The sequence below is a fragment of the Amycolatopsis sp. NPDC058278 genome, from assembly GCF_042881395.1.
Taxonomy (GTDB): Bacteria; Actinomycetota; Actinomycetes; order Mycobacteriales; family Pseudonocardiaceae; genus Amycolatopsis.
The window spans coordinates 1-110,906 of the sequence record NZ_JBHVXZ010000019.1 but is presented as its reverse complement, the minus strand read 5'-3'; the positions used below and the strand labels follow the sequence as shown (position 1 = coordinate 110,906).

107 protein-coding genes and 1 tRNA gene are annotated in these 110,906 nt (G+C 71.3%); 35 read left to right on the top strand and 73 right to left on the bottom strand.

The annotated features are described in order from the left end of the window. The first annotated feature begins 208 nt into the window (after positions 1-208). Positions 209-454 carry a hypothetical protein gene (locus ACFVYA_RS12850; RefSeq protein WP_285987700.1) on the top strand — a complete coding sequence of 82 codons (246 nt, stop codon included), beginning with the start codon at positions 209-211 and terminating at the stop codon, positions 452-454. A 49-nt stretch (positions 455-503) separates the two neighbouring features. Here ACFVYA_RS12850 and ACFVYA_RS12845 read toward each other — a convergent pair whose 3' ends face one another. Together ACFVYA_RS12845 and ACFVYA_RS12840 are read right to left on the bottom strand one after the other, a co-directional pair. Further along, on the bottom strand, positions 504-2,423 hold the full coding sequence (locus tag ACFVYA_RS12845) for a glycosyltransferase (protein WP_285987699.1): 1,920 nt from the start codon (positions 2,421-2,423) through the stop codon (positions 504-506). Between the two features lie 8 nt (positions 2,424-2,431). Then, complete coding sequence (locus ACFVYA_RS12840; RefSeq protein WP_285987698.1) at positions 2,432-2,899, bottom strand: GtrA family protein; 468 nt, start codon at positions 2,897-2,899, stop codon at positions 2,432-2,434. Between the two features lie 161 nt (positions 2,900-3,060). Here ACFVYA_RS12840 and ACFVYA_RS12835 point away from each other — a divergent pair, with 161 nt between their 5' ends. Further along, positions 3,061-4,395 (top strand): FAD-binding protein, encoded by a 1,335-nt coding sequence (locus tag ACFVYA_RS12835; RefSeq protein WP_387044789.1) that lies wholly within the window; start codon positions 3,061-3,063, stop codon positions 4,393-4,395. Further along, positions 4,392-5,147, top strand: coding sequence for a decaprenylphospho-beta-D-erythro-pentofuranosid-2-ulose 2-reductase (locus ACFVYA_RS12830; RefSeq protein WP_387044782.1), 756 nt, complete (start codon positions 4,392-4,394; stop codon positions 5,145-5,147). The genes ACFVYA_RS12835 and ACFVYA_RS12830 overlap by 4 nt, the downstream gene beginning before the upstream one ends. A gap of 2 nt (positions 5,148-5,149) precedes the next feature. Here the strand turns inward: ACFVYA_RS12830 and ACFVYA_RS12825 are convergent, their stop codons facing one another. The 6 genes from ACFVYA_RS12825 to glf form a co-directional block, all read right to left on the bottom strand. Continuing rightward, positions 5,150-5,299 carry a hypothetical protein gene (locus ACFVYA_RS12825; protein ID WP_387044781.1) on the bottom strand — a complete coding sequence of 50 codons (150 nt, stop codon included), beginning with the start codon at positions 5,297-5,299 and terminating at the stop codon, positions 5,150-5,152. 144 nt (positions 5,300-5,443) lie between these two features. Further along, a complete protein-coding gene (locus tag ACFVYA_RS12820) occupies positions 5,444-6,961 on the bottom strand; it encodes a hypothetical protein (RefSeq protein ID WP_387044780.1) in 1,518 nt (505 codons plus the stop codon). Positions 6,962-7,066: 105 nt separating this feature from the next. Further along, on the bottom strand, positions 7,067-7,681 hold the full coding sequence (locus ACFVYA_RS12815; RefSeq protein WP_387044779.1) for a hypothetical protein: 615 nt from the start codon (positions 7,679-7,681) through the stop codon (positions 7,067-7,069). A gap of 107 nt (positions 7,682-7,788) precedes the next feature. Then, a complete protein-coding gene (locus ACFVYA_RS12810) occupies positions 7,789-8,754 on the bottom strand; it encodes a decaprenyl-phosphate phosphoribosyltransferase (RefSeq protein ID WP_285987693.1) in 966 nt (321 codons plus the stop codon). Further along, entirely contained in the window at positions 8,751-9,269 is a 519-nt protein-coding gene (locus tag ACFVYA_RS12805; protein ID WP_285987692.1) for a phosphatase PAP2 family protein, read from the bottom strand. The genes ACFVYA_RS12810 and ACFVYA_RS12805 overlap by 4 nt, the downstream gene beginning before the upstream one ends. Then, a complete protein-coding gene (gene glf, locus ACFVYA_RS12800) occupies positions 9,262-10,485 on the bottom strand; it encodes a UDP-galactopyranose mutase (RefSeq protein WP_387044778.1) in 1,224 nt (407 codons plus the stop codon). Before glf ends, ACFVYA_RS12805 begins: the two co-directional genes overlap by 8 nt. 79 nt (positions 10,486-10,564) lie before the next feature. On the opposite strand from glf, the gene ACFVYA_RS12795 reads away from it, so the two are divergent. Continuing rightward, positions 10,565-12,574, top strand: a complete 2,010-nt coding sequence (locus ACFVYA_RS12795) for a DUF6541 family protein (RefSeq protein WP_387044777.1) — start codon at positions 10,565-10,567, stop codon at positions 12,572-12,574. 139 nt (positions 12,575-12,713) lie between these two features. On the opposite strand, the gene ACFVYA_RS12790 is transcribed toward ACFVYA_RS12795, so the two are convergent. Next, positions 12,714-13,595: an LLM class flavin-dependent oxidoreductase gene (locus ACFVYA_RS12790; protein ID WP_387044776.1), complete on the bottom strand. Its 882-nt coding sequence runs from the start codon at positions 13,593-13,595 to the stop codon at positions 12,714-12,716. Between the two features lie 96 nt (positions 13,596-13,691). Here ACFVYA_RS12790 and ACFVYA_RS12785 point away from each other — a divergent pair, with 96 nt between their 5' ends. Next, entirely contained in the window at positions 13,692-14,489 is a 798-nt protein-coding gene (locus ACFVYA_RS12785; RefSeq protein ID WP_387044788.1) for an HAD family hydrolase, read from the top strand. 39 nt (positions 14,490-14,528) lie between these two features. Here the strand turns inward: ACFVYA_RS12785 and ACFVYA_RS12780 are convergent, their stop codons facing one another. The 10 genes from ACFVYA_RS12780 to ACFVYA_RS12735 form a co-directional block, all read right to left on the bottom strand. Further along, positions 14,529-15,257, bottom strand: coding sequence for a 1-acyl-sn-glycerol-3-phosphate acyltransferase (locus tag ACFVYA_RS12780; protein WP_285987688.1), 729 nt, complete (start codon positions 15,255-15,257; stop codon positions 14,529-14,531). Positions 15,258-15,266: 9 nt separating this feature from the next. After that, complete coding sequence (locus tag ACFVYA_RS12775) at positions 15,267-16,706, bottom strand: hypothetical protein (RefSeq protein ID WP_387044775.1); 1,440 nt, start codon at positions 16,704-16,706, stop codon at positions 15,267-15,269. Continuing rightward, on the bottom strand, positions 16,703-18,547 hold the full coding sequence (locus ACFVYA_RS12770) for a hypothetical protein (protein WP_387044774.1): 1,845 nt from the start codon (positions 18,545-18,547) through the stop codon (positions 16,703-16,705). Before ACFVYA_RS12770 ends, ACFVYA_RS12775 begins: the two co-directional genes overlap by 4 nt. A gap of 516 nt (positions 18,548-19,063) precedes the next feature. After that, positions 19,064-20,032: a YbhN family protein gene (locus tag ACFVYA_RS12765; protein WP_387044773.1), complete on the bottom strand. Its 969-nt coding sequence runs from the start codon at positions 20,030-20,032 to the stop codon at positions 19,064-19,066. Between the two features lie 11 nt (positions 20,033-20,043). Beyond that, entirely contained in the window at positions 20,044-21,285 is a 1,242-nt protein-coding gene (locus tag ACFVYA_RS12760) for an acyl-CoA reductase (protein WP_387044772.1), read from the bottom strand. Then, on the bottom strand, positions 21,282-22,334 hold the full coding sequence (locus ACFVYA_RS12755; protein ID WP_285987683.1) for an acyl-protein synthetase: 1,053 nt from the start codon (positions 22,332-22,334) through the stop codon (positions 21,282-21,284). Before ACFVYA_RS12755 ends, ACFVYA_RS12760 begins: the two co-directional genes overlap by 4 nt. After that, positions 22,331-23,725 (bottom strand): AMP-binding protein, encoded by a 1,395-nt coding sequence (locus ACFVYA_RS12750; RefSeq protein ID WP_387044771.1) that lies wholly within the window; start codon positions 23,723-23,725, stop codon positions 22,331-22,333. Before ACFVYA_RS12750 ends, ACFVYA_RS12755 begins: the two co-directional genes overlap by 4 nt. Beyond that, entirely contained in the window at positions 23,722-24,453 is a 732-nt protein-coding gene (locus ACFVYA_RS12745; RefSeq protein WP_387044770.1) for an SDR family NAD(P)-dependent oxidoreductase, read from the bottom strand. Before ACFVYA_RS12745 ends, ACFVYA_RS12750 begins: the two co-directional genes overlap by 4 nt. Continuing rightward, complete coding sequence (locus ACFVYA_RS12740; protein WP_285987680.1) at positions 24,446-24,691, bottom strand: acyl carrier protein; 246 nt, start codon at positions 24,689-24,691, stop codon at positions 24,446-24,448. Before ACFVYA_RS12740 ends, ACFVYA_RS12745 begins: the two co-directional genes overlap by 8 nt. Positions 24,692-24,702: 11 nt before the next feature. Next, a complete protein-coding gene (locus ACFVYA_RS12735) occupies positions 24,703-25,422 on the bottom strand; it encodes a UDP-N-acetylglucosamine acyltransferase (protein WP_387044769.1) in 720 nt (239 codons plus the stop codon). A gap of 149 nt (positions 25,423-25,571) precedes the next feature. Between ACFVYA_RS12735 and ACFVYA_RS12730 the strand changes: the two genes are divergently transcribed. Together ACFVYA_RS12730 and ACFVYA_RS12725 are read left to right on the top strand one after the other, a co-directional pair. Further along, a complete protein-coding gene (locus ACFVYA_RS12730; RefSeq protein WP_285987678.1) occupies positions 25,572-26,678 on the top strand; it encodes a DegT/DnrJ/EryC1/StrS aminotransferase family protein in 1,107 nt (368 codons plus the stop codon). Then, on the top strand, positions 26,675-27,631 hold the full coding sequence (locus ACFVYA_RS12725) for a Gfo/Idh/MocA family protein (protein ID WP_387044768.1): 957 nt from the start codon (positions 26,675-26,677) through the stop codon (positions 27,629-27,631). Before ACFVYA_RS12730 ends, ACFVYA_RS12725 begins: the two co-directional genes overlap by 4 nt. On the opposite strand, the gene ACFVYA_RS12720 is transcribed toward ACFVYA_RS12725, so the two are convergent. The 7 genes from ACFVYA_RS12720 to ACFVYA_RS12690 form a co-directional block, all read right to left on the bottom strand. Then, positions 27,628-28,968, bottom strand: a complete 1,341-nt coding sequence (locus tag ACFVYA_RS12720) for a M20/M25/M40 family metallo-hydrolase (protein WP_387044787.1) — start codon at positions 28,966-28,968, stop codon at positions 27,628-27,630. The two genes, ACFVYA_RS12725 and ACFVYA_RS12720, sit on opposite strands and share 4 nt — an antisense overlap. A gap of 85 nt (positions 28,969-29,053) precedes the next feature. Beyond that, positions 29,054-29,764, bottom strand: a complete 711-nt coding sequence (locus ACFVYA_RS12715; protein ID WP_387044767.1) for a hypothetical protein — start codon at positions 29,762-29,764, stop codon at positions 29,054-29,056. Continuing rightward, entirely contained in the window at positions 29,761-30,270 is a 510-nt protein-coding gene (locus ACFVYA_RS12710) for a SigE family RNA polymerase sigma factor (protein ID WP_285987675.1), read from the bottom strand. The genes ACFVYA_RS12715 and ACFVYA_RS12710 overlap by 4 nt, the downstream gene beginning before the upstream one ends. A 251-nt stretch (positions 30,271-30,521) precedes the next feature. Continuing rightward, positions 30,522-31,151, bottom strand: a complete 630-nt coding sequence (locus tag ACFVYA_RS12705; protein ID WP_387044766.1) for an acyltransferase — start codon at positions 31,149-31,151, stop codon at positions 30,522-30,524. Beyond that, positions 31,138-32,334, bottom strand: coding sequence for a glycosyltransferase family 4 protein (locus tag ACFVYA_RS12700; protein WP_387044765.1), 1,197 nt, complete (start codon positions 32,332-32,334; stop codon positions 31,138-31,140). The genes ACFVYA_RS12705 and ACFVYA_RS12700 overlap by 14 nt, the downstream gene beginning before the upstream one ends. A 32-nt stretch (positions 32,335-32,366) precedes the next feature. Beyond that, positions 32,367-33,296 (bottom strand): NAD-dependent epimerase/dehydratase family protein, encoded by a 930-nt coding sequence (locus ACFVYA_RS12695; protein WP_387044764.1) that lies wholly within the window; start codon positions 33,294-33,296, stop codon positions 32,367-32,369. Positions 33,297-33,319: 23 nt separating this feature from the next. Then, positions 33,320-34,453, bottom strand: a complete 1,134-nt coding sequence (locus ACFVYA_RS12690; RefSeq protein ID WP_285987670.1) for a DegT/DnrJ/EryC1/StrS aminotransferase family protein — start codon at positions 34,451-34,453, stop codon at positions 33,320-33,322. Positions 34,454-34,579: 126 nt separating this feature from the next. On the opposite strand from ACFVYA_RS12690, the gene ACFVYA_RS12685 reads away from it, so the two are divergent. Continuing rightward, complete coding sequence (locus ACFVYA_RS12685; protein ID WP_387044763.1) at positions 34,580-37,690, top strand: BTAD domain-containing putative transcriptional regulator; 3,111 nt, start codon at positions 34,580-34,582, stop codon at positions 37,688-37,690. 219 nt (positions 37,691-37,909) lie between these two features. Here ACFVYA_RS12685 and ACFVYA_RS12680 read toward each other — a convergent pair whose 3' ends face one another. Both ACFVYA_RS12680 and ACFVYA_RS12675 read right to left on the bottom strand, forming a co-directional pair. Then, positions 37,910-38,395 (bottom strand): nuclear transport factor 2 family protein, encoded by a 486-nt coding sequence (locus tag ACFVYA_RS12680; protein WP_387044762.1) that lies wholly within the window; start codon positions 38,393-38,395, stop codon positions 37,910-37,912. Beyond that, the gene (locus ACFVYA_RS12675; protein WP_353068106.1) at positions 38,392-39,000 is read right to left on the bottom strand and encodes a TetR/AcrR family transcriptional regulator; all 609 of its coding nucleotides are present in this window, start codon (positions 38,998-39,000) and stop codon (positions 38,392-38,394) included. Before ACFVYA_RS12675 ends, ACFVYA_RS12680 begins: the two co-directional genes overlap by 4 nt. 78 nt (positions 39,001-39,078) lie before the next feature. Between ACFVYA_RS12675 and lhgO the strand changes: the two genes are divergently transcribed. Further along, positions 39,079-40,266 carry an L-2-hydroxyglutarate oxidase gene (lhgO, locus tag ACFVYA_RS12670; RefSeq protein WP_387044761.1) on the top strand — a complete coding sequence of 396 codons (1,188 nt, stop codon included), beginning with the start codon at positions 39,079-39,081 and terminating at the stop codon, positions 40,264-40,266. Here the strand turns inward: lhgO and ACFVYA_RS12665 are convergent. Together ACFVYA_RS12665 and serS are read right to left on the bottom strand one after the other, a co-directional pair. Next, positions 40,263-41,264, bottom strand: coding sequence for a DUF3558 family protein (locus ACFVYA_RS12665; protein WP_387044760.1), 1,002 nt, complete (start codon positions 41,262-41,264; stop codon positions 40,263-40,265). The two genes, lhgO and ACFVYA_RS12665, sit on opposite strands and share 4 nt — an antisense overlap. Before the next feature lie 65 nt (positions 41,265-41,329). Continuing rightward, positions 41,330-42,589 carry a serine--tRNA ligase gene (gene serS / locus ACFVYA_RS12660; RefSeq protein WP_387044759.1) on the bottom strand — a complete coding sequence of 420 codons (1,260 nt, stop codon included), beginning with the start codon at positions 42,587-42,589 and terminating at the stop codon, positions 41,330-41,332. 118 nt (positions 42,590-42,707) lie between these two features. Here serS and ACFVYA_RS12655 point away from each other — a divergent pair, with 118 nt between their 5' ends. Further along, positions 42,708-44,000, top strand: a complete 1,293-nt coding sequence (locus ACFVYA_RS12655) for an aspartate aminotransferase family protein (protein WP_387044758.1) — start codon at positions 42,708-42,710, stop codon at positions 43,998-44,000. 319 nt (positions 44,001-44,319) lie between these two features. On the opposite strand, the gene ACFVYA_RS12650 is transcribed toward ACFVYA_RS12655, so the two are convergent. From ACFVYA_RS12650 to ACFVYA_RS12635, 4 genes are read right to left on the bottom strand one after another with little or no spacing between them, the layout of a single operon-like run. Beyond that, positions 44,320-45,225 (bottom strand): haloalkane dehalogenase, encoded by a 906-nt coding sequence (locus ACFVYA_RS12650; RefSeq protein ID WP_387044757.1) that lies wholly within the window; start codon positions 45,223-45,225, stop codon positions 44,320-44,322. Between the two features lie 38 nt (positions 45,226-45,263). Next, positions 45,264-45,716 (bottom strand): DUF350 domain-containing protein, encoded by a 453-nt coding sequence (locus tag ACFVYA_RS12645; RefSeq protein ID WP_285987660.1) that lies wholly within the window; start codon positions 45,714-45,716, stop codon positions 45,264-45,266. A 45-nt stretch (positions 45,717-45,761) separates the two neighbouring features. Next, positions 45,762-46,928 carry a glutathionylspermidine synthase family protein gene (locus ACFVYA_RS12640; RefSeq protein WP_285987659.1) on the bottom strand — a complete coding sequence of 389 codons (1,167 nt, stop codon included), beginning with the start codon at positions 46,926-46,928 and terminating at the stop codon, positions 45,762-45,764. Beyond that, on the bottom strand, positions 46,929-47,531 hold the full coding sequence (locus ACFVYA_RS12635; RefSeq protein ID WP_387044756.1) for a hypothetical protein: 603 nt from the start codon (positions 47,529-47,531) through the stop codon (positions 46,929-46,931). It lies immediately after the preceding gene. 94 nt (positions 47,532-47,625) lie between these two features. On the opposite strand from ACFVYA_RS12635, the gene ACFVYA_RS12630 reads away from it, so the two are divergent. From ACFVYA_RS12630 to ACFVYA_RS12615, 4 genes are all read left to right on the top strand, one after another. Beyond that, positions 47,626-48,654 carry a septum formation family protein gene (locus ACFVYA_RS12630; RefSeq protein WP_387044755.1) on the top strand — a complete coding sequence of 343 codons (1,029 nt, stop codon included), beginning with the start codon at positions 47,626-47,628 and terminating at the stop codon, positions 48,652-48,654. Beyond that, positions 48,654-49,004, top strand: a complete 351-nt coding sequence (locus ACFVYA_RS12625) for a metallopeptidase family protein (RefSeq protein ID WP_020642760.1) — start codon at positions 48,654-48,656, stop codon at positions 49,002-49,004. The genes ACFVYA_RS12630 and ACFVYA_RS12625 overlap by 1 nt, the downstream gene beginning before the upstream one ends. A 98-nt stretch (positions 49,005-49,102) precedes the next feature. After that, positions 49,103-50,341, top strand: a complete 1,239-nt coding sequence (locus ACFVYA_RS12620) for an MFS transporter (RefSeq protein WP_387044754.1) — start codon at positions 49,103-49,105, stop codon at positions 50,339-50,341. 39 nt (positions 50,342-50,380) lie between these two features. Continuing rightward, positions 50,381-50,857 carry a hypothetical protein gene (locus ACFVYA_RS12615; RefSeq protein WP_285987656.1) on the top strand — a complete coding sequence of 159 codons (477 nt, stop codon included), beginning with the start codon at positions 50,381-50,383 and terminating at the stop codon, positions 50,855-50,857. 37 nt (positions 50,858-50,894) lie between these two features. Here the strand turns inward: ACFVYA_RS12615 and ACFVYA_RS12610 are convergent, their stop codons facing one another. The 3 genes from ACFVYA_RS12610 to pheA form a co-directional block, all read right to left on the bottom strand. Next, the gene (locus tag ACFVYA_RS12610; protein WP_387044786.1) at positions 50,895-51,533 is read right to left on the bottom strand and encodes a DUF4232 domain-containing protein; all 639 of its coding nucleotides are present in this window, start codon (positions 51,531-51,533) and stop codon (positions 50,895-50,897) included. Between the two features lie 116 nt (positions 51,534-51,649). Continuing rightward, positions 51,650-52,267 (bottom strand): histidine phosphatase family protein, encoded by a 618-nt coding sequence (locus ACFVYA_RS12605; RefSeq protein ID WP_387044753.1) that lies wholly within the window; start codon positions 52,265-52,267, stop codon positions 51,650-51,652. Further along, on the bottom strand, positions 52,264-53,172 hold the full coding sequence (pheA, locus tag ACFVYA_RS12600; RefSeq protein WP_387044752.1) for a prephenate dehydratase: 909 nt from the start codon (positions 53,170-53,172) through the stop codon (positions 52,264-52,266). Before pheA ends, ACFVYA_RS12605 begins: the two co-directional genes overlap by 4 nt. A 98-nt stretch (positions 53,173-53,270) precedes the next feature. Here pheA and ACFVYA_RS12595 point away from each other — a divergent pair, with 98 nt between their 5' ends. The 3 genes from ACFVYA_RS12595 to ACFVYA_RS12585 all read left to right on the top strand — a co-directional run bounded on the left by ACFVYA_RS12595 (position 53,271) and on the right by ACFVYA_RS12585 (position 55,361). Continuing rightward, positions 53,271-53,891 carry a macro domain-containing protein gene (locus tag ACFVYA_RS12595; RefSeq protein WP_387044751.1) on the top strand — a complete coding sequence of 207 codons (621 nt, stop codon included), beginning with the start codon at positions 53,271-53,273 and terminating at the stop codon, positions 53,889-53,891. A 115-nt stretch (positions 53,892-54,006) separates the two neighbouring features. Next, positions 54,007-54,939: a type I pantothenate kinase gene (coaA, locus tag ACFVYA_RS12590; RefSeq protein ID WP_013222129.1), complete on the top strand. Its 933-nt coding sequence runs from the start codon at positions 54,007-54,009 to the stop codon at positions 54,937-54,939. Between the two features lie 266 nt (positions 54,940-55,205). Beyond that, positions 55,206-55,361 carry a hypothetical protein gene (locus ACFVYA_RS12585; protein ID WP_285987652.1) on the top strand — a complete coding sequence of 52 codons (156 nt, stop codon included), beginning with the start codon at positions 55,206-55,208 and terminating at the stop codon, positions 55,359-55,361. Between the two features lie 3 nt (positions 55,362-55,364). Here ACFVYA_RS12585 and ACFVYA_RS12580 read toward each other — a convergent pair whose 3' ends face one another. The 3 genes from ACFVYA_RS12580 to ACFVYA_RS12570 form a co-directional block, all read right to left on the bottom strand. Then, positions 55,365-56,873, bottom strand: coding sequence for a hypothetical protein (locus ACFVYA_RS12580; protein ID WP_387044750.1), 1,509 nt, complete (start codon positions 56,871-56,873; stop codon positions 55,365-55,367). A gap of 228 nt (positions 56,874-57,101) precedes the next feature. Further along, a complete protein-coding gene (locus ACFVYA_RS12575; RefSeq protein ID WP_387044749.1) occupies positions 57,102-58,427 on the bottom strand; it encodes a DUF6880 family protein in 1,326 nt (441 codons plus the stop codon). 88 nt (positions 58,428-58,515) lie between these two features. Continuing rightward, the gene (locus ACFVYA_RS12570) at positions 58,516-59,436 is read right to left on the bottom strand and encodes a nitrate- and nitrite sensing domain-containing protein (RefSeq protein WP_285987650.1); all 921 of its coding nucleotides are present in this window, start codon (positions 59,434-59,436) and stop codon (positions 58,516-58,518) included. Between the two features lie 254 nt (positions 59,437-59,690). Here ACFVYA_RS12570 and ACFVYA_RS12565 point away from each other — a divergent pair, with 254 nt between their 5' ends. Then, on the top strand, positions 59,691-60,008 hold the full coding sequence (locus ACFVYA_RS12565) for a nucleotide pyrophosphohydrolase (RefSeq protein WP_285987649.1): 318 nt from the start codon (positions 59,691-59,693) through the stop codon (positions 60,006-60,008). Here ACFVYA_RS12565 and ACFVYA_RS12560 read toward each other — a convergent pair. Next, a complete protein-coding gene (locus ACFVYA_RS12560) occupies positions 60,005-60,343 on the bottom strand; it encodes a DUF3024 domain-containing protein (RefSeq protein WP_285987648.1) in 339 nt (112 codons plus the stop codon). The genes ACFVYA_RS12565 and ACFVYA_RS12560 overlap by 4 nt on opposite strands. A gap of 87 nt (positions 60,344-60,430) precedes the next feature. Beyond that, positions 60,431-61,816, bottom strand: a complete 1,386-nt coding sequence (locus tag ACFVYA_RS12555) for an exonuclease domain-containing protein (RefSeq protein WP_387044748.1) — start codon at positions 61,814-61,816, stop codon at positions 60,431-60,433. A 191-nt stretch (positions 61,817-62,007) separates the two neighbouring features. Here ACFVYA_RS12555 and ACFVYA_RS12550 point away from each other — a divergent pair, with 191 nt between their 5' ends. Both ACFVYA_RS12550 and ACFVYA_RS12545 read left to right on the top strand, forming a co-directional pair. Further along, complete coding sequence (locus ACFVYA_RS12550) at positions 62,008-62,796, top strand: thermonuclease family protein (RefSeq protein WP_387044747.1); 789 nt, start codon at positions 62,008-62,010, stop codon at positions 62,794-62,796. 14 nt (positions 62,797-62,810) lie between these two features. Continuing rightward, entirely contained in the window at positions 62,811-65,087 is a 2,277-nt protein-coding gene (locus tag ACFVYA_RS12545) for a helicase-associated domain-containing protein (protein WP_387044746.1), read from the top strand. On the opposite strand, the gene ACFVYA_RS12540 is transcribed toward ACFVYA_RS12545, so the two are convergent. Continuing rightward, positions 65,057-65,707 (bottom strand): class F sortase, encoded by a 651-nt coding sequence (locus tag ACFVYA_RS12540; protein ID WP_285987644.1) that lies wholly within the window; start codon positions 65,705-65,707, stop codon positions 65,057-65,059. The genes ACFVYA_RS12545 and ACFVYA_RS12540 overlap by 31 nt on opposite strands. Beyond that, entirely contained in the window at positions 65,704-66,201 is a 498-nt protein-coding gene (locus tag ACFVYA_RS12535) for an excalibur calcium-binding domain-containing protein (RefSeq protein WP_387044745.1), read from the bottom strand. Before ACFVYA_RS12535 ends, ACFVYA_RS12540 begins: the two co-directional genes overlap by 4 nt. Positions 66,202-66,486: 285 nt before the next feature. Between ACFVYA_RS12535 and ACFVYA_RS12530 the strand changes: the two genes are divergently transcribed. After that, positions 66,487-67,113, top strand: a complete 627-nt coding sequence (locus ACFVYA_RS12530; protein ID WP_043788689.1) for a response regulator transcription factor — start codon at positions 66,487-66,489, stop codon at positions 67,111-67,113. 197 nt (positions 67,114-67,310) lie between these two features. Here the strand turns inward: ACFVYA_RS12530 and ACFVYA_RS12525 are convergent, their stop codons facing one another. From ACFVYA_RS12525 to ACFVYA_RS12505, 5 genes are all read right to left on the bottom strand, one after another. After that, the gene (locus tag ACFVYA_RS12525; RefSeq protein WP_387044785.1) at positions 67,311-68,240 is read right to left on the bottom strand and encodes a histidine kinase; all 930 of its coding nucleotides are present in this window, start codon (positions 68,238-68,240) and stop codon (positions 67,311-67,313) included. 671 nt (positions 68,241-68,911) lie between these two features. Next, the gene (cydD, locus tag ACFVYA_RS12520) at positions 68,912-72,085 is read right to left on the bottom strand and encodes a thiol reductant ABC exporter subunit CydD (RefSeq protein ID WP_387044784.1); all 3,174 of its coding nucleotides are present in this window, start codon (positions 72,083-72,085) and stop codon (positions 68,912-68,914) included. Positions 72,086-72,192: 107 nt separating this feature from the next. Then, on the bottom strand, positions 72,193-73,200 hold the full coding sequence (cydB, locus tag ACFVYA_RS12515; RefSeq protein ID WP_387044744.1) for a cytochrome d ubiquinol oxidase subunit II: 1,008 nt from the start codon (positions 73,198-73,200) through the stop codon (positions 72,193-72,195). Positions 73,201-73,314: 114 nt separating this feature from the next. Further along, positions 73,315-74,790, bottom strand: a complete 1,476-nt coding sequence (locus tag ACFVYA_RS12510) for a cytochrome ubiquinol oxidase subunit I (RefSeq protein ID WP_387044743.1) — start codon at positions 74,788-74,790, stop codon at positions 73,315-73,317. 71 nt (positions 74,791-74,861) lie between these two features. Beyond that, positions 74,862-75,821 (bottom strand): S41 family peptidase, encoded by a 960-nt coding sequence (locus ACFVYA_RS12505; RefSeq protein WP_387044742.1) that lies wholly within the window; start codon positions 75,819-75,821, stop codon positions 74,862-74,864. A gap of 185 nt (positions 75,822-76,006) precedes the next feature. Here ACFVYA_RS12505 and ACFVYA_RS12500 point away from each other — a divergent pair, with 185 nt between their 5' ends. After that, positions 76,007-76,594: a TMEM165/GDT1 family protein gene (locus ACFVYA_RS12500; protein WP_387044783.1), complete on the top strand. Its 588-nt coding sequence runs from the start codon at positions 76,007-76,009 to the stop codon at positions 76,592-76,594. Positions 76,595-76,650: 56 nt separating this feature from the next. Then, complete coding sequence (locus ACFVYA_RS12495) at positions 76,651-77,301, top strand: DUF998 domain-containing protein (RefSeq protein WP_387044741.1); 651 nt, start codon at positions 76,651-76,653, stop codon at positions 77,299-77,301. On the opposite strand, the gene ACFVYA_RS12490 is transcribed toward ACFVYA_RS12495, so the two are convergent. Beyond that, positions 77,298-77,939: an IclR family transcriptional regulator gene (locus tag ACFVYA_RS12490; RefSeq protein WP_387044740.1), complete on the bottom strand. Its 642-nt coding sequence runs from the start codon at positions 77,937-77,939 to the stop codon at positions 77,298-77,300. The two genes, ACFVYA_RS12495 and ACFVYA_RS12490, sit on opposite strands and share 4 nt — an antisense overlap. Beyond that, the gene (locus ACFVYA_RS12485; RefSeq protein WP_285994038.1) at positions 77,936-78,790 is read right to left on the bottom strand and encodes a hypothetical protein; all 855 of its coding nucleotides are present in this window, start codon (positions 78,788-78,790) and stop codon (positions 77,936-77,938) included. Before ACFVYA_RS12485 ends, ACFVYA_RS12490 begins: the two co-directional genes overlap by 4 nt. 85 nt (positions 78,791-78,875) lie before the next feature. On the opposite strand from ACFVYA_RS12485, the gene ACFVYA_RS12480 reads away from it, so the two are divergent. The 3 genes from ACFVYA_RS12480 (at position 78,876) to ACFVYA_RS12470 (ending at position 82,673) form a co-directional block, all read left to right on the top strand. Further along, a complete protein-coding gene (locus ACFVYA_RS12480) occupies positions 78,876-80,048 on the top strand; it encodes a homogentisate 1,2-dioxygenase (RefSeq protein ID WP_387044739.1) in 1,173 nt (390 codons plus the stop codon). 76 nt (positions 80,049-80,124) lie between these two features. Next, entirely contained in the window at positions 80,125-81,933 is a 1,809-nt protein-coding gene (locus ACFVYA_RS12475; protein ID WP_285987635.1) for a substrate-binding and VWA domain-containing protein, read from the top strand. Next, positions 81,933-82,673 carry a hypothetical protein gene (locus tag ACFVYA_RS12470; RefSeq protein WP_387044738.1) on the top strand — a complete coding sequence of 247 codons (741 nt, stop codon included), beginning with the start codon at positions 81,933-81,935 and terminating at the stop codon, positions 82,671-82,673. Before ACFVYA_RS12475 ends, ACFVYA_RS12470 begins: the two co-directional genes overlap by 1 nt. Here ACFVYA_RS12470 and ACFVYA_RS12465 read toward each other — a convergent pair. Beyond that, on the bottom strand, positions 82,670-83,884 hold the full coding sequence (locus ACFVYA_RS12465) for an MFS transporter (protein WP_387044737.1): 1,215 nt from the start codon (positions 83,882-83,884) through the stop codon (positions 82,670-82,672). The genes ACFVYA_RS12470 and ACFVYA_RS12465 overlap by 4 nt on opposite strands. 92 nt (positions 83,885-83,976) lie before the next feature. Here ACFVYA_RS12465 and ACFVYA_RS12460 point away from each other — a divergent pair, with 92 nt between their 5' ends. Beyond that, complete coding sequence (locus ACFVYA_RS12460) at positions 83,977-84,903, top strand: LysR family transcriptional regulator (protein WP_387044736.1); 927 nt, start codon at positions 83,977-83,979, stop codon at positions 84,901-84,903. Here ACFVYA_RS12460 and ACFVYA_RS12455 read toward each other — a convergent pair. Beyond that, on the bottom strand, positions 84,870-85,895 hold the full coding sequence (locus tag ACFVYA_RS12455; RefSeq protein ID WP_387044735.1) for a hypothetical protein: 1,026 nt from the start codon (positions 85,893-85,895) through the stop codon (positions 84,870-84,872). The genes ACFVYA_RS12460 and ACFVYA_RS12455 overlap by 34 nt on opposite strands. 151 nt (positions 85,896-86,046) lie before the next feature. On the opposite strand from ACFVYA_RS12455, the gene ACFVYA_RS12450 reads away from it, so the two are divergent. Further along, the gene (locus tag ACFVYA_RS12450; protein ID WP_387044734.1) at positions 86,047-86,841 is read left to right on the top strand and encodes a DUF2470 domain-containing protein; all 795 of its coding nucleotides are present in this window, start codon (positions 86,047-86,049) and stop codon (positions 86,839-86,841) included. On the opposite strand, the gene ACFVYA_RS12445 is transcribed toward ACFVYA_RS12450, so the two are convergent. Next, the gene (locus ACFVYA_RS12445) at positions 86,833-87,294 is read right to left on the bottom strand and encodes a PPOX class F420-dependent oxidoreductase (RefSeq protein ID WP_387044733.1); all 462 of its coding nucleotides are present in this window, start codon (positions 87,292-87,294) and stop codon (positions 86,833-86,835) included. The genes ACFVYA_RS12450 and ACFVYA_RS12445 overlap by 9 nt on opposite strands. Before the next feature lie 22 nt (positions 87,295-87,316). On the opposite strand from ACFVYA_RS12445, the gene ACFVYA_RS12440 reads away from it, so the two are divergent. The 3 genes from ACFVYA_RS12440 (at position 87,317) to ACFVYA_RS12430 (ending at position 90,056) form a co-directional block, all read left to right on the top strand. Further along, positions 87,317-88,129, top strand: coding sequence for a CPBP family intramembrane glutamic endopeptidase (locus tag ACFVYA_RS12440; RefSeq protein ID WP_387044732.1), 813 nt, complete (start codon positions 87,317-87,319; stop codon positions 88,127-88,129). Between the two features lie 40 nt (positions 88,130-88,169). Next, positions 88,170-89,354, top strand: a complete 1,185-nt coding sequence (locus tag ACFVYA_RS12435; RefSeq protein ID WP_285994037.1) for an arginine deiminase — start codon at positions 88,170-88,172, stop codon at positions 89,352-89,354. Between the two features lie 144 nt (positions 89,355-89,498). Further along, positions 89,499-90,056, top strand: a complete 558-nt coding sequence (locus ACFVYA_RS12430) for a ferritin (RefSeq protein WP_285987627.1) — start codon at positions 89,499-89,501, stop codon at positions 90,054-90,056. Between the two features lie 68 nt (positions 90,057-90,124). Here ACFVYA_RS12430 and ACFVYA_RS12425 read toward each other — a convergent pair whose 3' ends face one another. From ACFVYA_RS12425 to ACFVYA_RS12410, 4 genes are all read right to left on the bottom strand, one after another. Continuing rightward, positions 90,125-90,955: a hypothetical protein gene (locus tag ACFVYA_RS12425; protein ID WP_387044731.1), complete on the bottom strand. Its 831-nt coding sequence runs from the start codon at positions 90,953-90,955 to the stop codon at positions 90,125-90,127. Beyond that, the gene (locus ACFVYA_RS12420) at positions 90,952-91,464 is read right to left on the bottom strand and encodes a SigE family RNA polymerase sigma factor (RefSeq protein WP_013222096.1); all 513 of its coding nucleotides are present in this window, start codon (positions 91,462-91,464) and stop codon (positions 90,952-90,954) included. Before ACFVYA_RS12420 ends, ACFVYA_RS12425 begins: the two co-directional genes overlap by 4 nt. A gap of 210 nt (positions 91,465-91,674) precedes the next feature. Further along, positions 91,675-92,028 (bottom strand): DUF952 domain-containing protein, encoded by a 354-nt coding sequence (locus ACFVYA_RS12415; RefSeq protein WP_387044730.1) that lies wholly within the window; start codon positions 92,026-92,028, stop codon positions 91,675-91,677. 174 nt (positions 92,029-92,202) lie between these two features. Then, positions 92,203-93,084, bottom strand: coding sequence for a DUF5926 family protein (locus ACFVYA_RS12410; protein ID WP_387044729.1), 882 nt, complete (start codon positions 93,082-93,084; stop codon positions 92,203-92,205). Positions 93,085-93,137: 53 nt separating this feature from the next. Between ACFVYA_RS12410 and ACFVYA_RS12405 the strand changes: the two genes are divergently transcribed. Next, a complete protein-coding gene (locus ACFVYA_RS12405) occupies positions 93,138-94,304 on the top strand; it encodes a cytochrome P450 (protein ID WP_387044728.1) in 1,167 nt (388 codons plus the stop codon). A gap of 130 nt (positions 94,305-94,434) precedes the next feature. Here the strand turns inward: ACFVYA_RS12405 and mca are convergent, their stop codons facing one another. Further along, a complete protein-coding gene (mca, locus tag ACFVYA_RS12400) occupies positions 94,435-95,277 on the bottom strand; it encodes a mycothiol conjugate amidase Mca (protein ID WP_387044727.1) in 843 nt (280 codons plus the stop codon). Continuing rightward, the gene (locus ACFVYA_RS12395; RefSeq protein ID WP_387044726.1) at positions 95,274-96,620 is read right to left on the bottom strand and encodes a DHA2 family efflux MFS transporter permease subunit; all 1,347 of its coding nucleotides are present in this window, start codon (positions 96,618-96,620) and stop codon (positions 95,274-95,276) included. Before ACFVYA_RS12395 ends, mca begins: the two co-directional genes overlap by 4 nt. Positions 96,621-96,715: 95 nt before the next feature. Here ACFVYA_RS12395 and ACFVYA_RS12390 point away from each other — a divergent pair, with 95 nt between their 5' ends. After that, entirely contained in the window at positions 96,716-97,306 is a 591-nt protein-coding gene (locus tag ACFVYA_RS12390) for a TetR/AcrR family transcriptional regulator (RefSeq protein ID WP_387044725.1), read from the top strand. On the opposite strand, the gene ACFVYA_RS12385 is transcribed toward ACFVYA_RS12390, so the two are convergent. From ACFVYA_RS12385 to ACFVYA_RS12335, 11 genes are all read right to left on the bottom strand, one after another. Next, positions 97,303-98,340, bottom strand: a complete 1,038-nt coding sequence (locus tag ACFVYA_RS12385; protein WP_387044724.1) for a DUF4328 domain-containing protein — start codon at positions 98,338-98,340, stop codon at positions 97,303-97,305. The genes ACFVYA_RS12390 and ACFVYA_RS12385 overlap by 4 nt on opposite strands. Before the next feature lie 2 nt (positions 98,341-98,342). After that, positions 98,343-98,702, bottom strand: a complete 360-nt coding sequence (locus tag ACFVYA_RS12380; RefSeq protein ID WP_387044723.1) for a rhodanese-like domain-containing protein — start codon at positions 98,700-98,702, stop codon at positions 98,343-98,345. Positions 98,703-98,743: 41 nt separating this feature from the next. Next, positions 98,744-100,534, bottom strand: coding sequence for a cation acetate symporter (locus ACFVYA_RS12375; RefSeq protein WP_387044722.1), 1,791 nt, complete (start codon positions 100,532-100,534; stop codon positions 98,744-98,746). Between the two features lie 31 nt (positions 100,535-100,565). Continuing rightward, a complete protein-coding gene (locus ACFVYA_RS12370; protein ID WP_387044721.1) occupies positions 100,566-101,096 on the bottom strand; it encodes a hypothetical protein in 531 nt (176 codons plus the stop codon). Positions 101,097-101,109: 13 nt separating this feature from the next. After that, on the bottom strand, positions 101,110-101,943 hold the full coding sequence (locus ACFVYA_RS12365) for a LytTR family DNA-binding domain-containing protein (protein ID WP_043792552.1): 834 nt from the start codon (positions 101,941-101,943) through the stop codon (positions 101,110-101,112). An 82-nt stretch (positions 101,944-102,025) separates the two neighbouring features. Then, complete coding sequence (locus tag ACFVYA_RS12360) at positions 102,026-103,411, bottom strand: carbohydrate-binding protein (RefSeq protein ID WP_387044720.1); 1,386 nt, start codon at positions 103,409-103,411, stop codon at positions 102,026-102,028. A 157-nt stretch (positions 103,412-103,568) separates the two neighbouring features. After that, positions 103,569-104,414, bottom strand: a complete 846-nt coding sequence (locus ACFVYA_RS12355) for a S49 family peptidase (protein WP_387044719.1) — start codon at positions 104,412-104,414, stop codon at positions 103,569-103,571. Positions 104,415-104,433: 19 nt separating this feature from the next. Beyond that, positions 104,434-105,759 carry a histidine kinase gene (locus ACFVYA_RS12350; RefSeq protein WP_387044718.1) on the bottom strand — a complete coding sequence of 442 codons (1,326 nt, stop codon included), beginning with the start codon at positions 105,757-105,759 and terminating at the stop codon, positions 104,434-104,436. Between the two features lie 99 nt (positions 105,760-105,858). Next, positions 105,859-106,719, bottom strand: a complete 861-nt coding sequence (locus ACFVYA_RS12345; protein ID WP_285987612.1) for an Fpg/Nei family DNA glycosylase — start codon at positions 106,717-106,719, stop codon at positions 105,859-105,861. Between the two features lie 12 nt (positions 106,720-106,731). Then, on the bottom strand, positions 106,732-107,172 hold the full coding sequence (locus ACFVYA_RS12340; protein WP_387044717.1) for a DUF983 domain-containing protein: 441 nt from the start codon (positions 107,170-107,172) through the stop codon (positions 106,732-106,734). Between the two features lie 113 nt (positions 107,173-107,285). Continuing rightward, on the bottom strand, positions 107,286-108,917 hold the full coding sequence (locus tag ACFVYA_RS12335) for a sigma-70 family RNA polymerase sigma factor (protein ID WP_387044716.1): 1,632 nt from the start codon (positions 108,915-108,917) through the stop codon (positions 107,286-107,288). Between the two features lie 190 nt (positions 108,918-109,107). Here ACFVYA_RS12335 and ACFVYA_RS12330 point away from each other — a divergent pair. Next, positions 109,108-109,180, top strand: a tRNA-Gly gene (locus tag ACFVYA_RS12330). A gap of 207 nt (positions 109,181-109,387) precedes the next feature. Here ACFVYA_RS12330 and ACFVYA_RS12325 read toward each other — a convergent pair. Both ACFVYA_RS12325 and ACFVYA_RS12320 read right to left on the bottom strand, forming a co-directional pair. Next, positions 109,388-109,789, bottom strand: a complete 402-nt coding sequence (locus ACFVYA_RS12325) for an immunity 7 family protein (protein ID WP_285987610.1) — start codon at positions 109,787-109,789, stop codon at positions 109,388-109,390. A gap of 33 nt (positions 109,790-109,822) precedes the next feature. Then, entirely contained in the window at positions 109,823-110,362 is a 540-nt protein-coding gene (locus ACFVYA_RS12320) for a DUF2716 domain-containing protein (RefSeq protein WP_071831626.1), read from the bottom strand. A gap of 134 nt (positions 110,363-110,496) precedes the next feature. Between ACFVYA_RS12320 and ACFVYA_RS12315 the strand changes: the two genes are divergently transcribed. Then, a partial coding sequence (locus ACFVYA_RS12315) for an alpha/beta fold hydrolase (protein ID WP_387044715.1) occupies positions 110,497-110,906 on the top strand: 410 nt, incomplete at its 3' end.

Below are 110,906 nucleotides of genomic sequence, written 5' to 3'. Positions count from 1 at the left end.
GCCACCCGGAGCCCCCGAACGACAGCTGTGACATCCGGGGCTTCGCCCCGAGCCGGGGGCTCCGCCACCCGGAACCCCCGAACGACAGCTGTGACATCCGGGGCTTCGCCCCGAGCCGGGGGCTCCGCCACCCGGAACCCCCGAACGACAGCTCCGCCCTCAGCGAACCCGCTTGCCCGGCGAAGATCGGCGCTGGTCCGATGGACGCATGGCTGACCCGAAACCCGCCCTCGTCCTGCACCTCGCCACCGGCGGCGAACCGCTGCTGTTCGCGCTGACCACCGAAGAATCCGGGAAGCTGGCGGGCAAGCTCGCCCAGCTCGTCCAGACCGGCGCCGTCGAATCGGTGACCACCAAGGACGACTCGGTGGTCGCGATCAACTTCGCCCACGTCGCCGCCGCCTACATCGACGATCTCGCCCGCAAGAGCACCGTGTTCGGCATGCACAGCTGACGGCGAAGGCCGCCTCACGACGTACGTGAGACGGCCTTCGCGAAGAACCTCAGAGCTTGTACAGGCGCTTCCAGTTCTCGCGCGAGGTGAGCTCGGGCATGGCCCGCTTGTACTGCTCCTGCACCGCCGCGCCTTCCTTGCGCAGCCGCTGGACGACCTTCACGCCCTGCTTGGCCAGCGCGAACATCTTCACCCGGTCGTAGGACCGGACGCGGACGCCTTCCTGGCTCGCGTCGGTGACCACGGCGGTGTCGAACAGCGCGATGTGCCACCAGTTGGCCTCGTCGATCGGCACCGCGCCGAGCCCGAAGCGGCTGCGGCCGAGGATCCGGTCGAGCACCCGCCGGATCAGCACCACGCGCTGCAGGGGCGGCCGCGGCGCGCTGTTGATGATGCCGATGTCGCTGGAGGCGATGCCCGGGACGTCGGTCGCCTTGTGGCGCTTGGTCTCCGGGTAGTCCTCGCGGATCCGCCGGATCTCCTTCATCGCCTCGACCCCGCCGTCACGCAGGATCTCCGGGCCCTTCAGGAAGTCTTCGACGGCCTTGATCAGTGTCGCGGACAGGCCGTACTGCATGCCGAGCAGGTAGCGCACCAGCTGCGCGATCAGCACCCGCGCGAGCAGGTTCAGGTTGAACGGCGAGTGCAGGGCCGCGGTGATGATCGAGTTGCGCAGGTTGAAGTACCGGTGCCACTCGTCCCAGTCCTTCATGTGGAAGTCCGCGTGCCACACGCCCGCACCCGGCAGGGTGACGGTCGGGAAGCCGTGCGCGCGGGCCCGGTAGGAGTACTCGGCGTCGTCCCACTGGAAGAAGAACGGCAGCGGGTAGCCGGTGGCCTGGACGACCTCGTAGGGGATCAGGCACGACCACCAGCCGTTGTAGCCGGCGTCGAGACGGCGTTCCTGGCGGTTCGGCTTCAGCGTCTCCTCGTCCACGCCGAGCAGGTCGGCGGTGGTCAGCGAGTGCTCGACCGGCTGGCCGGGCTCGAGCGTGTTGAGCCGCGCGTACTCGGCGCCGACGTGCAACTGGTTCGGGTGGAACAGGTTGAGCATCTGGCCGCCGACGATGATCGGGTCGGCGGCGCGGTTCGAGAACGCCGTCATCCGGATCACCAGGTCCGGCTCGAGCAGGACGTCGTCGTCCATGAACAGGACGTTCGCGTGCTCGGTCGCGGTGTGCCCGGCCACCTCGAAGAGGCCGCGGGTGAAGCCGCCGGCGCCACCGAGGTTCGGCTGCTTGATGTAGTGCAGCTTGTCGGCGAGGTCCTTGGCGACCTGCTCGAAGCCGTCGCGCGACTCGACGAGGTCGGTGCCCTGGTCGGCGACGTAGATCGCGTCCAGGGTCTCCAGCGAGGAGACGTCCGCGGCGAGGGCCTGCAGGTTCTTCAGGCAGTCGTCGGCGCGGTTCATCGTGCAGATGGTCACCGCGGTCGGGCGGATCTTCTCCGGGGCTTCGACGGTCCAGCGGACCTGCTCGACGCGCAGCGTCTGGCCGCCCTCGGTCTCGAGGTCGAGCCAGAGCGCGCCGCCGTCGTAGAACTTGTCCAGCTTGCCGGTCAGCGACACCTTCGCCTGCTTGGCGTCCTTGACCTGCTCGGCGGCCACCACGCGGGGCTCGCCCTCGACGTCCGAGGCGCCCATCGACAGCAGGCCGGTGCCGGTGACGACGGCCTCGACCGAGACCTCGCTCACCGTCGTCCAGCGCTGCCAGTAGCTGGCCGGGAACCGGCCGAAGTAGGTGTTGCCCGAGACCTTGGTGGCGGGCTCGAGGGCGATCGACGCACGTTCCCGCACGGCCGCGCCCCACTCGAGCTCGGCGTACAGGTCCTTGCTGACGATCGGCGCCGGGCCGGCGTAAAGCCCGCGCTGCGCCGTCAGGCGGCCCTGCGGAGTGTGCTCGGTGAACCGCGTCTCGGTGGCCGTGCCGGCTTCGGTGGTCGGCGCCGGGGTGGCTGTTTTACCGGGCATGTGGTTCCTCAGTTCTCCTCAGTCGACGGCTCGCGGAAGACGACCCACTTGAGCATCACGAAATTGATCACGGTGGCGGTGGCCTGCGACACGGCCCAGCACAGGGTGTGCTGCCAGGCGGACTCCGGCAGCACGTTCAGCATCAGCTGGTTCACCCCGACCGCGACGAAGAACGTCACGGTGTAGAGCAGGACGAACGAGCCGACCTGCGCCTTCCCGTCGCGGCGCCCGCCGGCGAAGGTGAACTTCCGGTTCAGGAAGAAGGCCGTGGTCGTGCCCACGATGAAACTGATGGCGCGAGCGACGTCGACCCACGGTGAGGTGGCCATCCCGGCCAGCTGGGTCAGCAGCGTGTAGGTGCCCAGGTCGACCAGGGCGCAGAAGCCGCCGATCAGGGCGAAGCGGACGAGCTGGCCCAGCAGTCCGACGGAGGACTGCCCAGCTGTTACCTCGGCTTGCGGATCGGTCGCCACCACTGCATTACCTCGTCGCCTGTGTCATGGTCACCCGCGCGGGCGCTTGTGCCTTGATGCGCAAAGTGTAGAGATGAGCACTTCAGGGTCACGTTCCGGGCGTGGTTGGGCGTGGCTACCCTGGTCGGGTGACCCAAGCACCCGAAACACAGCGTCGCACGCTCATGGGCTGGGCGCGGACGTCACCGACCATTGCCGACGTGCTGACCACCGCCGATGTCGAGGTGATCGCCCGCGCCGTGGCCCAGGCCGGTGAGCGCGGCGTCATCGCCCGCGGCCTCGGCCGGTCCTACGGCGACCCGGCGCAGAACGCCGGCGGCCTCGTCGTGGACATGACGGCGCTGAACCGGATCCACTCGATCGACCCGGACACCGCCCTCGTCGACGTCGACGCCGGGGTGAGCCTCGACCAGCTGATGCGCGAGGCCCTGCCGTACGGCCTGTGGGTCCCGGTGCTGCCGGGCACGCGCCAGGTGACCATCGGCGGCGCGATCGCCAACGACATCCACGGCAAGAACCACCACAGCGCGGGCAGCTTCGGCAACCACGTCGTGTCGATGGACCTCATCACCGCCGACGGGCAGATCCGCACGCTGACGCCGGAGGGCCCGGACGCCGAGCTGTTCTGGGCGACCGTGGCCGGCATCGGCCTGACCGGCATCATCGTCCGGGCGAAGATCCGGATGACCAAGACCGAGACCGCGTACTTCCTCGCGGACAACGAGCGCACGAACAACCTCGACGAGACCCTGGAGCTGGTCAGCAACGGCTCCGACGACAACTACACGTACTCGTCGGCGTGGTTCGACACGATCTCCACCGGCTCGAAGCTCGGCCGCGCCGCTTTCGGCCGTGGCTCGCTCGCGAAGCTGGACGAACTGCCGCCGAAGCTGCGCGCGAACCCGCTGAAGTTCGACGCTCCGCAGCTGGCGACGCTGCCGGACGTCTTCCCGAACGGCCTGGCCAACAAGCTGACCTTCGGCGCCATCGGCGAGCTGTACTACCGCAAGACGCCGAAGGCCGCCCGCGGCGTGATCCAGAACCTGACGGCCTTCTACCACCCGCTCGACATGTTCGGCGAGTGGAACCGCGCCTACGGCTCCAAGGGCTTCCTGCAGTACCAGTTCTCGACACCGCTGAACGCGCACGAGCCGCTGCGGAACATCGTCCGGAAGATCGCCGAGTCGGGGCACGTGTCCTTCCTCAACGTCTTCAAGCGCATGGGCGAGGGCAACGCGGCGCCGCTGTCGTTCCCGCACCCGGGCTGGATGGTCTGCGTCGACTTCCCGATCAAGGACGGCCTCAGCCGGTTCTGCCAGGAGCTCGACGAAGACGTCCTGGCGCTGGGCGGGCGGCTGTACACCGCGAAGGACTCGCGCACCTCGCCCGAGACGTTCGCGAAGATGTACCCGCGGCTCGAAGAATGGCGCAAGGTGCGCGCTTCCATCGACCCCGAAGGCGTTTTCGCCTCTGACATGAGCCGGAGGCTCGAACTGTGATCGACGCGGTGGGCAACCCCCAATCCCTGCTCCTGCTCGGCGGCACGTCCGACATCGCGCTGGCGATCGCCGAGAAGTACCTGGCCGAGAAGCCGCTGCGCGTCGTGCTGGCCGCCCGGCCGTCGCCGCGCCTCGACGCGGCCGCGCAGCGCCTGAAGGATCGCGGCGCCGAAGTGTCGACTGTGGACTTCGACGCCAAGGACACGGCGTCGCACCCTGGCGTGCTGGCCAAGGCCTTCGAGGGCGGCGACATCGACGTGGCGGTCGTGGCGTTCGGCCTGCTCGGCGACCCGGAAGAGGTCTGGCAGGACCACGCGAAGGCCGTCGAGCTGGCCACCGTGAACTACACCGCGGCGGTGTCGGTCGGGGTCGCGCTGTCGGAGAAGCTGAAGGTCCAGGGCCACGGCACGGTGATCGCGCTGTCGTCGGTGGCGGGCGAGCGGGTCCGCCGGTCCAATTTCGTCTACGGCTCGACGAAGGCCGGCTTCGACGGCTTCTACCTGGGCCTCGGCGAGGCCCTCGCGCCGTTCGGGGTCAAGGTGACGGTCGTCCGCCCCGGCCACGTCAAGACGAAGATGACCGAGGGCCTGAAGGACGCTCCCCTGGCCCAGACGGCCGAGCAGGTCGCCGAGATCGCCGTCGGCGCGGCCCGCGCGGGCAAGGACCTCGTGTGGGCGCCCGCCCCGTTCCGCCTGGTGATGTCGGCCCTGCGGCACGTCCCGCGGCCGATCTTCCGCAAGCTCCCGATCTGACGTCAGGCTTCGTCGAAGGCCCGGACCGCGAGGTCCGGGTCTTCGACGTAGAACTTCACCACCCGCACGGTCTCGCTCCGGCCCAGCGGCCGCGTCGCGACGACCGGGCGACGCAGGACGGCGACGACGTTCGTCTCCATGTTCTGCGCCATCACCAGCTCCTCGTCGCCCCAGACGAGCGTCCGCGCGCTCGGGTGGGTCTATCGGCGACGGGCGACGGAATCTGCCGGAAAGGCGCCCAGTGCGGTAGCTGTCCACATTGGCGAGTGCCTGTGGACAGGCCGGACGACAGCGGCTCAGCCGCCGATGGCGTGGGCGGGGACCAGGTAGAGGTTCTGGCTGCCCACCCACGGTGAGTCGATGTGCCAGCTCGCCAGCGCGGCCGGCGGTGGGGCGCGGCGGGTCGTCGCCAGGACCAGGTCCGGGCTGGCCGGGGCGACGCTGTGGTCGAAGTTGTGGAAGTTGGCCTCCAGCAACGCCCGGCCGAGGTCGTCGCTGCGGCGTTTGGTCTCGGTGATCGCCGGGTCGACCGCGCCCCGGTCGGAGAACTCGTCGACCAGTTCGCAGTCGCACGCGTACGCCAGTGCGCCGACCTCGCCCGCCGTCTCGACCTTGCGGCCGTGGGCGATCGCCGCCAGCTCGTGGCCGATTTCGCGGTACTCCGTGGTGGACGCGTGGTTGCTCGTGATCGGGGCGAACTGGCGGGGCAGGCCCGGCAGCGCGTACACCGCGACGCTCGCCGCGAGGACCGCGCCGGCCACCGTCCACGTCCCGCGCCTGACCCGCTCCGGGACCGCCGACGCGCAAGCGGCGAGGAAGATCGTCGCGCCGATGATGCTCGGCGCGTAGTACCAGTGGTAGGGCGGCACGCCCAGCCGGCTGTAGGCCAGGTAGTGCAGCGCGCCGGCGACGGCGAGCGCCGCGAACGGCGTCAGGCGGCGGGCCGTCGCGGAACCGCGGCGGTACCGCACGATCCAGGCCACCCCGGCCACGGCCGCCAGCACCAGCGGGAGGAACGACAGCGCGGCCGCGGCGGGGAAGTTGCGCCAGTACAGCAGCGGGCCGTTGGTGAAGCTGAACGGTCCCCACGACTGCTGGCTGATCTTGATGACGAGCGTGTCCGGCACGGCCGAGCCGAGCACCACCCAGCTGAACCCGAACCAGGGCAGCGTGACGGCAAGGGCCGCGAAGGCCGTCTGCCAGATGCCGGCCCAGAATTCGCGGCGGGCGGCGAACAGCACCGCGGCGATCAGCAGCAGGTCGATCCGGACGAGTGCGAGCAGCCCGATCACCACGCCCAGGCGGCCGGCCCGGCGCTCCCCCGCGTAGACCAGCGTCCACACGACGCCGGTGGCGCCGAGCGCCACCTCCAGGCCGATCGAGGACAGCAGCAGCGGGTTGACCAGCAGCAACGCGAACGTCAGCGGCGCGAACGCGGGCGGCAGGCCGGTGCGCTCACCCAGGCGGCGCAGCCCCAGCACGAGCAGCACCTGCGCGGCGACGAACACGATGCCGGCGGCCAGCACGGCGTCGCGCACCACGAACGTGACCGCGCCGAGGGCCAGGACGTTCAGCGGCGACGTCGCGGTGTTCGCCGTCCCCTGCTCGATCAGGCCCCAGTGGCCGTGGAAGGCGAGGTTCTTCGCGTAGGACAGCGTGATGTAGGTGTCATCGATGAGATGGCTGCTGACCAGGGCGAACACGAGGGCGGAGGCGGCCGCAGCGCCGGCCGGCAAGGCCCACGAGCGGGCGACGGGGATGGCCGCCGGCAGCGCGCGGACGGCTTGGGGGAGTTCTGCGGAGGCGCTTCGCATCCCGGACACCGTACCTCGCTCGTGATGCTTCTGTGATCTGAGCGAGGTACGGGTGGCCCAGGCCACAGCCTCCGCCCGGCACTTCGACGGGCAAATGCCGGTCGGTCAGATGCCGTCCCCGGAGCCGGAGTTGCCCGGGTTGCCGGGGTTGCCGTTGTTGTTGCCGCGGCCGCCGAAACCGGGGCCGTGGCCGTTGAAGCCCTGGTTGGGGCCGTCGTACTGGCGGTGGATGCCGGGGCGGCCGTCCCGCGGGCCGTGGTGGCTCGCGGCGGCGATCCCGCCGACGATGGTCGCGCCGAGCAGCATGCCGAGCACCCCGACGCCGACGAGCTGGGTGGCCCGGTGGCCGACGAACCGCCGGAACCCGCCGGGCTGCCGTGGGGCCGCTGGGGGCGGGCCCCAGGGGCCATAGGGCTGACCGGGACCGGGCTGGGGCGGTGGCTGCCGGCCGTGGACGGCGGTGGGGTCGGCGGGCTGGTCGGCCGGAGCGGCTCCGGCCGCCTGGCCGGGAGCCGAGGGTCCGGCCGCGGCCGGACCTACGGCTGTGTCGGCAGTGGGTGCTGCCGGCACAGCGGGCTCGGAAGCAGGCGTCGCCGGGCCTCCGGACGTCTCGGTGGGCGTGGTGCTTGCCGCCGTCGGCTGGTCGGCCTCTGCCGGGTGCTCGACAGTCGGCTGCTCGGCCCGCTCCGGGGCCTTCTCCTCGCGCGGCTGGTCGTTCATGGTCGCTCCTGGGGTCACGGGGACGGGCGCAGTGCCCGCCCCCACCACCTCAGGGTGCGCCGCTCAGCTGTGCACCAGCTGAAACCAACCTGTCGATCCGCAATGAGTCACAGGTAGAACGCCAGGAACAGGGTGATCACCCAGGTCGCGCCGAGCACCTGCAGGATGCGGTCCTTGAGCGCGATCTCCTCGGGCTCGCCCGCGATGCCGCCGTCGACGTCTACCGCGTAGCGCAGCACCGCCACCAGGAACGGCACCATCGAGATGAGCGCCCACACCGAGTTGTGCTCGGTCTGGCGGATCTCGAACGCCCACAGGCAGTACGACATGATCAGGATCGCCGCCGACGTCGCCCAGACGAACCGCAGGTAGCTGGCCGAGTACTTCTTCAGCGACGAGCGGATCTTCGCGCCCGTTCGCTCGAACAGCATGATCTCCGCGTAGCGCTTGCCCGCCACCATGAACAGCGAGCCGAACGCCGTGACCAGCAGGAACCACTGCGAAAGCGCGATGCCGCCCGCGACGCCGCCGGCGATCGAACGCATCAGGAAGCCCGAGCCGACGATGGCCAGGTCGACCACCGGCTGGTGCTTGAGGCCGAAGCAGTAGCCGAGCTGGACGGCCTCGTAGACGCCCAGCACGACCGCCAGCTGCCAGCTGGCCAGGAATGACACGCCGAGGCCGGCCAGGAAGAACACGACCGCGGCCCCGTACGCGACGGGGACCGGCACGATCCCGGCCGCGATCGGCCGGTTGCGCTTGGTCGGGTGGGCGCGGTCGGCCTCGACGTCGATGGCGTCGTTGATGAGGTAGACCGAGCTCGCCGTCAGTGAAAAGGCCACGAAGGCGATGATCGCGTCGATCAGGAGACCGGTGCGATCGGTCGACTTCGAGAACGCGAAGAACGGGGCCGCGAAGACCAGGACGTTCTTCACCCACTGCCGCGGCCGCGCCGTCTTGATGACGCCGCCGACCAGGCCGAACGGACCACGTGACGCGGTCTCCGGGGTCTCCGGAGCCTGGGGGGTCACGGCCGTTTCGTCGCTGTTGCGCTGCTCGGTCGTCTCGCTCATGGGTTCTTCTTCAGCTTCCGTCGTATCAGACCACCGACGAGCCCCCCGAGGGCCGCACCGGCCAGGACGTCTGTCGGATAGTGAACGCCGAGCACGAGCCGCGAGGCGAGCATCGGCGGTACCAGGGCGGGCACCAGATTACGCCCGGTCAATCCGGAGTAGAGCACCGCCGCCGCCGTGGTGGACGTCGCGTGCGACGACGGGAAGCTCAGCCTGCTCGGCGTGCCGACCAGGACCTCGACGCTCGGGTGGTCCGGCCGCGGCCGCCTGACCACGCGTTTCACCGCGATGGAGGCGGCGTGCGCGCCGACGACCCCCGCCGACGCGACCAGCCAGTCCTTGCGCCGCTTCTTGTCGGCGACGGCGCCGAGCAGGCCCAGGCCGAACCAGCCGAGGGCGTGCTCGCCGAAGTGCGACATGCCGCGCGCGGCCTTCACCGAAGCTTCACTCTTCAGAAAGCCTTGGGCCTTCGCGAGGACCGCGACCTCGCCGGTCGGCTGCCCCTTCTCAAGCATCGAGGGACCCGTCGAGCGGCGCGCCGTCGGTCAGGTGCGGGGCGATCTTGTTGTCGAACGCCGACAGCGCCGAGCCGATGGCCATGTGCATGTCGAGGTACTTGTACGTGCCCAGCCGGCCGCCGAACAGGACGTTCTTCTCGCGGGCCTCGGCCTTGGCCAGCTCGCGGTAGGCCTCGAGCTTCTCGCGGTTCTCCGGGGTGTTGATCGGGTAGTACGGCTCGTCTTCCTCGCCCGCGAAGCGGGAGTACTCGCGGAAGATGACCGTCTTGTCCTTGGGGTAGTCCCGCTCCGGGTGGAAGTGGCGGAACTCGATGATCCGGGTGTACGGGACTTCCTGGTCGTTGTAGTTGACGACCGAGGTGCCCTGGAAGTCACCCGTCTGGGCGACCTCGGACTCGAAGTCGACGGTGCGCCAGGTGAACCGGCCCGCCGAGTAGCCGAAGTAGCGGTCCAGCGGCCCGGTGTAGACCGTCGGGGTGCCCGCCGGGATGTGCTCGCGGACGTCGAAGTAGTCGACGTTCAGCCGGATCTCGATGTTCTCGTGCTCGGCCATCTTCTCGAGCCACGCGGTGTACCCGTTGACGGGCAGGCCCTCGTAGGTGTCGTTGAAGTACCGGTTGTCGAAGTTGTAGCGGACCGGCAGGCGGGTGATGATGTTCTCGCCCAGGTTCTTGGGGTCGTTCTCCCACTGCTTCGCCGTGTAACCGCGGATGAACGCCTCGTAGAGGGGACGGCCGACCAGCGAGATCGCCTTCTCCTCGAGGTTCTGCGCGGCGCTGGTCTCGAACTCCGACGACTGCTTCGCGATGAGCTCGCGGGCCTCGTCGGGGGTGTGCGACTTGCCGAAGAACTGGTTGATCAGGGCCAGGTTCATCGGGAACGAGTAGACCTGGTCCTTGACCCGCGCGAAGACGCGGTGCTGGTAGTTCGTGAACTCGGTGAACCGGTTCACGTACTCCCACACCCGCTTGTTCGAGGTGTGGAACAGGTGCGCCCCGTACTTGTGCACCTCGATCCCGGTCTCCGGGTCGGGCTCCGAGTACGCGTTGCCGCCGAGGTGGCTGCGCCGCTCGAGGATGAGGACCTTCTTGCCCAGCTCGGCCGCGGCCCGTTCGGCGACGGTCAGGCCGAAGAAACCGGACCCGACGACGACGAGGTCGTAACCTGCGAAATCGTCTTCAGTAATCTTGGCGGGGTTCGTGTGCGCGCTCACGGGCGTCGAGGGTACGGGGGTCGCTGACCCGGCCCGCACCCGACTATCACATTTCGGCCCACGACACACCTGGAAAGCAGTGCCTGCACCCGAGGACTTCTGGAGCTACTTCGGCGCGGTGGTGACCTACCTGGCCGTGCTGGCGGTCCCCGGCGGGGTCGTCGGCTGGGCCGCCGGCCTGCGCGGCTGGGCCCTGGCCGGGCTCGCGCCGCTGCTCAGCTACGCCATCACCGGCCTGGCCGGCCCGTGGCTGGCCATCGCCCGCATCCCCTACGGCTCGCTCAGCGTCGCCGCGTGCACGCTGCTGCTCGCCGCCGTGCTCTACGGCCTGCGCCGGCTCTTCACCGCGCGCGGCTGGTCCACCCCGGGCGCCGAGGAACCGGCGGAGCCCTGGACACGCCGAGCGCACCTGGCCGTCGGGGCCTGCGTCACGATCGCCGTCGCCGTGTCGGTCGCCGTGGTGGTCACCGGCCGCGGCGGGACGACCGCGGTGTTCCAGCGCTGGGACACCGTCTTCCACGCGAACGGCATCCGCTACATCGCCGAGACCGGCGACGGTTCCCTGACCGGCATGGGCACGATCAACTGGTACCCCGCCGGCTCCTTCTACCCGAACGCCTACCACCTGGTCGGCGCCCTGGTCTACGAGCTGTCCGGGACGTCGATCCCGGTCACGCTGAACGCGATCACGATGCCCATCGCCGGGCTGTTCGCGCTGGCCATGGCCGCTTTGGTGCGCCAGCTCGGCGGTCGCGCGGTGTTCGCGGGCAGCGCCGCGCTGGTCGCGGGCGGCGCGACGACCGGGGCGTACGAGTCGGTGTCGAGCGGCCTGCTGCCGTTCGCGCTCGGCATCGTGCTGACGCCGCTGGCGGTGATCGCGCTGCAGCGGTTCGTCGTGCGGCCGGGGGTGGACACCGGTGCGGTGCTCGCGCTGAGCGCGACCGGCCTGCTCGCCGCGCACTCCAGCGCGCTGTTCGGGGCGATCCTGTTCGCGTTCCCGCTGGTGGTGCAGCGCTGGTACCGGGCACTGCGCGGCCGCCGGATCGACGGCGTCCCCGAGGGCAGGCGCGCCTGGCGGGTCGTCGGTGGCGACGTCCTGCGGGTGCTGCCGGTGATGGTGGCGGCCGGGCTGCTGGCCGCGCCGATGATCCTCGGCGCGATCGGCTTCACGTCCGGCTCGTACCCGTACCACGCCTGGGGCTCGCACATGCCGGTGTGGAAGGCGCTGGCGATGCTGGCGACGTTCAAGCAGGTGCTCCCGGTGCCGCAGATCTGGCTGACGGTGTTCCTCGCGATCGGCGTCCTGACGCTGGGGGCCCTGCGGCGGATGCGCTGGCTGGTGCTTTCGGCGCTCGGGCTGTCGGCGCTGTTCGTGGTCGTCGCGTGCTTCGGCGGCGAAGACTGGGTGATCAGCCTGTCGCGGCCCTGGTGGAACGACCGGTTCCGGCTGATGGCGCTGGCGTCGATCCCGATGTGCCTGCTCGCCGCGCACGGCATGAGCGAAGCCCAGCGCCGGCTGGCGAAGCTGGCGAGCCGACGCGCGTGGGTGCGTGCGCGGCCGTGGCTGACCGGCCGGGTCGGCCTGGCGACGGCGGTGCTGCTCGTCGTGGCGATGGGGGTGCTGACCGGCGGCTTCTACCGCGCGGCCAACGCCAAGACGGTGTCGCTGCTGTACTACAACGGCCTGCCCGGCGAGGTGGTCCCGCCGGTCAGCCAGGACGAGATCGACGCGATGGACCACCTCGGCACGCTCGGCATCCCCGCCGACCAGAAGGTGCTCAACGACCGGCTCGACGGCACGGCCTGGCTGTACGCCCTGACCGGCGTGCACCCGGTCGCCGGCCACTACGACGCGGGCGTGGCCCCGCCGGACGCCCTCTACCTGGCCCAGCACTTCGCCGACTACGACAGCGACCCGCAGGTGCGCGCGGCCGTTCGACGGCTGAACGTCCACTACGTGCTGGTCGGCAGCGGCACCATCCGCCGGGACACGCCCATCGCGTGGGGTCTGCAGCACCTCGACGGGCACGACTTCCTCGAAGTCGTGTACCGGAACCCGGGTGCGGTGATCTACCGGATCGTGAAGTAGAACGCCCTCGTGGCCGCGGCGCCCCTCCGCGGCCACGAGGGCCCCCGCACCCCCGGGGTGACTTCGCCTCGTCTTGCAAGTACCGACGCCGCAGAGGCGGCAATCGGTTGACCGATCACCTCGAAGTCACTCGTTCGGACTAGTGAAGCTCCGGCAGGACGTCGCTCGCGACCTGCTCCAGGACGGCTTCCCGGCCCTCGTAGGGCGACGACGACCGCGGCCAGTGCGAGATGACGTCGGTGAAGCCCAGCTCCCGCGCCCGGCCCACCGCGTCGCGGAACGCCTCCACGCTGCTCAGCGAAAAGACCGGCGACGCGTCCAGGCTGAGGTGCCGCTGGATGCTCGCCCGCTCGCGGCCCACCGCGTCCAGCCGCTGGTCGAAGACCTCGGTGAGCTCCCTGATCCCCGCCCACCACTGGTCGGCGGTCTCGCCGCCCTTGCCGGTGGTCACCCAGCCCGCGCCGAAGCGCGCGGCGAGGGTCATCGTGCGCGGTCCGTTCGCCGCGACGACGAACGGCAGCCGCGGCCGCTGGACCGGGCCCGGCAGGTTGCGGGCCTCGCGCGCCCGGTAGTACTCGCCGTCGAAGTCGAACTTGTCGGTCATCAGCAGCCCGTCGAGCGCTTCGACGAACTCGGTGAAGCGGTCCACGCGCTGTTTGGGAGTCAGCTCGGGCCCGTCGAGCACGGCGCCGTCGTAGTGGCGGTGGTCGACGCCCGCGCCGACACCGAGGACCAGCCGGCCGTCCGAGACGTCGTCGAGGGTGTTCAGCTCGCGCATGAACGGGACGGGGTGCCGGGCGACCGGGGACGCGACGAACGTGCCGAGCCGGATGCGGGACGTCACCATCGCCGCCGCGGTCAGGGTCGGGACGGCGGAGAACCACGGGCCGTCGACCAGGTTGCGCCAGCCCAGGTGGTCGTAGGTCCAGGCGTGGTCGAAGCCGTACTCCTCGGCGGCGCGCCACTTCGGCTCGGCGGCCCACCAACGATCTTCCGGAAGAATGACGATGCCTACTCGCACAATGCCGGACGCTATCGGTTACCACCGGCCGTCGCACGGACGGGGAAGGCTTCGCCCGAACGAGTCAGGGACAATGGCCGGGTGGAGAGACCCCAGTTGATCGCGTCCGACGTCGACGGCACCCTGCTCGGCCCCTCCGAATCCCTGACCGGCCGCACGATCGCGACCGTCCGCCGGGCGATCGAGGCGGGGGTGCCGTTCGTGCTGGCCACCGGACGGCCGCCGCGCTGGATCGCGCCCGTGGCCGGGCCCCTCGAGCTGACCGGGTACGCGGTGTGCGCGAACGGCGCCGTCCTGTACGACTGCGGCCGCGAGGAGGTCGTCGCGGTGCACGGCCTGCTGCGGCCCGAGCTGCTCCACGACATCGCGCACGCACTGGACAAGGCCCTGCCCGGCTGCCGGCTGGCCACCGAGCGCGTCAGCACCGGTGCCGACCACGAGATGCGCAACTTCGTGATCGAGCCGGACTACCACAACCCGTGGGGTGACGGCGAAGGCCGCACCGCGCCGCGGGCCGAGGTGCTCGGGCACCCGGCGATCAAGCTGCTGGTCAGCCACCGCGGGATGTCGTCGGAAGAGATGGCGGACGGGGTGAACGCGCTGTTCGACCGGGACGTCGACGTGACGTATTCGTCGTCGGGTGGCCTGGTCGAGCTGTCCGCGCACGGCATCACCAAGGCGACCGGCCTCGCCGACGTCGCCGAGCGGCTGGCGGTCGAGCCCGGGCAGGTGATCGCGTTCGGCGACATGCCCAACGACGTCGAGATGCTCCGCTGGGCGGGCCACGGAGTCGCGATGCAGGACGGGCACCCGCAACTGCTCGCGGTGGCCGACGAGGTCACCGGCCCGGCCGGCGAGGACGGCGTCGCGCAGGTCCTCGAGCGCTGGTTCTAGCCGTTTTTTGGGGGGTCCGGGTGGCGGAAGCCCCGGGTGTCACAGCCGGTCGAGCTCGGCCGCTTCGGCCGGGGTCGGCGCCGTGCCGCCCAGGTGGGCGGGCAGCCACCAGCGTTCTTCGTCGGACGCCGGCTGGTCGGGGTATTCGGCCTGGGCGCGGTCGAGCAGCGCGCTCATCCGGGTGCGCAGCTCCTTCGTGACGACGTCCCAGTCGTCGCCCTTCGCCGGGTGCATCGGCTCACCGATGAGGATCGAGATCGGCACGTGCCGGCGGGTCAGGTCCTTCGGCCGGCCCTTCGTCCAGAGCCGCTGGCTGCCCCACAACGCCATCGGGACGACCGGGACACCGGCCGCCGCGCCCATCCGGACGGCACCCGACTTGATCTCCTTGACGGTGAACGACTGGCTGATGGTGGCTTCGGGGAAGACGCCGACGACCTCGCCGGCCTGCAGCTTCCCGAGCGCCTCGCGGTAGGAGCCGAGCCCGGCGGACCGGTCGACGGAGATGTGGTGCATCCCGCGCATCAGCGGCCCGGCGATGCGGTTGTCGAAGATCTCCTTCTTCGCCATGAACCGCGTCAGCCGCTTGGCCGGGCGCGCCCCGAGCCCGCAGAAGATGAAGTCGAGGTAGCTGATGTGGTTGCACGCGATGACCGCGCCGCCGCGGCGCGGGATGTGCTCCGCGCCGTCGATCCGGATGCGGTTGTCGAGTACCCGGAACATCGTCCGGGCCGCCGCGATCACGGGCGGGTACACCAGGTCAGCCATCCGGCAAGGTTACGGGACCGTAGGTTCGGAACGGCGGTTCAGCGGGGAAGAACACAATACGAGCGCGAGCAGGATCGTGAACAGCGCGACGGACTGGTGCTTGATGCCCTCGATGCCGTCGCCCAGCGCCGCCGTGCCGAACTGCGTCACCGAGACGGCGAACAGGAAAGCCAGCACGACCCCGAGCGCGCTCCGGCGCTGCAACCACGCCCTGACCAGGACGAACAGCCAGATCGGCACCAGTGCGAACAGCCCGAGCGGAGCGATCAGGCCGGTCAGCCACGACACCACCGGCACCCGGTACTCCTGCGCGTGCGGCGGGAACCCGGCGCTCTGGTCGAAGCTGCCGAGGTAGTCCGGGCGCGCGGTGAGCTGGTCGGTCGCGGCGCGGTCCAGCACTTCGAGGGTGCGGCCGGGGTGGGTCGCGAAGTACGTCACGACGTTGCGGCGGCTGATCCGGTCGCGGTACTGCGGGTACAGCGGGTCCATCGTCGCCGGGTGGGGGTGCCACCAGCCGTTGCCCGCGTACTGCGCGAACGACGGCGGCAGCCCGAGCTCGGCCAGGTCGGCCCGGCTGTCGTGCTTCCCGTCGACGATGTTGAGGAAGATCGAGTTGAAGACGTTGATCTCGCGCGAGTCGTCGCCCGGGAACTCGGTGTACGTGCCGTCGGGTGCGCGCGCGGGCTCGACGCTCTGCTGCGCGTAGAGCGTGACAGCGCCGATCGCGCCGATGACCAGCGCCGCCGACGCCCACCGCTTGGCTCCGCGCAGTGCACCCGGCCGGACCAGCAGGATCGCCAGCGCGAGGATCGGCAGGATGATCAGCGTCTGGACCTTGGCGTTCACCGCCAGGACGCCGCCCACGAACGTCACCGCCATGCCCGCGTAGCTCCACCGGCCCTCGCGCGCGGTCAGGAGCAGACCGCCAACGGCGAGCAGCAGGCCGAGGAAGGCCGCGCCTTCGCCGAGGATCGCCGCGAAGTACCCGAAGAACGCCGAATCCGCGACGACCAGCAGCAGCCCGGCCGCCACGAAAAGCCGGGTCCGGCGCGGGTGCGGCAGGCCGAGCACGATCGCCGTGATCGCCGCCGCGGCGACGACGCTGCTCAGCAGGCCCAGGATGACGAGGCTCAGCGTGCCGTGGAGGCCGACCAGCCTACCGATCCGGACGGCCAGGTCCGCGAGCCAGCTCTGCGTGAGCAGGTACGTCGGGCGGCACGGCGTCGTCCCCCGCGCGGGCGTGTAGGCGAGGTGGACGAACGGCTCGGGCAGGCCCTTCCAGGTGATCCCGGCACCGCACAGCACGCGGCCGCCGTCGCCGTTGTTGGACATCGCGACCGGCCGCGGCACCAGGAACCGCACCACGAACAGGGCGAGCGACGCGCCGAACACCCCGATCCCGAGCCGCGCCTCGGCGCTCAGCTGCCGGTCCGGGGCCTCGAGCTTCACGAAGGACAGGGTACGTAGCGGAAGTCCGGACCCTTGTCGAGGTCGGCGACCAGCGACTTCGCCTGTTCCGCCCGCGGGTACACCGAGACCCAGTAGGGCGTGCCGACGCGGCGGAAGGTCGCGACCTCGTACTTGCCCGCGTACACCGGGTCGATCGCGCAGTGCTGGCGGTCGTCGTAGCCGCCGTCGGCGGGCACGGCGACGGTCGGGCGGCGGCCGTTGACGACGTAGTCGTAGTCGGTCGCGATGCCGCCGTCGTGCCGTCCTTCGCGGGCGATGTGGTCGTCGGTGCGGCCGAGGACGTCGATGATGAACAGCTGGCCGCCGCGGGCGGCGAGCGCGCCGGGCGCCGCGGCGCTGACCACCGACCCGGGCGGCAGGTAGTCGCCCAGCCAGCCACCGATTTCGGCGAGCTCGGTGCCGTGCGAGTGCCAGACGCGGACGCGGTCGAGCATCTCCGGGCTGAACACCGAGACGAGGACCGCGATCCCGGCCAGCCCGCAGGCGGTCACCGGCACCAGCCGCGTCCCGGCGGGCCACGGCTTCGGCCGCGGCGACGGCTTGGCCACGACGTCCACGGTCAGCACGCCGTATGCCCCCGCGGCCGCGACGGCGAGCAGCGGCGGCAGCGGGGCCAGCAGCCGCCACGACGGGCCCGGGTCGCCGCCGACGAGCACCGCGGCCACGGCCAGCCCGGCGGCCATCGCGAACAACAACCAGAGCAGGGCCCTCGCCTCGAAAGCTGCGCCGAAAGGGGCTTGGCCCCCGGCCGCGGGCCCCGCCACCCGAACCGCAGCCGCGCCCACCGGAGTTTCGCCCCCGGCCGCGGGCTCCACCACCCGCAACCCCCGGACCGCAGCTGTGCCGGCCGGCCCTTCACCCCCGGCCGCGGGCACCGCCGCCCGCACTCCCCTAGCCGCGGTTTCGGTTTCGGTGCGACGCAGCACCAGCGCGACCACGGCGACCAGCCCCAGCAGCAGGAAACCCTGGTGCGCCAGTGCGAACCCGGACAGGTACGGCCAGCCGGCCGCGAGGCGCGCGGCGAGTGGGCCGCCGAGCTTCGCGGCCAGCGGCGCGGGGAGGAAGTGCTGGTAGAACGTCGCGCGCCACGCCAGCCGCGGGATCAGGAAGACCAGCGCGCCCTGCGCGTACCCCACCGGCGCCCACCAGCTGTGCCTCCGCTTGAGCGCGGCGCCGACGAGCCACAGGCCGGCCAGCACGGCGAGCACCAGGCCTTCCGGGCTGGTCATGACGGCGAAGGCGACGAGCACCCCGGCGACGACCGGGCGGCGCGCCGCGAGCGCGTAGCAGGTGGCGAGAACGAGCAGCACGAACAGCGGGACTTCGGAGCCCGAGGCCCCGTACACGGCGAGTCCACCGGCGCTCGCGGTGAGCACCGCGGCGGCGACGCCGATCGCCGGCCGCGGCCCGGCGCCGTCCGGGGCGGCCGCGGCGACGATCCGGTTGACCAGGAAGCAGGACACGAGCACGCAGCCGAGCGCGGCGAGGACCCCGAAGACGACCGCCGTGGTGCGGACGTCGGCGCCGAACGCGGCGCGCGGCAGGGCGACCAGCACCAGCCAGCAGAAGTTCGTGTACCCCTCGACGCGTTCGCCGGGGTTGAAGACCGGGCCGTTGCCGTCGGCGATGTTCTGCGCGTAGCGGAAGGTGACGAGCGCGTCCTCGGTGACGGTCGCGAACAGCAGCTGGTGCAGCAGGGAAAGGCCGAGCGTGAGGATGAGGACGAAGGCGCGCCAGCCGCGGTCGGTGTCGAGGCGGTGCCAGGTCACGACCACGATCGCGGCGACGACCAGCCACGCCACCACGACCGCGTAGACCACCCGGCCCCCTTCACCTCGTCACCGCACCCGCCCGGCCCGGTTCCCGGCCAGGTTATCGGTCATCGGCCGCGAGGCGTTTCCCGTGGACCGAGCACGGGCCCGAATTGGGGATGGATCACTTCGCCGGCGACAGTCGATCACAGAGATTCAGCGCCCAGAATAGCCCGATCGGGTGGCACCTCCGACGGTTGAAGTGACGTCCCGGAAAAGCGTGGGCACGGTGCACCTGCTGTTCGCCGCGGCACCTGGAGCTGCCGGAACCGCGCGGACTTGCGCTTTGGCGGGAATTCGACCGGTCGCCGGGTATTTCGGTGAAATTTCCCCACTCGCGGGCACGGTGCCGCCGGCGAACCGCTTTCGAAACTGTTCGACGGATCGCGCGGCAGTGCGCCGGCTGAGCACCCTTCAGGTCATTCCGGGAAAACCAGCCGCCGAAGCCGGCCGCCCTTATCAGCCGGGATCGGCCGGATGGGCGGGCGAGTTGTCCACATGTGCGCAAGCCCTGTGGACAACCGGTCAGGCGGGGGTCGCCGCCGGGCGGACCGAACGGGCGGCCACGGCCGCGAAGCCGGCCGTCAGGAGGTCCGCCACCGTGAACATCACGCGGGAGGCCACCGCGAAGGCCGTGGCCTGGCCGACGGTCAGGCCACTGGCCGTGAGGACCGCGACCTGGGCCACCTCGCGGACGCCGACACCGCTGGGGAGGATGAACGCGAACGTGCCCACCGTCATCGCCACGGCCATCGCGCCCACGCACAGCACGAAGCCGCTGAGGCCCGGCGTGCCCACCGAGTTGGCCAGCAGCCACAGGTGGACGCCCTGCAGGCACCACGCCGCCGTCGAAGCGCCGAAGACCTTCCCGATCACCCGCCAGCCCAGCGGGTGCCGCAGCGGTGGACGGCGGAGGATCCGCAGGACGAGCGAGGTGCCCCAGGTGAGGATCTTCGGGTGCAGCATCGCCAGGCCGAGCGGGATGAGCACGAACAGCCACAACGCGCGCGGGCTGTTGCTGAACACCGCGGGCGCCGCCAGGAGCGACACCACCAGCGCCGACACCACACCCACGCCGAGCTGGATCAGGGAGCCGGTGAAGATCCGGGCGCGGGCCAGGCCCGCCTTGCGGCCCAGCTCCATCTGCAGCAGGTACGCCCAGACCGAGCCCGGTACGTACTTGCCGAGCGAGCCGACCAGGCAGATCTGCGCACCGCGGGCGTAGCCGATCGGCTCACCGAGGTCGTCGACCATCATCTGCCAGCCCCAGGTCGACACCAGGATGGCCGCGACCAGGGCGACCAGGCTCAGCAGCGACGACTCCCACGCGACGTCACGCAGGGTGTGCCAGAACTCGCCCCAGTTGGCCGCCAGCTGCTTCGCCGCGAAGCCGATGACCAGCAGGATCGCCACCCACCGGACGACGTCGAGGATCCTCGCCTTGGTGGACTTCGGCTGCTTGCCGGCCGCCGGCAGGTCCTCAACGGTCGTCATCGACGCTCTCCTCAGACCTGCACCGTGACCAGGCGGCTGAACTCGGACAGCAGATCGTAGCCGTCCCACACCGCCGAGAAGGTCAGGGCGGAGCCGAACGGCACGATCCGGTCGACGCCGCGGCCCGCGAGCTCGTGCGCGAACGCCGTCAGCTCCTCGGCCGTGAAGCCGAACTGGCTGACCGTCTGGTCCTTGCGGAGCACGATCGGCACCAGGTCGGCCAGCGCGGACACGCGCGCGTTGGCGAACGTGCCGGCGCCGAGCCACTCGCGCGGCAGCACCGCCGGGTCGGTCAGCTCGAGCGTGGCCAGGCCGTTGCCCTGGAACGCGATCTCCTTGACCAGTCCGTCGGCCGCCGCGCCGTACGCCGAGACGCGCTTCTGGACCGCCATCGCGGGCTCGGTGACGTGCTGCTTCGTCTCCAGCACCGCCGCCAGCAGGGCGCGGAACTCGCTGCCCGCGGCCCGGGCGCCGGCCTCGTCGCCGACCCAGAACACCGCGCGCGGCGACGAGCAGGCGGCCTGGTCGAACCAGTACGAGTCGTTGTAGAAGCCCTCGGCGGCCGCGCGGCGCTCCGCTTCGGACGCCCGCTGCCAGCCGGCCACCGACGCGACGGCGAACGACGAGCGGTCCGGGAACGTCAGGTCACGCGCGTGTGGCGCGAGCGGGTACTCGCGCAGGGCCGCGACCGAGCCGTCGCCACCCCAGATGACCCGCAGGTCGGCGGCCAGGGACAGCGCGCCGCTCACCTCGTCGCTGCGGTCGTAGGTCACCATGCGCTGCGTGGCCGTGATGGCGGCCGCGGTCGCTGGGTCCACTTCGGACAGTGCGGCGTTCAGCGCCTCCAGCACCGCCTCCGCGGCACCCGCCGAACGCGACGAGACCCGGACGACGTTGTGGTTGCCCGCCAGCGCCGACAGTGCCCACGAGTAGACGAAGATCGTGTCCACGTTCGCCGGCGGCACGTGGAACACCAGCCCGCGCGGGAACCGCAGCGCGGTGCCCGAAGTGTCCAGTGTGGACAGCGCTTTGGCGATCTCGCCCTTGCGCAGGAAGAAGCCGAGCGACGCCAGCTCCGGGAACCGGCGCGCGGTGGCCGGGGCCAGCAGCTTGCGCGCGAACTTCGTGACGAACTCGACGATCCGCGGGTCGCCCACGCGCAATCGGCCACCGGGCGGCGCCGCGCGCAGCTCGTCGACCAGGGCACCGACCTCGATCGGCGCCGAGGCGGGGAATCGCTGGGTGAGACTCATGCCGCCGCTCCCGAGAAGGTGTCCGAGCAGCCGCGGGCCTCGGCCTTGGGCAGCCGGCCGAGCACGGAGAAGTGCTTGCCGGGCCAGTCGCCGTCGTCGATGCCGTTGTACACGCCGAGGTCTTCGGTGAGCAGCACGTGCCCGGGGTAGGACCGCGGCAGCGTCGAGACGACCTCGATCACGCCCGGCTCCCCGACCGGCTGCTCTTCCCACGTCTCCGGGTTGCGGATGACGACGTCGGCGAAGTCCGGGCAGTACAGCGAATTCCCGGACGGCCCTTCGAGGAACACGGTGCCGATCTGCTCGATCATCCCGTAGTAGTTGTGGATCCGGGTGAGCCCGGTGTCCTCTTCGAACCGCCGCCGGAACTCGGTGTTGTCGACCGCGCGGTCGATCAGCTTCTTCCAGCCACCGCTGTGGATCAGGATGCCGTTGGACAGGTCGAGCCCGTGGTCACGCGCGACCTCGTAGAGGTACAGCCACACCATGAAGGTGAAGCCGAAGATCAGGAACGGCTTGTCGCCGTACTCGGCCAGGAACTTCTTGACCGCTTCGACGTCCGGCTCGTCGTTCTCGTCGAGCACGTACGTGTGCTTCCGGCCGAAGTTCGCCATGCCCAGCACGCCCGCGCCACGCGCCGAGAACGAGCGGCGGTTCTTGATGATGCCGATGGTGTCGACCATCAGCATCGGCAGCCGCTCGCCGCCGAGGACCTCTTGCAGCGTCGCGCCCAGCTGCTTGGTCTGCGCGGCCGCCGCTTCCTTGTCGAGGTAGATCCGCGACGCGCCGGCGCCGGTGGTGCCCGACGACGTCAGCGTCTTGAACACCTCGCTGTCCGGCACGGACTTCAGGTCGTGCGTCTTGAACATCCGCACCGGCAGCCACGGCAGGTCGGCGATCGCGCCGAACGACGCGGAAGGCGCGATCCCCAGCGAGGCCAGGATCCGGTCGTAGCCCTCGGAGTTCGCCCGGTGGTGGGCCGTCAGGTCCGCGAGCTCGGGCAGCAGCAAGGCTTCCCGGTCGGCCTGCGACCGCGTGAACACACTCATACCCGCCCCTCCAAGGTCCGGTAGTCGATCTTGCCGCTGGCCAGCAGCGGCACGGTGTCGATCGGGCGGACGTCGAACCCGCTGACGTGCAGGTGCAGCCGTTCGGACAGCGCCCGCGACGCGTCCTTGCAGATGTCCTTGTCGACACCCTCGGCGAACAGCACGACCTTGTCGCCGGCGGCCACCGCCGCCACCACGTCGATCCCCACCGCCGCCGTGCGCGCGGCCTGCTCGAGGTCGTCGAGGCTGACGCGGTTGCCGAAGACCTTGCCGATGCGCTTGAGCCGGCCGGTGATGAACAGGTACCCCTCCTGGTCGAGGTACCCGAGGTCACCGGTGGCCAGCACGCCACCGAATTCGTCGCCCTTGGCCAGTCCGGACTCGTCGTCCGCATAGCCCATCATCACGTTGGGCCCACGGTAGACGACCTCACCGACGATTTTCGGGTGCGTGGTCTCCGAGCCGTCGTCCCGGCGGACCGAAAACTTCCCGCCCGGCAGCGCCGGCCCGGCGGAACCGAGCTTTTCGGCCAGCCGCTCGGCGGGCACCGTCGTCATCCGCGGCGACGCCTCGGTCTGGCCGTACATGACGTACATCCGGCCGCCGACGGCGAGCATCTTGTCGTTGAACTCGGCGATCAGCTCGTCGCGCAGCTTCCCGCCGGCCTGCGTCAACGTCCGCAGCGTCGGGTACTTCGCGGGGTCGAACTTCAGCCGCCGCAGCATTTCGTAGTGGTACGGGACGCCCGAAAGCGACGTGACGCCGTAGGTGCTCACCGCGTCCCAGAAGCCGCGGCCGAGCACGCCCGACGGCTCGATCACGATGGTCGCGTCCCGCACCAGGTGCGAGTTCAGCACGGACAGGCCGTAGCTGTAGTGCAGCGGCAGGCAGGTGGGCGCGACCTCGTCGGCGTCGATGTGCAGCACCTGCGCGATGGCGTCGGCGTTGGCCAGGATCGCCTGCCGCGAGAGCCGGACGAGCTTCGGGTTGCCGGTGGACCCGCTGGTCGGGAGCAGGACGGCGAGGTCGGGGTGCGGTCGGACGCCGTCGGCCGAGTCGCGGACCCAGTCATCGCCGCTCGTGGTGTACCCGGAAGGCGCGTCGCCGGACGCCGACAGCACCGCCACCGGCCGGAAGCGCGAAACCAGTTCGGCCAGCACGTCGGCGTCCAGCGCCGGGTCGATCAGCGCGATCGGCCGGCCGGATTCGAACGCGCCCAGGTAGGTCAGCACGCTCGGCAGGTCGACCGACATCCGCGCGAAGACGACGCCGGCGGGCAGCGCCGCCAGCTCGTCCATCCGCTTGCCGACCTCGGCCGACAGTTCCGCGCCCGCCAGCGTGCGGCCCCCGGCCACATCGACCAGCCGGGCTCCCGCACCCAACAGCGTCACAACACCAAGCCTCCGTCGACGCCCAGCACCTGGCCGGTGATGAAGGACGCTTCATCACTCACCAGGAACCGGATCGCGTTCGCCACGTCTTCCGCCCGGCCGAGCCGCCCGAGCGGCGTCCGGCCGGCGTTCTCCGTCTTCGCGTCCTCGCTCAGGCCCGCGGTCAGGTCGGTCTCGATCACGCCCGGCGCGACCGCGTTGACCCGGATGCCGGACCGGCCGAGCTCCTTCGCCGCCGAACGCGCGATGTTCGCTACCGCCGCCTTCGACGCCGCATACACGGTCTGACCAGCGCTTCCGTACTCGCCGACGATCGAAGCGAGCACCACGATCGAGCCAGTCTTCTTGCGCATCATCGCCCGGGCCGCGGCCTGGACGGTGTGCAGCGTGCCGGCCACGTTCGTGCTCAGCGTCGTGTCGACGAGCTCTTCCTTGATCATCCCGAGGAGCGCGTCCTCCATGATCCCGGCGTTCGCGACGACGATGTCCAGCTTGCCGTGCTCCTTGGCCACGCCCCGGACCAGCGAAGACACCGCCTTGGCGTCGGTGACGTCGAGGGCGAGCCCGGCCGCGGCCCCGGCCGCCGAAGCAGCCTCCTTGGCGCGCGCCTCGTCCCGTCCGGTGAGGACCACCGTCGCGCCCGACTCCACCAAAGCGCGGGCGGTGGCCAGGCCGATCCCCCGCGTCCCGCCGGTGACGAGCGCGACGCGACCCGACAAATCAGTCATTCTTCGACTGGAGCTCGGTGACCATGTCCACGGCGACCTTGAAACTCGACATGTCGATGACCTGGTCGGTGTCGAACTCGACGTCGAACTCGTCCTCGATGGCCGCGACCAGCGCCATGTGGCCGACCGAGTCCCACGCCTCGATGTCGCGGTACTTCAGGTTCTCGACGTCCACAGCGCCGTCGAGGTCCAGCGCCTCGACGAAGACCTCACGCAGCTTGGGGGCGACATCCGCCATGTTCACGACTCCTAGTGCTCTTCGCGCGGGCGGGCGTCCCACGCCTTTACCAAGGTAGAGAGGTCGCCGGGCAGCGTGACGTCCGGGAGACCTTCCTTGCCCTTCAGCCACGGCCCGAGCGCCTCGATCGTCTCCTCGTCGAGACCGCGGCGGGACAGGCCCACCACGTTGACGCCGGTGACGCGGGCCGGGTTGCCGACGGCGATGGTGAACGCGCCGATCTCGCGCCGCACCGCCGAGCCCATCCCGATCATGGCGCCGGGCCCGATCACGACCTTCTGGTGCAGGATCGCGCCCATGCCCAGGTTCGCGCCGTCCCAGATGTGGCAGTGGCCACCGGTGACGGCGTTGGAGGCGATCGTCACGCCGTCGCCGACCAGGCAGTCGTGCGCGACGTGGGAGTTGCGGAGGTAGTAGCCGTCGCTGCCGACCGTCGTTGTCCGCCAGGTCCCTTGGTGGACACTCACGTACTCGCGGATCCGGTTGCGGCTGCCGATGACGACGCCGTGGCCGTCGTGGTCCGGGTCACCGGTCGGTGCGTCGCTCCAGGCCGCCGGGTGCGGGCGGCTGCGGTCCTCGCCGGGCGTGCCGATCGTCACGTGCGGGCCGATCCAGTTCCCGTCGCCGATCCGGACCGGCCCGGCGAGCACGGCGAACGGCCCGATGACGTTGTCGTCACCGAGCTCGACGCCTTCGCCGATGACGGCGGTCGGGTGGATGCGGTTGGCCACGGGCGGGTATCCGTTCGTCGGCGGCTGGGTATTAAGCGTGCTAACGCGCCCGGTAACGTGTGGCCCGCGTTGCTGCAGGGCGGCCGGGCGCAGAACCGGCGGCTCACTGTACCGGACGCGCCGAAATCGCCTGCCGAGAGAGACTGCCCATGATCCCCATCACTGTGGTCGACGTCCGCGACGCGGAGGACCTCGTCGTCGAGGTGCTGCGCTCCGGCGCCATCGCACAGGGACCGATGGTCAAGCGCTTCGAAGACGCCTTCGCGGCGGTCTCCGGGACCAAGCACGCGATCGCGGTCAACAACGGGACCACCGCGCTGGTAGCCGCGCTCCAGGTGCTCGACCTGCGGCCGGGCGACGAGGTCATCACCTCGCCGTTCACCTTCGTGGCGACGCTGAACGCCATCCTCGAGGCCGGCGCCACCGTCCGGTTCGCCGACATCCGGCGCGACGACTTCGCGATCGACCCGGAAAACACTGCGGCCGCCGTGACGGACCGCACGAAGGTCCTCATGCCGGTGCACCTCTACGGCCAGACGGCCGACATGGGCAAGCTCGCGCCCCTGGCCGCCGAGCGCGGCCTGCACGTGATCGAGGACTCGGCGCAGGCCGTCGGCGCGTCGTTCGAAGGCAAGCCGGCCGGTTCGTTCGGCATCGGCTGCTTCTCGCTGTACGCGACCAAGAACATCACCACCGCCGAGGGCGGCGTCATCACCACGGACGACGACGCGCTGGCCGACAAGCTGCGCGTGCTGCGCAACCAGGGCATGCGCGCCCGCTACCAGTACGAGGTCGCCGGCCACAACTACCGGATGACCGACCTGCACGCCGCGGTCGGCATTCCCCAGCTGGCCAAGCTCGACCAGCTGACCGCCGCCCGCCAGGCGAACGCGAAGCGTCTGTCCGAGGGCCTCGCCGGCACGCCGGGCCTCGACGTGCCGCAGGTGCTGCCGGGCCGCGAGCACGTGTGGCACCAGTACACGGTGCTGGTCGGGCCGCACGCGTTCCTTTCGCGCGACGAGCTCGCCGCGGCGCTGACCGAGCGCGGCATCGGCAACGGCATCTACTACCCGAAGATCGTCTTCGACTACGACTGCTACGCGGGTCACGACCTGATCCCGGGCGCGCGCGTCGAGGACTTCCCGGTGGCCCGCGCCGTTTCGGAGCAGGCGCTGTCGCTGCCGGTGCACCCGCACCTGACCGAGTCCGACCTGGACACCATCATCGAAACCGTTCGCGAGGTACTGGGCGCATGACGCATCGGATCGCTCTGGTCGGTACCGGGAACATGGGTTCCCTCCACGCCCGCGTGCTCGCCGGCAACGAGCGCGTCGACCTGGTCCGCGTGATCGATCCGCGCGAGGAAGCGGGCAAGGCCGTCGCCGAGCGGTACGAAACCCAGTGGACGCCGGAGATCGGCTCACTGTCCGATGTGGACGCCGTGGTGCTGGCCTCGGCCACCGAGGCGCACTACGGCCTGGCGCAGGAGATCCTCGGCCAGGGCAAGCCGATGCTGGTGGAAAAGCCGGTGTGCAACAGCTTCGAGCTGTCGCAGGAGATCGTCGCGCTGTCGGCGAAGAAGGACGTCCCGCTGATGTGCGGGCTCCTGGAGCGCTACAACCCGGCGGTGATGACCGCGCGGGCGCTGGTGCTGGAGCCGATCCACCTGATGGCCCGCCGCCACGGCCCGTACGCGCCGCGCATCAAGACCGGCGTCGCGTGGGACCTGCTGGTGCACGACGTCGACCTGGCGATCCAGTTCTTCGGTGGCGCGACGCCGTCGCGCGTGACGTCCGGCGCGGGCTACTTCCACCCGCAGTCGGTCGAGGGCGCCGAGGACACCATCGAGACGGTGCTGTCGTTCCCGACCGGCCTGGCCACGGTGTCGGCCTCGCGGCTGGGGCAGCGGAAGGTCCGGTCGCTGATGGTGTCGGAGCTCGACCGGCTGATCGAGATCGACCTGCTGCGCCGCGACGTCACGATCTACCGGCACATCTCGCACGACTCCGTCACCCCGGACGGCCTCGGCTACCGGCAGCAGACGGTCATCGAGATCCCGGAGCTCGTCACGGCCCGGGAGCCCCTCGCCACCCAGCTGGACCGCTTCTGCGACCTCCTCGAAGGCAAGATCGACGCCGACACCGAGCGTGACCTGATCCTGCCGTCGCACCACGTCGTCGAGCAGGTCCTGACGCAGGCCGCCGCCTAGCTCACCGGCGCCGGGAACGCGGCCGGGCTCCGCCGGCCGCCGCGGCCCACCGCGCGGACGCCGAAGAAGACGTTGTCCTTCGACAGGTCGATCTTCGCCGTCAGTGCCGGGCCGACGTCGATGGCGTGCGTCCAGTCCGGAGCCGTCGTTTCCCGCCAGACGACCTCGTAGCTCGACGCGCCCGGCGTCGCCGTCCACAGCAGCTCCGAGTCGTTCGTCAGCGCCGCCGTGCGGATCTTCACGCCCTTCGGCGTGCCCGGTGCGGTGGCGAGCGACCACAGCGCGGCGCCGTTCACCCGGGCGACCCGCGCGACGAACGGGAAGTCGCAGAACTCCGGCAGGTCGCCGTACTGGACGCCGTTCTCGACGCGGACGTCCTGGTGCTGGTGGGCGAAGTCCTCGTTCGGCTCGGTGAACCGCGCCGCCGGGTAGCCCTGCTCCAGGAAGCCGATGTGGTCACCGCCGCGCAGGTAGCGGTCGCGCCGGTAGATCACCCGGACGGTCATGCCGGTCGCGTCGTTCTCCGCCACCGACTTCACGAACCGGGCCAGCTGCCGCGGCGGGGAGTCGTTCTCGCCGCCGATGCTGCGGCGCAGGTTCGCCTCGGCCGGCGTTTCCGCGGTCGGGACGCCTTCCGCGAAGAGGCGGATCGTGAGCGGGTCGCGCGTTCCGTCGTCGGCGCGGCTCGAGCCGACGATGTCGTCGGTGAACATCGCCTGGACGTCGGTGCCGGCCGCCTTGAACCGCTGGGCCATGAACCGCGAGCCGTACAGGCCCTGTTCCTCGCCGGCGACGGCGGCGAAGACGATCGTCGCGGCCGGTTGCCGGGTCGAGAGCACCCGGGCCAGCTCGAGCGAGACCGCGACACCCGAAGCGTCGTCGTCCGCACCCGGCGCGTCCCCGGTGAAGTCCATGACGTCGGTGCGGCGCGAGTCGTAGTGCCCCGAAACGACGTACACGCGGCCGGGATCGGTGGCCCCGCGCAGCGTCGCGACGACGTTGGTGATCCTCGTCGGCACCGGGATCCGGTCGGCCGGCGGCTGGACGTACGACTGCAGCTCGACGCTCAGCCGCCCGCCGGAGGCCGCCGCGACCTGCTGGAACTGAGCGAAGAGCCAATCACGCGCGGCGCCGATGCCGCGCGCTGGGTCGTCTTGAGCGGACAGCGTGTGCCGGGTGCCGAACGCGGCCAGCCGCCGCACGGTCGCTTCGATCCGCCGTTCGTCGACCTGGCGGAGCAGAGCGCGCAGCTCCGCGTCCGGACGCTGCGGGCGGACCGGGACACCGGGCCCGCGGTCGCCGAGTTCGGTGGCCCCGGCGGGAACGGCGGCCACCATTCCCAGAGCGGCCGATGCGGTGAGGAACGCTCGTCGAGAGGTCACGATTCACGTCTTACGCCCGCATCGGGTGGACGGGTACCGCCTACTTGGTGAGCCGCTTGCCGTCGGCGTCGTAGGCGATCAGCGGGCTCAGGACGGCGGAGTCGGGGACGGCGTCGGGGTGGAACCAGAAGATGACCACGTTCGGGTCCGCGCTCCACTTCGCCAGCCTGGCCTCGACGGTGAAGCCGTGGACCGTCGTGGTGATCTTGGCCGCGGGGCCGGCGAAGTAGCCGAAGACCGGGATGACCTGGTCGCGGATCACCTCGCCGCCGTCGGTGGCGTGGAAGCCGAACGACCGGTCGGAACCGCGGAACTCGTTCGTCGCCAGCACGGCCTGCAGCGAGGCCCCGGACCGGAAGCCTGCCACCAGGCCGAAGCGGACGTCCGGCAGCTCCGGCGCGTCGACGGCCCGCGCGTACAAGACGATCTCACCGGCGGGGGTCCGGATCCCGGTGCCGACGACGCCCCCGATCGGCTGCTCCGCGGGCGGCGCCGGCGACGTCGTGGACACGGCCGGTGCCGGCGACGGCTGTTGCGCGACCGGCGCGGAGGCAGGCTGCCGCAGCTGGACGGCAAGCACCACGACGAGCACGACGGCCGCCGCGGCGGCGAGCCCGGCGGAACCGGTCAGCAGGCGGCGGCGACGCCGCAGGCGCGTGCCGTCGACCATGATCTTGGCCAGGTCGGGCTCGGCGAAGGGCTCCTCGGGCGGCTGCCGGAGGGCGGCGCGGAAGTCGTCGAGGTCGTTCATCGCCCGCTCCTCCCGATCAGCGTGTCCTCCGGGTCCGCCGCGACCCGCAGCTTGGCCAGCGCCCGCGAGTTCGTGCTCTTCACGGTACCCAGTGAAACGCCGAGCTCATGGGCCACTTCGGCTTCCGGCAGGTCGAAGAAGTGCCGGAGCACGACGACAGCGCGTTCGCGGGCGGTGAGCGTCTTGAGCACCGCGGTGAGCCACGCGCGCTGGGTGACGGCCTTGTCGACGTCGAGGCGGTCCGGCCGCTCGGGCATGGCCTCGGTGGCGTACTCGCGGATCGGGCGCCGCCAGCCGTCGATGACGTGGTTCACCAAGACGGTCCGGGCGTAGCCGTAGGCGTCCTTGTGCCGGACGCGCGACCAGGCAGCGTAGGTGCGCGTGAAGGCGGTCTGAGCAGCGTCTTCCGCCTGGTGGCGGTCGCCGGTGAGCAGGAACGCGGCGTGCGTGAGCCGGGCCGACGACGCGCGGACGAACTCCGCGAACTCCTCGTCGCCACGCGCCATGCGTCACCTCGTTTCGTCCTCCCCAGCGACGGCCGAAGCGCCGGAAGGTTGCTTCGTCGATCTTGCGAGCGTACGCGGGGACTGACCGAAACGTTGCGTAACCGATACCTCGCGCTCGGTCACTGAGTACTAGATTGTGCTGCGTGCGGCTTCGTGCGTAGGGACCTCACCGCCGGGCTGATCGGCGGTTTCTCGACGGCGGTGCCGGCGTCAGGCGCCGGTGCCGCCGTCATCCAAACCCGCTCGTACCGCTACTCCGCCGAGTAGTCGCCCGACGGCGCGCCCCAGCCGGTGGCATCTCCGCCACGTTGCTCCGCGATCGCCCGGCGACGCGCGTTCTCCGTGCGCACCCGGTCCACTTCGGACTGGATGTACTCCTCGTCGTAGCGCTGGAACACCCGCGCCGGGTTGCCCGCCACCAGGGTCCGCGGCGGGACGTCCTTGGCCACCACCGAGTTCGGCTGGACCGTCGCGAAGTCGCCGATCGTCACGCCCGCCATGATCACCACCAGGCCGCCGATGAAGCAGCCCTTGCCGATCTTCACCGGCTTGCGCTCGATCAGGTCGCTGCCCGAATGGTTCTGCAGCGTCATGTTCGCCAGCCAGCTCGAGTGCGTGAAGATCAGCGTGTTGAGCCCGATGCTGGTGTGCTCGCCGATTTCCAGGCCGCCGCTCGCGTCGAGGGCCGCGCCCTCGCCGATCCAGCAGTGATCGCCCATCTTGAGGTTCTCGGGGCTGATGATCTTCACGCGCTCGCGCACCCGGCACGTCGAGGGCAGCCCGTAGAACTGCGCGCGCTCGGCGTCGTTCATGTACTGCGAGACGAGCTCGGTCAGGATCTGCGGACGCAGCCGGTGGCTGCGCTCGTCATCGAAGAACATCGGCTTCCGACACCAGCTTCTCGAACGTCCTCAAATGCTCCTCCGCGACGACGTCGAGGCCGAAGTTCGACCGCACCAGCTCGCTCTCGCGCTGCGCGATCATGGCCCGGCGACCCGGGTCGTCGAGCAGCTCGATCACCGTGCGCGCCACGGCTTCGGCGTCGTCCGGGCGCACGAGCAGCACGTTCTCGCCGTTGCGCAGCTCGATGCCCGGGTAGTTGTCCTCGGTGACCGACGCGATCGTCGCCGTGCCGGACAGCATCGCCTCCAGGGACGCCGTGCCGCAGCCGCCGTTGAGGTCGTGCGTGACGATGTCCGCGGCCGCGAAGTACGCCGGGACGTCTTCCTTCGGCACCGCGCCCGTGACGACCAGCGCGTCCGAAACCCCCATCTCCGCGGCCCGCTTGAGGAACGCGTCGTGGTAGACCCGGCCGACGACGACCACCCGCACGCCGGGGTGCTTGTCCAAAATGGACGGGAGCGCCTCGATCAGCGGCAGCCGGTTGCGCAGCGGGATGACGTGACCGAGGGACACGATCAGCGGCGCGTCGCCGATCCCGTGCTCCGCGCGGACGTCCTTCGTCACCGGCTTCGCGAAGTGGCCGGTGTCCACGGCGATCGGGAAGTACTCCGAGTTCGCGTCGCTGGTGCCGTAGCGGTCGACGCAGTAGTCGACGCCCAGCTTGTCGAGGATGACGTACCGCGGCTTCAGGTACGCCAGGATCGGCCGCACGAGCACCGCGTCGAGCAGCCGGAACACGCCGCCGTACAGCTTGTTGTCACTGATCAGCAGGGTGTGGATGGTCAGCAGCGCCGGAACGCCGTGCCGCCGCGCGTAGATCCCCGCCAGCCACGACAGGTCGAAGAACTGGCCGTGCAGGTGGATCGCGTCCGGCTTGAACTCCTCCAGCAGCTTCCACAGCCGCCGCCAGTTGCCCGGCAGCAGCGACGCGAAGCTCATGTCGAAGTCGATCGACAGGCCGATCTGCGGCATCTTCACCGCCGGGAGCCGCACGACGCGGTAGCCGTCGCGCTCCTCCTCGGCCGGGGCGTCGCCGTACGCGGCCGTGATCGCCAAGACCTCGTGCCCGGCCGCGGCGAACTGGGCCGCGAGCGACGCCGCCATGTGCGCGCTGCCACCGACGCGGGGCGGGAAGAAGTTGTTCACCACCGCGATGCGCATCGCACGCCCCTGGGCCGGCCCCGCGACGGAATTCACTCCGTTTCCCTGACCAGTTCCCGCATGCCGTCCTCGACGGTGATCCGCGGCTCCCAGCCCAGCACCTCACGCGCCCGGCTGATGTCGGCCGCACGCCGCGAGACCAGCACGTCACGCTCGTTGAACAACGGCTCGACGTCGACACCGACGGCTTCGATGAGGATCTTGGCCAGCGCCGCGATCGACGTGTCGATGCCGGTGCCGATGTTGATCGGCACGTTCGCCTTCTCCGACTCCAGCGCCGCCACGACGGCCCGCGCGAGGTCGGTGACGTGCACGAAGTCCATCGACTGGTCGCCGCGGCCGTCGATGATCGGCGGCCGGCCGCTGCGCAGGCGCTGGATGAAGTGGTTGATCACCGACGTGTAGTAGGCCTCGATCTTCTGGCCGGGGCCGTACACGTTGAAGAACCGCAGCGCGTTCCAGGACAGGCCCTTCTGGCGCTCGTAGAAGCCCAGCAGGTCCTCACCCGCGCGCTTGGAGATGCAGTACGGCGTGAGCGGGCGCAGCTCGTCGTCCTCGTGCATCGGCAGCCGCTTCGGGTCGCCGTAGACCGACGCGGTCGAGGCGAACACCAGCCGCTCGACACCCTCGTCGGCGGCCGCGGCGAACACGTTGTGGTTGCCGATCATGTTGATGTCGATCGACTCGTGCGGGTCGGCGATCGACTTGTTGATCGACACCGTCGCGAAGTGGATGACGTGCGTGCAGCCGCGCATCGCCTCGCGCACCGCACCGCCGTAGCGGACGTCTTTCTCGACCAGTTCGACCTGGCCGGTGGCGACGAACTCGTTGACGCGGTCGCGGTCGCCGCGGGTCATGTTGTCGAAGATCCGGACCGTGTAGCCGCCCTCGAGCAGCAGCGGGATCACGTGCGCGGCGATGAACCCGCCACCCCCGGTGAAGAACACCTTCTTGTCGGACACCAATTTCTCCTCGGTCGGCGGCTTCAGGACAGGGACTGCACGGCTTCGCGCACGACCTCGGCGACGCGGGTGACTTCGGCGTCGGTCAGGTTGGCGTGCATCGGGATGGCGAGCTGACGCGCGAACGCGTCGGCCGAGACGGGCAGCGGGGCCTGAGGCCCGTAGATCGGCTGCAGGTGCGAGGCGTAGGTGCCGAAGTTGCACTGGACGCCCTGGGAGCGGATCCGCAGCGCCAGGGTGTCGCGGCTGACCTCGGGCGCGACCGTGAGCAGGTAGGCCTGCCACGGGTGCTCGCGGTCGGGCAGTTCCACCGGCACGGTGAGCGCGCCGACGTCCGCGAACGCCTCGTGGTAGCGCTTGGCGACCGAGCGGCGGGCGGCCAGCAGGTCCGGGAGGCGGTCGAGCTGGACGTTCATGATCGCGGCCTGGACGTCCGAGAGGCGGAAGTTGTAGCCGAGCTCGTGGAACTCCGGGATGGGCAACGTGTCCGAGCCTTCGCGGCTGATCGCCGGCTCGATGCCGTAGGTGTGCAGCTTGCGGGCGCGGGCGATGAGGTCTTCGCGGTCGGAGACCAGCGCGCCGCCTTCGCCCGCGGTGATGCCCTTGCGGCCGTGGAAGGAGAACGCGGCGAGGTCGGCGAGGCTGCCGGCCGGGCGCGTCTTGTACGTCGCCCCCGCGGCGCAGGCGGCGTCCTCGAAGAGCCAGAGGCCGTGCTTGTCGGCGATCGCGCGGTATTCGTCGAAGTCACCGGGCTGGCCGGCGACGTCGACCGCGAGGATCCCCACCGTCTTCGGGGTGACCAGGGCTTCGACGTGCGCCGGGTCCGCGCTGAAGACGTCCGGGCGGATGTCGGCGAAGACCGGCTTCGCGCCCGCCTGGACGACGGCGTGACCGGTCGCCGGGAAGGTGTAGTCGCCGACGATCACCTCGTCGCCCGGCCGGACGCCGAGGACCTTGAGGCCCAGGAAGAGCGCCGAACCGCAGTTCGCGGTCGTCAAGGCGTGCGCCGTACCGGTGACCTGGGCGAAGCGCTCCTCGAAGCGACGGCACGCCGGTCCGGCACCGGCCAGCCACCCGGACCGGAAGACTTCGGCGACGGCGGCTAGCTCCTCTTCACCGACGGTCGGCTGACCGAGGGCGATGCTGTCTGACGACATACCTCTCCCATTGCGTGGGGACTCGGCGAAGTGTATAGACGCACGCTCAGGTGATTCACAGGCCCACGCCGAACTCCCCTGTGGAGTGACGCTTCCCCCAGGTCGGGGACGTCTTAGGCTGGGTTCATGCGATTCGGGGTGCTGGGGGCCGTCGCCGCGTGGGGCCCGGACGGCACGCAGGTGACGGTGGGCGGCCCGCGGTCGCGGACGCTGCTGGCGCTGCTCGCGCTGGAGGCCGGGCGGTTCGTCCCGGCCGACCGGCTGATCGACGGCATGTACGGCGAACACCCGCCGGACGGCGCCGCGAACGCCCTCCAGTCGCAGGTGTCGCGGCTGCGGACGGCGCTGAAGGACCTCGCGCCGGTCGAGTTCACCGCGGCCGGGTACCGGCTGGCCGTCGCACCGGACGAAGTGGACGTTCACTGCTTCGAACGGCTCACCCGTGCCGGCCGCGCGCTGCTGAAGAACGGCGAGCACGGGCGGGCCGCGGAGGTGCTGGGCGAGGCACTGGCGTTGTGGCGCGGGCCCGCGTTCACCGACCTCGCGGACGCGCCCTTCGCCGCCGCGCAGGCCACCCGGCTCGAGGAGCTGCGCGCGGACGCCGCGGACGACCACGTCGGGGCCCGGCTGGCGCTCGGACAGGCCGAAGACGTCCTCGCCGGCCTGCGGGAGACCGTCGCCGGGCAGCCGCTGCGGGAACGGCCGCGGGCGCAGCTCGTCCGGGCGCTGGCCGCCGCCGGACGCCCGGCCGACGCGCTCGCCGCGTTCGAAGACGCCCGCCGCACGCTGGCCGACGAACTGGGCGCCGACCCCGGCCCCGAGCTCGCCGAAGCCCACCTCGCGGTGCTCCGCGGCGAAACCGAGAAGCCCGTGCTCCCGGCGCTGCCCGCCCAGCTGACCACCTTCGTCGGCCGTGACGCCGAGCTGCGGCAGGTCGCGCAGCTGCTGGAACGCAGCCGGCTCGTGACGCTGACCGGCCCGGGCGGCACCGGCAAGACCCGGCTGGCGGTCGAGGTCGCCGCGGCCCAGGCCGGTCCGGTGGCGTTTGTCGAGCTCGCCCCGCACGGCGGCGCCGACGTCGCCGGCGCGGTGCTGGCCGCGCTCGGCCTGCGCGAAAGCTCGCGTGGCGGCCCGCAGGACCCGGTCGAGCGGCTGGTGCCGGCGCTGCGCGACCGCCCGGTGCTGCTGGTGCTGGACAACTGCGAGCACGTCGTCGAGGTGGCGGCCCGGCTGGCCGCACGGCTGCTCGCCGCGTGCCCGGGGCTGCGGGTGCTGGCCACCAGCCGCGAGCCCCTCGGCATCACCGGCGAGCAGCTGGCGCCGGTGCCGCGGCTGGCCGTCCCGCCGCCCGGGACGGCGGCCGCGCAGGCCTCGGAGTTCGCGGCCGTCCGGCTGTTCGCCGAGCGCGCGGCCGCGAGCGATCCCGCGTTCGCGCTCGACGAGTCGACGATCGGCGACGTCCAGCACGTCTGCGCGGCCCTCGACGGCCTGCCGCTGGCACTGGAGCTGGCGGCGGCTCGCGTCCGGACCCTGTCCCTCGGCGAGATCGCCGCCCGGCTCGACGACCGCTTCCGGCTCCTCGCCCGTGGCAGCCGGACAGCCGAAGCCCGGCACCGCTCGCTGCGCGGGGTCGTCGAGTGGAGCTGGGACCTGCTGACCGGCGAGGAGCGGGAACTCGCGCGCCGCCTGACGGTGTTCCCCGGCGGCGCGACCGCCGCGGCCGCCGCCGAGGTGTGCGGCGCGGACGTCGACCTGCTGCCGGAGCTGGCCGACAAGTCCCTGGTGGAAGCCGTCGGTGGCCGGTTCCGGATGCTGGAGACGATCCGCGCGTTCGGCGGCGAGAAGCTCGCGGAGGCGGGCGAGGCGGAGACGTTCCACCGCGCGCACGCCGAGTACTTCCTGCGGTTCGCCGCGGAGGCGGACCCGATGCTGCGGACCGCGGAGCAGCTGGAGTGGCTGGCGCGGATCGACGCCGAGTACGACAACATCCTGGCCGCACTCCGCTGGTCGACCGGGAACGACGTCGTGCTGGCGCTGCGGCTGGTGCCGCTGCTGGCGATGTACTGGTGGATGCGCGGGCGGCGGTTCGAGGGCGCCGGGCTGTCGCTGGCCGTGGTTTCGCGGTGCTCGCCCGAGCTGCGCGAGGAGTACGTCGAGGAGTTCCTGGTGTGCGTGCTCGGCGCACTGGCCGGGCAGCCGCACGAGTCGCTGGAGCAGTACCTGCCGCTGGTCCGCCGGTACGCGGCGGACGAGGACTGGGCGCCCCGCAACCCGATGCTGGTGATGCTGCTGGGGGTGGTGGTCGGGCCGCCGGGCGACGACGCCGAACTGCTCGGCCGGGGCAAGAGCCTGCTGGCCGCGGGGGACGCGTGGGGCTGGGCGCTGCTGCCGATGGGCATGGGCCTGCGGTCGATGATGTCGGGTGACCTGGTGGGCGCGGAGGAAGGCCTGCGCGAAGGGGCGGCGCAGTTCCGCGCGCTGGGCGAGCGGTGGGGCCTGTCGATGGCGCTCGATCACCTGTCCCAGCTGCTGACCTGGCGCGGCGAGTACGCGGCCGCGTTGCCGCTGATGGACGAGGCGCTGGGACTGATGCACGAGATCGGCGCGACGGACGACGTGGCGGATCTGATCTGCCGCCGGGCGTGGACGCACCTGCTGTCGGGAGACCACGCCCGCGCCCGCGCGGACTACGAACTGGCGGCGGCAACGGCCCGCCGTTCGGGCATGCCGGAATCCCGCGCGGCGGCGTACGTCGGTTCGGCGACCCTGGCCCGCCTGTCGGGCGACCTGGCCGCGGCCCGGGAGCTGTGCGAGCGCGCGCTGGCGGAGTGCGCGGGAGGCTCGTTCGCGGCGGAGTCGGTGCGGGCGACGGCCCTGGTTTCGCTGGGCTGGCTGGCCTTGGCGGAGGGCAACCGGTCCGCGGCCGCCTCGTTGCACCGCTCGGCGCTGCTGCTCGGCCGGCAGTGGAACGCGGGCGACGTGGTGGCGTTCGCGCTGGAGGGTCTCGCGGGAGCCGCCCGCCCACCGGAGGCGGCGGTGCTGCTGGGCGCGGCCGCGGCGGTGCGGGGCACGGCGATCAGCGGCGACCCGGACGTGACGGCGGTCCGCGGGCGGCTGGTGGCATCGCTGGGGGTGGACGAGTTCGAGCGGGCGTACCGGACCGGGCTGGGGATGAGTGCGCAGAAGGTCTTGGAGCACTCGAACGAGGGAGAGGTGTCCACGAGTTCGGACACGTAAATTGCCCCCATGCCGAAGACGGACATCGTCACCCCCCGAGCACGCACCCTCGCGGCCGAGATCCGCGAGGTCCGTACGGACGCCGGCTCGCCGACGAAATCGAAGGGGTCGAGCTGGCGGCCTTGGCCGGTGAATAGCGCCCACCGACTCTCTCGGCGCTCGTGCCGTCATCCGGCGGCAGGTGCGCGACCGAAACCACCCCGGCTTGCCGGGCCTTCCTCACGCACCTCGGCCGCTGACCAGCGGGACCGCCCTCCGGTCCCCCGACCGGACCATCGCCAGCAGTGGCTTCACCAGCACGCTCAACACCCGCGCCACCACCGGCCGGCCGTTCGCGCGGGCGATGTCCGGGCCGAAGCGGTCCATCAGCGCCACCAGGCCCGGCAGCGTCCGCACGAACAGCGTTGCCTCCTCGATCAGGCCCTCGTCGTTCAACCTCAGCAGCGCGGCCTCCTCGATCGGCTCGCCGCCGATCCGCGCGGTGTAGACCACCACCCGGGTCCGCGCGTCGCCGGTGTCCGTGTGGAAACTGATGTCCGTCAAGTGCCGGTACGCCACCTCGATCAGTGGCCGCAGCTCGGCGTGGCCGGTGAAGCGGACCCGGGACGTCAACGGCGAATGCAGCACCGCGTCCGGTGCGAACGCCGTCATCGCCAGTTCGACGTCGCGCGTTTCGGCTGCGCGGCGATACGTCTCCGTGCTCATCGTTCCCCCTTGGTCAGCGTGGCGAGCCCGCGCCACAGCAGATCGGCCGTCAGCGCCACCACCTCGTCGCGCGGGATCTCGCGGTGGTCCCACCACCACGTCGCGATCGAGTTGAGTGCGCTCTTGCACGCCTCCGCGAGCACCTCGTCGGCCAGCGGACGCGGGATGCGGGACGTCAGATCCAGCGGCACCCCGTGGAACAGCGACGCCAGGTTGGCTGTCGCGCGGGCTTGGCCGCGTCGGTGCACCGACGCCACCGCGGGGTCCGACGGTGGTTCCGCGAAGATCATCCGCCAGCCGCGCTCGTTCGCCTCGATCCAGTGGAAGATCGCCGAAACGCGGCTGCGCAGCAGGACCTCCGGATCGTCCGACGCCGGCAGCGCGGCCCAGCCGGCCAGCAAGCCCTCCACTTCGGACTCCAGCAGCGCCCCGTACAGCTGCGCCTTCGCCGGGAAGTGGTCGTACAAAACCGGTGTGCTGATCCCCGCGGCCGCCGCGACCTCGCGCATCCCGGCCGCGTCGTAGCCGGACGAAGCGAACACCTCGCCGGCCGCCGCGAGGATTCGCTCGCGGCGCGCTTCCCTCGTCAACCGCTTACCTGACATCGGTTAGGTACCGTACCTGACAGACGTTAGGTAACGCCAGGAACACCACCTGCGACGACTCGCGTAGCCTGATCGACCGTGCGCAACGTCGTAGTCGTCGGGGGCGGGATCGTCGGTCTGGCCGTGGCCTGGGAGCTGACCAGGCGCGGGCTGGACGTCACCGTCCTGGAAAAGGAATCCCGCTGGGCGGCACACCAGACCGGGCACAACTCGAACGTCGTGCACGCCGGGCTCTACTACAAGCCGGGTTCCTTCAAGGCGCGGATGTCCGTCGCCGGCAACCGGTCCATCGTGGACTTCGCGCGGCAGTACGGCGTGCCCGTCGAGGTGTGCGGGAAGCTCGTCGTCGCGACCCACGAGCGTGAGATCCCCGCGCTGAACACCCTCGCCGAACGCGCGGAGGCCAACGGTGTCCCGGCCAAGCAGATCTCGCCCGCCGAAGCCCGCGAGTACGAGCCCGAAGTCGCCTGTGTCGCCGCGTTGCGCGTCGAATCCACCGGGATCATCGACTTCCCGGCCGTCTGCCACACGCTCGTCCGGCTGCTCGACGAAGCCGGCGTCGACCTCCGGTTGGACTCGCCCGCACTGGCCATCCGGGCCGGGAGCCACGGCGGGGTCGAGGTCGCGACCGGCGACGACGTCGTCCAGGCCGATGCGCTGGTGAACTGCGCCGGCCTGCACTCCGACCGCGTCGCGCGGCTGGCCGGGCTGACGCCGTCCGCGAAGATCGTGCCGTTCCGCGGGGAGTACTACGAGCTCAAGCCGGACCGGCGGCACCTGGTCAAGGGCCTGATCTACCCGGTGCCGGACCCGACGCTGCCGTTCCTCGGCGTGCACCTCACGCGCATGCTCGACGGCAGCGTCCACGCCGGCCCGAACGCCGTGCTGGCGCTGCGCCGCGAGGGTTACCGCTGGGGCGACTTCTCCGCCAAGGACGTCGCCGAGGTCGCTGCCTTCCCCGGCGTCTGGCGGCTCGCGCGCAAGTACGCGTTCCCGACCGGGCTCGACGAGGTCCGCCGCTCGTTCTCCAAGAAGCGCTTCGCCGCGAGCCTCGCGCGGCTCGTGCCGGCCGTCACCGAGGACGACATCGTCCGCCACGGCTCCGGCGTGCGCGCCCAGGCGATGCGCCGCGACGGCTCGCTCGTCGACGACTTCCTCATCGAGACCGCGCGCGACCAGGTGCACGTCCTGAACGCGCCGTCGCCGGCCGCGACGAGCGCGCTGGAGATCGCGCGCCACATCGCGGACCAGGTCTCCGAGGGTTAGCCGGGCAGGTTCGCGGTCACCAGCGGCAGGCCCTGCTTCACGAGGTCACAGGTCTTCGCGTCATCGCCGATGAACCCGCTGACCACCTGTACCGACGAGGTGTCGGTGATGGCCAGGGTCGCGCCGCAGTTCACCCGCAGGCCACCCATGTTCGGGAACAGGCCCCACTTCCGGCCGCCGACGTCGGCGGTTTCGGTCGGGTTGACGCCCTTCGCGCCCGGCCAGTCCCCGACCGGCGTGCTGGGGCCGAACCAGACCTCGAACGCCTTCTGGCCGCCGTCGCCGTCGGTGTCGTCCCAGAGGCAGTACGACGCGTCCGGCACCGTGGACGAGGTGTCCTTCTCGCCGGTGGGCGAGATGTCCTTCAGCTGCGCCACCTGGTCGGGCTTCAGCATCGCGCACGGGTCCGCCGACAGCAGCGGGCCGCCCGGCTCGGGCTTCGCCGACGTCGACGGCGTGAGCGGCGGGGCGTCCTGCCCGCCCGGCAGGTGGGCCGCGACCTGCGGGATCACGGTCCTCGCCAGTTCACACGACTTGTCGATCTTGCCCGCCGAGACGCCGACGTAGGCGAACGACTTGGCCCCGAGCAGCGCGTAGAACGTGCAGTCGTCGGGCAGGATCGAGGCGTACTGCGTCCAGCTGAGGCCGCCGACCTGCTGCGGCTCGGACTTCTTGACGGCGCCGGAGATGTACTCGTTGAAGTCCATGTCCGAGGCGATGCCGACGTTGAGGACGGCCGACGGCTCGATGTCGTCCTTCGAGCTCCAGAGGCACATCGGCGGCTGGAGCCGCTCCTTGTTCTCCTTCACCGAACGGCCCGGCGACTGGTAGCCGAGGGCGTCGGCCTGGGCCTGGTCGAGCAGCGTGCAGGCGTCGGCCGCCTTGACGATCGGGCCCTGGCCCGGCACGGGCGACGCCGAGCCACCGACCGTCACCGTGCAGCCGGTCACCACGGTCACGGCCGCCAGCGCCGCCGCGACCTGCCACTTGTTCCGCATTAGGTCCTCCCGTTCGGCCCGGACTGTACTGGGACGAACGGAGCAGCACCGCGGATCCACCCGATTCAGCGGGGCGTGAGGACTTCCTTGCCGCCGACGAACGGGCGCAGCGCCTCCGGCACGCGGACCGAGCCGTCCTCCTGCTGGTGGTTCTCGACGATCGCGACGATCCACCGGGTGGTGGCCAGCGTGCCGTTGAGCGTCGCGGCGACCTGCGGCTTGCCGTTGTCGTCGCGGTAGCGGATCGCCAGCCGGCGGGCCTGGAACGTCGTGCAGTTGGACGTCGAGGTCAGCTCGCGGTAGGTCTCCTGGGTCGGGATCCACGCCTCGCAGTCGAACTTGCGGTGCGCGGACGTGCCGAGGTCGCCGGTCGCGGTGTCGATCACCCGGTAAGGCACCTCGATCTTCGCGAGCATCTCCTCTTCCCAGCCGAGCAGCCGCGCGTGCTCGGCCTCGGCCTCCTCCGGCTTGGCGTAGACGAACATCTCCACCTTGTCGAACTGGTGGACGCGGATGATGCCGCGGGTGTCCTTGCCGTAGGAGCCGGCCTCGCGGCGGTAACAGGACGACCAGCCCGCGTAGCGCTTCGCGTCGGTCAGGTCGAGGATCTCGTCGGAGTGGAAGCCGGCCAGCGGCACCTCCGACGTGCCGACGAGGTAGAGGTCGTCGTCCGCGAGGTGGTAGATCTCGCTCGAGTGCTGCCCGAGGAAGCCGGTGCCGGCCATGATCTCCGGGCGGACCAGCGACGGCGTGATCATCGGCGTGAAGCCGTTCTCGAGCGCCTGCGCGATGGCCATGTTGAGCAGGCCGAGCTGCAGCTGCGCGCCGACGCCGGTGAGGAAGTAGAACCGCGAGCCCGAGACCTTCGCGCCGCGTTCCATGTCGACGCCGCCGAGGCCTTCGAGCAGCTCGAGGTGGTCCTTCGGGGTGAAGCCGAGCTTCGTCGGCTCGCCGACGTGCTTGACCACGGCGAAGTCGTCCTCGCCACCGACGGGGGCGTCCGGGTGGACCAGGTTCGGCACGGTCCGGAAGAGCGTGTCGAACTCCTCCGACGCGGTGTTCTGCTCCACCTCGGCCGCCTTGACCTGCGCGGCGAGCTCCTTGGCCGTGGCCAGCAGCTGCTGCTTCTCCTCCGGCGGCGCCTTCGGGATCTGCTTGCCCAGGAGCTTCTGCTCGTTGCGCAGCTTGTCGGCGGCCGCGATCGAAGACCGGCGGCGAGTGTCGAGGGAGAGCAGCTTGTCGACCACTCCCTCGTCTTCACCACGAGCGCGCTGCGACGCGCGCACGGCTTCCGGGTCATCGCGCAGAGTCCTGGGGTCAATCACGGGTCAGAGGGTAGTCCGTACAGACTGTGCGGCCCTACTGGGTTATCCCGACAGTCTGATCGTTGAAGCGCTGTTCACGGCCTCCTCATACTCCAGGGAAACCCTGAGGAGGCGCCCGATGACCGACGAGCTGCTGGCCCGGCACCGCGCAGTCATGCCGTCCTGGATGTCGCTGCTCTACGAAGAGCCGATCGAGATCGTGCACGCGCACGACCGCCGGATGACGGATTCCCAGGGGCGCACGTACCTGGACTTCTTCGCGGGGGTGCTGACCAACTCGATGGGCTACGACGTCGCCGAGATCGGCGACGCGGTCCGCAAGCAACTCGACACGGGCATCCTGCACACGTCGACGCTGTACCTGATCCGGTCGCAGGTCGAGCTGGCCGAGCGGATCGCCAAGCTTTCGAACATCCCGGACGCGAAGGTGTTCTTCACGAACTCCGGCAGCGAGGCCAACGACACGGCGCTGATGCTGGCGACGCAGTACCGCCGCAGCAACCAGGTGCTGGCGATGCGGAACTCCTACCACGGGCGCTCGTTCGGCACGGTCGCGATCACCGGCAACCGCGGCTGGTCGGCGTCGGCGCTGAGCCCGGTGAAGGTCAACTACGTCCACGGCGGCTACCGCTACCGCAGCCCCTTCCGCGACATGTCGGACGCCGCGTATATCGACGCGTGCGTCGCGGACCTGGTGGACGTCCTGGACACGGCGACGGCGGGCGACGTGGCGTGCCTGATCGCCGAGCCGATCCAGGGCGTGGGCGGCTTCAGCCTGCCACCGGACGGGCTGTTCCGGGCCATGAAGGAGGTGCTGGACGAGTACGGGGTGCTGTTCATCTCGGACGAGGTCCAGACGGGCTGGGGTCGCACGGGCGAGCACTTCTGGGGCATCGAGGCGCACGGCGTGACCCCGGACATGATGACGTTCGCCAAGGGCCTGGGCAACGGCCTGGCTGTCGGCGGCGTGGTGGCCCGCGCCGACGTCCTGGACTGCTTCCAGGCCCAGTCGTTCTCGACGTTCGGCGGCAACCCGGTCTCGATGGCCGGCGCAACGGCGGTCCTGGACTACATCAAGGACCACAACCTCCAGGCCAACTGCGCAGCCCGCGGGGCGCAGCTGATCAAGGGCCTGCAGGCGGCGGAGTCGCCCCTGGTCGCCGAGGTCCGCGGCAAGGGCCTGATGATCGGAGTGGAGCTGATCAAGCCGGGCACAACAACGCCGAACATCCCGGCGGCGGCAAGAATGCTGGAGGAGACGAAGAAGCGCGGGCTGCTGATCGGAAAGGGCGGCCTGCACGGCAACGTGCTGCGCCTGGGCCCCCCAATGACCCTCACAGCGGACGAAGCCCAGGAAGGCCTGGACATCCTGGCGGACTCCCTGGCGGCAACCCACGCAGCGCTGGCCTGACAGAAGCCCCCACACCAAGGAGCGGGGTGGTCATCCCGTCGCCTGAGGCCGCAAAAATCACTTTGAGCCGGGCCCGCAACCCCAAGACCAAGGCAAGACGACAACGCAAGCTTGCGGGCCCGGCTCAAAGTGATAGGCCTCAATCAGGCGACGGGATGACCACCCAGCGGCCCACACGCGAAAGGGAGAGGGCAGCGATCCGGGTGGCCATCCCGGAGCCTGCCGGTCCGGCGAGGACAGTCTTTTGCCACAGCAGAAAACTCTGCCGCGGCAGAGCGGATCCGACCTCCCCCGCCCCTCCGGTCGGAGTTTCAGCTGCTCAGCCCCGCACGAACCGCACCACATGCTCGGCCAGTTCCTCACCGGCATCTTCCTGCAGAAAGTGTCCCGCCCCGGCGATCACCGGGTGCGCCAACCCCTGCGCGCCCCTCATCGAGCGCTGCAGAACCGGAGCCATCCCACCCGTGATCGGGTCGCCGTCGGAGAACGCGACCAGGAATGGCACATCCAGCCCGCTCAACGTCTTCCAGGCCGCGCGGTTGGCCTCCGTCGCGGGGTTGTCGGGCCGGTAGGGCACCAGCCCCGGCATCGCCCGCGGACCGGCCTTGTACGTCTCGTTCGGGAAGGGCGCGTCGTAAGCGGCCCGCACCGGATCCGGCAACGTGGACGCGCACCCGGACTGCACGAACCGCGCGACGTCCAGCACCGGCGCCTTCTCGACTGCCTCGCGAAAGGCGTGCCACACCGGCGGCATGTCGTGGTCGCCGCTCGGCAGGCCGGTGTTGGACGCGACCACCCGTGAGAACCGCGTCGGGTGCTCGGCGACCAGGCGCAGCCCGATCAGGCCGCCCCAGTCCTGGCCGACCAGTGTCACGTCGTGCAGGTCCAACGCGTCGAACGCGAACCCGCGCATCCACTCGACGTGCCGGGCGTAGCTGTGGTCGGCCTGGTTCGCCGGCTTGTCGGACCGGCCGAAGCCGACCAGGTCCGGGGCGATCGCCCGGAGCCCGGCCGACGCCAGCACCGGCAGCATCTTGCGGTACAGGAACGACCAGCTCGGCTCGCCGTGCAGCAGCAGGACGACCGGACCGTCCGCCGGGCCCGCCTCGACGTAGCCGACTCTGATCCGGCCGTCGTGCGGGTCGTCCAGCTCGGCGTACCGGGGTTCGAAGGGGAAGTCGGGCAGGTCCGTGAACCGGTCGTCCGGTGTCCTCAGCAGGCGCACGGACCCACGCTAGTGCGAACGGCCCACTCCGGCCAAGATCAGGAGATGCCGACCGCCACCACGAGGCCCAGGCCGATGTGCGCCGCCGCGACGACGATGCTCACCGGGGCGAACTTCTCGCTCTCGATGGTCGAGGCCACGTCGATGCGGGTCGCCCACTCCAGCAGCCGGACCCCGACCACCTGGACGACGATCCCGAGCAGGCCGTAGACCAGCGACGTGATCAGGCCCTCGGTGAGGTCGCTCGCCGAGTTGAAGATCGCCACGACGACGATGAACGACATCGCGAGGAGCCCGGACGCGGTCACGATCACCGCGTTCGGCAGGCCCTGTGTCACCAGCTTCGACAGCTTGCCGGGCGTGGTCCAGTCGATCGCCCAGAAGCCGCCGAACATCAGCAGCAGGCCGATGACGCCGTACAGCAGGATCGCGCCGATCCCCCGCACGAGGTCGGAGCCGAACGTGTCGGACAGCGCAAGGGTCGTGTTCACGAATTTTCTCCCAGGGGAAAAGAGCTGATCAGCGACGGTGTTGTATCACGACTCGACGATGCGGTGTGGGACAAATGCCGCACCGTCGTCGGTGACCAGGCCGCCGGTCTCGCGGATGCCCAGCCCGGCGGAGCTGTCGCCGACGATCCACGCACCGAGCGCCGGCCGGTAGCCGTCGAACTCGGGCAGCGGATCGAACGCCTGGTAGACGAAGCCTTCGGCGCCGTAGACCCCGTCGGTCTGGGTCTCGTAGCCGGTCGCGACGATCTGGACGTTCGCGCCCTCACGGCCCAGCTTCGGCTTGCGGACGTACTCGGTGAGGATGCCGGGGTCGTCGGCGAACGCGGGCAGCAGGTTCGGGTGGCCCGGGTAGTTCTCCCACAGGATCGCCAGCAGCGTCTTGTTGGAGAGGATCATCTTCCACAGCGGCTCGATCCACAGCGTCCGCGGCAGCGACTCGACGGCGTTGCGGCCGAACTCCTCGTCGACCACCCACTCCCACGGGTACAGCTTCAGCACGGTCGCCATCTGCTGCTCTTCGAGGTCGACGAACCGCTTGAGCAGCGGGTCCCAGCCGATCTCCTCGATCGCCAGGCCGACCGTGTCGAGGCCGGCCTCGGCCGCGGTCTCCTGCAGGTACGCCGTGGTGACGTTGTCCTCGCCGCTCGGGTCGGCCGCCGACCAGGTGAAGTGCAGCTCGTTCGACGGCAGCTTGTCCCGGAGCTGTGTCCACCGCTCGACGAGCTTCTCGTGGATCGAGTTCCACTGGTCGTCGTCCGGGAAGACGTCGGTCTTCCAGTGCCACTGCAGCAGCGACGCCTCCAGCAGCGTGGTCGGCGTGTCCGCGTTGTACTCGAGCAGCTTCGCCGGCGACTTGCCGTCGTAGCGCAGGTCGAACCGGCCGTAGACGTGCGGGTCCTGCCGCTTCCACGACTCGGCGATGTGCGGCCAGACCCACTCCGGGATGCCGAACCGCTGGTAGCCCTCGGTCGTCACGACGTTGTCGACGGCCTCCAGGCACATCGAGTGCAGCAGCTCGACGTCGGCTTCGAGCGAGAGGACCTCGTCCATGTCGAAGACGTAGTGCACGGACTCGTCCCAGTACGGCCGCACCCGGCCGCTGCTGTCGCGGGCCGGCGTGCCGTAGACGAGTCCCTGCTCTTCGACGATCCGCTGCCAGTCGCGCCGCGGCTCACGCCGGTCCCGGTACACCTACGATCCCCCGCTCTTGCCGCTGCCGCCGGTGCTGCCGCTCTTGCCGCTGATGCCGAACCCGCCGCGCTGGACGGACTTGCCGGACTTCGTGTTGACGCTGGTCCGCGCCGACGGGGGGTCGTACGAACCCCCGGAAACGCGCTGCCCGATCGTGCCGGAGCCGCCGTAGTTGTACCGGTAGCTCTGGTAGCCGCCGCCGTTGATCGGGATGAACCAGAACCCGCCGCTGGAGTAGCCGTGGTGGCTGGTGACGTAGTTCTCGTCGCAGTTGTCGTCGGGCTGGACGACGCCGTTGGAGTCCGTGCAGACCGCGGTGACCTCGCCCGCCGGCTTGGCGACCGCGTAGAACGTCGCGACCAGGCCGACGAGCCCGACCGTGACGCCGCTGCCGATCAGGATCTTGCGCCGCGTCGCCGCCTTGGCGTCGGACTGGCGGGCCAGCTCCTCGTCGCGCTCCTCCTGGGCGAGCGCCTGCCGGCGAGCCCGCTGCTCGGCCAGCGAGGGCTCGCGGGGCTGCGTGTTCGAGTCCTGAAACCTCATCGAGCCGCGCGCCGGCGGCTCGGGGGGCGGCTGGTCCCCAGTATTGTTGTCCTGCGTCATGTGCGCTCCGTAATCACCGGCCACCGCGAAACCGTGACCACCCTAACCACCCGGACCGCGCACGTCATGCGCGGCGCGGGCATCATGGACTGCGATGTCTCCCAGCGCCGATCGGTTCCCCACCGCCACGCAGACGTTGCGTACCCGCGTCGTGATGGGCGGGATCTTCGCGGGCGCGCTCATCGCGCTCGCGCTCAGCGTCGTGTTCTCCTGGAGCGACGGCGTCATCGGCGGCTCCGGTGGCGGCGCGGGCAAGCTGTCCGCGGCGGCCCAGGAGGCGTTCCACTCCCCGCCCGGCAGCTGCCTGACCTGGGACAACCCGGACGCGAGCGACGCGCGCAAGGTCGCCTGCACCCAGCCGCACCTGTTCGAGGTGACCACGCTCGTGGACATCGGCCCCCAGTTCCCGGAGGACGCGCCCGTCCCGTCGCTGGACCAGTGGCAGCAGATCGCGCAGCAGAAGTGCACCTCGGACGTGAAGCCGTACCTCGGGCACAAACTCGACCCGTACGGCAGGCTCACGACGAACCTGCTCCGCCCGACGCCGTCACAGTGGGAAGACGGCGACCGCCAGCTGCGGTGCGGCCTGCAGTGGGCCGGCCCCGGCGGCAAGCTGCTGCCGACGACCGGGCCGGCCAAGGACCAGGACCAGTCGCTGGTCTTCGAGCCGGGCACCTGCCTGGCGCTGCTCGGCAAGGGCGTCGGCGATCCGATCGACTGCACGAAGCCGCACTCGTACGAGATCGTCGCGACCCTCGACCTCAAGACGAACTTCAAGGACGGCTACCCCGCCCAGGACAACCAGAAGGCCTGGCTCGACACCGAGTGCACCAAGGCGGCGGCCGACTACACCGGCGGCGCCGACCTCGACGCGAAGAAGCTGATCCTGACCTGGGACCTGCGGGAGCAGGAGAGCTGGGACACCGGCTCGACCAAGGTCAACTGCAAGGTGGCCTCGGCGCTACCCGACAAGAGCGGGCTGCAGGCGGTGACCGGCAGCGTCAAGGCCGCCCCGGCCGGTCCGGACGGCGGCCAGCCCCAGGACGGCGGCCCGCCGTCGGACGGCGGCGGTGGCCCGGCCACGCCGAATCCCGCCCCTTCGACGGCGAAGCAGGGCGGCTGATGCCCGTCGAGATGAGCCGGGAGCGGTTCGAAGAGCTGGTCTCCGAAGCCCTCGACGAGGTGCCACCCGAGTTCGCGCGCGCGATGGACAACGTCGTCGTGCTCGTCGAGGAGTTCAACGACGAGGCGCCGGACATCCTCGGGCTCTACCACGGGATCGCGCTGACCGAGCGGACGTCGTCGTACGGCGGGGTGCTGCCCGACCGGATCTCGATCTACCGGCAGCCGATCCTGGCCATGTGCGAGGACGAGGACGAGGTCGTCGAGGAGGTCCTCATCACCGTCGTGCACGAGCTGGGTCACCACTTCGGCATCGACGACGCCCGGCTGCACGAACTCGGCTGGGGCTAAAACGCGCTAGTAGCAACACCGTGACCACAACCGGGTGATCCCCACTTATCCTGTTACCCGAAGTCATTGGGTGACTGCGACCTGTGCCGGGGGCCCCGATGGTCAACGCGCGAAGACTCACCTGGCTGCTGACGTCGAGCGCGGCGTCCCACCTGGGGGACGGCATCGGCAAGGTGGCCCTGCCCCTGCTGGCCACGACGCTGACCCGCGATCCGGTGCTCATCGCCGGGCTGTCCGCCACCCAGTTCCTGCCATGGCTGCTGTTCGCCGCGGTCGCCGGTGCGCTGGTCGACCGGGTCGACCGGAGGCGCGCGATGATCGTCGCGAACACCGCCCGGGCCGCCGCGGTCGGCGCGCTGGCCGTGCTCGTCGCCGCCGGCGGCACGACGATCTGGCTGATCTACCTGACCGCGCTGATCATCGGGACCGCCGAGACGATCGCGGACAGCGCGGCGAACGCGCTGATCCCGGCGGTCGTCGGCGACGGTTCGCTCGACTCGGCCAACAGCAAGCTGCAGGCCTGCGAGATCGTCGGCCAGACGTTCCTCGGCGGCCCGGTCGGCAGCCTGACGTTCGCGCTCTTCGCCGCCTTCCCGTTCATGCTCAATTCCGCGGGCTTCACGATCGCGGCGGCGGTGCTGCTCGGGCTGGCCGGCACCTACCGCGGCAAGGCGGAGCCACCGGCGAAACTCCGCACCGAGCTCGCCGACGGCCTGCGCTGGCTGCGCCGGCGCCCGCTGCTGCGGCGGCTGGTCGTCGTCGCGGGGCTGCTCAGCCTGGTCAGCGAACTCGCGCAGGCGCAGCTGGTGCTGTACGCGCTCGAGGACCTCCACCTGTCCGACGCGACCTTCGGGTTCTTCGCCTTCATCGGCGGGATCGGTGGCCTGCTCGGCGCGGGCGTCGCCCCGCGGCTGGTGCGGGCGACCGGCCGGCTCGCGGTCGTCACCGGCGGGATCGTCTGCTGCGGCCTCGGGTTCGGCGGGATGGGCCTGGTGCGCTCGCCGGTCGCGGGCGCGGCGCTGTTCGGGTTGTTCGCGGCGGCGGTGGTGGCGGTGAACGTCGTGCTCGCGACGGCCCGGCACACGCTGGTGCCCGGCGAGCTGCTCGGCCGGGTGCTGGGGGTGTGGCGCACGGTCGTCTGGGGCGCGATCCCGCTCGGCGCGCTGCTGGGTGGCGTGCTGACCGAGCGGCTCGGCTCGGCCGCGCGGACGTTCGCCGTGTCCGGCGTGGCGATGCTGGCGATCGCCGCGTTCGCCTTCGGTGCGCTGCGGCACGGCCTGCTCGGTGACGAATCGGACTCAGCCGCGGCGCTGACCCACCACGATCCGGGATTGTGAGCTGAAATAGCCCCTCACCCACGTGGTGAGGAGGAACTCATGCGCACCGTGGACCCGGGGACCGGCACCGACGCCGATCCCGACTTCGACGAGCCTCCCGCTGAGTCCGGTTCCACCCCGCCCCCGCCGTCACGCCGGCTGCTCGTGGTGTGCGCGGTGGCCGGGTTCGTGCTGGGCGGCAGCGTGCTCGGGCTCCTGTGGGGACTGTCCGGTGTGCACGCCGGCGCGCTCGAAGACGCCGTCGCGGCGTGCCAGGCGCTCGACCGCGTGGGCGAGCTGCCCGACACGAGCCGGGACGCGCAGCCGTCGCTGACACCCGGGCTCAGCTCGGAGCGGCTGCACCGGATGATGGCGGCGCGTGAGCTGTCCGCGGCCGCCGCCCAGGTGAACGCCAACTACCAGTCGCTGGCCGACCACGTCGACGGCGTCAGCCGGATGGTGCTGAGCCTGCACTTCAACGACATCGCCGGCCAGCGGCACCTGACCGAGGCCAAGGAGATCTGCGGCCGGATCTGAACAGCCGTCCGCCGAGAGGCGGCGGAGCGGGTCCAGGTCAGGCGGGGTGGACCGTCTTCACCGCGAGCTGGTTGCCCGGGATCTTCGTGCTCGCGCAGCCGGTGCCGTCGTCCGGCACGAAGTTCGACGCGGTCTCCTGCGGCAGGTAGATGCGCAGGCCCTTGACCGGCGTCGGCTGGCAGGTGCCCGGGTCGTAGTTGCGCACGTTGACGAACTGGATGTCGGCGGCCGCGGTCTGGCCGGGGTTCAGCTTGACGGCGTTGCCCTTGGTGCCGTCACGGAAGGCGTCCTTGCCGACCTGGTGCCCGTCCGCACCGGCCACATAGGACACGCCGGGGAATCCCTGGATGGTGCAGGGCTTCGCGCTGGAGTTCCTGATGAGCAGCGGCCGGAACGTCGAGCCGGCGCCCGAGTCGCCCGGGCCGAGCGAGAGCTTGACGTCTCCGGACTTGCACAGCCCGTTGTCGGCGGGCTGGGCGGCGGGTGGCTCGGCCGGCGCCGAGGTGGGGCTCGGCGGGGCGGTGGTGACCGTGGTGGTGGCGGTCGGCGACGCCGAGGTCGACGGCGTCGAGCTGTTCGCCGCGTTCGTGGTGCCGCCCCCGCCGCAGGCGGAGAGCGCGAGGACGCCCGCCGAAGCCGCGACGACCGGGAACAACCGTGAAAGCTTCATGTCAATCGCCTCCCTGGTGTGGTGCTACTGGGTAGACGTACCGGGTCGCGGGCGGGTTGGCCGCTCTCGTAAATTCCCCACCGGACGTGTTCTAAACGTGACAGGATCACACGTTCGGGTCTTCAGAGCGGCGTATCGACCCAGGTCAGGCAGCGCCACCAGCCGTCCGGCTGCGCCACCAGCTCCACGAGACCGGTGTTGGGGATCAGCGCCGCGTTGGCGACGTCCGGGTGCACGTTCGGGGCCAGCCATTCAGCGGCCAGCCGGATCGCGCCGCCGTGGCTGACCAGGGCGATCACCCCGTCCGGGTCGGCCTGCTCGTGCTTGGCGCGCAGCCGGCCGACCGCGTCCAGCATCCGGGTGCGCACGCTCGTGCCGCTCTCGCCGCCGGGCAGCGACGGCGCCAGTTCGCCGAGCGTCCAGCGCCGGACCGTCTCCATGTAGGTCCGGATCGACGCGTGGTCGGTCGCGCCTTCGAGGTCACCCGCGACGACCTCGTGCACCCCGTCGACGACCTGCACCTCCAGGGAGAGCCGCGCGGCCAGCGGCGCCGCCGTCTGCTGGGCGCGCGTCGCCTGCGACGCGTAGACGGCAACCAGCGGCTCCTCGGCCAGCCGCGCCGCGAGGGCGTCCGCCTGCCGCCTGCCGAGCTCGGTCAGCGGCGGGCCGGGCAGGGCGGTGTCGAGCGCGCCGCGGACGTTCCCGTCGGTCTGCCCGTGGCGGATGAGCAGCAGCCTCACGCCTGGGCCCCCTTGCGGACGGCGTCGGCCCACGCGGCCGCTTCGAGGAAGTCGTCGTTGCCGAAACCGGGCTCGATCGTGGTGGAGACGCCGTCGGCACGCGGGTGCGAGCCGAGGAACCGCAGGTTGCGGCAGTGCCGGCGCAACGCCGTCAGCGCGTCGAGGACCCGAGGCTCGGCCACGTGCCCCTCGAAGTCGATGAAGAAGCGGTACTCGCCGAAGTTGCTGCGCGTCGGCCGGGCGTCGAGCCGGGTCAGGTTGATGCCGCGGCTGGCCAGCTCGGTGAGCAGCTCGGCGAGCGTGCCGGTGCGGTTCGCGGCCGCGGCGACCACGGACGTCCGGTCCGCGCCGGTCGGCTCCGGCAGCTCGCCCGGCCGGCGGACCAGCAGGAACCGCGTCGCCGCGTCGGTGACGTCGGCGACTTCGGTGGCCAGCACGTCGAGGGCGTAGTGCTCGACCGCCACCGGGGCGCAGACCGCCGCGTCGAAGTCGCCGTCCAGCACGCCGACCGCGGCGGCGGACGTCGACGACGACGCCACCGCGTTCGCGCCGGGCAGGTGCGCGTCGAGCCACTCTCGGACCTGGGCCAACGCGTGCGGGTGGCTGGCGACGGTCCGGATCTCCCCGCCCCCGGGCCGGGTCAGCACGCTGAAGTGGATCGGCAGGATGGTCTCGGCGACGGCGACCAGCGGCTCCGCCTCACTGAGCGCGTCGAGCGTGGCGGGCACCACGCCTTCGACGGAGTTCTCGATGGGGACGCAGGCGGCGTCCGCCGCGCCCTCGCGGACGGCCGTCATCGCCTGCCTGATGGTCTCGACCGGGATCAGTTCCGCGCCGGCGGCGAGCACCCGCGCGGCCTGTTCGGTGAAGGTCCCCCGGGGGCCGAAGTATGCGATCCGTGACACAGCACCCAGGCTACGGGGCCTGGCCGTGGCGACATTCACTCGGACAGCCGGTACGGGAACCGGTTACGCCGGGTGGCATTTTTTGCGATGCTGAGGGCGTGACCGCCGAATCGGGCACGCACGCCGGACGTGAGGGCGCCAAGCCGCCGGTCGCCCCTCGCGCACCGGAGCTGGTGCTGTGCGCCGTCGATGAACCACTCGCCGATGCCTGGACCGCCGCCGCGCAGAAGCTCGCCGGCCGGGTCCGGGTGCACCGCGGGTCGGTGCTCGACGTCGTGGCCCAGGCCGTGGTCAGCCCGGCCAACTCCTACGGCTGGATGCGCGGCGGTATCGACGCCGTCTACGCGCGGGCGTTCCCGGGCGTGGAGCAGAGCGTCCGCAGCGCCGTCCTGGCCTTCCACGGCGGTGAGCTGCCGATCGGCGACGCCGTGGTGGTGCCGACCGGCGAAGCCGAGCCGGCGTGGTTGATCAGCGCGCCGACCATGCGGGAGCCGGGCGAACTGCTGCCCGCCGACACCGTCCACCCCTACCTCGCCGCCCGCGCGGTGTTCCTGACCTGGCGCGACGGCCGGCTCGACCACGGCCCGGTTCGGGAGTTCGTCCACACGGTCGCGATGCCGGGGCTCGGCACCGGCGTCGGTGGCGTCGCCCCCGAGACCTGCGCCCGGCAGGTCGCCGCGGCCTGGGACGAAGTCTTCGGAAATCGTGACGCTCGGTGATCAACCCCGGTTGGGGGGTGGACTACGTCACAGCGCTTTAACCGGCCATAAGCCCTACCGTTAATCACGCAGGTGAAACGTCCGCCAGTGCAGGCGACGGCCGGAAGGGTGTGCGATGACCCGGGTCCGCGAACTCAGCCCGTATGTCGAGCTGCACCGGGAACAATGGAAAGAACTGCGAAGTTCGACGCCGCTGCCGTTGACGGCGGCCGAGCTGCTGCGGCTGCGCGGCCTCGGCGAGCAGGTCGACCTGGCCGAGGTGGCCGACGTCTACCTGCCGCTGTCCCGCCTGATCAACCTGCAGGTCGCCGCGCGCCAGCGGCTCTACGAGGCGACGACGACGTTCCTCGGTGACGACTCCCGCGGCACGAAGGTCCCGTTCGTGATCGGCATCGCCGGGAGCGTGGCGGTCGGCAAGTCGACCACCGCCCGCCTCCTGCGCACGCTGCTCGCCCGCTGGCCGGACCACCCGCGCGTCGACCTGGTCACCACCGACGGCTTCCTGTACCCGCGGGCCGAGCTGATGCGGCGCGGGATCATGCACCGCAAGGGCTTCCCGGAGAGCTACGACCGCCGCGCGCTACTGCGGTTCGTCACGGAGGTCAAGTCGGGTGCCGAGCGCGTCGCCGCGCCGGTGTACTCGCACCTGGCCTACGACATCCTGCCCGGCCAGGAGCAGGTGGTGCAGCAGCCGGACATCCTCATCGTCGAGGGGTTGAACGTGCTGCAGCCGGGGCCGCGGCTGATGGTGTCCGACCTGTTCGACTTCTCGATCTACGTCGACGCGCACACCGACGACATCCAGCGCTGGTACGTCGAGCGGTTCCTCGAACTGCGGCACACGGCGTTCGCGGACCCGGCGTCGCACTTCCACCACTTCGCCGGCCTGCCCGACGACGAGGCCCGCGCCGAGGCGCGGCACCTGTGGCACTCGATCAACGAGCCGAACCTGATGGAGAACATCAAGCCGACCCGGCCGCGGGCGACGCTGGTGCTGCGCAAGGATTGCGACCACGCCATCAACCGGGTCCGCCTGCGCAAGCTCTGACCCGCTCGATCTCATCGGGGGCTCCGGGTGGCGAAGCCCCGGATGTCACAGTCACGCACCCCGTCACCCACATGCCGCGCATTCGCACGCTGCGCGAGTGCGCGGCCACGATTCGTCGCGATCTCGCGACTCTCCGCTCCGGATTCCGGCCGATCGGCCGAGGTGCGCCATGCAGCCGTAACCGGTTGGCCGATATCCCCGGCCGCTTGTGAAAGCGACCCTGAAGAAGTCAGGAAAACGGCTCTGAGCTGGGGAGGAGGCCCACGATGTTCACGATGATCCTCACGTGGGTCGGTGCGGTGCTCGGTCTGGCCTTGCTGATCGCGATGGCCGCCGGAACGTTCGTCGTCGACTTCGACGACCGGCTGCAGGAACGCCGGCGCAAGGGAAAGCCCGCCGAACCGGCAGGCCCCCTCCCCTGACGATCAGAGCTCGGCCAGCGCCTCGACGTAGGCGTCGGCGTCGTATTCGAGGTTTTCCCCGTCCAGCAGGCTGTTTTCCAGCGTGTCGATCAGCTGCTCGAAGATCTCGTCGCGGTCGAGCTCGCCCTCCTGGAGGCGCTCGACGGCCGGCCAGACCTCGGCGGGCTCGTTGTCCCACAGCTGGTCGACGATCGTGGCGCGCAGGATCAGCCGCTGCTCGTCCTCGTCCTCGTCGGCCTCGGCGATGACGAGGGCGCGGCGCTGGTCGGGGTCGGTCGGGTCGAGGTCGACCTCTTCCTCGTCGATTTCCGTGGTCAGCGACGGCACGGCGAACATCCGGCGCTCCAGCGCGTCAGCCAGTTCGGTCGGCGACAGGTCGCCGGTGTCGGCGAAGTAGCGCTCCAGCGGCGAGTCGTCATCGTCGGCGTACTCGCCGAGGTAGTCGGAGACGGCCTCGTCGAGGGCGGCGATCGCGGTCTCGGTCAGGTGCGCCCGCTCGCCCGTCCACTGCACCCAGGCCAGCACGACCGGCTCGACGGCGTCCTCGTGGTCGGCGTCGAGCTCGTACTCCTCGCCGAGCAAGCCCTCGAGGAACCGCGCGATCTTCTCCGGCCCGACGCGCAGCGGGTTGCCCGGGTCGGTGCGCAGGCCGTGTTCGAGCAGCAAGCCACCGATCGCGCGCGCGGCGCCGGCGTCCTCACCGCTCGCCGCGACGAACTGCTCGACGACGGCGGCGCGCTCGGTTTCGGACCACTCGGCCACCTCGGGCACGAGCGCGGGCTCGGGAAGCGCGCGGCACCAGGTCAGCGCGACCGCGTGGAAGCGGGCGTAGTCCTCGCTGACGTCGGCCTCGTCGAGGTGGTCGGTGGCGGCGAGGCCGTCCGCGATCAGGCGGTGGGCCTCGGCGGGATCGACCGCTTCGAAGAGGACCAGTTCCGGGTCGGCATCGGACTGCTCCCGCATCTCGGCGAGGACATCGGCGGGCTGGTCGATGACGACGAGGTCCCGCACCCGGCCGGCCTCGGTGAAGTCGAGCAGCGCGAGCAGGCCGTACGCCTGGTCGCCGTGGGAGAAGACGCAGAGCAGGGACGACTCGTCGCCGTAGACGTCACCGGTCCGCCAGCACTCGCCGGCGGTGAGCCGGCCCAGCCCGTCGGCCCAGGAGGGCGCGGGGATGCCGCGGCCGAGGACGACCTGCAGCCCGGCGTCGGCGGCCTTGCGCTCGACGTCGGTCTCGGCGACGACCTTCAGCGCGGCCAGCAGCGCGGCGGCACCCGGCGTGATCTTGCGCTGCGCGAAGGCGATGAGCTCCAGGCCGAGCGGCTCTTCGCCGTCTTCGACGGGCAGGTCGCGGAACTGGCCGAGCACCTCGGAGGCGAGCAGTTCGACGTCGACCGGCTGGGGGTCGGCGCCCAGCGCCGAGAAGTCGTTCAGGACGTCCTTGAACAGGCCGGTCACGCTGTGGGTGACGGGCTGCGGCGGCTTCTTGCGGGCGCGACTGACCGGGCTCATGGCTTCATGCTTTCACCTCACCCACTTCTTGCGGGGGTCCGGGTGGCGAAGCCCCCGGCCCGGGGCGAAGCTCCGGTTCGACACCGCGAGTGGGTCGCGGTGGCCCTGGCGCGGGTCCCGCCGCGGGCTCGGCGGGGAGGCGCCGAGCGGGGACGACGGAACCGGGCCACCGCGACGCCTGGCGCGCTCACGATGTCCCGGTGCACGTGTAACACCGGTTCGCCTGGGTCAACGAGGGGTGCGCGGCGAGGTTACGGCTTTCGGCATGGCGATCCTGGCGGCCCGGATTTCCGTGATCAGGCGGGTTTTCCGCCGGTGGTTTTCCACCAGCGCGGCCAGGTAAGCGGTGAATTCGTCCGCTGTCTCGGCCCGCTTGTGCAAGGTGCGCAACAGCTTCAGCCGGCGGGCGGCTTCCTGGTAGGCCTGCGGGTCCTTGCGTTCGATGAGTTCGTCGACGTGCTCGCGGAAGACCGGGATCGTCTCGGCCGGGTGCTCGGCGGCCCGCTGTTCCGCCAGCTCCAGCTTGAGCTCGGCGGACGCCCCGAACCGGACACAGGCGCGCCAGGCTTCGTCGGGACGGTCGTCGTCGAGCAGGACGCGGACCAGCTCGTCCGCCTGCTCGACCCCTTCGGCGGCGCGTTCGCGCAGGCACGCCAGCGCGTCCCGGCGCTGCACCGTCCACTTCCCCGCGGCCTGCGCGGCCTCGCGGAGAGCGGCGTACGTCTCGCGGTCCGGCCGCGCGTCGAAGTCTTTACGGCGCCGGGCGGTTTCGCTTTCCGGTTCCGGTGACGGCGGTTGCTTGTCGTGCGTCAGCGCGCGGGCGGCGTGCGCGATGGCCTCGCTGTGCCGCCCGGCGGCCCGCAGCACCCGGACGATCTTGAGGCTGACGTCCACGCGCGGCGGCTTGGCCGACAGGATCGCCACCAGCTCGTCGACGTCGCCGAGCACCTCGGCCAGCTGCTCCCGCAGCCGTTCGGCCACGTCGCGGCGGTGGCCCGGCCCGTTCGCCGCGAGCACGTCGTCCACAGTGGACTTGATCCGCTTGAGCCCGGGCTCACCCAGCGCCGTCGCGAACTCGGCGAGGTCGATCACCGGGCGGCCAGGGCCGTCGAACTCGACCTCGAGGATCCAGTCGGCCAGCTTCTCCGGGTCCGGCGGCCGGGCGGCGCACGCGCGGGCGTACAGCTCCACGGCCCGGTCCAGCCGGTCGGCCAGGTCGCCGGCGTGGTCGCCGCACTGCTCCAGCACCTCGCTGATGTCGTCGACCGTGCGCCGGGCCAGCGGGGCGAGGTCGGCGCGGCTGCCGGCGTCGAGCATCCGCTGCAGCGTGTCGAGGACCGCGCCGATCTTGGCGGCGTACTCGACGTTCCCGTCGGTGACGGCGGTGTCCAGCAGCCGGTGCGCTTCGGTGACGTCACCGGATTGGGTGGCCGCGCGCAGTTCGAGTGAATGCCGCAGCTCCGGATCGCGCTCGGCTTGGGCGTGCAGCAGGTCCGCCAGCGTCTCCGCGTCCAAAGTGCGCAGGTAGGGGCGAAGATCCGAGGGGGGACTCACGCGCACCAGTCTGCCCGACGGCCACCGCCACGCGTGTGGGCCAACCGCGTGCTCTTTTCGGAGTAATCCATGACGTTGCGTGAGCAGCTCATCGACGGCGCAAGTCGTCGAACACGGCTTTCAGCGGCCAGGGATCCGGAAGACCGGGCCGTCGTGACCGTGCGTGGCGGGGTCGGGGGATGGCCGCGTGCACGGTCGGCACCATGATCGGCACGACCGGCACCGGAACCCGCGCCACCAGCCGCCGGACCACCACCATCAGGAGCCCGGCGAACAGCAGGAGCGCCGTCCCCGCCGCCAGGGCACCGGCGAGGGTGCGGCGGCCGTCGTCGAGCGTCAGCTGCACGGCGTACTGGCTCTGCTGCGTGTACAGCAGGCCGAGCTGAGCGGACACGGCGTAGGAGGCGCTGCGCCACGTGGGTTCGGGAACCGGAAGCGGTTCTGCGGCCGTGAAGGCGTTCTCGGTGGCCGCCAGCCTGCTCCATTCGGCGCTACGCGTGAGCGATTCGTACGCCATCCGGCCACTCTCGGTGAGCTGCGGGACGACCCGGGCCAGATCGGCCCGGTAGGAGGCCACGGCGGAGGTGAACGATCCCCGCGTCACGTTGTCCAGCCCGGCCAGAGCGAGGGAATCGGAGCGATCCATGCCTTCGGCGACGGAAAGCAGCTCGACGGCGGTCGTCTGCTGGTAGGCGGATTCGGCGTCCGGGGCGTGGCGCGCGTAGTCGCGCAGGCCGGCGATGGCGGACTCGATCCGCTGCGTGTAATTCGCGTATGCGGCACTCCGCTGCTCGGGCGCGGCCATCGCCGCGCTCCGCTCGGCCTGCAGCGCGACCACCGCACGGGCCGTGCGGTCCGCGGCGGCCGCCGTCTCCACGGCCATGTCCCGGGTCCGAACCGCTTGGTGGATCAGGAGAATCGCGATCACCACGGCCACGGCGACGAGCGCGCCGCCGGGGATGAACGCGATGCCCAGCATGCGGCCGCGGACGGATCGCAGGTACTTCAAGACGTTCCTTTCCCAGCCTTGGTCCCCGCACAATCCCGACGAAGTTCAACCTATTGAGTGAGAGATTCACCGGTCAACGCCAGTCCGCCATACGGCCGTTAGCGCACTGTGACGACCGGGGCTTCGCCCCGGGCCGGGGGCTCCGCCACCCGGACCCCCGAAAGCCGTGGTGACGACCGGGGCTTCGCCCCGGGCCGGGGGCTCCGCCACCCGGACCCCCGAAAGCCGTGGTGACCACCGGGCACAATCGCGCCGTGAACCTCGACGACGTGACCCAGCGGCTGCGCGGCTTCGCCGCGGCCCGCGCCTGGGAGCCGTACCACACCCCGAAGAACCTCGTGATGGCGCTTTCCGGCGAGGTCGGCGAGCTGACCTCGCTGTTCCAGTGGCTGACCCCCGAGGAATCCGACGCGTGGCGCGAGGATCAGGCGTTGGCGGGGAAGGTGCTGGACGAGATCGCGGACGTCACGCTGTACCTGTTGCAGCTGGCCGACCGGCTCGGCGTCGACCTGGCCGCCGCGGCCCACGCGAAGATCGACCGCAACGAGGTCCGCTTCCCGCCGCCCGCCTAGCCCCAGAACACCCCGCCGGGGTTGCGGTCGATTTCGGCGAGCAACGCGGGCGGCGTGCTGGCCACCGGCGCGTCCGGGTAGCTCAGCCACTTCCCGTTCCGGTCGGCCCACCACACCGACCAGATGCCGAACTCGTCGAACCGCAGCTGCGCGATCTTCTGCTCGCTCCAGTCGGGCCCGGCCTGCGGCGACCACGGCGCGCGGCGCTCGACGATGGTCACCGCGCGGCCCCGGGTCCGGCACTCGACCCGGATCCGGTCCTGGAGGTGCTCGGGGACGCGCTGCGCGCACCACCGTTCGATCTGCCGCAGCGCGAGCTCCGGAATTGCCGCCATGGTGCCAGTGAACCGGGTCCCGCTCGGCCAGGCCGCACGGGGGCATCGCCAAGCAGGGTGAGCACGGGCCGCGCAGGGCAACCGGTGCTAGCGCGGGGCGGGCTCGGCCAGCCACCAACCGCCGAGCAGCGCACCCACCCCGAACACGGCGAAGAAGATTCCGGCACCCACCGGCGTCCCCCCGAACATCGCGACGACGACGATGAACATCAGCAGCAGCCCGATCCCCATCAGGACCCGCCCGCCGACGAGCTTCGTCCTCGAGGGCGCCGCCGCGGCCGGTTGTGCGGGCGGCGGTTCGAAGCCGAGGGCCACCGGGGCGACGCCGACGTCGAGCAGGACGGCGCCCAGCTCGGTGGCGCGCGTCAGCCGGGGCTCGTCCGCGGGCACGGACGCGTCGGCCACGAGGTGGGTGACGCTCGCGGTGAGCTTCTTGGCCAGCTGGACGCCCTCGGCGAGGACCCGGGCCCGCAGCCGGTCGGCCGCCACGGTGGTGCCGAGCACCAGCACCCGGGCCGGCTTCCCGGCCGCGGTGGGCCGCAGGTCGCCGGCGTCGGTGACGCCGAGTGCGGTGGCCACCTGCCGCAGCTCGCGCGATTCCGCGGCGGTCACCACGCCGTCCCGTTCCGCGATCTCCCGCAGCGCGGTCACGAGCCGTACGTGCGTCGATCGCACGTGCTCTTCGGACAGGCCGGCCTCGCTCGCCAACGCGGCCAGGGCCGCCACCTCGTCGTGCGCGAGGTGCTGGTCGGCGAGGACCCCGGCGAGCAGGTCGAGGTAGCCGTCCCCGGCCCCGCCGCCGGGGATCCGCTCGAGCGCCTCGGCCATCCACCCCGGCTCGGCGGGCAACGCCTCGGCGCGGGGAAGCAGCCGCCCGTCGGCGAACCGGGGCAGGCCGGGCAGGACCGGCGGGGTCGCGAACGTCAGGCCGTACCGCCCGAACAAGCCCGTCACCAGCTGGGCGACCGTCCGCGCACCGGACAACGCCGACTGCCCGGGCCGGGCGGGCACCCCGAAGGCGTGCGCCACAGTGGCCGGCCGGTAGTTCGGCAGCCGCACCACCGACCGGGCGGCCGCCAGGATCGAAACGCCCGGCAGCACCGGCATCCGGACCCCGAGAGCCTCGATTTCGCGGTCGAGGAAAGCCCCGGCGGCCGCGAGGTCGTGAGCCACGAGCACGCTGCCGGCACACAGGTCGAGCAGCGGCCCCAGCACCTCGCCGAACGACGGCGCGCCGTCGAGTTCGCCGCGGGTGATGCCGTGGACGAAGGCCGGGCCGGGCGGCACACCGGGGCCGGGGTCGACCAGCGTCGACAGCTCACCGGCGACCGAGCCGCCGGCGGCGACCCGCACCGCGGCGAGTTCGACGACGCGTCCGGAGCGCAGCCCGGTGGTCCGGATGTCCACGGCGGTGAAGTCGAGGCCGGCGGCGGGGTAACCGCCGGCACCGAGCAGCGGGAGGGATTCGATCACGTCCGCAGGTCGTTTCCCGGCGGGCGCTTGTGACAGCTTTTCGGCACGCGGTCGTGGTTCGTAACGTGATCGTGACGGCAACATTCCGCCGGATAACGACTGGTGGTCGATCACGAGCCACCGCGTAACGAGGGCAGGCAATTTCCCGAGTACCTCGTCGGCACGTCGCTCGAGGAATGAGGAAATCCCGCATGCAGCCGAAGAAGCGCTTTCCGAACTGGCTGAAGATCGTCCTGGCCGCCTTCGCCGTCCTGTTCGCGCTCGGTGCGATCTTCGGGAAGGCACCCGAACCGAAGCTCACGACCGCCGCCGCTCCGGCGACCTCGGCACCGCCGCCGACCAGCGCAACTCCGTCTCCGACCCCGGCGCCGGCGGCCGTCACCTACACGGTCGGCAGCGTGACGGACGGCGCGACCGTCGTGGTCAACGGCAGCGACGGCACCAGCAAAACGGTGCACGTCCTCGGGGTGATCGCCCCGGTCGCGAGCACCGGCTGCTACGCGGCGGAATCGCTCGCCTGGGCCACTTCGACGCTTTCCGGCGCCGCCGTCACGCTCGGCGCGGAAACTGCGCAAGGCATCTCCTTGACGCTGGCCGGCGGGCAGGACTACGCGACTCTGGCGATTCAAAAGGGCTATCTCAAGTACGCGGCCACCGCCGCTTTGCCCGCGCTCGCCGCCGGCGAAACCGCGGCGAAGCAAGCCGTCAGCGGGCTGTGGGGACCGCCGTGCCAAGGCACCATCGACGCGCCGGCCCCGGCGCCCACCCCGGCCCCGGTCGCGACCCCGAAGCCGGCGCCGGCCACCAAGGCAGCTCCCCCGCCGCCCGTCGAGGCCACCGAAGAAGCCCCGGCGCCCAGCGTCTACTACGCGAACTGCTCCGCGGCGAAGGCCGCCCACGCGGCGCCGCTCCACCGCGGCGAACCCGGTTACCGGCCCGCGCTCGACCGCGACGGCGACGGCGTCGCCTGCGAACGGTGATTTAGCCTGGGCCGATGACGACCGCCGACGAACTGCGCGGCAGGCTGGCGAGCCTGGACAAGGACGCCCTGGCGAAGGTGCTGGCCCACCGGCCGGACGTGCTGCGGGAACCGTGGCCGCGGCGGCTGGACGTCGTCGCCGCGCGGCTCGCGTCGGGTGGGTCCGTCGATGCCGCGCTGCTCGGCTTGCCGATGCCGCTGGTGCAGGTCCTGCGGGCCGTCCAGCTGTGCCACGCGCTCGAACAGCGGCCCGCGCCCGTCGCGGAAGTCGCCCGGCTGCTCGGCACGGACACCGCCACCGTCGAGTCCTCGGTGGACGAACTGGCCGAACGCGCCCTGCTGTGGGGCGACGAGGACGGCGTCAAGCTGCCGGACCTGCTGCACCGCAACAGTTTCGGCGCCGAGGGGCTCGGCCGGCCCGTCGCGAACCTGCTCGGGGAGCTCGGCACGAGCCGGCTGGCCACGCTGTCGCGGGCCCTGGGCCTGCCCGACGCCACTCGCAAGCCGGAGCTCCTGCTCGGGCTCGTCCGCTTCTTCCGGGACGGCGAGCGCGTCCGCGAGCTCTTCGCCACCGCGCCCGCGGCGACGCGGAAGCTGTTGCTGGACATGGCCGACGGCGTTCCCGAGGTCGACGGCCTGGTCCCGGCGGGCTGGGCGTTCGACCACGGCTTCCTGTTCGGGACCTACCACGGCACCGTGGCCATGCCGATCGAGGTGTCGCTCGCCCTGCGCGGCCCGGGCCACCAGCTGCCGTTCACCCCCGCGGAACCCGAGTACGCCGTCACCCACACCGGGGCCGAAGCGGCCGAAGCGGCGTCGTCGGCCGCCGCGCTGCGGTTGCTCGACCGCGTGTCGGCGATCCTCGACCTGGCCGCCGCGGAACCGTTGCCGCTGCTCAAGGACGGCACGATCGGGACCCGGCTGGTCAAGAAGCTCGCCAAGGACACCGGGGCCACCCCGGCGGAGATCGAGCTGGCCATCGACCTCGCCGCGCAGGCCGGGCTGCTGGTGGCCGACGAGCCACCGCCGCCGCGTCGCGGCCAGAAGGCACCCGCGCCCACGCTCGCGCCGGGCCCGGACCTCGCGCGGCCGGCGCCGGCGCTGTTGTACCGCCTGCTGCTGACGACCTGGTGGGACCCGGCGCCGCCGGAGTTCGAGACCGACGTCGACGCGCTGGTGCGGCGGCTGGTCGTGCGGCTGCTGGCGCGGCTCGCTCCCGGCGACGCGCTCGACGTCGACGCGCTGACCCGGCTCGCCGAGTGGCACGCGCCGCTGCTGCCGACCGATGACTTCGCCGGGCACGTCCGGGACGCGCTCAGCGAGGGCGAACTGCTCGGCGTCGTCGCGCACGGCGCCGTGACCGCGGCCGGACGCGCCCTGCTCGCCCCGGAAAGGCTCGTCGAAGTCACCGGCGAACTGGTCGCCCGGGCCCGCACGACGGCGTTGTTCGGCACCGATCTGACGGCGATCGTGCCCGGCTCGCCCGACGCCCGGCTCGCCGCGCTGCTCGACCGCGTCGCCGACCGGGAAGCGCAGGGCACCGCGACCAGCTGGCGGTTCTCCCCGGCGTCCGTCCGGCGGGCGTTCGACCAGGGCGCGACGACGGAAGGACTGCTCGACGACCTGCGCGCCATCGCCGCGGGCGACCTGCCGCAGCCGCTGGTGTACCTGGTCAACGACGTCGCGCGGCGGCACGGCGAGGCGCAGGTGTTCGACGTCGCGAGCGTCGTCGTCGGCGAACCCGCCGTGCTGGCCGAGCTCGCCGCGCACCGGAAGCTCGCCAAACTCGGCCTGCGCCCGGTGGCGCCGACCGTGTTGACGTCCACTGTGGATGCCGTGGGCACGCTGGAGGCGTTGCGTGAAGCGGGTTATGCGCCGACCCGGCACGCCCCGGACGGGAGCATCGTGCTGCCCGCCCGTGACCAGGCCGAGCCGACGGTGGCCGTCCGCGACCCCGGACCCGGCGAGCTCCCACCCGATCCCGCCGGCCACGCCGAGCGGTTGCTGGCCGCCCCGGCGAGCGGGCCGGCCCTGCTGCGCGGGCAGCTCGCCCGGGCGATGAGCGACCGCTACGCGGGCCGGCTCACGCCGAAGCAGCAGCAGCTCTGCTGGCAGCTCGAAGCCGGGCTGCCGGTCGACATCGCGTACGGCGACGAGCACCTGGTCATCGCCTACCCCGAGCTCGACGGCGAGATCCTGGACGTCTGGTCCCTCCGGGAGCGCACCTACCGGCGGCTCGAGCTGACCCGGATCGACCTGGCTCAGGCCTCGACGGCGGTGAGCCTCGCGTAGGCCACGACGTTGTCGAGGTAGTTGCCGCTCTCCCGGTCGAACGCCCCGCCGCAGGTGATGAGCCGCAGTTCGGGGTCCGGCGTGTCGCCGTAGACCTGGTCGGTCGGGAACGTCGCCTTCGGGTAGTGGTCGACCCGGTAGACGGTGAAGACCGCGACCCGGCCGTCCGCGCGGCCGACCTTGGCCTGCTCGCCGGGGCGCAGCTCCTTCAGGCGGGAGAAGGCGCCGGGCACGTGCTTGTAATCGACGTGCGCGGCCAGCACCGCCGGGCCGGTCTGCCCGGGCGACGGCGCGCCGGTGAACCAGCCCACCGTCGTGGCGTCACCCGGGACTTCCAGCGCGCCGTCCGGCGTGAGGCCGAGGTCCTTGATCCCCTCGGCCCGCACGCCGATCGCCGGGATGGTCAGGGACGCCGGTTTCGCCGCGGGGAGGCCGTCGGCGGCCGCTGCCGCGGGGTGCGCGACGCTCGCGGTGCCCGCCGGGTTCGTGGCGGCCGGGCTCGGCGGGGCGATCTCCTGCGGCGCTTTCGGCGACAGGACGAGGACGAGGGCCACGGCCAGGACCACGCCGAGCGCGGCGACGACCGCCGCGACCGCGGGCCACAGGCGTGGGTGCCTCAACTCGGACGCCGGCGCAGGTAGAGCACCATGCCGCCGGACACCGTCGCGGCGAGCAGCGTGCCGCTGAGCACGAGGAATCCGGGGGCGTCGTCGTCCGGCTCACCGCCGCCGGTGGCGACGCCGCCGACCGGCTTGACCTTCACCTGGCCGCCGGTGGTGGCGGGCTTTTTGGCAGGCGTTTTGGTGGTCGTCTTCGGCGCGGAACGCGTTGTGGTGGCCGGTTTTTCCGCCGTCGCCGTGGTCGTGCCCGGCTGCTTCGGCCGGTGCGGCAGGGTTTCGCAGGCGAATCCGTCTTTGTCGTCGTCCAGGTGGTTGGGGTCGCCCGGCGTGGCGTCGAGAACCGCCTGGGCTTCCTCCTGGTATTGGAAGTCTTTGCAGTCCACGTCGCCGACGAGGGGCGTCGCGAGCTGCGCGGAAGCGAAGGGAACGGGGCCGAGGAGGGCGAGCCCGGCGACGGCGGCGGCCATCGTCAGGGCACGGCGAAACAGGGACAACGGAATTCCTTCCGAACGGAATCTGGGGCGATTGCGTGGTTACTATCGCCGCCTCGGCGGTACCGTTACGGACTATTCCGGAATTCCGGAAACGCCAGCGTCCCACGAAGAACGACGCGACTGGTGATTCTTCACCGGTTCCGCCGTGACCTGCGTATTTGCGCCCCAGGAATGCGTGCCGGCCGGAATGTTACGGGGTACGCGGTCACACCTTTGAGTTATTTCACGTGTGACGGGGCCGACGGGCCGCCACCGCGGCGTCCGCGTACCCCGTAACCTCGGGGTATGCCGATCCAGGTACTGCTCGTCGACGACCACGAACTGGTCCGCCGCGGGCTCCGCGACCTCCTCGGCGACGAGCCCGACATCGAGGTCGTCGCCGAAGCGAGCAGCGTCGAAGAGGCCCTGGCGGTGGCGATGCACGTCGAGCCGGAGGTCGCGGTGGTCGACGTCCGCCTCGGCGACGGCGACGGCATCACGCTCTGCCGCGAGCTGCGGTCCAAGCCGAACCCGCCGGCCTGCCTGATGCTCACCGCGTTCGACGACGAAGAGGCGATGGTCGGCGCGATCATGGCCGGCGCGGCGGGCTACCTGCTCAAGCAGGTGCGCGGGCAGGACGTGGTGAACGCGGTCCGCGAGGTGGCGGCCGGCCGGTCGCTGCTGGACCCGGTGAGCACCGCGCGCGTGCTCGACAAGATGCGGCACCCGCCGACGGACGAGCTGGCGACGCTCACCGAGCGCGAACGCGACGTGCTCGAGCTGATCGGCCAGGGCCTGTCGAACCGCGAGATCGCCGAGCGGTTGTTCCTCGCGGAGAAGACGGTCAAGAACTACGTCACGTCGGTGCTGGCGAAGCTCGGCATGCAGCGCCGGACGCAGGCCGCCGCGTGGATCGCGCGGCGGGAGAAGTAGCCGCACGCCCGCAATCCGCCGTTCGCTGCAACCTTTCTGCGCCTCGTCACGGACCGCCATGTCGATCAGGGCTTTTTCGGCCACAGATTCACTCGAACGTGAGTCGAATATATGTTCGACGGGCCGGTAAGATCATCGACGAGGGCGTGGAAGGGAGGACTGGATGACCCGAGAAGGGTGAGTCGCAGGAGCAGGGGTCAGTCGAGAGGCAGATCGAACGCGACGAGCGTGCCGAGGCTGGGTGAGGAGTTCAGGAAGAACTTCCCGCCCGCGGCGTCCGCGCGTTCGGCGAGATGACGCAGACCACGGGTGGCGACGCCTTGGGGGACGCCGGAACCGTTGTCCCGGACGCGGAGTTTCACTCCGCCGGAGTCCCTGGTCAGTGTCACGCGGGTTTCGCTGGCGCCGGAATGCCTGACCACATTGGACAGTGCTTCACGCAGGGCGGCCCGGATGTGGTCGGCGCGTTCCGCGGGGACGTCGGCGAATTCGCCGGACAGCTCCAGGGTGGGCGGGTAGCCGAGCAGCTCGCCCGCGATGCGGACCTCGCCGCGCGCCGACTCGGCAAGGTCGGCGGGCGTGCCGGTGTCGTGGCGAGGCTCCGGTGAGCGCAGCGCGCGCACGGTCCCGCGGATTTCTTCGATGGTCTGGTCGAGCTGGTCGATGGCGTCGGACAGTCGGGCCCCATCGGCTTGGGCGAACCGCTTGCGCATGTTGCGCCGGACGCGGTCCAGCTGCATCCCGGCACCGTAGAGCCGCTGGACGATGACGTCGTGCAGCTCGCGGGCAATGCGCTCGCGCTCTTCGTAGAGAGCAACCCGGTGGCGGGCGTTGGCACCTTCGGCGAGCGCGAGGACAACACCGGCTTGCGCGGCGAAGGCAACGAGCATCTCGACGGTCCCGGCGGAGAAGGGCTCACGCCCCCGCTTCCGGTAGACGGTGAGCGACCCGAGAACCCGCCCCCCAGACCCGAACGGCGCGGCCGCGAAGGGCCCGTAGCCGTGGAGTTCGGCGGGCACGTAGGGCGCAGTGCGCGGGTCGACGATGAAGTCTTCGCTGGAGACGGGTTCGCCGCCGCGGGCCACTCGCCCAGCCGCGGAGTCGGCGGGGAGGGTCAGGCCGCGCAGGGACTCCCCAGCGGATGCGCCGGACAGTGAGGTCGGCTCCGGACTGCCGGAAGGCTGGGCGAAGTCACCGCGAGCACCGCCCGCCGGCGCGCTGGTGGCGGCGGTCGAGGTCGGGCCGCCGGCTGCCGGACCTGCGGCTGCGGTGTCACTCGGGTCACCGGCCAGCTCGCCGGCGTTGGCGCCCAACGCCCGGCCTCCTGCCGGACCGCCGACCGCCGGCGCGGCGGAGCCAGTCGCGCCCGGGTCGCTGGCCAGCCCGCCGCGGTTGATACACGCCGCCGGGCCGCCAGCCACCGGCGCGGCTGAGCCGGTTGCGGTCGGGTCGCCGCCGCTCGCACCCGTCGCCAGGCCGCCAGCCGCAGGCGCGGGGGCGGGGGCGGCCTGCTGGGTGTTGCCCTCCCTTGGCGGGTGGGCTGTTGCGTAGTGGGCGGCCTCCACCACCACCCGGCCGTCGTCGGTGCTGACCATGGCCAGGCCCAGGTCGGCGTCGGCCAGTTCGGCCGCTCGGGCCACGACCGTGTCCAGCACCGCTCCCGGGTCGTCGCCGGACAGGGCGGTGCTCGTGATCTCTGTGGCTGCGGACAATGCGCGCGCGGCAAGCGTTGGATCCATGAGTTCCGTCATTATCGCGCGGCGCGAGGGCGGCGCGGCAAGGACACAGCGGGAATCGATCACGTGACCGGCACCCGGGTGACGACCCGGCCGTCGCGGACCTCGAGGACCACGTCCGCTCCGGCCGCCTCCTCCGCGAGGTGCGTCACGTGCACCACCGTCCGGCCCGCCAGTGCCTCCCGCAAGTGCGCCCGCACCGCCTGGGCCGTCGCCTCGTCCAGGTGCGCGGTGGGCTCGTCGAGCAGCATGAGCCCCGCCGACGGCGCCCCGAGCAGCGCCCGCGCCAGCGCTACCCGCTGTGCCTGGCCGCCGGACAGTCCGGTGCCGCCGCTGGCGAGCACCGTCTCCGGCGAGACATCGGTCAGCGCCGCGCCGTGCAACGCCGAACGCAGCTCCTCCTCCGTCGCCGTCGGACGGGCCAGCCGGAGGTTCTCGGCGATCGTCGTCGCCGCGAGCATCGGCTCCTGCGGGGCCCACGCCACCCCTTCCGGGACGGCGACCACCCCGCGCCGCGGCGGGAGGAACCCCAGCAACGCGGCGATGAGCGTCGACTTGCCCGCTCCGCTCGGGCCGACCACCGCCGTGTACGTGCCTGGTGCGAGGTCGATGTCGACGTCGTGCAGCACCACCGGTCCGCCCGGCCAGCCGAGGTCCGCTCCCCGCAGTTCCACGCGGTCCCCGCGCGAAGTGGCCACAGGCCCCTCCGGCACGTCGGCGAGACGGCGGCGAGCGCCTTGCAGCGTGTCCCAGTGCTGGGCTACCGGCGGCAGCAACGCCAGGACCTCCGCCAGCGCGAGCGGCACCAGCGCCGGCAGCGGCGCCAGGACCGGGTCGAGCCGTCCGCCCGCGACCGCCGCGGCGGCGAGCGCGGTGCTGACCACCGCCGCCGCGCCGCAGACCAAGGTGACCAGCGCTTCCGCCGCGCCCGCCCCGAACGCCTGCCGGCGCGCTTGCGTCACCAAGCGGGTGTCGGCGGCGGCGAGGGCTCGGCGGTGGGTTCCTTCGGCGCCGAACGCGAGCAGTTCGGCCGCCGCTTCGAACACCACCAAGACTCGCGCGGCCACCTCGCGCCGTCCGGTTGCCAGGGCGGACGTCGCCCGGCGCTCGGCGCGCAGGGCGACCCACGGTGCGCACAGCCCGAGTGCCACCGCCGCCGCGAGCGTCAGTCCCGCGGCCGGCAGCACCCACGTCTGCACGGCGATCGCCCCGGCCGCGACCAGCGCGACCACCAGCGGCGGGGACACCACCCGCGGCAGGAGGTCGCGCACGGTGTCGACGTCGCCGACGAGCCGGCGCTGCCCCTCGCCCGCGCGCAGGCTGCGCGCGGGCCCGAGCCGGACCAGGGAGTTCCACAGCCGCACCCGGACACGGCCGGCGATGCGGAACGCGGCGTCGTGGGTGACCAGCCGTTCGACGTACCGGAGCCCCGCGCGGCCGAGCCCGAACGCGCGGACACCGACGACCGCCACCGTCAACGTCAGGATCGGCGGCTGCTGGGACGCCTTGGCGATGAGCCAGCCCGACGTCGCCGTCAGCGCCACCCCGGCGAGCAGTGCGAGCGCACCCAGCGCGGCCCCGCCGAAGAGGCGTCCGTCGAGGAGCGCGCGCCACCTCGGCGGCGCAGCCGAGGAGTCCACTGTGGATGTCTCCGCAGCGGCAGGGACCTCCGATGGCAGGTCGACCGCCGCGGTGCGCTCGTGGGCCGCGATGATCGCCGCCGCGCCGTGGTCGACCGCGCGCTGCACCGCGTCGAGCACCAGGCGCGCGCTCGCCTCGTCGAGGTGGGCCGTCGGCTCGTCGAGCAGCAGCAACCAGGCCCCGGACCGCACCCGGTGCAACGCCCGGGCGACGGCGACGCGCTGACGCTGGCCCAGTGACAGCTGGGAAACCGGCCGATCGGCCAGCCCGGTCAGCCCGAGTTCGGCGAGCACCGCGCCGGCGGAACCCACCTCCTCGCGGACCGTGCCGCCGGTGAACACCGGCGACTGCGGCACCCACGCGACCTGTTCGCGCCAGCGGGCGAGGTCGGCGTCGGCGAGGTCCGTCGAGCCGACCGTGACGACGCCGTCGTACGCCGGGACGAAGCCGAGCAGCGCCGAGAGCGTCGTCGACTTGCCGCCACCGCTCGGGGCGCGCAGCCAGACCGTCTCGCCGGGCCGGACCGCGAACGACTCGCCGTCCGGTGCGAAGCCCCCGCGCCGCGCCACCCGGAGGGAAGTCGCGCGCAGCTCACCGCGCGACGGGATCGCGGTCCCCGAAGGAGGCACGGGGAGCGCCAGCAGATCGGCGACGCGCCGGACCGCTTCGACGCCGTCCTCGCTGGCGTGGAACGCGGCGCCGACCGCGCGCAACGGCTGATAGCACTCCGGCGCGAGGATCAGCACGCCGAGCCCGATGGCCAGCGGCAGGTGACCGCCGGCGAGCCGGACACCGATCACGACCGCGACGAGCGCCACCGACAGCGTCGCGACCAGTTCGAGCACGAACGCCGAGGAGAAGGCGACCTTCAACGTCCTGAGCGTCGCGCGGCGGTGGCGTTCGGACAGCCGCCGGACGGTCTCGGCCTGCGCCGCGGCCCGGCGGAACGCGGTCAGCACCGGCAGCACGCGCACGAGTTCCAGCAGCCGGCCGGACATCCGGTGCGTCGCGTCGGTCGCGCCGGCGACGCGGTCGGCGGTGTACTTGCCGACGAGGACGGCGAACACCGGCAGCAGCGGCACGGTCAGCGCGACGATCACCCCGGACGGCCAGTCGGCGAGCAGGATCGCCACGCCGGCGCCGAGCGGCACGACGGCCGCCGTCACCAGGGCGGGGAGGTATTCGCGGAAGTAGGCGTCGAGCGCGTCGAGGCCGCGGGTGGTGAGCGCGGTCAGCTCGCCGTGGCCGCGCCGGGCGATCCACTCGGGACCCAGGCGCAGCGCGTGGTCGACGGCCTTGGCACGCAGCTCGCGTTGCGCGGTCGCGGCGGCGCGGGCGGAGACCGTGCGCACCGCCCAGCCGGTCAGCGCGCGCGTCGCGACGAGCGCGAGCAGCGCGGCCAGCCGGGCGGTGCTTCCCCCGGAACCTGCTCCGACGATCGCCGCGAGGACGTCGGCGAGCAGGAACGCCTGTGCCACCAGCGCGGCGGCGTTGACGAACGACAGGAAACCCACCAGGGCCAGCGCTCGGCGCACGGCCGGCACGAGAGCCGGCAACGCGCCGAGCGGGCCCTTTCCCGGGCGCGCCGAGTCCACTGTGGACTCCGAGGCGGAAAGGGGAGCGCGTCCGGGAAGCTGTGACAACCGGGGCTCCGCCCCGGGCCGGGGGCTCCGCCACCCGGAACCCCCGAAAAGACGCTTTGTCATGACGCGTGGACCGCCGGGATGTGCTGGGTGCCGATGCGCTTGCGGAACACCCAGTAGGTCCAGCCCTGGTAGACCAGCACGGCCGGGGCGCCGAAGACGGCGACCCAGGTCATCACGGTCAGCGTGTACGGGCTCGAGGCGGCGCCCTCGATGGTGAGCGTGTTGGCGGCGTCGAGGGTCGAGGGCAGGACGTTCGGGAAGAGCGAGCCGAACATGACCACCGCGGCCCCGGCGATGACCACGCCGAGCGCGGCGAACGCCTGCCCGTCGCGGTCGGCGCGCAGCCGCAGCCAGGCGACGACCGCGGCGACGGCGCTGATCCCGAACGCGAGCAGCGTCCACAACGTGCCCGCGCGCCACTGGACGACCGAGAGGAACGCGACCACCGGCACCATGGCGATCGGCAGCAGCCTGAGCGCCAGCGTGCGCGCCCGTTCCCGCAGGTCACCGCTGGTCTTGAGGGCGAGGAACGCGGCGCCGTGGGTGATCGAGAAGGCGGCGATCGCGACCGCGCCGAGCAGGGTGTCCCAGCGGACGGCGGCGAACGCGGAGCCGACGCGGTTGCCGTCGGCGTCGAGGGGCAGGCCGAGGACGGTGGTGGCGAGGATGAGGCCGACGCCCAGCGGCGGGATCCACGAGCCGAGCACGATGACCCGGTCCCAGTTGCGCCGCCAGCGCTCGGAGTCGACCTTGCCGCGGTAGTCGAAGGCGACGCCACGGCCGATGAGAGCGAGCAGCACGAGCAGGAGCGGCAGGTAGGCGGCCGAGAACAACCCCGCGTACCAGGCCGGGAAGGCGGCGAACGTGGCGCCGGCGGCGACGATGAGCCAGACCTCGTTGCCGTCCCAGACCGGCCCGATGGTGTTGACCATGACGCGGCGCTCGGTGTTGTCGCGCCCGAGCACCGGCAGCAGCATGCCGACGCCGAAGTCGAACCCTTCGAGGAAGAGGTACCCGAGCCAGAAGAAGGCGATGACGACGAACCAGGCGATTTCGAGGCTCATCGCTTACCTCCGACCGGCCGGTAGCTGTGAGTTATCCACAGGGAACCGAGTTGTCCACAGACGAACTGTGGGTAACTCGCAAGAGTGGTCACATCGACACTCATCGTCAGCACCTCAGTAGGCGAAGGCGAGGGTGTCCTCGCCCGGTTTGTCGGAGTCCCCCGGCTTCTCCGGGGGCATCACCGCATCGACGCCGCCCCGGACGTACTTGCGCATCAGGTACACCTCCACCACGCCGAGAGCGGCGTACACCGTGGTCAGCGCGATCAGCGAGGTCCACACCTCGCCGGTCGTCAACCTCGACACGGCCTGGGCGGTGAACATCCACACGCCGTCCACCCCGCTCGGGTTGGGGACGACCACGAACGGCTGACGGCCCATCTCGGTGAAGATCCAGCCCACGCTGTTGCCCAGGAACGGGGTGGCGATGCCGCCGAGGACCAGCCACGGGAACCAGCGGCCGCCCGGGACGCGGCCCTTGCGGGTCAGCCAGAGGGCCAGGACGCCGATGCCCGCCGAGACCGCGCCGAAGCCGATCATCATGCGGAAGCCCCAGTACGTCACCGGCAGGTTGGGCACGTAGTCGATCGGCTGGCCCGCCAGCGAACCCAGCGCCGGGTCGTCCGGGTAGTTCGTGCCGTACTTGGCCTGATACTCGGTGATCAGGTCCTCGACGCCCTTGACCTCGGTCTTGAAGTCGTTGTGCGCCAGGAACGACAGCAACGCGGGCACGTTGAACGTCTTGACGTCTTCGCAGTTCGCACCGGCCACGTCGCCGATCGCGATGATCGAGAAACTGGCCGGCTTTTCCGTGTGGCACAACGCTTCCGCTGACGCCATCTTCATCGGCTGCTGCTCGAACATCAGCTTGCCCTGCGTGTCGCCCGTGATCGCCAGGACCGCGAACGCCGCCACGCCGACCCAGCCACCCAGCCGCAGCGAGGAACGCCACACGTCGGCGTGGTCGCCGCGCCGCCACAGGTGCCAGCCCGCGACACCGACCAGGAACGCCGCCGCCACCGAGAACGCACCGGCCAGGGTGTGCGGGATCGCGGCCAGGGCCGTGTTGTTCGTCAGCACCGCCCAGATCGAGTTCATGGTCGGCTTGCCGTTCTCGAACGTCACGCCCACCGGGTGCTGCATCCACGAGTTCGCGGCCAGGATGAAGTACGCCGACGCCATCGTGGCCAGCGAAAACGCCCACGCGCACATCAAGTGAACACGCTTTTGCAGCCGGTCCCAGCCGAAGATCCACAGGCCGAGGAACGTCGACTCGACGAAGAAGGCGAGGAGCCCTTCCATCGCCAGCGGCGCGCCGAAGACGTCGCCGACGAAGCGGGAGTACGCGCTCCAGTTCATCCCGAACTGGAACTCCTGCACGATCCCGGTCACCACGCCCATGGCGAAGTTGACCAGCAGGAGCTTGCCCCAGAACTTCGTCATCTTCAGGTGCCGCAGCTCGCCGGTGCGGACCCAGCGGGTCTGCATCGCCGCGACCAGGATCGACAGCCCGATGGTCAGCGGGACCATCAGGAAGTGGTAGACGGTGGTGATGCCGAACTGCCACCGCGCTAGCTCAAGGACCTCCACGTGGTCCAGCGTGCTCCGGCCCTGGTGACGCGGCCAGATCAACTGGTCCCGTTCGTGGCGGGACCAACGTCCTACAGCTGGTCGAGTGCCTTCCGCGCCTCGTCCGCGACGAGCCGTCGCGGGCCGGAATCCCCGAGCTCGAGGACGTGCCGAAGGGCCAGCGCGTACGCGGTGTCGAACGCCTTGTCCGCGGCGACCGGCAGGTCCGGCAACACGCCGACGCCCTCCCAGTTCTCCCCCGTCTTCGGGTCGTACGAGCGGGCGAGCGGCACCGTCACGTCCAAGTAGGTGTCCACTTTGTACTGTTCGCACGGGTGGGCGCCACCCCGCGTCGGCTCGCCGACGGTCTTCGCGCGGCCCTGCCGCTGCAACGAGAAGGCGAGGTCTTCGCCGCCGGAGAACGTCGCCGGGCCGGTGAGCACCCAGATCGGCTTGGTGCCGCCGAACTTCGGGCCCGGGACGTACGGCAACGTCCACATCTGGCTGACGCGGTCGCCTTCGCGCTCGTAGAAGTCGAGGTAGTGGGTCCGCTCGTCGACGAGGTAGCTCTGCAGGAACGCGCTGGTCTCCGGGTCGCCCCCGCGGTTGTGCCGCACGTCGAGCAGCAGCGCGTCGGCCGGCGCGACCAGCGTCATCGCCGCCGAGACGGCCGAGGCCGCGAAGGCGAGCGGGTAGAGCATGGTCGTGTCGACGTAACCGACGTTGCCCAGGAGCCGCCGCACCGACGCGATCCCGAAGTTTTCCAGCTCGGCCGCCTGCCGGAAGTCCTCTGACGCGTGCTGCGCGTCGCCGTCCTCGGCCACCGGATCGACGTGGTGACGCAGGCGCAGATGCTTGTCGTCGTTCACCGACTGGAGGTCCGCTGTGACGGCCGTCGCGAATTCCGCGTCGCCGAGGTCCGCGTACGCGCCCTCGTCAAGGCGGGCGCGAAGCAGCTTCGTCAGCTTCGTGGCGACGTCCGGGAAGACGTAGTGACCTTCCAACCGGCGGATGACTTCTTCGACCTGCGCAGCACGCGCCTGTGACCCCATGTCGAGCAACCTACCGCAGGCCACAACCGAAAATTCGGCACACCGAAAAAATTTGTGCGACGGTCCGGGATGCCAAATTCATGGCCGCCGATCAGGCAATTTCGCGTTCGCCATCAGCTTGCGGCTTTCCCGATCTCCCCTTTATCGTTGCAGTGAAAGGGGCGAAAAAACTCATGACTGCCGCTATGGTGGCGCTGATCAGCGCGTTCGGCCTGGTCCTCGCTGTGGAACTGCCGGACAAGACGCTCGTCGCGACTCTGGTGCTGACCACCCGTTTCCGCGGCTGGCCGGTTTTCGCCGGGGTCTGCGCCGCGTTCGCCGTGCAATGCGTCATAGCGGTCGCGTTCGGCAGCGTGTTGACGCTGTTGCCGGACGTGGTCCTTTCGCTGGTCGTCGCCGCGATGTTCGGCCTCGGCTCTTTCATGCTCCTTCGCGAGGGATTCAGCAAGGCCGACGAAGCAGGCGAAGACGCTTCGCGCACCGGGCCCTCGCCGCTGTCCTTCACCCGCTCGGCGATGACGTCGTTCGGCGTGCTCTTCGCCGCCGAGTGGGGCGACGCCTCCCAGCTCGCGACGGCGAGCCTCGCCGCCCGCATCGGCAACCCCTTCGCCGTCGGCGTCGGCGCCTTCACCGCGCTCGTCGTGGTGGCCGGGCTCGCCGTGTTCATCGGCGCGAAGATCCGCAGCCGGATCAAGCCGAAGGTGATCCAGCGCTGCGCCGGGTTCGGGTTCGCCGGGTTCGCCGCGTTCGCCCTGGTCCAGCTGGCCTTCTGACCGATCTTTCACAGGTTCGCCCGGTAACCTTTCGGAAACGAAAGGGAGAGCGCCGGGTGAACTCGCCGAAGACGCACGCCGTCTCGCCACTGCACGGCCGGGTCGCGCTCGGCGGCATCGGCCTCGCCGTGGCCATCTCGATCGACCTGCACCTGCGGCTGTCCGGCCAGGTCAGCCCGATCTGGCAGACCCTCTCCGAGTACGTCTACGGCAAGCTCGGCACGTCCTCGGCCGCTCCCCTGTTCAGCGTGATGTGCCTGGCGCTGTCGCTGGGCTCGGTCGCCCTGCTCGCCGGGATCGCCAAGGCCCACCGCCCGGGCACCACCGCCGTCTGCGTGCTGCTCGGCGTCTGGTCGGCCGGGCTGCTGGTCTGCGGGCTCGTGCCCGTCGACCCGGACGGTCAGGCGCGGTCGCTCGCCGGGCAGGTCCACAACATCGCCGCCCTGACGGCGTTCATCGCGCTGCCGGCGGCCGCGTTCGTGCTGACGAAGAAGGGCCGCGAGCGCTGCCCGTGGGAACCCCGGCGGACGACGATCCGGCGCCTGGCCACGGCGAGCTTCGTCAGCGTCGGCGCGGTGCTCGGCGGGTTCGTCCTGACGCTCGTCCTCGGCCCGGCCCAGCAGGACGTCACGCTGGGCCTCTTCGAGCGGCTGCTGTTCACCGTCGACGTCGCCCTGCTGCTGACGATGGTCCGGCCGCTGCGTTAGCCGTCCGTCTTCAGGATGCCGGCCAGCCGGGTGGCGGCCGCGACGACCTGGGGGCCCACTTCGGCCGCCTTCAGCGGCTCCATCGAGACGACGCCGACGCTCGCCCGCAGCCCCGGGACCCCGCGGACCGGCGCCGCGACGCCGGACGCGCCCGCCTCGAGCTCCCCTGTCGACGTCACCCAGCCGTCGCCGCCGGGACGCAGGGTCATCGCCTTGCCGGCCGCGCCGGCGGTCAGCGAGTGCCGGCTGCCCACCCGGTAGGCGACGTGGAAATTCGTCCAGGACGGTTCGACGACGGCCACCGCAAGCGCTTGCGTCCCCTGCGCGACCGACAGGTGCGCGGTCGCGCCGACCTTCTCGGCCAGCTCGCGCAGCACCGGGCCCGCCGCGTCCCGCAGCTGCGGGAGCACCTGCCCGGCCAGCCGGAGCAGCCCGACGCCGAGCCGGACCTTCGTGCCGTCCCGCCAGACCAGCCCGCGTTCGGACAGCGGCACGAGCAGCCGGTAGACGGCCGCGCGGCTGGCTCCGATGGCCACGGCCAGCTCGGAGATGGTCGCCGCGTCGCCGCCGGCGTCGGCCACTGCCTGCAGCAGCGCCAAGCCGCGGTCGAGCGTCAGCGACCCCTCCCGGCTGGTCACAGCAAGCCGAGTTCGCCCAGGTCGGCGACCGGCTCCTCGAACGACGCCGCCGCGTAGGACGCGAAGAGCGCCCGCACGGCCTTCGCGGCCGGCTCGGACAGCGCACGGGCCTCGTCGGCCAGCGCCTGGGCGTCGGTCGACTCCAGGGCGCCCCGGACGTCACCGCCGGCCAGGCTGCGCGCGGAGGCCACGAGGAGGTTCAGGAAGCCGTGGTGCACGAACCCGGAGTCCGGATCGGTGTGCCGGACCGCGCGGTGCAGGCTGTTGGTCGCCTTGAACGACGCCCCGGCGGACCCGCTGACGACGGCGAGGAAGTCCGCCACCTCGTCGACACTGGGGAAGTTCTCGCCCGCCTTGCCGCCGCAGCGGATCTTCGGCCAGCTGCCGTGCTCGATCACCTTCCGCACGCCGTCCAGCCAGCCGACGCCGCGCCGCGGCTCGACCACCCGGATGACGTCCTCGGGGACGAACTCCGAGACGCGCTCGAGCCACACCTCGTCGACGTCCGACGGCGCCGGCATCTCGACCATCCGCAGCGCGAGCAGCTCACTGCGCGACTCGACGATCGAGATGGCCTTCGGGACGCCGCCGAGGCCGGTGTCGATGATCAGCGAAAGCGGCAGCGGCTGCTTCGGTTTGATCTTGATCAGCTCGGTGATGAGCTCGGGCAGCCGCGACGCCTGGCAGAGGAAAACCCCCAGTACACCGGCGTGTTCGGAGTCCCGGCTGGCGAAGTGCGCACGCAGCGCTTCGGGCATGGCCGCACCGACCGGAGGGAACAGCGCCGAGTCGTCGACGAGCCTCGCGAACAGAGGAGGAATTCCACGGGGGCCGGGGGGCGTGAGTTCCACAGCGCTTGACACGACTGACACGCTAGTAGCGTACGACATGAGGACAAAATCGTTCGCACAACGGACACGTCAGAAGGGGACGTCGATGCCTTACTACCGGCGAGTAGGCGAGCTTCCGCACAAGCGGCACACCGCGTTCCGGAAGCCGGACGGCGGCCTCTACGCCGAGGAGCTGATGGGCGTCGAGGGCTTCTCCGCCGACTCCGCGCTGCTCTACCACCGCGGCCTGCCGACGGCGATCGTCGACGCCGTCGCGGTCGAGGAGGACCGCGGGCCGCTCACCCCGAACCACCCGCTCAAGCCGCGGGCGTACCAGACCCGGGACCTCAAGTTCGGCGGCGAAGCCGACGCGGTGACCGACCGCCGCCGCCTGTTCGGCAACAACGACGTCACCATCGGGTTCGTCACGGCGACCGCGCCCAGCCCGCTGTACCGCAACGCGGCCGGCGACGAGCTCTTCTACGTCCACGGCGGCTCCGCGACCTTCGAGACGATCTACGGCCGGCTGGAGGTCGGCGACGGCGACTACGTCGTCATCCCCACGTCGTGCACCTACCGGGTCGTCCCGCACGGCGAGGTCAGCCTCTTCACCCTCGAGGCGCGCGGCCACATCGGGCCGCCCAAGCGCTACCTGTCGGCGAAGGGGCAGTTCCTGGAGCACTCGCCGTACTGCGAGCGTGACATCCGCGGGCCGTCGGAGCCGCTGCTGGAAGACGGCGAGGACGTCGAGGTGCTCGTGCGGCACCGCGCCGGGCTGACCCGCTACACCTACGCGACGCACCCCTTCGACGTCGTCGGCTGGGACGGCTGCCTCTACCCGTGGGTGTTCAACATCGACGACTTCGAGCCGATCACCGGCCGGGTGCACCAGCCGCCGCCCGTGCACCAGACGTTCGAGGGCCCGAACTTCGTCGTCTGCTCCTTCTGCCCGCGGAAGGTCGACTACCGCGAGGGCGCGATCCCGGTGCCGTACAACCACGCGAACGTCGACTCCGACGAGCTGATGTTCTACGTGCGCGGCAACTACGAAGCCCGGAAGGGCTCGGGGATCGGGATCGGCTCGCTCTCGCTGCACCCGTCCGGCTTCACGCACGGCCCGCAGCCGGGCGCGGCGGAGGCGTCGATCGGCGCCGAGTTCTTCGACGAGACCGCGGTCATGGTGGACACGTTCGCGCCGCTGGAACTCGGCGAAGCCGCCGACGCGTCCGAAGACCCCGGGTACGCCTGGACGTGGTCGCGCCGCGGCCCTAAGGGATAGTCAAGTTCCGGAATTACCGTCCCGTCCCCGTTCCGTCGGCCGATAATGGACTTTCCGGCGGAACGGGGAGGGCTCGATGATCAATTCCCAGCCAACAGGGCGAAAGAGAAAAATCCTCCCGTTCCTCGCCGCGATCGTGGTCGCCGCCGGGCTGATCATCGGAATCCGGTACTGGACCAGTGGTTCGAGCGACGAGGCCGACGCGCCGAAGTGCTCCGGCGCGGACGCGATCGCGCTCAACATCGCCTCGTCGCCGGAGAAGGCCGGCATCGTCCAGGAGGCCGCGAAGGCTTACTCCGGACGGTCGGTCGCCGGGCACTGCGTCGACGTCGTCGTGAAATCGAAGTCCTCCGGCGTCGCGATGCAGGCGTTGGCGAACGGCTGGAACGAGGCCACCGACGGGCCGCGCCCGGACGTCTGGACGCCGGCCGCGAGCGGCTGGGTCAACCTGCTGCGCGTCAACGCGAAGGGCGACTCGGCGTCGATCGTGCCGGACGGCGACCCGCAGTCGGTCGCGAACTCGCCGCTGGTCGTCGCGATGCCGAAGCCGATGGCCGAGGCGCTCGGCTGGCCCGGCAAGGCGATCGGCTGGACGGACCTCACCGCGCTGGCCACCGATCCGGCGGGCTGGGCGAAGTACGGCCACCCGGAGTGGGGCAAGTTCCGGCTGGGCAAGACCAACCCGAACATCTCGACGTCGGGGCTGAACGCCACGATCGGCGCCTACTACGCCGCCACCGGCACGTCGTCCGACCTCACCACGGCCGCGCTCGAGAAGCCGGACGCGAAGCAGTTCGTCACGAACCTCGAGCAGGCGATCGTGCACTACGGCGACACCACGCTCACCTTCCTGACCAACCTGCAGAAGGCCGACGACAAGGGCGCGGCGCTGTCGTACATCTCGGCGGTCACCGTCGAGGAGAACTCGCTGATCGGCTACAACCAGGGCAACCCGACGAACGACCCCGCCAAGGTCGGGCAGCACGGGCCGCCGAAGGTGCCGCTGGTGGCGATCTACCCGGGTGACGGGACGCTGAACTCCGACCACCCGTTCGTCGCGCTGAACTGGGCGGACGCCACGCGCAAGCAGATCGCCGCGGACTTCCTGGGCTACCTGCGCCAGGACGAGACGCAGGCGAAGTTCGCCGCGCTCGGCTTCCGCTCGTTCGACGGCAAGCCGGGTTCGCAGGTGACGCCAGCCAACGGTGTGCAGCCGGACGCGAAGATCACCTTCCTGCGGCCGCCGTCGCCGTCGGTGCTGTCGAAGCTGCTGGCCTCGTGGACCGACCTGCGCAAGAAGGCGAACGTGCTGCTCGTGGTGGACGTCTCGGGCTCGATGGGTGACGAGGTGAAGGGCACCGGCAAGAGCAAGATCGACCTCGCGAAGCAGGCCGCGATCGATTCGCTGGGCCAGTTCGTGCCGCGGGACCAGGTCGGGCTCTGGCAGTTCTCGACCCACCTCGACGGCGACAAGGACTACCAGGAACTGCTCCCCGTGCAAACGCTCGGCACCGGCGGCAAGGAGACCCTCGCCATGCGGCTGAGCGGGCTGACCCCCCAATCCGGCACGGGGCTGTACGACTCGTCGCTGGCCGCGTACGAGTACATGAAGGCCCACCTGGACCCGACGGCGATCAACGCGGTCGTGGTGCTCACCGACGGCCGCAACGAGGACTCCGGTGGCATCGACATCGACCACCTGGTGCCGCAGCTGCGGCCGGAGGGCAACGCGGAGACGGTCCGCCTGTTCACGATCGCCTACGGCTCGGACGCCGATCAGGGCGTGCTGAAGCAGATCGCCGAAGCGACCGCGGGATCGGAGTACGATTCGTCCAAACCGGACTCGATCAACCAGGTGTTCACCTCCGTGATTTCCAACTTCTGATGAAGTTCGCCCGTGAGCTCGCCGAACCGTGGGGGCTGCTGCTCGCCGCCACGTCGGCCGGGGTGGCGTGGGCCGTGCAGCTGCCGGTCGTCGCCGCCGTCGGGGTCGGGGTGGCGGTGCTCGCCGCGCGGGCGGGCGTGGCGGTCCTGGGCGGCGAGAAGGCGGAGCCTCCCCCGCGGGAAGCACGGGTGCTGCCCGTCGCGCCCGGGTCGGCCGAGGAGAACTGGCTGCACCGGGCGGAGGGCGCGGCCGAGGGGTTCGCCTCGCTCAGCGCCTCCCTCGACGCCGGCCCGCTCGCCGAGCGCGTCGCGGACATGGAGCCGGTGGTCCGGGAGACGCTGTCGACGCTGCGACGGCTGGCCGGCCGCGCGTCGGCGACCGGCCAGGCGCTGGCCAGGGTCGACCTCGACGCCGTCGCGCACGAACGACGCCGGCTGCAGCGCGAGTTGCGCACGGCGAACCCCGAGGTCCGCGGCGACCTCGAGCAGGCACTGACGGCCGTGCAGGCCCAGGCGGACGTGCACGCCCGCTTGTCCGGCGCCCGGGACAAGCTGCTGGCCCAGCTGCAGTCCGGCGCGCTCGGCCTGGACAGCCTGGTGGCCAGGGTCGCGGAGCTGACGGCGACGACGACGGACGTCACCGTGGACACCGGCGCGGTCCGGGAGCTGAGCGACCAGCTGGAGGGCATCCGGCAGGGCGTGCTGGAGACCGAACAGGCGACGCGGAGGTCGCTGGGTTAGGCGGCCACCGGCGTCCGGTCGCGGCGCGGCAGCAGCAGCGGCGTCGCCAGCACGAGGACCCCGGCGACGCCGATCGCGACGCGCGGGCCGGTGAGGCCGGCGAGCAGGCCCCAGACCGCGGTGAGCGTGGCGATCGCCGCTTTCGTGCTGACCGACCACGCCGAGAGTGTCCGGGCGATGCGGTCCGCCGGGAGCTGCTCGAGCCGGTAGGTCGCGGTCACCGGGTTGAAGACGCTGCAGCTGACGATCAGGCCGAGTTCGACGACCATGACGTACACCAGCCCGCCGGTGCCGGCCGGGATGAAGGCCAGCGCGAGCAGCCAGCACGCCCTGACCGTGCCGGCCGTCAGCAGGACGGGGTGCCGGCCGAACCGCTCGACGAGCCGCGGGGTCAGCCGCGAGCCGGCCAGCCCGCCGAGACACGGGACGGCGAACGCGAGCCCGTACTGCCACGGCGTGAACCCGAGCTGGTTCAGCATCAGCACGGCGAGCAGCGGCTCGGTCCCCATGATCAGGCCGTTGAACACCATGACGTTGAAGAGCAGCGGCCGCAGCCCGGGGTGGGCCAGCACGAAGCGCCACCCGTCGGCGAGGTCGCGCAGGCGAAGCCGGGTGGCGGTGCGCGGACGCGGCTCGTCCCCGCCGATCGCGCGGATCCCGAGTGCGGAGAGCAGGAAGCTGACGGCGTTGGCGACCGCCGACGTCACCGGACCGAACAGCGCGAACGCGGCTCCGCCGAGCGGCGGGCCGAGCGCGGTGGCGGTCCAGTTCGTGGACTCGAACCGGCCGTTCGCGACGAGCAGGTCTTCGGGCGGCACCAGTCCCTTGAGGAACGCGCCGCCGGCCGAGCTGAAGGTGATGTCCGCCGCGGCGACGACCACCGAGACGGCCAGGAGCTGGCCGAAGCTCAGCACGCCGAGGGCGTAGGCGGCCGGCACGCTGACCAGCGCGCCGAACCGGACCAGGTCCATGCCCACCATGACCGGCCGCTTCCGGCGCCGATCGACCCACGGCCCCAGCGGCACGGCGACGAGCGCACCGACGGCCGGCCCGACCGCGGCGAGCGCCGAGACGGCCGTGGGCCCGGCGTGCAGGACGAGGATGGCGAGCATCGGGAAGGCTCCGAAGCCGAGCCACGTCCCGAACGCGCTCACGGCGTAAGCCGACCAGAGCCACCTGAACCGCGGTCCCAGCGACCGCCCGCGCATCACCGGGAGATCAAAGCCGGGAACGACCGCGCGGGGCAAACAACCGACGCGGCGGCGAGCCACAACGCGGCGTTGTGAATCTAGAGTCGGTCGTCGTGGACCTCGATGCCGTGCGCACCTTCGTCGCCGCCGTGGAGGCGGGCCGGTTCCAGGACGCCGCCACCGATCTGTCGATCACGCAGCAGGCCGTTTCGAAGCGCATCGCCGCCTTGGAGAAGTCGCTCGGGGTGCGGCTGTTCACGCGCACCGCCCGCGGGGCCGTGCTCACCGGGGACGGCGAAGCCTTCCTGCCCCACGCGCGCGAGCTGCTGTCGGCCGAGCTGCGGGCGCTCGCGTCGGTGCGCACCGGGCCGCTCCGGGTCGACGTCATCGGCCGACGGCTGTGCCCGGCCACGTTGCTGCGTGGATTCCACGAGGCGCACCCGGACATCGCGTTGGAGGTCGCGACGCTCTTCGACACCGCGGTCGCCGCTCTCCGGGACGGCTCGATCGATGCCTCGTTCCGCGCGGTCGTCGCACTGCCGGACGACCTCGACGCCCAGTGGGTGCTCGACGAGCCGATTCAGCTGTTGTGCGGCTCCCGGCACCCGCTGGCCGGAGCGCCTTCGGTGGCTCCGGGTGAGCTCGCCGGGCATCGGATCCGGCTGCCCGGCGTGGTGCCCGGGACCGAGTGGGGCGCCTACTACGCCGAATTCGCGGCCGCGTTCGACCTGTGGATCGACGCGGCCGGCCCGAACTTCGGCACCGAGGTGGTACTGGACACGATCGCGGAGTCCGGTGAGGTGGTGACCTTGGTCGGGGCGGGCAGCCGGGTGGCGTGGCTGCCCGGGCACGACCTGCGGCGCGTGCCGATCGAAGCCCCGGTGCCGGTGTACCCGCATTCGCTGGTGTGGCGCCGGGGCAACGCGCACCCGGGGCTCACCGCGCTCCGGCAGCACCTCGCGACGAGCGAGCACGTCGCCGGTGCGTGGCGGCCGAGCTGGGCCGCTCAGCCGAGCCAGACCGTACCCAGTACCGGGTAGCCCGGCAGGCCCGTCTTGGCCGCGCCCGGCCGGGGGACGCCCGCGATCCACAGGCGGCCCGTCGCCGCGATGTTCGCCGCCATCGACGGGTCCGCCTTGGGGAGGCGGAACGGGACCACGCGGCCGTCGGCCAGCATGGTGAGGCCGCTCAGCCTGGCCACGCCGTGGCGGCTCATGCGGACCGGGCCGTCGAGGACCGCGCGCAGCTCCGTCCAGTGGTCCGCCCGGAGCGGCCGGCGGTACGCGATCGCGCGGAACGCGCTCACCGAAGCACCGAGCAGGGTGCCGGCCCCGAACGGCCACGCGACCCAGCCCACGACCGGGAAGCCGAGCCCGACCCAGACCGCGAACGCGGCCAGGACCAGCAGGAACGCCGCTGTCGCACGCAGGTCGCGGGCGAGCTGGTGGCGGTGCGCGGTCAGCACGGGGTCGAGCCTCGGTGAACCGGACCCGGCCGGTGCCGGCATCGGCACCGCACCCGGCGGCGGCCCGTCGTGGACGGTGGCGCGGCGGAGCCGCACCACGCCGGAGAAGCCGACGAACACCTTCGGGCCCCGCCCCAGCAGCCACACCCGCCGGTGCCCGGCCACCAGCAGGCGGTGCGCTTCGTCGAGCCGGACGCGCAGCCACCGGCCGTCCGGCAGGCGCACGCCGACCGTCCGGCCGGCCGCGACCAGGCCGTCGGCGGTGACGTCCACCTGCCGGAACGCTTCCCGCTTCAGCCGTGTCTCGGGCACCCTGCCGTAGGCCCGGTAGAGCCACCACGCTTCGATCGCGCCGGCCAGCGCGAACGTGCCGACCGGCAGAGCGACCCCGGCGCCGGCGACGAACTGGGCGACCCCGAACACCAGGAAGAACCCGGCCACCAGCCGCCGGTTCGCGGTGTCGCCGAGGCGATCGAGGTACTCGCCGAAGATCGGCAGGGCGCCGGACGGCATGGCGGGGTCGAGTTCGAAGGCGCGGACGCGCTCGGGGACCGGGACGATCGGCACGCGGACCCCCCAGGGGCTCGGGTTGTTACCCGCTTTTCGACGAAGTGGGCACCGGCGTTACCAAATGTGCCGATCAGCGGAAGGGAGGTGATGACCACGACTATCCAGACCGCCGAATTCAGGTTAGGCTCACCTAAGTAGGAGGTGAGCCGTGACCGAGGCCCCCACATCCGTCCGCCGCCCGCCGGCCCCCAATCCCGCCGAGCGCGCCAAGACGATCGCGACCCGCAACGGCCCCGCGTCGTTGCTGCCCACCTGCGACCGCGCGGATCTGAACGGCGAGCGCGTCGTCCCCGTCCTGCACCACGTGCACCACAGCGGCAGCGTCAGCGTGCTGCTGCCCGACGACCACCCGATGGTCCGCGCGGCGAAGCAGGCCCAGCGCGGGGAGCTGGCCGTGATGGTCGAGGTCGCCGACCAGGCGCCGGTCGCCCTGCGGGAACCGATCCGCGGGCTGCTGTGGATCACCGGCTGGCTGCGGCCGCTCTCGCCGGTCTCGGCCCGCGCCCGGGCGGTGGCGATCGCCGAGACGCGGCCGGACGAGCGGCTCCTCGACGTCGGCCACGGCGTCACGCTGCTGCGGCTCACGCCGGCGTCGCTCGTGCTCGCCGACGCCGAAGGCACGCACTCGCTGCGCCCGCACGTGTTCAGCGCGGCGCCGCCCGACCCGTTCCACGACTACGAGGCCGGGTGGCTGCGGCACCTGGAGAGCGAGCACGCCGACGTCGTCGGGCAGCTGGCGAAGCACCTGCCGGCGGCGTTGCGCGGCGGCCGGATCCGCCCGCTCGGGCTCGACCGGTTCGGGCTGCGGCTGCGCGTCGAGTCCGACACGGGCGACCACGACGTGCGGCTGGCGTTCTCGAAGTCCGTCGACAGCCCGTCGCAGCTCGCGTCGGAACTGCGGCGGCTGGTCGGCTGCCCGTTCCTGCGCGGGCGGTCAGGCTAGTTCGGCGGGGAAGCCGCCCTTCGCGATCGGCCCCCAGCTCTCGATGGTGACGCGGATGATGCTCTTGCCCTGCTTGACCATGGCCTCGCGGTATTCGTCCCAGTCCGGGTGTTCGCCCGAAATGCTGCGGAAGTAGTCCACGAGCGGCTCGACCGAATCCGGGACGTCCAGCACCTCGGCGGTGCCGTTCAGCTGGACCCACTGGTCGTTCCACTCGTCGGACAGGATGCAGGCGGAGACCTCCGGGTTGCGCTTGACGTTCACGACCTTCGCGCGCTTCGGGTAGGTCGAGACGACCAGCCTGCCCTCGGCGTCGACGCCGCAGGTCACCGGCGAGAGCTGCGGGCCGCCGTCGGCCTTCGTGGTGAGCAGGATGGCGCGGTGGCGGGTCGACAGGAACTCGACCAGCGCGGCGCGGTCGACGGTTTCGTTGGTGGCGATGCTCCTCGGCATACCCCGAAGGTAGCGTGCGTCCATGACGTTCACCGCGCGATCGTGGCTGGCGCCGGACCGCCCCGAGTTCCCCGCCACGGTCGAGGACCCGGCCGAGCGCCGCGCGATCAAGCTCGAGCTGCTGATCGTCTTCGGGATCACGCTGGGCCTGTCCGGGGTGCGCAGCCTGCTGTCCCTTGTGGACTCGCTGCTGCAGCCGGTCCCGCTGGCCCAGCAGCAGACCCAGCTGAACGTGCCGCAGGCCGCGGCGAGCCTGATCGACCTGCTCAAGCAGCTGCTGTCGGCGATGCAGCTGGTCGGCTGGGGCGCGCTCGGGCTGTACCTGCTGTGGCGCGCGGGCATCAAGATCACCCGGCTGGGGCTGGACCGCCGGTCGGCGGGCTACGACACGCTGCTGACCATCGTGCTCGCCGCGATCATCGGGATCCCCGGCCTGGCGCTCTACTTCGTCTCCTACCACCTCGGGTTCAGCCTGGCGGTGCAACCGTCCACTTTGGGCGATACGTGGTGGCGGCCGATCACGCTGACGCTCTCGGCGTTCGGCAACGCCTTCGCCGAAGAAGTCCTGGTCATCGGCTACCTGCTGACGCGGCTGCGGCAGCTCGGCGTCCGCGAGAACAACGCCGTGTTCGGCGCCGCCGTGCTGCGCGGGTCGTACCACCTGTACCAGGGGTTCGGCGGGTTCGTCGGCAACTTCATCATGGGGCTGGTGTTCGGGCGGCTGTGGCAGAAGACCAACCGGCTGTGGCCGCTGGTCGCCGCGCACACGTTGTTCGATTTTGTGTCGTTCGTCGGGTATTCGCTGCTCAAGGGGCACGTTTCCTGGCTTCCCTGACTAGGCTCGGGGGGTGATCGACGAAACGACACCTCCCCGGGTGGACAGCGAAGTCGGACCCCTGCGCGCGGTGCTGCTGCACCGGCCCGGCAACGAGCTCAAAAGGCTGACGCCCCGCAACAACGACCAGCTCCTGTTCGACTCGATCCCGTGGGTCGACCGGGCCCAGGCCGAGCACGACGCGTTCGCCGAGGTGCTGCGCAACCGCGGCGTCGAGGTCCTGCTGCTGGCCGACGCGCTCCGGACGGCCCTGGAGGACGATCGGGCGCACGCGGCGGGCGTGCACGCGGCGGTCGACGACCGGCGGCTCGGCGGCGACCTGGCCGACTCGCTGCGTTCGCACCTGTCGAGCGTCGACGCGGCGGGCCTCGCCGAGGTGCTGATGGCCGGCATGACGTTCGAGGAGCTGCCGTCGGCGGAGGGCGCGTCGCTGGTGCGGATGATGAACCACCCGCACGACTTCGCCGTCGATCCGCTGCCGAACCTGCTGTTCACGCGCGACTCGTCGGTGTGGATCGCCGACCGGGTGGCGATTTCGTCCCTCACCATGCCCGCGCGCCGCCGCGAAACCGCGGTGCTCGACCTGATCTACGCCTACCACCCGCAGTTCCGCCACGCGGCCCGCGCGTACGGCGCCCATTCGGCGCCGATCGAAGGCGGCGACGTGATGCTGCTGGCGCCGGGCGTGCTCGCCATCGGCGTCGGCGAGCGGACGACGGCGGCCGGCGCGGAGTCGCTGGCGCGGTCGGTGTTCGCCGACGGCATCGCGCACACCGTGCTGGCGGTGCCGATCGAGCAGTCCCGCGCGACGATGCACCTGGACACGGTGTGCACGATGGTCGACGCCGATGCGGTGGTGATGTACCCGCTCGCCCGCGACTCGCTGACGGCGTTCACGCTGCGCCCGACCGGCGACGGCGGGGTGAAGGTGGCCGGCCCGGCGCCGTTCCTGGTGGCCGCGGCCGAGGCGATGGAGATCGATCGGCTGCGCGTGATCGACACCGGCCTCGACCCCGTGACAGCCGAACGCGAGCAGTGGGACGACGGCAACAACACCCTCGCGCTGGCGCCCGGCGTGGTCGTCGGCTACGAGCGCAACGCCGAGACGAACGAGCGGCTGGAAGCGGCCGGCATCGAGGTGCTGCCGATCGCCGGCTCCGAACTCGGCTCCGGCCGGGGCGGCCCGCGGTGCATGTCCTGCCCGGTCCGCCGCGATCCGCTGTAATGGCAGCCTTCCCTAATCGGCGCACGCCATTAGGGAAGGCTTACTTAAATTAGGTGAGTCTTCTTTAGGAATGGTAACCCTAATAGGGGGAAGATCACCAGCCAGAAGTAGTCGGAAATCGAATTCTGCCGTATCGTGGTGGTCATGGCCCTCACCAAGAAGAAAGAGCCGCGCTCGAAGTTCTACGAACTGCTGCAGGCGCAGATCCACAACGAGTTCAACGCGTCCCAGCAGTACATCGCGCTCGCGGTGTGGTTCGACGCCGAGGACCTTCCGCAGCTGGCGAAGCACTTCTACAAGCAGTCCGTCGAGGAGCGCAACCACGCGATGGCGCTCGTGCAGTACATGCTCGACCGCGACCACCACGTCGAGATCCCCGGAACCGGGGAGGTGCGCAACGACTTCTCCGGCGTCACCGAGCTCATCGAGCTCGCGCTCGCCCAGGAGAAGGAGGTCGCCGCCGACATCTCCGCGATGGCCAAGGCGGCGCGCGCCGAAGAGGACTACATCAGCGAGCAGTTCACGCAGTGGTTCCTCAAGGAGCAGGTCGAAGAGATCTCGCAGATGAACACGCTGCTGAACGTCGTCAAGCGCGCGAACGGCAACCTGTTCGAGGTCGAGAACCACCTGGCCCGCGAGTCCGTCGGCGACAACGGCGGCACCGACTCGCAGATGCCCCCGGTGGCCGGCGGCAAGCTCTGACACCGCGTTAGCACGAAACCCGGGCTCTCCCCCTGTGGACAGCCCGGGTTTCTGCATGCGGCCGGCTCTCAGCCGGCGCAGTCCTGGGTGACGCTCGTCAGGCTCGTCCGCACGACGCCGGTCTGGTCGAGCCGGAAGCGGTATTCGGCGGCCTTCCCGGCCGGGGCGACCACGCCGCCGGTTTCTTCCTTGGCCGCGGGGTAGGCGGCGAGGATCTGGTCCTTCGTGGACCCGGCGCCGATGCCCTCGGCGGTGTGCGCGGCCACGTCGGGGGTGACGACGACCAGCCCGGCCGCCTTGGAAATGACGACGCTCGCGGACGCGGGAATCCCGCTGCCCTGTGCCTTGTAGACGGTGCAGCCCGCGCCGGCCTGCGCGTCGCTGAGCGTGACGGCCACGTCGGCCACGTCGGCCTCGGTCATGCCGAGCTTGAGCTTGCCGAAGCCGTCGGCCGCGAGCAGCGGTCCGCTGGTCACGGCGGCGAGCGTGGACGGCGACGGGACGGACGACGACCGCGTCGGCCGCGGCGAAGTCGTCACTCCCGGCGGTGCGGAAGCCTGGATGCTCTGCGTTCCGGTCGGGCCGGACGTCGACGGTTCCGGCGGCCGGCCCTGCGTGAGGTTCTCGGGTGGCTTGGAGTCGGCTCCGGTGCGAGGTGCGGACATCACCGCGGTGCCGTCCTCGGTGTGGAGCCGGATCATGGTCAGCCCACCGGCGACGGCAACCATCGCGGCCGCCACCCCCACCACGGCCTGCACTGTGTGGCGGCGACGGCGACGGCGCCGCGCACCGGTGACGATGATCGTGCCGGCGTCCGGCGGCGGCGGAGGCAGGTCCAGCCGCTCGTCGGCGAACAGCGCGCGCAGGCGCTGCTCCAGTTCGTCCTCGGAGATGTTCAACCCGCACCACTCCCTTCGCCTTCGCCGTCGACCGACTTCAGCTTCATCCGCAGCGACGCGATCGCCTTGCTGGCCTGGCTCTTGACGGTGCCCTGGGTGATTCCGAGGACCCCGGCGATCTCCGCTTCCGAGAGACCTTCGTAGTAACGCAGCACCATCACGGCCCGTTGTCTCGGCGGCAGCGTTCGTAACGCACGCCACAGCGGCTCGTGCTCGAACGGGTCGGCCGGCACGTGCGGGCTGGTGTCCGGCAGGTCCGCGACGAGGTTCTCGCGGCGCGTCCGGCGCCAGCGGCTCACGTGCGCGTTCGCCATCGACCGGCGGACGTAGGCCAGCGGGTCGCCTGTCTTTTCGTGGACGTAGGTCCACCGCGAACCGATCTTCTCCAGCACGGTCTGCACCAGGTCCGCCGCGTCGTGCGGGTTGCCGGTGAGCGCGTGGCCGTACCGGAGCAAGCCCGGCAAGGTGGCCTGCACGAAGTCGCCGAAGTCGACGAACTCGCCAGGCAACGTCGCGGCCCTCCCTCGGCCTGCGCTGGTCACCCAGGTTTCTCCCCCGGTGAAGACGGGTGCCGCAGCGGTCACCGTATCGCCTCCCATCGGGGTCGGGTAGCCGGAAGCCGGATCGCTTTCCTCCCCAACACGCATCACAGCCCCCTCAGGTTGCCCGCGTTCCCGGCCGAGTTCGTGATCGCTCGGCCGGGCCATGATCTGCCCACGTCAGCGGTGGGCGAGCGAGTCGGGCAGCCGGAAACCGCCGCCTTCGGACTCGCGGAATTCGTGCACGCCGACGACCGCCGCGTGCGGGATCGGGCCGTAGACGTGCGGGAACCAGATGCCCGCCGGGTGCGGCGGAACGCCGTCTTCCCAGCGAACCGGGGACCCGACCTTGGCCGGGTCGATCTCGAGGAGCACCAGGTCCGTGCGGCCCCGGTAACGGATGTTGGCCGGCAGGTTTGCCGTGCCGAAGTCGGAACAGTGGACGAACCCGACTTCCCCCAGTGAAGACGGCCGGTACTCGCCGCCTTCGCCCACTTCGGCCCACTCGGCCGCCCCGCAGATGTGGAGTATCACACCGAGAATCGTCCCACCGCCGCGATCCGGCGGCGGTGTCTCGTGCGCCACATAATGCCTGGTTGAACGCTCATCGAGCAGGTGGAAGACCGTCGGCACGTACCGACGGTCCGGCACCCACCGACGGCAGGTCGGCTCCTCGCGTGCGGTGGGCAGCTGCCCGCCGAGGGTGGGTCAGCGCAGGGTCAGCTGCCGGCCGATGAGGCCGTCCCGCGCCCGGCGCTCGGTCGCGTTCAGCGGCTCGTCGTCGAGCGACTTCAACGCCGTCTCGAGCCGGGCGCCGAGGGCGTCCTTCGCCTCCGCCCATTCGCGGGCGTGGGCCTCGGGGTCGAGGTCCCAGACCGGGACGAGCAGGCCGTGCGCCCGGAACGAGCCGGCGTAGCGCGAGCCCTCGCCGAGGCCGAGCTCGCCGGCCGCGGACAGCCGGGCGAGGGCCTGGAGCAGCAGGTTCTCCGGCTCCGGCCGGACCCAGCGCAGGTGCGCCTTCTCGCCGGCGAGGACCCAGTAGGCACCCGAGCCGAGCCGTTCGGTGGGCATGATCGCGGCGTTCGCGCGCTCGAGCGACACGGCGACGTCACCGGTGGCGTCCGCGTCCTCCGGCAGCCACCAGCCGAAGTCCTGGTGCAGCGTGACGTCGAGTTCGGCACCGGGCGTCAGCAGGTCCTGGAGCCGCGCGTGCTCGTCGGCGGACGGCGGGGTGGTGGTGTCCGGCACGCCGAGGACGTCACCCTCCTTGGCGTCCAGCAGCCACTTCAGCGACCGGCCGAGGTCCCGGCTGATGTCGGAGGAGCGGGTCTGCACCTGCAGGCCGAGGTAGCGCCGGCCGTCCGAGCGGACGAACGCGGCCGCCGCCATGGGCAGGACGGTCCCGAGGGTGACGTCACCGCCGTCGGCGAGGGTGAGCTGGGCCGTCGCGGACGGCACGAACTCGCGCAGCGCGATCAGCTCGGGCTCCGCCGCCAGCCCTTCGAACGGCTGGCCGACGAAGACGTCGCGCACCTTCGGCTTGCGGTCCGATGCCTGCTTGGGACCCTTCTTGCGCGCGCCCTTGCCCATTGCTGCCTCCTCTGGCTCGGCTTCAGACGCTATCGAAGGGTTAGTCTCGCGACGTGTTCGACCCCCGCGATCCCACCTTCCTCGAGAACCCGTACCCGGCGTTCGCCGCACTCCGCTCACGCGGCGAGGTTCACTTCCACGAAGGGCTCGGCCTCGCCATCGCGGTGTCGCACGCCGCGTCCTCGGCGGTGCTGCGCCACCGCGGCCTCGGCCGGATCTGGCAGGACGCCCAGCCGCTCGAGCGGTTCGCCTCGTTCAACCTGCTGCACCGCAACTCGCTCCTGGAGAACGAGCCGCCGGCGCACACCCGCCTGCGTCGCCTGATCGCGGGCGCCTTCGGCCGCGGCCACGTGCAACGGCTGCGTCCGATGGTCGCAACGCTCGCCGCCCGCATGGTCGACGACCTGGCAGCCGCGATCGCCGCCGACGGCAGTGCCGACCTCCTCGAGCACCTCGCCCAGCCGCTGCCGGTCGCGGTGATCGCCGAGCTGTTGGGCGTCCCCGGCACCGACGGACCGCGGATGGTCCAGCTGTCCAACGCCATCGTGAAGATGTACGAGTACGACCTGCCGGAGCAAGGACGCGACGCCGCCGAGCGGGCGGCGGCCGAGTTCGTCGAGTACGTCCGCTCGGTCGCCGCGCCCCGCGCGGACGCCCCGGGCGACGACATCATCAGCGACCTCCTCCGCAGCGAGCTGACGCCGGACGAGCTGGTGGCCACCGCGGTGCTGCTGCTGATGGCCGGCCACGAAGCGACGGTCAACGTGCTCGGCAACGGCATCACGGCGCTGCTCACGCACCGGGACCAGTGGGAGCGCCTGCTGGCCTCACCTGCCCTTCTGGATTCGTGTGTCGAGGAGCTGATCCGGTTCGACGCGCCCCTGCAGCTGTTCGAGCGGACCGCGACCGAGGACGTGTCGATCTGCGGACATGTCGTTTCGCGCGGCGAGAAGATCGGCGCGCTCCTGGGCGCCGCGGCCCGCGACCCGAAGGTGTTCGACGAGCCGGACCGCCTGGACATCGGCCGGACGCCGAACGCCCACCTCGGGTTCGGCTTGGGGATTCACTACTGCGTGGGTGCTCCTCTCGCTCGGGTGGAGATCGCCGCCGCGCTAAGCGCGCTGGCGGAGAAGCTGCCGGGGTTGCGCCTGACCGGCACTCCGCCACGGCGGCCGGAATTCGTGATCCGTGGGTTGAAGGAGCTTCGGGTCACCGTGTGACGGGACCTGGACCAGTCTTGCGTGATTCCGGGCGGATCTCGCGTGATTGGAGGCGGGACTCGCGTGACTGGAGGCGGAACTCGCGTGACTGGGGAGTCATCTCGCGTGATTGGGGCGACGACACGGGGGTTCATGGGGTTACTCCGGTGAAGAGGTCTTCTTCGAGGTGGGGGCCCGGGGTGGGGTGGGCCAGGTGGTAGTCCTCGTGGGGCCAGGCTTGGCGCTCGATTTCGCGTGAGTGGGCGAAAAACGGGTGAGCCGGGTCTACCTGGGTGGCGTGGGCCAGGAGGGCTCGGTCGCGCGTGGTGAAGTGGGCGTCGCAGCGGATTTTTGTGGTTACCGGGAATTTGTCGGGTGGGAGTTCGCTCAGGACTTCGGCCATTGAGGATTCCAGGCCGGCGGCGAGGGTTGCCTCGTGCAGCGTCTGGAACCAGGCGCGGCTCAGAGTTGCTTGGTAGTACAGCTTTTGCGGCTGCCACGGCTCGCCCGTGCCGGGATAGCGGGCGGGGTCGGCGGCTGCGGTGAAGGCCTCGACCGTCACGTCGTGGGTGCGGATGTGGTCCGGGTGGGGGTAGCCGCCTGTTTCGTCGTACGTGATCACCACGTGCGGGCGGAACTCGCGGATCAGCGCCACCAGCGGCGCCGCCGCTTCGGAGAGTGGCAGGGCCGCGAAACAACCCTCGGGCAAGGGCTCGCCCTCGGCGGGGAGGCCGGAGTCGATCAGGCCGAGGAAACGCTGGCGGACGCCCAGGATCTCGGCGGCCGCGGCCATTTCGCGACGGCGGATCGCCGGGAGGTTCGCCCACGTCTCGGCCGTGTCGAGAGCCGGGTTCAGGACGTCGCCGCGTTCGCCGCCCGTGCAGGTGGCGACCAGGACGTCGACACCTTCGGCCGCGTAGCGCGCCAGGGTGGCCGCGCCCTTGCTGGACTCGTCGTCCGGGTGGGCGTGGACGCTCAACAGGCGGAAAGTCACCGGGTGCTCCTCTGGGGGAAGAAAAGTGCGGGGATCAAAGTCAGCGCCGAGAGCGCCAGCGCCCACGTGAACGTGGTGCCGAACGCCGCCGGGGCCGGTGCGGCCGTGAGTTCACTGTGGAGGATCGCGGCCAGCAGGGCGGTGCCCAACGAGCCGCCGATCCGGTTGACCACGTTGAACGCGCTCGCCGCCCGGGGGATGCGGGACCGCTCCAGCGAGCCGTACAGCGTCGTCATGCCGGGGGCCGTTGCCGCGCCCAACCCGGCGCCGCGGATCAGGAGGGAGAGCGTCAGCAGGGCACCGCCGGGTGCCGAGCCGAGCCGGGTGAACGCGATCGTGCCCAGCAGGGACAGCGCGATCCCGGCCAGCATCATGCGCCGCGGCCCGAAGCGGGCCAGGAGCCGGCCGCTCGCCAGCATGACCGCCGCCGAGCCGAGTGCCTGGGGCGCCAGCAGCAGCCCGGCCCGCAACGCGCTCGCGTGCTCGACCTGCTCGTAGTACAGCGGAAGCAGCAGCATCGAGCTGTACAGCGACGCTCCCAGCAGGAACGTGCTCGCGCTCGCGACCGCGAACCCCTTGTTCCGGAACAGCGCCAGCTCGAGCACCGGCGACGCCGTCCGCGACGCGTGGACGCCGTACGCCAGCAGCAGCACGGCCCCGGCCACCCAGGCAACGACCACGCCTTCGGCCAGGCCGTAGACGAACGCGCCGAGCCCGGGCGAGAGCAACGCGAGCCCCCGGACGTCCAGAGCAGCAGGCGCGCCGCCCGGCGCCGGAGCCGGCAGGAGCCGCCGCGCGCAAAGGAACGTCGCGACGCCCAGCGGGACGATGCCGAAGAACATCCAGCGCCACCCCAAGCCCGCCACCAGCGCACCGCCGAGCATCGGGCCCAGCACCGGGGCCACCGTGGCCGGCAGGGTGATCACGCCGATCATCCGGCCCAGCGCCGGACCCGCCGCCTGCGCGAACACCGCCTGCCCGACCGGCTGCATCAGCCCGCCGCCCAGGCCGTGCAGCACCCGGAACGCGATCAACGCCGGCGCCGACCAGGCGAAGCCGCACAGCAGCGTGCCCGCGGTGAAGATCGCCACCGCCGCCAGCCAGACCGCGCGGCCACCGAACCGGTCGGTCAGCCAGCCCGACAGCGGGATGGCCGCCGAGGCCGCGAGCAGGTACGCGCTCGCCACCCACTGCACCGTGGTCAGCGGGCTGTCCAGGTCAGCAGCGATCGAGCCGATCCCGACGGTCACGATCGTCGCGTCGAGGATCGACAGCACCGCGCCCATGATCAGCACACCGCCGAGCCGCCACAGCGCCGCATCCGGCCGGACTGCCGTCGTCATGCTCACCCCCAGTTGATTAGGTCGAACCTCAGATTAGGTCCGACCCAGTCACTGGGTCAAGCACAATCTTGGGTCCGACCCAGTAGAGTGACGCCATGAGTGAGGGCCTCCGCGACCGGAAGAAGCACGAGACCAGGAAGACCATCTCCGACGTGGCCACGCGGCTGTTCATCCGCAACGGCTTCGAGGACGTGACGATCGCGGACATCGCCGCCGAGGCGCAGGTCGCCAAGATGACCGTGACGAACCACTTCCCGCGCAAGGAAGACCTGGTCTTCGACATCCGGGAAGACTTCACCTCCTGGCCCGCCGCCCTGATCCGCGACAGCGTCTTCCACGACACGCGCGAGCTCTACTTCGAAGCGCTGGGCGCCGAACACGCGCTGGTCGGCTTCTCCGGGCCCGGCTTCGTGCGGATGATCAACGAAAGCCCGGTCCTGACGAACGCGCTGCACGAGATGCACCGCGAGCGCGAGACGGCGCTCGTCGACCTCCTCATCCGCCGCCACCCCGAGGAAGACCTCAACCCCACGCTCGCCGCCGCCCACCTGGCGACGGTTCTGCGCGTGCTCTTCCAGGAGGTCTTCGACCGGACCCTCGAGAACGAAAAAACGATCGTCGACGAGCTCTGGCCGATCGCGGAACAGGCTTTCGACCAGCTGGAACCGGCCTACGGCCGCTACTAGCGCACGGCGCCGGCCGGCCGCGAAGCCCGCAGCTCCGGCTCAGGGGCACCCCGAACCTTCAGCACGCGCATCTCGCGCACGGCCAGGGCGTCCGACGGCGCCAGCAGCGCGGAGAACCGCCGCACCACCAGGGCCGTCATCACGGCCAGCGCGGCCGCGGAAAGGTCGGTCACCGCGACCAGGACGACGCTGTCGGCCATCGACTGCACGTCGTCGCGGAAGCGCCAGAAGATCGACACCCCCAGCAGGACCCAGTTGAGCAGCCAGGCGCCCCACCACCCGAGCACCTGACGCGACGGCTTCGGCCGGGCGGCCCGCGAGCGGCCCAGCACCGCGTGCTCGAGTTCGCCGACGACCGACAGCGCCAGCGGCAGGTTCGCCACCGGCACGAGGACGCCGACCAGCACCTGCCACACCGGCCGGGGTGGGTCGTCACCCGACACGTCCGCCGCCGCCTGGCGCGCGACCAGCAGCCACCAGAGCGTCAGCCCGGCGGGCAGCAGCGCGAGGATCGAGGCGAGCAGGCCCGCGGTGAGCACGAAACCGTCGGAGAACGCCACCACCGAGCGGGACAGCGCGGATTCGCGCCCCTGGACCAACAGCACGTACCGCCAGACCTCCGCGCTCGCCGCGGCCACGGCGAGCACCGCGTACGCGAAGAGGACGACGACCACGCTGCGGCTGAGCACCGGCACCCGGTCGATCGGGCGGATCTCGTCGGACACCGTGCCGGGCACCGACGTGGGGCGGCGCCAGACCAGGTTCGGGAACCCCCAGCGCGGCGGCACCGGGTACGACGGCGGGCCGAGGTACGGCTCGGGCGCCACGGCGCGGCGGCGCGGCCACGCGCCGGGCGGCGGGGTGGCCACCCAGCGCAGCTTCGGCCGGTGCACCGGACGGCGGTGGTAGGGGTACGGCTCCGGCTGGGCGGCCAGCGTCCGGCCCTGCAGCTGCTGGGCCGTCGGCGGCGGCGCCTGGCGCGGCCAGTACCCGGGCGGGTACGGCTGCCCGGCGGGAGGCTGCCCCGGGTGCAAGGCTAGATCACTTCGGGTTCGATGCCGGGGTGCTCGCCCACCATCGGACGGCCTTCGCGCTGCCACGCGCCCATGCCGCCGGCCACGTTCACCGCGTCCCAGCCGCTCTGGTTGAGCCACGCGGCCGCCCGCGCGGACCGGCCGCCGCTGCGGCAGATCACGTGGATCGGCTGGTCTTCGGGCAGATCGGCCAGCTCGCCGACGCGGGCGGGCAGCTCCCCCATCGGGATGTGCACCGCGCCGGGCGCGTGCCCGGCGGCCCACTCGTCGTCTTCGCGGACGTCGAGCAGCACGAGGCCGTCCTGGGGCAGGTCGCGGACCTCGGCGGTCGGCAGTTCAGCAGGGCTCACCACGGTCTCCATGCTGCCATGCGGAGGCGTTGCCCGCGCGTGAGGTCAGCGCATCACTTGCGGTGCCGGCCGCGGCCGGCGACGCGGGTCTTCTCCTCGGCCTGGCCGAACCGCGCGACCGCCCTGTCCCGCATGAAGCCGAGCGGGTCCGGCGCGTGCAGCCGCAGCATGATGTCGTGGACGTGCTCCGGACGGCCGTAGCCGGTCACGCGGCTGACCAGGTACGTCGTCACGAAGGAGGCCGGGACGGTGATCAGCGCGGGCTGGTTGACGAACCAGGGCGCCCAGCCGCCGGTGTAGCCGCTCACGACGTTGATCACCAGTGCGGTCAGCACCAGGCCGCCGCCGACGAACATCCCGGCCAGCGCGCCCGGCCAGGACAGCTTGCGCCACCAGATGCCCAGCACGAGCAGCGGGCTGAACGTCGACGCGGCGAGCGCGAACGTCAGCCCGATCGACAGCGAGATGTCTTCCGGCCGCAGCGCGACCGCCAGCGCGATCGGGAACAGCGCGACCAGCCCGGCCGCCACGCGGAAGTCCCGCACCCGGCCGGGCAGCACGTCGGTCGACACGACCCCGGCGACACTCACCAGCAGCCCGGACGTGCTGGACAGGAAGGCGGAGAAGGCGCCGGCCGCGGTGACCGCGCCGAGGATCTGGCCGCCGATCCCGGGCAGGATCGCGGACGGCAGCTGCAGGATCGCCGCGTCCGTCTTGCCGGTCACCAGCAGCTCGGGAACGTACATCCGCGACAGCGCGCCCAGCAGCGTCGGGAAGAGGTAGAACAGCCCCAGCAGCAGCAGCACGTGCACGGTCGTGCGGCGCGCGGCCTTGCCGTCGGGGTTGGTGTAGAAGCGGACCAGCACGTGCGGCAGGCCCATCGTGCCGAGGAACGTCGCGAACATCAGCGAGTACGTCTGGAGCAGGTCGGTGAGGCTGCCCGACGCCGGGTGCAGCCAGTCCGCGTTGTCGGCGACGGAGTCGCTGACCACCGGGACCGGCGTGCCGGCCACGAACTTCAGCTTGGTGCCTTCGGCAACCGTGTGCGGCGCCAACGGTGTCCAGCGCGTCGGCCCGGCCGCGGGGCCGTTGTCGGTGCGGCCGTAGGCGTAGAGGTAGGTGTCCGACGTGACGTGCAGGGTGACGTCGGTCTGCACGTCCACCGTGGTGTCGCTGACGAAGACCGGCGGCGCGGGCGAGCCGAGCGGCCGGAACCCGTCCGGGCCGCCGCTGGTGAAGAAGACCATGCACAGCACGAACGCGGGCACCGAGATCGCGAACAGCTTGAGCCAGTACTGGAACGCCTGGACCACGGTGATCGCGCGCATCCCGCCGGAGATCACGTTGAAGGTCACCACGATCATCACCGCGACCGCCCCGGCCCACACCGGCACCGGCAGGATCGTCGCCAGGGTCAGACCGGCGCCCTGCAGCTGCGGGACCATGTACAGGATCCCGATGAACACGACGAACGCCGTGGAGAACCGGCGCAGCCCCTGCGAGCCGAGCCGCATTTCGACGAAGTCGGGCAGCGTGTAGGCCCCGGACCGGCGCAGCGGCGCCGCCACGAACAGCATCAGCGCGAGGTACCCCGCGGTGAACCCGATCGGGAACCACAGCGCGTCGGCGCCGTCCTTGAGCACGATCCCGGCGATGCCGAGGAACGAGGCGGCGGACAGGTATTCGCCGGAGATCGCGGCCGCGTTGCGGCGGGACCGCACGGTGCGCCGCGCGACCAGGAAGTCGTGCGTGCTCGTCGCCGACCGCGAGGAGCGGTGACCGAGGTAGGGCGTCACCACGGCGACCAGCACGATGCCGGTCAAGGCCCACGGGTTCAACTGCACGGGAGGAATCCTCGCACGAGTGAGTGCGAAACTAGTTTTCGATCATGTCCACGAACGCGCGTTCGTTGCGTTCGGCGAGCCGGTTGTACCAGATCCCGACGCCGAACAGGAATGGGAACGGCAGCACGCCGAGAATCAGCCAGGCCACCGGGATGCCGAGCAGGCTGGCCCGGGAGAACCCGGGCACCAGGTAGAACAGCACGGGCAGCGAGCCGAAGACGCCGACGACGAGCAGTGCGAGCAGCAACGCCGTCCGCAGCTGCACCTTCACCAGGTGGTCGCGGACGAGCAGCTTCCCCCAGCTGGTCTGCTCCTCCAGCTCGACCCGGGCGCGCAGGGTCCCGGCGCCGCGGCGCGGGTCGGCGAGGATCACGCGCTCCCGCTTGGGTTTCGCGTGGTGTTCCGGCTTCGGCGGCGGCTCGTCCTCCGGCGCCGGCGGCAGGGACTCGACGACGGCCCGGTCGGCAGGCTGCTGCAGCGGCCGGTGCCGGCCACGCCTGCCGAGGGTCGGATCCGGTTCGCGGACGCCGTTCGAGCGGCGCTCGTAGAAGTCGTCGGTCACGGCCGGCCCCGGCTCAGCCGTTCCGGCCCGAACCGACCAGCCGGTCCTTCAGCGCGCGAGTGTGCCGCCGGCTCACCGGCAGCACCTTCTCCTCGTTGCCGATGACGACCTGGTAGCCGCCCTGGCCCATGCGCAGCTCGGTGATCAGCGGCAGGGCGACCAGGAACGACCGGTGGATGCGGACGAACCCGGCCTTCTCCCAGCGCTCTTCGAGCTGGGCCAGCGGGATGCGCACGAGGTGGCTGCCTTCGGTGGTGAACAGCCGCGCGTAGTCGCCCTGCGCCTCGACCCAGCGGACCGAGGAGCGCGGGATGAGCTTGGTGGTGCCGGCCAGTTCGACCGGGATGACCTCGTCGTCGTTCTTGACCGGCTCGCCGCCCAGCGCGCCGGGCGGGGGCGCCGCGGCGGCGGCCAGCTTGTCCAGCACGCGCGAGATCGCACGGTCGAGGCGGTCCTGCTGGTACGGCTTGAGCACGTAGTCGAGGGCGCCGAGGTCGAAGGCGTTGACGGCTTCTTCGGCGTGCCCGGTGACGAACACCAGCGCGGGCGAGGGCCGCAGCGCGGCGAACACGCGCGACATCTCCATCCCCGACAGCCCGGGCATGTCGATGTCCGCGAAGACGGCGTCGACGATCGGCAGGCCGCGGTCCTTGCGCTCGCGCAACCGCGGGTCGTCGGTGGACAGCAACCGCAGCGCCTCGGAGGCGTCGATCGCCGGGAACACCTTCGCCACGTGCGGGCTGTTGCGCAGGCAGTGGACGAGTTCGTCAAGACCGTTCGGCTCGTCGTCCACAGCCAGGACCACGAGCTTCCGGGTGTCATCGTGAGCACTCACAGTGAAACGCATCCTGCCCATTGCCGAGTGCAATGTCCAGCCCCCGTCCGCCTGAAGTGGGGAACCCGCGGCCGAAGCCGCGGGCCCCCTGCTTTCAATGCACGAAGGTGAACCAGTTCAGGTTCACGAAGTCGGCCGGCTGGCCGCTGGTGAAGGTGACGTACACGTTGTGGACGCCGGTCACCCCGCTGATGTTCGCCGGGACGGTCCGCCAGCTCTGCCAGCCACCGGTGTTCCCCACCGCGAAGCTGCCGACGGGCGCGTTGGACCGGCTGTCCAGCCGCACCTCGACCAGCCCGCTGACCCCGCCCGCGGCTCCGGACGCCACGCGCGCCTGGAAGTTCGTGGCCGCGCTGCCGCCGAAGTCGACGTTCGGGTACAACGCCCAGTCGCCGTTGGCCACCGCAGCGATGTTCTGGCCGCCGCCGGTGTCCGTGGTGGCCTCCGTGATCAGACCGGACTGCTGGCTGTACGACTCCGCCTGGATGGTGCTGTAGGCGCTGCCGCCACCGGACGGCGGCGTGGTCGTGGTGGGCGGGGTCGTCGTGCCGCCACCGCCGCCGCGCGTGGTGACCGTGACGTAGTCGACGACCATCGGGTGCCCCGGCACGATCCCCGGTCCCGGCGTGGTGGTGCCGGAGTTGTTGTTGGGGAACGCGCCGCCGATCGCGAGGTTCAGCAGCACGAAGTAGCCCTGGTGGGTGGTCATGTTCGCCCAGGTCGTCGCGTCGAGCTGGTTCTGGCTCACCGAGTGGAACTGCTGCCCGTCGACGAACCAGCGGAGCACCTGCGGGCTGCTGCTCGCGTCCCATTCGAAGCGGTAGGTGTGGAAGGCCGACTGGCAGCTGCTGCCGGGGCACGCCCGGTTGTTCGGCAGGCCGGTGGTCTCGTTGCACGGGCCGCCCGGGTTGACGCCGCAGTGCAGGACGCCCCAGACGGAGTTGATCCCGTTGACGTTCTCCATGATGTCGAACTCGCCGATGGCGGGCCAGTTCCACCAGTTGCCGCGGTAGGGGCCACCGAGCGCCCAGAACGCGGGCCAGTAGCCGAGCGCGGCCGCTCCGGTGACGTTCGGCATCTGGATCCGGCTTTCGATCCGCATGACGCCGCCCGCCGGGGGCTTGAAGTCGGCGCGCTGGGTCTCGATCCGCGCCGACGTCCAGTTGCCCGCGCCGTCGCGCAACGGCGTGATGCGCAGGTTGCCGCTGCCGTCTTGCGAGAGGTTGCTGGTGCTCGCGGTGTAGTTCTGGATCTCCCCGGTCCCCCAGTTGGCGGGGCCGCCGGGGTAGCTGTGGCCGGTGTCGACGATCCAGTTCGCGCTCGAGGGGAGCGAGCCGGCGCCGCCGGTGAAGTCGTCGGCGAACACCGTGGTCCAGCCCGACTCGGGCGGCGGGATGGACGCGGCGGCGGGGATGGTCAGCGGGATGGCGATCAACGCGGCGCCGAGCACGGCGCCGATGGTGAACCGGAGGTGGGGCATCGGGTACGACCTCCTTGTCGTCCGGATTTGTTGCCGTTCGCAACAAAGCCCGTTGACGAGGAAACCCGACAGCCACCCCCGGTTCCAGAGGCGTTACAGGGGAAGAGTGATCCAGGTCACAAAGTCTGCCCGGAAGTACCCTAACCGGACATCGGCGTCAGAGACCGAAGCGCGACCAGGCCGCCTTCTGCGTCACCGCGTCCAGCACCGCCGAGGCCGCTGCCGGTGCGCCGATGCCGAGACGCGCGAGCAGCGGCCTCTTCGGCTCGGCCACCGAGATCTCCGCGGCCGGGTAGCGCTCGGTGACGATCTGCCGGAGGCTGCCGAGGCCGTCGATCAGACCGAGCTCGAGCGCCTTCGCGCCGAGCCAGACGTCGCCGGTGAACAGGTCCTCCGAGTCGGTCAGCCGGTCGCCGCGGCGCTCCTTCACCCAGTTCACGAACAGCTCGTGGAGCTGGGTGTGCATCTTCTTCAGCCACTCGACGTCTTCGGGCTTCTCCGGCGAGAACGGGTCCAGCCGCGACTTGTTCGCGCCCGCCGTGTGCAGCCGGCGCTCGATGCCGAAGCGCTCCAGCAGGCCGGTGAACCCGAAGCCGCCGCTGATCACGCCGATCGAGCCGACCATCGACGTCCGGTGCGCGTAGATCTCGTCGGCGGCGCAGGCCAGCCAGTACCCGCCCGACGCGGCGACGTCCTCGCAGAACGCCAGCACGGGCACGTTCTTCTCGTCGGCCAGCTGCCGGATCCGCTCGGCGACCAGCCCCGACTGCGTCGGCGCGCCACCCGGCGAGTTCACCAGCAACGCGACCGCCTTGAGCCGATCGTGCCCGAACGCCCTGGTCAGCGCCGATTCCACGGCGGCGAGATTGATCGCGCCCCTGGCCAGCGGCGACGGCGACGGCGTGATCACGCCGTGCAGCTTCACCACGGCCACGACGTCCTTGCGCTCGACCCGGTCGGCGAGCACCGGGATCCGCGAAGCCAGTTTGTCCGTAACGCTCATGAAGCCAGGCTAGCCGGACTCAGCCCATGGGGAGGATGCCGGAGCGCGTGCCGTTGACGCCGTTCACCTCGGCGCCGTTCAGCTGGGTCGGACCGCCCTGGGCCGGGACGTCGGCCTCGCCGCTGTCGGTCTCGGAGCTGTAGTCCGGCATGTTCGGCCGGACGCCCGGGACGAACTTCGGCACCCGCAGCGTCACCTTCATGCCGGCACCGGGCGCGGTCTCGACCATCACCGCGTAGTCGCTGCCGAAGACCTGCTGCATGCGCTGGCTGATGTTGCCGAGCCCGACGTGCGCGCCGGTGCTGTGCGCGTTCTTGACGTCCTTCAGCCGCCGCGGGTCCATGCCGATGCCGTCGTCCTCGACGCTGATCAGCGCTTCGGTGCCGTAGTCCTGCGCGATCACCGTGACGCAGCCGCCACTCGGCTTGCTCGCGAGGCCGTGCTTGACCGCGTTCTCCACCAACGGCTGGATGATCAGGAACGGCACGACGACGCTGAGCACCTCGGGCGCGATCTTCATCCGCACCTCGAGCCGGCCGCCGAAGCGGGCGTTCTCGATCGTCAGGTAGCGGTCGATGTTGCGCAGCTCCTCGGCGAGCGAGGTGAACATGCCCGACGTCCGGAACGAGTAGCGCGTGAAGTCGGCGAAGTCCTGAAGCAGCTCTCGCGCCTCTTCGGGGTCCGTGCGGATCAGCGCGGAGATCGTGTTGAGCGCGTTGTAGACGAAGTGCGGGGAGATCTGCGCGCGCAGTGCCTTGATCTCGGCCTGCTGGAGCTGCTGCTTCGACTCGTCCAGCCGGGACAGCTCGAACTGGGTGCAGACGAACTGGGCGACGGCGTCGGCCATCTGCACCAGCCGCCCGCGGGTGCGGCCGACGACGATCAGCGCCGCCTCGGTCTCGCCCTCCACCAGCAGCGGCACGATGACCGCGGTCTTCATCCGGCAGGTGCCGCGGTGGTTGCACGGCATCCGGTCGTGCGCCACGACCTCGCGGCGGTGCTTGCGGATCGCCGCCCCGATCGCCTCGACCAGGTCGACGTAGTGCTCGTTCGCCTCGCCGTCCCAGGACAGCAGCGTGCCTTCGCTGTCGGTGATGCCCACGGCGACGCAGTCGAGCATCTGCAGCAGCTGCGTGGTGATCTTGTCGGCGGCGTCCTCGTCCAGGCCGGCGCGCAGGTTCGGCGCCGCCTTCGACATCCGGTGCACGGCCTGCAGCATGGCGTCCTCCACCACGCTGGCCGGCCGGCGCTGTTTCACCAGCAGCACGATCACCGCGGCGACGAGCAGCACCACAAGACCCCACGGGACGATCTGCGCAAGCGGGAACCCGGACACGGCGTCCATGCTCTGCGCTCGACCGACCGGGTGCAAGACCTGATCCCACTTTCTGTCCAACTGCGATGACCGAGGGTAGAGGAGACCCTACCGAGCGTCCGGAAGCCGCTACTTCAGCAGCCGGGACATCCGCCGGTCGGCGAGCGGCTTGCCGCCGGTCTGGCAGGTCGGGCAGTACTGGAACGACTTGTCGGCGAAAGATATTTCGCGGATCGTGTCGCCGCAGACGGGGCACGGCAGCCCGGTCCGCGCGTGGACCCGCAGGCCCGACCGCTTCTCCCCCTTCAGCCGGGCCGCCTTCTGCCCCACCGACCGCTCGACGGCGTCGGACTCGATCTCGTGGATCGCCTCGGCCAAGGTTTCCAGCGCGCCTTCGCCGAGCTTGCCGATCGTGGCGTACGGCGAGAGCTTCGCGCGGTGCATGATCTCGTCGGAGTAGGCGTTGCCGATCCCGGCGAGGAGCGACTGGTCGGTGAGCGCCCACTTCAGCCGGGTGTTCTTCCCGGCGAAGAGCTCACGCAGCTGGGCGGCGTCGACGGCGAGCGCGTCCGGACCCAGCCGCGCCACGCTCGCGATCTCCTGCGGATCCTTGACGACCCACACCGCCAAGCCCTTCTTCGTGCCCGCTTCGGTGAGGTCGAAGCCCGGCCCGGTGGCCGACTCGAGGTGCACCCGCAGCGAGATCGGGCCCTTCCCCGGCTTCAGCGGTGCCGCGGCGAGGCCGTCGGACCAGCGCAGCCAGCCCGCGCGGGCCAGGTGGACGACCAGGTGCAGGTCACCGGCCACGACGTCGAGGTGCTTGCCGTGCCGGGTCGCGCCGGTGATCTCGCGGCCGTGCAGCTCGGTCCACGGCGGTGTCGCCGTCTTAAGGACGCTCAGCGATGCGACATCGATGCGGAAGATCGTCCGGCCCACGGCGTTCTCGCGCAGGTGGTGAGCCAGTGCTTCGACCTCGGGTAACTCGGGCATGGCACCAGTGTCCTACTCGACCGGGTGAAGGGGCCCGTCGAAGTCCGGCAGCGAATGCCGCTGGATGGTCTTGGAGATCTTCTTGACCTCGCCCTGCACGGTGAACATGCCGCGGATGGTGCCGACCCAGCGCTCGGACGGCCGGTCGCCGGTCACGTCACCTTCGGTCTCCGCGACCACGGTCCACGGACGGCGCAGGATCCACCGCAGCGGGAAGAACAACACCACGAGCAGCAGCGCCAGCAGCACCCACGCGGGGATGTTGACCTGGTCAGGCGTCCACACGACGAGGATCACGGCGAGCAGCGTGGTGACGACGACCATCGCGATCCCGGGTCCGTAACTGCCCGCGACGTCGTGCTCGAAGTCGTCGGCCGTCGCCGGTGCGCGCCATTCCATCTGGGCACGGACCACCCAGTCGCGGCCGTCTTCGCCGCGTACCAGCCGGTTCATTCAGTTGCCTCCCGGGGCGCCCGCAGGGTGAGCGCCTCAACGGTACCGTGCCCGGGCTCACCCGCGCGAGGGATGAACCGGACAACTCACCCGCCGGAACCGATCACCGCTGATCAAGAACCCGGCGGGGCGGCCGGAGCCGGGTCCGCCGGTTCGCCCGACCCGGTGACGGCCGGCGCGCTGCTCGGGCACGGCTTCCCCGAAGTCGGCGTCACCGTTGTCGACGGCTCTGTCGATGGCTCTGTCGACGGCTCCGTCGGGGTGTCCGTCGCCGAGGTGTCCGTCGATGTTCCCGGATCGCCGGCCTCGTCGTCCTTCGGCGCCGGCTTCTCCGGCTGGTCGGTGGGCTGGTCCGACGACGGAACCGGCTTGCCGGGCCGGCCGGTCGGCGACAGCTCGGGCGCGTCGGCGTCCTCCGGCACGGGCGCGTCGGCGGAGTCGGTCGTCATCGTCATCACGGGCCTCGACGAGTCCAGCCGCGGCGACGACGCCGGGTGGTCGGACGCGACGAAAGTCGTGGAGGGGAGGTCTTCGCGCGGGACAGGCTGATCGCCGGCACCGCCGCTGCCCACAGCCGCGACCGGGACGTCCCCGGCGACCGGCAGTTCGGGCACCTCGTTCGCGGCGACCTGCCGCTCCCCGTCCCGCGCCGGGGCCGGCACCGCGCCCCCGCTGCCACGGCCGTTGAGCACGCCGATGCCGATCCGCGGCTCCGGCGGCGCCTGCGGAGGCGGCTGGTGGTGCGTTTCGGACGGCGGCACCACGACGAGCTCGGGCGCCCCGCCGGGCAACCCGACGTCCTGCACCGGCCCGGACCCGAACAGCACCGGCCCGGCCGCGACACCCACGGCACCCACCGCGGCGGTCGACGCCAACGCCAGCCCGATCTTCACCTTCGAGCCGACCAGGACGCCCTTGACCGTCGCGCCCAGCCCGGCCAGCACCCCACCGCCGCCCAGCGACGCGGCAGCCGGCACCAGCAGCACCAGCACCCCGGCGTGCGCCCGCAGCGACGAGCAGACATCACGCAGCTCATCCTGCGTCGCCCGGCACGACGGGCAGCCGTGCAGGTGCGCCTTGATCCGCTCCGCCTCGGCGCCGGTGACGCTGCCCGCGGTGAACCCGCCGAGCTTCTCGACCACCGCCCGGCACGAATCCGGTCCCCGGTTCACCGAAAGGTGGGCCTGCAGGTACGCCGCCCGCAGCCCCTGCCGGGCCCGGCGGGCCAGCGCCGCGGTGGCGTTCGCGCTCAACCCGAAGTGCGGAGCGACCATCGCGGGCTGCTCACCCTCGACCTCGGTCTGCCACAACACCGTCCGCCACCGCTCCGGCAAGCTCGTGAACGCCGTCGTGATCAACGTGTGCTCGGCCGTGCGGGCGTGCGTGTCCGCACCCGCCCCGGCGCGGAAAGTCAGTTCGTCGTCGGACACCGGGACGTCCCGGCGCGCACCGTGCCACTCCCACGACACCCGGCGGGCGACGGTCAGCAGGTAAGCGCGGACGTAGTCACGGGGACCGGCGCCCCGGCGGAGAGCCTGCAACACGCGGAAGAACGTCTCCGCGGTGATGTCCTCGGCCTCGGACCGATCGGACGCCAGGCTCTGCGCGAGCCGGCGGACCGCGGCGGCGTGCAGCTCGAACAGCTCCCCGAACGCGGCGTCCTCGCCGTTGCGGAGCCGTTGCAGCAGTGCCTGCTCGTCGGATTCCGAGGCCGCTGGTGGCGGCACCGTGCCCAGCTCGGTCATCCGGCCCGGCACCTCCTCCCCGAAGGTCTCCCCATTCGGTCGAATGGAGACACCATACGGAGGGAATCAGCCGTCGTCACCCCTTGTACGCCAGCTGTGACACCGAAGCACCGGTCCGGGCACGGGGGGGGGACCCGGTGACCGGACCCCTCAGGGGTGGGTATAGAGTTCTTCCCATCAGCAAGGCAACGCGGATGTAGCGCAGCTGGTAGCGCATCACCTTGCCAAGGTGAGGGTCGCGGGTTCGAATCCCGTCATCCGCTCGCGGGTAAAAGGGCTGTATCGGCAAAAAGCGCCGATACAGCCCTTTCGCCATTTCACCCGGGGGGCCGAGCCCCCCGGACCCCCACGGTGCCTTCGCCAGACCTTCGGAGGGTTCCCCGCCCTGGTCTGGCCAGACTTTGGGGAGTTCCCCGGCTTCTGCCCGAATCAGACTTCGGGCTTGGGTTGAGGCCCACGGTGAGCGGAAGTCAGAGCTCGTAGGTGTCGAGGATTGTCGGGGCCACTGGGGTCAGGTGTGTGTCTTCGCGCTCTGTTACCTGGCCTCGGGCCATTCGGTAGACGCGGAAGTTGTTGTCGTTCTCCGTGTCCTGGTCGTCCCAGGTGTGCAAGAGGCCGTACGAGCCCGGGGCCAATTCGCCCGTGCGGGTGAACAATTCGAGGAGTTCGGGGGCGATCGGGCCGCCGTGCTTGTCGAAACCGCCGAAGTGGAGCATGGGCATCCCCGCGCTCCACCGGAGGTCGACCAGGTCGAAGTCACCCGCGTCGCGGATTGCGCGGTGCACGCGGTCGACCAGGCGTTCCAGGAGCGCCGCGTCGTCATCGCCGCTCGCGGTCGCCTGGATGGTCACCCAGCCGTGATATTCGAACACCTGCAGAACCGTAGCAAGAGATCAACCGGCGGCTCAGCGGGCCAGCGCGGACGGCTTCCCGTCACGGCGCAGCACGTTCGACAGCACGCCTTCGCCCAGGCGCTCGAACGCCGGCACCAGCTTCTCACCGAACACGCACAACGTCCGCTCCCACGGGTGCCCGAGCGTGCCGTACGAGAAGTCCGCCGCCAGGAACAGGTGGTAGTCCGCCCGCGGGAACACCGGCACCGGCCACCGGGCGCTCCCGGACATCAGGTGCGGGCGGACGCGGTAGGACTGGTGCTGCCAGTGCAGCGCCCACATCCAGTCGTCCGGACCGCAGACCTCGCGGAACGCGGCCAGCGCGATCGTGGCGACCTGGTGCTCCTCGACCGCGTACGGGCCGAGGCGGAACTCCGCCGAAGCGCGGTCCAGGTTCCCCGGCGAAAGGTCCCACGTCCGCGACGGCGCCGGCTCCCGGAACCCCGGCCAGGCGTGCGCGTAGGTGCTCGGCCAGAACGCCAGCTTGTCGTACACCCAGTACCAGGCCGGCTCGTCGACAACGCGGGAGACGGCTTCCCAAGCAGCATTCACGGTTTGAGACCTCGAGTCGGCCAGGCGCAGAAGAACACGCGAAAGCTTCGTGTTCGGCCTCCGGTTTGTCCAGTCCCCGTCCGCCCGCCGCGAACTGTGTCACTCATCCGGGTGGGTTCTGCCAAGTTGTGACCATGCGGGTTCTCTTCGTCCACGGCGCGTTCGTCCGCGACGGCGCGTGGTGGTGGCAACCGACGGCCGACGTACTCGCCCGGCACGGTCTGCGCAGCTCAGCGGCGGTGCTGCCCAGCTGCGAGAGCGAGCCGCGCGGCGACCTGCACGCCGACGCCGAAGCCGTCCGCGACCTGCTCGACGCCTCCGACGAGCCCGCGCTGCTCGTCGGACACTCCTACGGCGGCATGGTGATCACCACAGTCGGCGGCCACCCCGCGATCCACCGGCTCGTCTACGTGACGTCCTTCCTGCCGGACGTGGGCGAGGCGCTCGCGGACTTCGGCACGGGCGAGCCGTCGCCGTGGCACGAACAACGCGACGGTCGGTACCAGGATGACCGGCCCACCTGGCAGGCCGGAGGTGTAGTAGC

What these genes read in the sequence shown, in the direction of transcription:
- ACFVYA_RS12365 (WP_043792552.1), bottom strand. Translation starts at nt 101,943, where the DNA reads ATGCGTTTCACTGTGAGTGCTCACGATGACACCCGGAAGCTCGTGGTC.
- ACFVYA_RS12410 (WP_387044729.1), bottom strand. Translation starts at nt 93,084, where the DNA reads ATGGGCAAGGGCGCGCGCAAGAAGGGTCCCAAGCAGGCATCGGACCGC.
- ACFVYA_RS12690 (WP_285987670.1), bottom strand. Translation starts at nt 34,453, where the DNA reads ATGTCGTCAGACAGCATCGCCCTCGGTCAGCCGACCGTCGGTGAAGAG.
- ACFVYA_RS12710 (WP_285987675.1), bottom strand. Translation starts at nt 30,270, where the DNA reads ATGGCGCGTGGCGACGAGGAGTTCGCGGAGTTCGTCCGCGCGTCGTCG.
- ACFVYA_RS12715 (WP_387044767.1), bottom strand. Translation starts at nt 29,764, where the DNA reads ATGAACGACCTCGACGACTTCCGCGCCGCCCTCCGGCAGCCGCCCGAG.
- ACFVYA_RS12380 (WP_387044723.1), bottom strand. Translation starts at nt 98,702, where the DNA reads ATGGAGACCGTGGTGAGCCCTGCTGAACTGCCGACCGCCGAGGTCCGC.
- ACFVYA_RS12445 (WP_387044733.1), bottom strand. Translation starts at nt 87,294, where the DNA reads ATGCCGAGGAGCATCGCCACCAACGAAACCGTCGACCGCGCCGCGCTG.
- ACFVYA_RS12335 (WP_387044716.1), bottom strand. Translation starts at nt 108,917, where the DNA reads ATGACCGAGCTGGGCACGGTGCCGCCACCAGCGGCCTCGGAATCCGAC.
- ACFVYA_RS12585 (WP_285987652.1), top strand. Translation starts at nt 55,206, where the DNA reads ATGTTCACGATGATCCTCACGTGGGTCGGTGCGGTGCTCGGTCTGGCC.
- ACFVYA_RS12560 (WP_285987648.1), bottom strand. Translation starts at nt 60,343, where the DNA reads ATGGCGGCAATTCCGGAGCTCGCGCTGCGGCAGATCGAACGGTGGTGC.
- ACFVYA_RS12805 (WP_285987692.1), bottom strand. Translation starts at nt 9,269, where the DNA reads ATGCTTGAGAAGGGGCAGCCGACCGGCGAGGTCGCGGTCCTCGCGAAG.
- ACFVYA_RS12720 (WP_387044787.1), bottom strand. Translation starts at nt 28,968, where the DNA reads ATGGTGGCCGCCGTTCCCGCCGGGGCCACCGAACTCGGCGACCGCGGG.
- ACFVYA_RS12580 (WP_387044750.1), bottom strand. Translation starts at nt 56,873, where the DNA reads ATGAGCCCGGTCAGTCGCGCCCGCAAGAAGCCGCCGCAGCCCGTCACC.
- coaA (WP_013222129.1), top strand. Translation starts at nt 54,007, where the DNA reads ATGACCCGGGTCCGCGAACTCAGCCCGTATGTCGAGCTGCACCGGGAA.
- ACFVYA_RS12615 (WP_285987656.1), top strand. Translation starts at nt 50,381, where the DNA reads ATGCGCACCGTGGACCCGGGGACCGGCACCGACGCCGATCCCGACTTC.
- ACFVYA_RS12745 (WP_387044770.1), bottom strand. Translation starts at nt 24,453, where the DNA reads ATGACTGATTTGTCGGGTCGCGTCGCGCTCGTCACCGGCGGGACGCGG.
- ACFVYA_RS12700 (WP_387044765.1), bottom strand. Translation starts at nt 32,334, where the DNA reads ATGCGCATCGCGGTGGTGAACAACTTCTTCCCGCCCCGCGTCGGTGGC.
- ACFVYA_RS12545 (WP_387044746.1), top strand. Translation starts at nt 62,811, where the DNA reads ATGACGACCGCCGACGAACTGCGCGGCAGGCTGGCGAGCCTGGACAAG.
- ACFVYA_RS12810 (WP_285987693.1), bottom strand. Translation starts at nt 8,754, where the DNA reads ATGAGCGAGACGACCGAGCAGCGCAACAGCGACGAAACGGCCGTGACC.
- ACFVYA_RS12390 (WP_387044725.1), top strand. Translation starts at nt 96,716, where the DNA reads ATGAGTGAGGGCCTCCGCGACCGGAAGAAGCACGAGACCAGGAAGACC.
- ACFVYA_RS12345 (WP_285987612.1), bottom strand. Translation starts at nt 106,719, where the DNA reads ATGCCCGAGTTACCCGAGGTCGAAGCACTGGCTCACCACCTGCGCGAG.
- ACFVYA_RS12705 (WP_387044766.1), bottom strand. Translation starts at nt 31,151, where the DNA reads ATGTTCTTCGATGACGAGCGCAGCCACCGGCTGCGTCCGCAGATCCTG.
- ACFVYA_RS12630 (WP_387044755.1), top strand. Translation starts at nt 47,626, where the DNA reads ATGTCTCCCAGCGCCGATCGGTTCCCCACCGCCACGCAGACGTTGCGT.
- ACFVYA_RS12350 (WP_387044718.1), bottom strand. Translation starts at nt 105,759, where the DNA reads ATGGACGCCGTGTCCGGGTTCCCGCTTGCGCAGATCGTCCCGTGGGGT.
- ACFVYA_RS12725 (WP_387044768.1), top strand. Translation starts at nt 26,675, where the DNA reads ATGACGCATCGGATCGCTCTGGTCGGTACCGGGAACATGGGTTCCCTC.
- ACFVYA_RS12850 (WP_285987700.1), top strand. Translation starts at nt 209, where the DNA reads ATGGCTGACCCGAAACCCGCCCTCGTCCTGCACCTCGCCACCGGCGGC.
- ACFVYA_RS12530 (WP_043788689.1), top strand. Translation starts at nt 66,487, where the DNA reads ATGCCGATCCAGGTACTGCTCGTCGACGACCACGAACTGGTCCGCCGC.
- ACFVYA_RS12395 (WP_387044726.1), bottom strand. Translation starts at nt 96,620, where the DNA reads ATGACGACGGCAGTCCGGCCGGATGCGGCGCTGTGGCGGCTCGGCGGT.
- ACFVYA_RS12845 (WP_285987699.1), bottom strand. Translation starts at nt 2,423, where the DNA reads ATGCCCGGTAAAACAGCCACCCCGGCGCCGACCACCGAAGCCGGCACG.
- ACFVYA_RS12825 (WP_387044781.1), bottom strand. Translation starts at nt 5,299, where the DNA reads ATGGCGCAGAACATGGAGACGAACGTCGTCGCCGTCCTGCGTCGCCCG.
- ACFVYA_RS12665 (WP_387044760.1), bottom strand. Translation starts at nt 41,264, where the DNA reads ATGCGGAACAAGTGGCAGGTCGCGGCGGCGCTGGCGGCCGTGACCGTG.
- ACFVYA_RS12475 (WP_285987635.1), top strand. Translation starts at nt 80,125, where the DNA reads ATGATCAATTCCCAGCCAACAGGGCGAAAGAGAAAAATCCTCCCGTTC.
- ACFVYA_RS12620 (WP_387044754.1), top strand. Translation starts at nt 49,103, where the DNA reads ATGGTCAACGCGCGAAGACTCACCTGGCTGCTGACGTCGAGCGCGGCG.
- ACFVYA_RS12430 (WP_285987627.1), top strand. Translation starts at nt 89,499, where the DNA reads ATGGCCCTCACCAAGAAGAAAGAGCCGCGCTCGAAGTTCTACGAACTG.
- ACFVYA_RS12505 (WP_387044742.1), bottom strand. Translation starts at nt 75,821, where the DNA reads ATGGGGTCACAGGCGCGTGCTGCGCAGGTCGAAGAAGTCATCCGCCGG.
- ACFVYA_RS12685 (WP_387044763.1), top strand. Translation starts at nt 34,580, where the DNA reads ATGCGATTCGGGGTGCTGGGGGCCGTCGCCGCGTGGGGCCCGGACGGC.
- ACFVYA_RS12355 (WP_387044719.1), bottom strand. Translation starts at nt 104,414, where the DNA reads ATGAGCGTTACGGACAAACTGGCTTCGCGGATCCCGGTGCTCGCCGAC.
- ACFVYA_RS12470 (WP_387044738.1), top strand. Translation starts at nt 81,933, where the DNA reads ATGAAGTTCGCCCGTGAGCTCGCCGAACCGTGGGGGCTGCTGCTCGCC.
- ACFVYA_RS12740 (WP_285987680.1), bottom strand. Translation starts at nt 24,691, where the DNA reads ATGGCGGATGTCGCCCCCAAGCTGCGTGAGGTCTTCGTCGAGGCGCTG.
- ACFVYA_RS12675 (WP_353068106.1), bottom strand. Translation starts at nt 39,000, where the DNA reads ATGTCAGGTAAGCGGTTGACGAGGGAAGCGCGCCGCGAGCGAATCCTC.
- ACFVYA_RS12815 (WP_387044779.1), bottom strand. Translation starts at nt 7,681, where the DNA reads ATGAACGACCAGCCGCGCGAGGAGAAGGCCCCGGAGCGGGCCGAGCAG.
- ACFVYA_RS12500 (WP_387044783.1), top strand. Translation starts at nt 76,007, where the DNA reads ATGGTGGCGCTGATCAGCGCGTTCGGCCTGGTCCTCGCTGTGGAACTG.
- ACFVYA_RS12635 (WP_387044756.1), bottom strand. Translation starts at nt 47,531, where the DNA reads ATGACGCAGGACAACAATACTGGGGACCAGCCGCCCCCCGAGCCGCCG.
- ACFVYA_RS12765 (WP_387044773.1), bottom strand. Translation starts at nt 20,032, where the DNA reads ATGACGACCGTTGAGGACCTGCCGGCGGCCGGCAAGCAGCCGAAGTCC.
- ACFVYA_RS12820 (WP_387044780.1), bottom strand. Translation starts at nt 6,961, where the DNA reads ATGCGAAGCGCCTCCGCAGAACTCCCCCAAGCCGTCCGCGCGCTGCCG.
- ACFVYA_RS12480 (WP_387044739.1), top strand. Translation starts at nt 78,876, where the DNA reads ATGCCTTACTACCGGCGAGTAGGCGAGCTTCCGCACAAGCGGCACACC.
- ACFVYA_RS12755 (WP_285987683.1), bottom strand. Translation starts at nt 22,334, where the DNA reads ATGAGTGTGTTCACGCGGTCGCAGGCCGACCGGGAAGCCTTGCTGCTG.
- ACFVYA_RS12440 (WP_387044732.1), top strand. Translation starts at nt 87,317, where the DNA reads ATGACGTTCACCGCGCGATCGTGGCTGGCGCCGGACCGCCCCGAGTTC.
- ACFVYA_RS12760 (WP_387044772.1), bottom strand. Translation starts at nt 21,285, where the DNA reads ATGAGTCTCACCCAGCGATTCCCCGCCTCGGCGCCGATCGAGGTCGGT.
- ACFVYA_RS12655 (WP_387044758.1), top strand. Translation starts at nt 42,708, where the DNA reads ATGACCGACGAGCTGCTGGCCCGGCACCGCGCAGTCATGCCGTCCTGG.
- ACFVYA_RS12340 (WP_387044717.1), bottom strand. Translation starts at nt 107,172, where the DNA reads ATGAACCGGCTGGTACGCGGCGAAGACGGCCGCGACTGGGTGGTCCGT.
- ACFVYA_RS12550 (WP_387044747.1), top strand. Translation starts at nt 62,008, where the DNA reads ATGCAGCCGAAGAAGCGCTTTCCGAACTGGCTGAAGATCGTCCTGGCC.
- ACFVYA_RS12625 (WP_020642760.1), top strand. Translation starts at nt 48,654, where the DNA reads ATGCCCGTCGAGATGAGCCGGGAGCGGTTCGAAGAGCTGGTCTCCGAA.
- ACFVYA_RS12780 (WP_285987688.1), bottom strand. Translation starts at nt 15,257, where the DNA reads ATGGCTGACCTGGTGTACCCGCCCGTGATCGCGGCGGCCCGGACGATG.
- ACFVYA_RS12835 (WP_387044789.1), top strand. Translation starts at nt 3,061, where the DNA reads ATGGGCTGGGCGCGGACGTCACCGACCATTGCCGACGTGCTGACCACC.
- ACFVYA_RS12360 (WP_387044720.1), bottom strand. Translation starts at nt 103,411, where the DNA reads ATGCCCCACCTCCGGTTCACCATCGGCGCCGTGCTCGGCGCCGCGTTG.
- cydB (WP_387044744.1), bottom strand. Translation starts at nt 73,200, where the DNA reads ATGAGCCTCGAAATCGCCTGGTTCGTCGTCATCGCCTTCTTCTGGCTC.
- ACFVYA_RS12730 (WP_285987678.1), top strand. Translation starts at nt 25,572, where the DNA reads ATGATCCCCATCACTGTGGTCGACGTCCGCGACGCGGAGGACCTCGTC.
- ACFVYA_RS12680 (WP_387044762.1), bottom strand. Translation starts at nt 38,395, where the DNA reads ATGAGCACGGAGACGTATCGCCGCGCAGCCGAAACGCGCGACGTCGAA.